Source organism: Eikenella sp. NML99-0057 (assembly GCF_001648535.1).
GTDB lineage: Bacteria > Pseudomonadota > Gammaproteobacteria > Burkholderiales > Neisseriaceae > Eikenella > Eikenella exigua.
This window is the reverse complement of sequence record NZ_LXST01000001.1, coordinates 508,102-620,649: the sequence shown is the minus strand read 5'-3', so window position 1 is coordinate 620,649 and position 112,548 is coordinate 508,102. Positions and strand designations below refer to the sequence as shown.

Sequence of the window (112,548 nt, the reverse complement as noted above, 5' to 3'; positions counted from 1 at the left end):
CGCTACGAATTGTTTGTGTATGCGCTCGACACCAAGCTCAACTTGCCGCAAGGTTTCCGCTACAACGACCTGCACTTCGCCATGCGCGGGCATATCCTGGCCGAAGCTTATGCAGTGGGCACTTATGATGTGTGAGATGAAGTGGTAAACAAAGGCTACCTGAAAACGCAACGCAGTTTCTGCCAAGCTAAAAGTTTCAGGTAGCCTTTTGTATGCCTGCGTGTAGGGAAAGTGTATTCCTACCGTTTTCAGGTAGCCTCCAAATGGCATGGCAGGTTACCTGAAAACTATATGGCGGATTCCCTTGGCCTGGGTTGCAGCGTTGTCTTGCCTTTTCTTTTGCCGGAGTGGTTTTGAGCCAGCAGGATTTTCATATTTTCAGGTAGCCCAAGCGATGCGGACGCACAGGCTCTCGGGTATAATCCAGTCCGTTTTGCCGACTGAATTTTTCGAGGAGGAGACATGTTCCAATCTTTTAAAACCGCAGTGGCGGGGGCGCAGATTTTGTTTGTGGCCTTCGGCGCAATGGTGCTGGTGCCGCTGCTCACAGGGTTGAACCCGGCGATGGCGCTGTTGGGTGCGGGCATCGGTACGCTGCTGTTTCAGGCGCTGACCGGCCGCAAGGTGCCGATTTTTCTGGGTTCGTCGTTTGCGTTTATCGCGCCGATTATCTATGCCATGCAGGAATGGGGCATGGGCGGCACGATGTTCGGGCTGTTTGCGGCTGGCTTTATGTATTTTGTGTTTGCCGCGCTGATTAAGTATTTCGGGTTGCCGATGGTTAGCCGATTGCTGCCGCCGGTGGTGATCGGGCCGGTGATTATGGTGATCGGGCTTTCGGTGGCCGTGGTGGCCAGCAGCATGGCGATGGGCCAGGCCGGCGGCAATCAAGTGTTGGATTACACCCATTCGCTGCTGCTTTCTGGTTTCACCTTTGCGGTGACCGTGATGGTGGCGGTGTTTGGCAGCAAGATGATGAAACTGGTGCCAATTTTAATCGGGGTAGCGGCCGGCTATTTGATGGCCTTGGCCATGGGTATGGTGGATACCGCGCCGATTGCCGCCGCGCCGTGGTTTGCCGTGCCGCATTTCCATTCGCCGCAGGTGAATTGGCAGGCCGCACTGTTTATGCTGCCGGTGGCGATTGCCCCGGCAATTGAGCATATCGGCGGCATCATGGCCATCGGCAAGGTAACCGGTAAGGATTATGCCGCCGAGCCGGGGCTGCACAGAACGCTGGCTGGCGACGGCCTGGGCGTGTGCGTGGCCGGCTTGATCGGCGGCCCGCCGGTAACCACTTACGGCGAGGTAACGGGCGCGGTGATGCTTACCAAAAACAGCAATCCGGCCATCATGACTTGGGCGGCCATCTTCGCCATCTGCATGGCATTTTTCGGCAAATTTAATGCTTTCCTGGCTTCGATTCCGCTGCCGGTGATGGGCGGGGTGATGATTCTGCTGTTCGGCACGATTGCTTCACTGGGACTGAAAACGCTGATCGATGCGCAGGTAAACCTGATGCAGCCGAAAAACCTGGTGATTGTGAGCTCGGTGCTCACCGTGGGCGTGGGCGGCATGGAAATGAAGCTGGGCAGTTTCAGCTTTGCGGGTGTGGGCTTGTGCGCGCTGCTGGCGATTCTCCTGAGCCTGCTCTTGCCCGATGTGCGGCACGACGATTAACCTGTTTGAGGCTACCTGAAAACGGAGTTTCCGAAGGAAGCGGAGTTTCTGCGAAGCTAAAACGCAACTTCCATAAGCTCAAACTTTCAGGTAGCCTGCTAACTAATTCAAACAACAATGAATAAGAAACAAAACAAATGGCTGTGGCTCTTGGTGTTGCTCGGCATCGCCGCCTATTTCCACTTTGCCGAACAGCCAAAATCCAAGCCGGAGCAGGGTGCGGCACAGCCGCAAACCGCCGTAGTCGAACAGGCGCGTGTACCACACCGAAACGCTACCCAACCCTCTGCCAAGCCGGGTGCTACAGACGGTGCCGAACTGATTGCCCAAGCTTTTGCCGAGCAGCGCAGCGATGTGCAGGTGAGCGGCAGCGGCAAAGTGCACCGCACTCTGCCCGACGACACCCAAGGTTCGCGCCACCAGCGTTTCATCATGAAACTCTCCAACGGCCAAACCGTATTGGTGGCACACAATATCGACCTCGCGCCGCGAATTCCGCGTTTGCAGCGCGGCGATACAGTGGGCTTTTCCGGCAAATACGAATACAACGCCCAAGGCGGCGTGATCCACTGGACGCACCACGACCCGGCCGGCCGTCATGCGGATGGCTGGTTGGAGCATAATGGTCAACGGTATCAGTAGCAGCATTCAGGCTACCTGAAAACAGCAGGAGACAGGTTTTCAGGTAGCCCCGTAAGCAAACCGTCAGACTAATCAGAAAGGAAAAATTATGCGGGATTTTCGTAAACCAAACTTCAATAGTCAGATAGGCGAAGAGATCAAACAAGTTTTCCGTTCCGCCGTTTTGGAAGACGAACCGTTTGACGAAGACGGCATCAATGTAGAGCTGGCGGCGCCGTGGCGGCGGATAGCTGCAGCAGCATTTAACCTGTTGATGCTACTGCTGTTTACCATCGGTGTCGGCTTTATTGTTGGCCTAGTCGGCAGCCTATTTGGCAGCAATTTCGGCAACCCTGCCCTCATCGGCTATGGCGCGATGCTTGCCTATGTGATCGGGCAGGCCATGTTGATGGCCAATAGCGGGCAGAGCCTGGGCAAACGCATTATGGGCATTCGCGTGATTAGCGAAGACGGCAGCGAGCCCAGCTTGGTGCAATACCTTCTGTTGCGCGAAGCCGTCATTCTGCTGCCGTTGGCCATCTTGCTGAAATTCATCCCGCTTATCGGTGGCATGCTATCCTTGGTGGTGGCCGCTGCCTGCATCCTCATGATGTTTATGGAAGACGGCAACCGCCGCACTGGGCAGGATATGTTGGCAAAAACCTTGGTTATCCGCGATTAGGCGCCAAAGGCTAGCTGAAATGTATGATGTAAACACCCACGACGTGCGCCGCTTTTTTGCCGACGTATGGCGGCAATGCCTTGCCTCGCTGCAACTGGACGCCGGAGCAGGGCGAGACCAATCCCTTCCTGCATCTGTCGCTGCACCTTTCGATACAGGAACAGAGCGACATCGACCAACCGCCCGGCATCCGCGCCATCCACCATAAGCTGCAAGGCCGTTATGCTGGCGACTGGGTACGCGCCGAACACGATGTGATGGACGCGCTGGCCGAAACCATTTGGAGTGCGCAGCGCAACGGGCAGGGGCTGGATGTGAACCTCTACATGACCCGCCTGCGCCGACTGGTCGGCTTGGGGCAGGAAGACCATGCCCGTCTTAATCCGCATGAGGTGGTAAAGATGGAGGCGGGGCATTAGCCAGTTGTATTGAGTTAAAGAGAAAGGCTACCTGAAAGTGCCGAGAGGTTTCAGGTAGCCTTTTTTAATTGAAGTGGCTATCGCCGTATGGTGGAGGATAACTAAAATACTTATTTCTTCATGCCTTGTTGGCTCGTTTAGCCGTACTACTTAGTACTGCCTACGGACCACCGCCTTGTATGAAACATCATTGTTGCAGCTATAAGTTTTCTGCCGCTCAATTTTTCAGGTAGCCTTTGTGTAGTAGGAAAAGGCTACCTGAAAATTTGAACCTGGTGTTAAAGCAAAAAGATTGTAGCCAGCCCGAGGAAAATCAGGAAGCCGCCGGAGTCGGTAACGGCGGTAATCAGTACCGAGCTGCCTAGTGCCGGATCACGGCCGAGTTTATCCATGATCACCGGAATCAGCACGCCCACGGTGGCGGCGAGCAGCAGGTTTAGCGTCATGGCGGCTACCATCACCAGGCCGATGCCGATGTTTTTATACAGCAGCCAGGCCACCACGCCCATCACGCCGCCCCAAATCACGCCGTTGATCAGTGCCACCCCCACTTCTTTGCGCAGCAGATGCAGCGCCTGGCTACCTGAAAGCTGTCCCATGGCCATGGCACGCACAATCATGGTGATGGTTTGGTTGCCGGAGTTACCGCCGATACCGGCCACAATCGGCATTAGCGCGGCCAGGGCGACAATTTGGGCAATGCTGCCTTCGAATGCGCCAATCACACGACTGGCGAGGAAGGCAGTGCAGAGGTTGATGGCCAGCCATATCCAGCGGTTTTTCACGGAATCAAGCACGGGAGCGAACAGGTCTTCGTCTTCCTGCAAACCGGCCATGTTCAACATATCGGCTTCGGTTTCTTCACGAATCACGTCCACCATTTCGTCCACGGTCAGGCGGCCGATGAGTTTGCCATCGGCATCGGTCACGGGCGCGGTTACCAAGTCGTAACGCTCAAACGCCTGTGCGGCTTCTTCGGTATTGTCTTCAGGGCGGAAGCGCACAATATCGCGCGCCATGATGTGCTCGACGATTTCGTCGGGGTCGGCCACGAGGAGCTTGCGGATGGGCAGCACGCCTTGCAGTACGTCGTTTTCGTCGACCACGAAGATTTTGTCGGTGTGGTCGGGCAGGCTCTCGAAGCGGCGTAGGTAGCGCATCACCACTTCGCAGGTAACATCGGCGCGGATGCTCACCAACTCGAAGTCCATGATAGCGCCCACTTGGTCGTCGGCAAACGACATGGAGGCCTGTACTTTGGCGCGTTCGTCTTCATCCAATGATTGCAGGGCTTCGGCCACGACTTGGCGCGGCAGATCGTCGGCCAGCTCGGCCAAGTCGTCCACGTCCATGTCTTCCACGGCAGCCAGGATTTCCTGCCGCTCCATGTTTTCAATCAGAGATTCGCGGACGGCATCAGATACTTCAAGCAGAATAGTGCCGTCGCTCTCCGGTTCAACCAGTTTCCACACTAACAGGCGCGATTGCAGCGGCAGTGATTCGAGTACGGCGGCAATATCGGCTGGATGCAGCTCGTGCAGAATTTCGATGAGCTCGGCCAGGCAGCTGTTGAGATAGGGATTATCCAGCACGCTTTCGGGCCGGATGGTGTTGGACACCGGCAGCAGGGCATCGGCCAGTTCGTGAATACGGCCGGTGTCGATCTGCGGTTGTTCGGAAGAGGGCAGTAGGGTAGGCATGCGCACTCCTTACCGTGCATCACGGTAATGGCGCACGGGAGAAATCAGGAAGAATAAATAAGGGAAAACAAAATCGGATGGGAACCGGAAGGATCCATAAGTTTGGCGCCCCAATCTGGCATCAATAGCAAACCAGCGTATTCTACACGTTTTTGCACTGCGGCGACAAACTGCTTTCAGGTAGCCTGCGGCAGGGAAATCATGCGCTATATCCATACATTTTATATGGCCAAACTTATGACATTGATTTAAATCAAAACTGTATGGAGGGCAAAGGGTTTTTGCTTGCGTTATTCTAATATAAAAAATCATTATCATCATATACTATATTAGTAACATTATACTTTTTATCCTACTTACTTTGAATGTGGTAAGAATTTAGTTCTAATATGAGATGGTTTTACCTGCATTTTTATGTATATTTCAGAGTGCAATCTATGTCGGCTAACTATTTTTCCGTACTTATCTTTAATTTTAGTTGGTCTGATTGCTGGCGTGCCATGTATCCTGCTGGGCACCAGGCGCCACCATGCTGAAAAAGACCAGCCGTTTGAATGCGGCTTTGAGGAGTTTGAAAATGTGCGCATGAAGTTTGATGTGCGTTATTGCTTGATGGCGATTTTGTTCATCCTGTTCGATTTGGAAGCGGAATTTATGATTCCATGGGCAGAGGTGTTCAAAGATTTGTTGGCGCAGTTGAGGAAGTTTGCCTTCTGGTCGATGTTTGTCTTCATCGTCGTGCTCGGCGTAGGCTTTGTGTATGAATGGAAAAAAAGGAGCACTGGAATGGGAGCAGAATGCATTCTGAATTAAAGGGTTCATAATCCCCAGTGGGGATACTGTGCTCAACTATGTGTGCATTGGTTCGCTGTGGCCGGTAACCTCCGGCTTGGCTTGCTGCGGTGGAGATGACACACGCCGTACAGCATCGTCTTCGAAAATCATCCCGACTTGTGCCACATCCTTGCCAACTACGGCTTCGTTGGCCACTCCTTCTGCAAAGGCTTCTCTATTTCCGGTTATGTCGAAATGCGTTTCGATTAAATCGAAAGACGCGTTATGCACTAAAAACATTCTAAACCGACATTGGGCAGGGCGATGACTGCGGCCATGTATCTGCTGTTGCTGGTGGCCTTGGTGTGTGCCAACCTGCCGTTTGTTATGCAGCGCTGGTTTGGCCTCAAAAGGCTACCTGAACTTCTTCGATTTGGCAGGAGTTCAGGTAGCCTTAAATCATACTACATCATTTTGTTTTAACTCCGCCTTTTCATCCCACGGCGTACTGCGTATAATGCCGCCTCCGCAAATCATCAGCCCCGCAATTACGGGACACCAAAGAAGAACAAACCATGAAAAAAGTTTATATTCGCACCTTCGGCTGCCAAATGAACGAATACGACAGCGACAAAATGCTTGCTGTTCTCGCCGAAGAACACGGCGGCATCGAGCAGGTTGCCGAGCCGGACAACGCCGACATCATTCTGTTTAACACCTGCTCCGTGCGCGAAAAAGCGCAGGAAAAAGTGTTTTCCGACCTCGGCCGCATCAAACCCATCAAACAGAAAAATCCCAATGTGATCATCGGTGTGGCAGGCTGCGTCGCCTCGCAGGAAGGCGCAGCAATTATCGAGCGCGCGCCTTATGTGGACGTGGTATTCGGCCCGCAAACCCTACACCGCCTGCCCCAAATGATTGTGGATAAAGAAACCACCGGCCATTCGCAGGTGGATATATCGTTCCCAGAAATCGAAAAATTCGACCACTTGCCGCCTGCCCGCTTGGACGGTGGCAGCGCGTTTATCTCCATCATGGAAGGCTGCTCCAAATATTGCAGCTTCTGCGTGGTGCCCTATGCGCGCGGCGAAGAATTCTCCCGCCCGCTTAACGACGTGCTGACCGAAATTGCCGGTCTGGCGCAGCAAGGTGTGAAAGAAATCAACTTGTTGGGGCAGAACGTGAACGCTTATCGCGGCGAAATGGACAACGGTGAAATCTGCGACTTTGCCACCTTGCTGCGCATCGTCCATGAAATTCCCGGCATCGAACGCCTGCGCTTCACCACCAGCCACCCGCGCGAATTTTCCGATGCCATCATCGAATGCTACCGCGACCTGCCCAAGCTGGTGTCGCACCTGCACTTGCCGATTCAGAGCGGCTCCGACCGCGTATTGAGTGCGATGAAGCGTGGCTACACCGCCTTGGAATATAAATCCATCATCCGTAAACTGCGTGCCATCCGTCCCGATTTATGCCTGAGCAGCGACTTCATCGTCGGCTTCCCCGGCGAAACCGAGCGCGAGTTCGAGCAAACACTGAAGCTGGTGAAAGACATCGCCTTCGATTTGAGCTTCGTGTTTATTTACAGCCCGCGCCCCGGCACGCCCGCGGCCAACCTGCCCGACGACACGCCGCACGAAGAAAAAGTGCGCCGCTTGGAAGCGCTGAACGAAGTGATTGAAGCGGAAACGGCGCGCATCAACCAAATCATGCTCGGCACAGTGCAGCGCTGTTTGGTGGAAGGCATCTCCAAAAAAGATCCCGACCAGCTCCAAGCCCGCACGGCGAATAACCGCGTGGTGAACTTTACCGGCGATGTGTCGCTCATCAATCAAATGGTAGAGATCGAAATCACCGAAGCCTTCACTTTCTCGTTACGCGGCGAGTTGGTGGAGTAAGCAATAGGCTACCTGAAAAACGCATCCATAGATTTTAGTTTCATAGAAACCCGTCATCTTTCGGAGACTCGTTTTCAGGTAGCCTGTTAGCATTTTAGGCGTACAATCACGCTTTTCGAGCATGTAGAAAGGGATGACATGATGAAATTCAAACCCACCCTGTTGGTCGGTATCTTAGCGTTGGCTTGCGGCAGCGGCATGGCACAAACCGTGCAGGCCGGCCAAGTACATAGCCTCGATTTCCGTACTCAAACCTACACCCGCCAAAGCACCGTAGTGAACGGCCAAACCGTGGCTTATCGTGCTTATGAAAATATCGTGTATGTGGCTAATCCGGCCGACAGTGCTTATCAAACCATCAATATCTACATCCCCGAAGCCTATTTCAACGGTGGCAGCATCAACGGCTACACCGCGCAAACCGCGCCCATTTTCCTGCCCAACCAAATCGGCGGCTATATGCCGGCCAAAGCCGGTGTGCCGGGGAAGGGTGGTTTCGGCTCAAGCAAAGAAGGGCAAGGTGACGCCATGCAGGCTGCTTTGGCTAGAGGCTATGTAGTGGCCTCGCCTGGCGCGCGCGGCCGCACCGCCGCCACCGGCAAAGCACCCGCTGCCATTGTCGATTTGAAAGCAGCCGTGCGTTACCTGCGGTTTAACGATGCGGTGACGGCAGGTGATGCTGAAAAAATCATCTCTAATGGCACCAGCGCGGGCGGTGCTTTATCTGTGTTGCTCGGTGCCAGCGGTAATCAAGCCGACTACGAGCCCTATCTGCAACAGCTTGGTGCCGCTCCGGCCAAAGACCATATTTTCGCCGTTTCCGCCTATTGCCCGATTTCCATTTTAGATCATGCTGATGCTGCCTATGAATGGCAGTTTAATGGTGTGAATGACTACCAAAAAATGGATATTTCCATGATCGATTACCATGTTGAACGCAAATTGGTAAACGGTACGCTCACCAACGAGCAAATCCAAATTTCAGGTAGCCTTAAAGCCCAATTCCCAGCCTATGTGAACAGTCTGCGCCTGCGTGATCCGCAAGGCCGGGTACTGCTGTTAGACGCGCAGGGAAACGGCAGCTTTAAAAACTATGTTGCCTCCTTCCTGCGCCGCTCCGCCCAAAGCCAGCTAGATGCAGGTAAAGACTTGAGCAGCCGCAACTGGCTCACTATCCGCAACGGCAAAGTGAGTGCCGTGGACTTTGCCGCCTATGCCCGCGCCGCCGGCCGCCAGAAAACCCCGCCTGCTTTCGATGCGTTGGATTTGAGCAGCGGCGAAAACCAACTGTTCGGCACCGCCACCACCGACAAACAGCACTTCACCGCCTTCTCCTACCAACACCGTGCCAATGCGCAAGCCACCTTGGCCGACCCGCAGACGGTGAAGCTGATGAACCCGATGCACTACATTAGCCGCCACACCGCACCACAGCATTGGCGTATCCGCGTTGGCACGGCCGATAGCGATACCTCGCTGGCCATAGCCGCCATCCTCACCGCCAAGCTGCAAAACAGCGGCAAACGGGTGGACTTCGCATTGCCGTGGGACGTACCGCACAGCGGCGATTACGACTTAGACGAGCTGTTTGATTGGATGGATAAAACCGTACGCCAGCCGCGCGGCTAACCACTGAGGCTACCTGAAAGATACTGACGTAGTAGAACCGTAACGAACAACTTTTCCCAACCCAACCCGAAACATCATGCAATCCTTTCTAGACCGTTATTTCAAACTTTCCGAAAACAAAACCACCATCCGCACCGAACTGATGGCGGGGCTCACCACCTTCCTCACCATGTGCTACATCATCGTGGTGAATCCGCACACCTTGTCACAGGCGGGGATGGATTTCGGTGCGGTGTTCGTGGCCACTTGCATTTCCGCCGCCATCGGCTGCCTGATTATGGGCGCGCTGGCCAATTATCCGATTGCGCTGGCGCCCGGTATGGGGCTGAATGCCTATTTCACCTTCAGCGTGGTCAAAGGCATGGGCGTGCCGTGGCAGGTGGCGCTGGCGGCGGTGTTTGTGTCCGGTATCATCTTTATTTTGTTCAGCTTTTTGAAAGTGCGCGAAATGCTGGTGAACGCGCTGCCGATGAGCCTGAAAATGGCGATTGCCGCCGGCATCGGCCTGTTTTTGGCGCTGATTGCGCTTAAAGGCTCGGGCGTGGTGGTGGGCAATGAGGCCACGCTGGTGCACATGGGCGAATTCCGCCTGCCGGTGGAAGGGCAGCCGGGTGTGTATACGCCGAATTGGCCGATGCTCTTGGCGCTGCTGGGCTTTTTCATCATCGTGGTGCTGGATTACTTCCGCGTGCGCGGCGCCATCATCATCGGCATTTTGGGCGTTACCCTGTTGGCCGTTCCGCTGGGGCTTACCCGCTTCGAGCGCGTGGTGTCGGCCATTCCCAGCATGGCGCCCACCTTTATGCAGATGGATTTCAACCATCTGTTTTCAGGTAGCCTGATTGCGGTGATTTTTGTCTTTTTCCTGGTGGATTTGTTCGATAGCACCGGCACGCTGGTGGGCGTGGCACACCGTGCCGGCCTGTTGGAAAACGGCAAACTGCCGCGCCTGAAAAAAGCCCTGTTTGCCGATTCCGTGGCTATCGTGGCCGGGGCGGCGCTGGGCACTTCCTCTACCACGCCTTATGTGGAAAGCGCCTCCGGCGTGGCTGCAGGCGGCCGCACCGGGCTTACTGCCGTTACCGTGGGCGTGCTGATGCTTGCCTGTCTGTGGTTTTCACCGCTAGCTGAAGCTGTGCCCGCCTTCGCCACTGCGCCGGCACTGTTGTATATCGGCATCCACATGATGCGCTCGGCCACGGAAATCGACTGGCACGACATGACTGAAGCCGCGCCTGCCTTCCTCACCATGGTGTTTATGCCGTTTTCCTATTCGATTGCCGATGGTATCGCCATGGGCTTCATCAGCTATGCCTTGGTGAAACTGTGCTGTGGCCGATCCCGCGATGTACCGCCGATGGTGTGGGGTGTAGCCGTATTGTGGGCATTGAAATTCTGGTTCTTGGGCGCATAAGGCAGGTTTGAATATTGGAGAGAAAAGGCTACCTGAAAAATTTCAGGTAGCCTTTTTGTATGTGTGGCAGAAATGAGAATGCGGGGGCGCTGCTGGTGGGTTTGCGCCTGTTTGGGGTGCGCTGGCTTGAAATGGCTGATGAAAAGTTTGCGGTTCAGGATAGAAAGACTACCTGAAAACATTTTGCCAATAGTCAAGAAGCTACCTGAAAGATCTAGCTTGGTTGAAGCTATGTTTTCAGGTAGCCTGTTTTTATAGCCTTGTATAGCCAATCAACTTAACTTCCAATACCGCGTTGGCTCATCTTGCCGTACTAGCTGTACTGCCTGCAGCTCGCCGCCTTGTATCGATTGTCATTTAATTGGCTATAGCCACATCTGTCTGAATCAATCATAACGGCGGCACTGAATATCCGAATCCGTGCAGAAAATCGCATTTTGCTCAGCCTGGCAGGCGCGGCGGACTTGGGCGCGGGCAAGGCCTTCATTGTGGCTGGTGGCCTCATAGGTTTTGCGGAACGGGGTAACGCTGCACACATAAGCAGTATTGCGGCCTGCCCGGTGTTCAATGATGACTTCGCGCACGCCGCTGTTGCGGGCAGACTGATTGCGCTCCAGCACGGCGATACGCGCTTCCAAACTGGCAATGCGCCGCTCTAGCGTGCTAATACGCGCAGCATCATCGGCCGGTGCGGCATAGAGCGCAGTGGGCAGGGCGGAGAGGGCAAGTAGGAGGGGAAGTAGTTTTTTCATGAAAATCCTTGAGTTGTGAAGGGAATTATATTTCAGGTAGCCTTTCGGGATGGGATACTACCTGAAAAATGGAAAATAAAACAGAGTGGGTGTAAATAAATGAGCTTAGTGTTTTCCTGGCATGGGAGAATTGAAGCCACCCTACCGGTTTGGGCAACGCTTCAGTTTGGTAGGCGGCGGCAGGGGGCATTGTGTCATTTCTTTGCCGGTTTGGTCGTCGATTTGGGTTTGAAGCATGGTGTCGGTGTCAAGGCTGTCGATGTGCGGAGTGATGGTTTTGGCCTGGTGATCACTATCGAGGATGATGGCGATGCGGTGCTCTATGTTGCGGAGCTCAGGATCGTTGCCGATGGCTTGGCGGATGGCAGCATCGTGCTGCGGGCGGGCATAGCTGCTATTCCAGATGAAGGTTGGGGTGTCGTTGGACAATTAGGTGCCGTTGTCGCTTTGCCGGGAACCGAAGTTGAGGCCTTAGCGGCGGAAGGTATAGTCGCCGATGCAGCCGGCGTGGTGGTTGAGGCGTAGGGTGAGACTGTCGGTAACGGTAGCGTAGATGTCGGGGTATTCAGTGATGCAGCGCCAGTGGCCGCCGAGTTGGGCTTCGTTGATAGGTGCAGCATGGGCGGCACTGAGGGTGGCAGTGAGGATAAGGTTGGTTTGGTGGGAGTTAGGTTTCAGGTAGCCTGCTTCTTGCCACAGCAGGCTACCTGAAACTTATGGCTGCTACTTTACACGCCGGCTAGGTTGCAGAGGTATTGCCATAAGAGCGGAACGGGGCGGCCGGTGGCGCCTTTTTCTTTGCCGGATTTCCAGGCAGTGCCGGCGATGTCGAGGTGCGCCCAGGTTTGTTCTTTGGTGAAGTGGGCGAGGAAGGCGGCGGCGGTGAGGGTGCCGGCGGGGCGGCCGCCGATATTTTGCAGGTCGGCAAAGTTGGATTTGAGCTGCTCGCTGTATTCTTCAAACAGGGGCAGCTGCCAGGCTTTGTCGCCACTTTGGCGGGCAGCTTCGAGCAGGCTGTCGGCCAGTTCCTGATTATTAGCCACCAGGCCGCTGGCAGCGCTGCCCAGTGCGATGACGCAGGCGCCGGTGAGGGTGGCCACGTCGATGAGGGCGGCGGGCTTGAATTGGGCGGCGTAGGTGAGGGCGTCGCACAGGATCAGGCGGCCTTCGGCATCAGTGTTGAGGACTTCGATAGTGGTGCCGTCCATGGCGGTTACAATATCGCCGGGCTTGTTGGCGGCGGCATCGGGCATGTTTTCGCAGGCGGGGGCGACGGCGATGAGGTTGATGGGCAGTTTGGCGCGGGCGGCGGCAATGAAGGTGCCGATTACGCTGGCAGCGCCGCACATGTCGAATTTCATTTCGTCCATTTCGGCACCGGGCTTGAGGGAAATGCCGCCGCTGTCGAAGGTTACGCCTTTGCCCACGAGCACGACAGGCGCGGCATTTTTATCGGGCGCGCCGAAGTAGGAAAGCTCGATTAAGCGCGGCTCTTGGGCACTACCTTTTGCTACCGACCAGAACGAGCCCATGTGTTCACGGATGTAGTTGGCGCCGAGGATTTTGGCAGACGCTCCGGCGGCTTGGGCTTCGGCGCGGGCGGTATCGGCCAAATAGGCGGGTGTGCAGATGTTGCCGGCGGTGTTGCCGAGGTCTTTGCACAGATTGATGCCGTACAGTAGGGCTTGGGCGCGGCCGAGCGCATCTTGGGCGGATTGGTCGGCTGCGGGGGCGAAGAAATCGGCTTGTTGCAAAGCGGCGGGTTTAGCGGTTTTTTTGAAGCGGTCGAAACGGTATACGGCTTCGCCCAATGCGGTGGTGAGCACGTTGAGGGCGTCAGCCAATTCGGCGGCGGAGAAGGCGCTTAAGTCGATGGCAAGCACGGGCTGCTTCTGTGCCCAGCCGGCGGCGTGTCGGAAGGCTTTGGCCAGCGTGTCGCGCCCTGTGTTGTCGAGTTTGAGCACGGCGGTGTCGGCAAAGCCGCCGTTAGCGGGAATGCGGGCGGCGGCGAAAGGTTCGCTTTCGGTGAGCGTGCCGTAGAGCAGGGCGGCGGTTTCATCGGCCGGGGAGTCGGTGCACAAAAACAGGCGGGCGGTTTGGCCGGTGGGCAGGGTGGTGGAATGGAGATGGAATTGCATGTTGATCCTTGAATCTTGAGTAGGGTGGAAAACGGGTGGCATTTTATCGCTTGACGCGGGGAAAAGGCTACCTGAAGTTATACGCCGGTATGGCAATACAGTTGGTGTTGCCGGATGTAGCCGAGTACGGCGGGTGGGATGTCGGGGCTGGTGTGTTCGGTGGCGAGCTGTTGGCGGATTTGGCTGGAGCTGATGGGCAGCGGCTCGGCTTGCAGGATGTGTAGGCGGCCTTGAGGCAGGGCTTCGGCTAGCCAACTTTGGAGTGGGGCGGGAGCTTGGGTGAGGTTGCTGCCGGGGCGGGGGGCAGCAGCGATGCGGCATTGGCGCACGAGGTTTTGCCAACGGTGCCAGGTGTGCAGTTGCAGCAGGCTGTCCATGCCGATGAGCAGCCATAGCTCGGCGGCGGGGAAGTGTTGGCGGAAGATTTGCACGGTGTCGTGGGTGTAGGTGGCGCCCTGGCGGACGATATCGCAGTCGCTCACGGCGAGGCGGGAATCGGCTTGGGCGGCGATTTCGGCCATGGCGAGGCGGTGGTGGGCGGTGGTGCGGGGGATGGTTTTGTGGTAGGGGTCGCCAGCGGGCAGGAGGATGACGCTTTCTAAATCCAGCTCGTCGGCAAAGCTGCGGGCGATGTGCAGGTGGCCGTTGTGGATGGGGTCGAAGGTGCCGCCGAAGAGGCCGATGCGGGGCATGGTGGGGGTTCCTTTGCGCTGGGTTTCAGGTAGCCTTTGGGTGGGCGGCGCCAATTAGCTTAACTTTGTGCTGCGGCATTGGCTCGCTTTGCTTGGGCTGTGTGTTGATTTGCCATAAAGGGGCTACCTGAAAATGGTTCGATAAATTTCAGGTAGCCTTTATCTGTTTATTTCAGCAGGTTTTTCAGGGCTAAACGCACGCCTTCGCCCACTTCGGTGTCGGGCGGGATACCTTTGGCAGCGGCACGGGCTTCTTTTTCGTTGTAGCCCAGGGCGAGCAGGGTGCTGACGATGTCTTCGCTGCTATCGCCTGCTTGGGCGGCGGGCTGGGCTTGGGCACTGCCGGAGGCGGTGAGTTTGCCGCGCAGTTCGAGCACCATGCGTTCGGCGGTTTTCTTGCCGATGCCGGGGGCGGAGGAGAGGCGTTTGATGTCTTCGGCGGCGATTGCGGCAGCGAGTTCGTCGGCATTCATGGCAGAAAGAATGCCGAGCGCGGTTTTGGCGCCGATGCCGCTCACTTTGATGAGCTGGCGGAAGGTGTTGCGTTCGCTGTGGCTGCCGAAGCCGAAGAGAAGGTGGGCATCTTCGCGCACGATGAGCTGGGTGTAGAGCGAGACGGTTTCGCCCACGGGGGGCAGGGTGTAGAAGGTTTGCATGGAAACGTCGGCTTCGTAGGCGACGCCGTTTACGTCGATAACGACTTGCGGGGGGATGGCTTCGATGAGTTTGCCGGTGAGCTTGCTGATCATGGGATGAGGTTACCTGAAAAATGGGAAGAGGAGCATTATATCGGTTTATTCAAACGGGTTATAATCGGGCATTGATTTTGATTGGGTTTAAGGGGGAATGATGATGAAAAAACGGAATTTTGCGGCTGCCGCCTGCGTTGCGCTGTTAGCCGGCTGTTCGGGCAGCAATGTGCTGCTGGGTTTGGGCTTTGCCGGCCGCCATCTTGGCTTGGGCACGGGCTTGAGTATTCCGGTGGGCAGCCGGAATAATGGCAGCAATGTGCAGGATTTGGGTGGTTTGCGCATTATTGAGGAGCAGGTGGTAACGTATTTCGATACGCAGGGCAAGGCGGTGCCAAACGAAGTGAAGGGCGGCTACTACCGCCAGCTGCTGAGCCGCCAGAGCAGGGGTTATTTGGTGCAGGATTTTTACGAGAGCGGGCAGAAGCGCAGCGATGCCATGCTGCTCACCCGCGAGAGCCTGTATGATTTCCGCGCCCATCCGCAAAACGGGGTGCTCACCACTTATGCCATCAACGGCAATATTTTATATCAGCAGAATTTTAGAAACGGTAAGATGGTGTCGGCTTCGTATTAAAACAAGCAATATTGGAGAATCGGGCTGCCTGGATGGCGGCCTGGTTTGCTATAATCTGCTCGATTTTTTGCCGCTTCGGCGGCTGGCAACCAAATAATAGAAGGGCTTTGCAATGTGCGGTATTGTGGGCGCGGTGCGCGCCAAGCAAAATGTGGTGGATTTTCTCACCGACGGCCTGAAGCGGCTGGAGTATCGGGGCTATGATTCTTCCGGTATTGCGGTGGGCACGGAGCAGGGCGTGATCGAGCGCGTGCGCCGCGTGGGCCGCGTGCAGCAGATGGAAGACGCAGCCAAGGCAGCCGGCCTGTGCGGCCACATCGGCATCGGCCACACCCGCTGGGCTACCCACGGCGGCGTAACCGAGCCCAATGCGCATCCGCATATTTCAGGTAGCCTGATTGCGGTGGTGCACAACGGCATCATCGAAAACTTCGAGGAAGAGCGCACCCGCCTGCAAGGCTTAGGCTATGTGTTTGAATCGCAAACCGATACGGAAGTGATTGCTCACAGCGTGCACCACGAATACACCGCCAACGGGCACCGGCTGTTTGCCGCCGTGCAGGCTGCCTGTGCGCGTTTTCACGGCGCGTATGCGATTGCCGTGATGGCGCAGGACAAATCGGCGGAATTGGTGGTGGCACGCATGGGCTGCCCGCTCTTGGTGGCCTTGGGCGAGGGCGAAACCTTTGCCGCATCAGACGTTTCTGCCGTAGTGGCCTTCACGCGCCGTATCGTGTATCTGCAAGACGGCGATATTGCCGAATTGGGCAGCGAAGGCATCCGCCGCCTTGTCGACCGCAGCGGGCAGGAGGCCAAACGCGAAGTGCGTGTGTCCGAGCTGTCGCTTACCTCGCTGGAGCTGGGCCCTTACAGCCACTTCATGCAGAAGGAAATTCACGAGCAGCCCAAGGCGATTGCCGACACCGCCGAAGTATTCCTCGGCGGCGGCTTCGAGCCGGAAAACTTCGGTGCCAAAGCGCGGGAAGTGTTCGAACACATCCGCAGCATCAAAATCTTGGCCTGCGGCACTTCCTACTACGCCGCGCTCACCGCCAAATACTGGCTGGAAACCATCGGCAGAGTGCCCACCGATGTGGAAATCGCCAGCGAATACCGCTACCGCGACGTGATTGCCAGCCCCGACCAACTGGTGGTTACCGTATCCCAATCCGGCGAAACGCTGGATACCATGGAAGCCTTGAAATACGCGCAATCGCTGGGGCAGAAGCACAGCTTGTCCGTGTGCAACGTGATGGAATCGGCCCTGCCGCGCGAGAGCGAACTGGTGCTCTACACCCGCGCCGGCGTGGAAATCGGCGTGGCCTCCACCAAGGCCTTTACCACCCAGCTGGTGGTATTGTTCGGGCTGGCGGTTACCCTAGGCAAAATGCGCGGCCATGTATCCGAGCAGCAGGCGCAGTCTTATATGGAAGAGTTGCGCCAGCTGCCCGGCAGCATCCAGCATGCGCTCAACCTCGAGCCGCAGATTGCCGCCTGGGCGCACAAATTCGCCGAGAAAAACAGCGCCCTGTTTTTAGGGCGCGGCATCCACTACCCAGTGGCCTTGGAAGGTGCGCTGAAACTCAAAGAAATCACTTATATCCATGCCGAAGCCTACCCCGCCGGCGAGCTCAAACACGGTCCCTTGGCGCTGGTGGATGCGAATATGCCCGTGGTGGTGATTGCGCCGAACGACAGCCTGCTGGACAAAGTGAAATCCAATATGCAGGAAGTGGGTGCGCGCGGCGGCGAGCTGTTTGTGTTTACCGATTTGGACAGTAACTTCCAGCCCAGCCCCAATGTGCACATCATCCGCACCCCGCGCCATGTGGGTGTGCTCTCGCCGATTGTGCACACCATCCCCGTGCAGCTTCTGGCCTACCACGCCGCCTTGGTGCGCGGCACGGATGTGGACAAACCGCGCAATTTGGCTAAATCAGTAACGGTGGAATAGTGCCGCTGGAATGATAAAAGGCTACCTGAAAGTTTTGGGCTTTCAGGTAGCCTTTGGTTTGAGGGGTAGATACGGGGTATCGCGGATTAAGGTTAAATCCGGATAAGGCGGTGAGCCGCAGGTAATACAGCTAATACGGTAAGGTGAGCCAATGTATCTAACAGGCCGTGTTGCATGGAGGTGTGAGGCTGGGTAGTTCGTTGGGTAGCAGGCTGATGCTGCAGCAAAATGTTTGTGTTAGTGCGTAGTGAAATGACGAACAGCGGCTGACCAGGCTGGAAATTTAGGTTTCGTGAGGCGGAATATGGAGAGTGTTAGGCTAGCAAATCGGGGGGAGGAGGATCGATTTGTTGTGATCGAAATGGCTGGCAGTAACGAAACAGGCTACCTGAAAATTTTCAGGTAGCCTGTGTTTGTCGGATTGAGGCTAAGACACCATCAATCTAAATTGCCCAATACGATGCGCAGGATACGACGGATAGGTTCGGCTGCGCCCCAGAGCAGTTGGTCGCCCACGGTGAAGGCGCTGATGTATTCGCCGCCCATGGCGAGCTTTCGGATGCGGCCTACGGGCACGGTGAGCGTGCCGGTAACGGCGGCGGGGGTGAGCTCGTGCATGCTGGCTTCTTTGGTGTTGGGTACGACTTTCACCCAATCGTTGGCACCGGCGAGCAGGCTTTCGATTTCGGATACGGGCAGATTTTGTTTCAGCTTCAGGGTGATGGCCTGGCTGTGGCAGCGCATGGCGCCGATGCGTACGCACAGGCCTTCCACGATGGTGGGGCGGCTGCCGCCGAGGATTTTGTTGGTTTCAACGTCGCCTTTCCATTCTTCTTTGGATTGGCCGTTGCCCAGGTCTACGTCGATCCACGGAATCAGACTGCCGGCCAGCGGCACGCCGAAGTTGGCTTTGGGGTAGTCGGGCGAGCGCAGGAAGTCGGATACTTTGCGGTCGATATCGAGGATGGCGCTGGCGGGGTCGGCCAGTTCGGCAGCTACTTTGCTGTGGATGGTGCCCATGCCGCTGATGAGTTCGCGCATATTTTTGGCACCTGCGCCGGAGGCGGCTTGGTAGGTCATGCTGGAAGCCCATTCCACCAGGCCGTTTTGGAACAAGCCGCCCAGGGCCATCAGCATCAGGGAAACGGTGCAGTTGCCGCCGATGTAGTTTTTCACGCCGTTTTGCAGGGCGGCGTCGATTACGTTGCGGTTTACCGGGTCGAGCACGATTACGGCATCGTCATTCATGCGCAGGGCGGAGGCGGCGTCGATCCAGTAGCCGTTCCAGCCGGATTCGCGCAGTTGGGGATACATGGATTTGGTGTAGTCGCCGCCTTGGCAGGTAACGATGATGTCCATTTTGGCCAGTTCGGCGGGGTTGTTGGCATCAAGCAGGGTTTTGGTGGCCTGGCCGAAATCGGGGGCATTGCCGCCTACGTTGGAGGTGGTGAAGAAATAGGCTTCGGGGATGTGGGCGAAATCGTTTTCTTCGCGTATACGCTGCATCAAAACCGAGCCGACCATGCCGCGCCAGCCGACAAATCCTACTTTTTGCATAACTGCTCCTTGACGGTAAAGAAGTGTGAATGAAATGATACTGCCTTTTTAACCCTGCGGCGGGGAAAAGTAAAGGGGGGTAGAACAGCGAGGGGTGGGTTTTCACCAGCAAAGCCGCTATAATACGATCCGTTATTTTGTGTCTGCCCGGGCTGTTTGGCGCGGGGTTTTCTTAGAACCTACGAAAGGTGTAAATATGAGTTTGAAGATTGCCATCAACGGCTATGGCCGCATCGGCCGCCAAGTGTTGCGCGCTATTTACGAATACGGCTTGCGCGACCAGTTTGAAGTCGTCGCCATCAATACCGGTGGCGATTTACAAACCAACGTTCACCTGACCAAATTCGATACAGTGTACGGCCGCTTTGCCGCCGAGGTGTCGCACAACGAAACCCATTTGATTGTGAACGGCGACAAAATCCGCTTCTTGTCTCAGCGTGATCCGGCCGATCTGCCGTGGAAAGAGTTGGGTGTGGATTTGGTGTTGGAGTGTACCGGTGCCTTTACCAGCAAAGAGAAAAGCTCGGCACACATTAAAGCTGGTGCGAAAAAAGTGCTGATTTCTGCGCCTGGCGGTGATGATGTAGACGCCACCATCGTATACGGTGTGAACCACCAAGTACTCACACCCGGGATGACCGTTGTATCCAATGCTTCCTGCACTACCAACTGCCTGGCACCCGTGGCCAAAGTGCTGGCCGATGGCATGGGCATTGCCAAAGGCTTGATGACCACCATCCACGCTTTTACCAACGACCAAGTGCTCACCGACGTGTGCCACAAAGACCTGCGTCGCGCCCGCAGCGCAGTGGAAAACATGATTCCTACCAAAACCGGCGCTGCCAAAGCCGTGGGCTTGGTGCTGCCCGAGCTCAAAGGCAAGCTCGACGGCTTCGCCGTGCGCGTGCCCACCATCAATGTTTCGCTGGTGGATTTAACCTTTGAAGCCGGCCGCGATACCAGCGTGGAAGAAATCAACGCACTAGTGAAAGCCGCCAGTGAGGGCGATCTGAAAGGCGTGCTGGGCTACAACACCCTGCCGCTGGTATCTTCCGACTTCAACCACACCACCCAGGCTTCTGTATTTGACAGCACGCTGACTAAAGTTTCCAACGGCAATATGGTGAAAGTGTTGTCTTGGTATGACAACGAATGGGGCTTCTCTTGCCAGATGTTGAACACCGCCCGCGCGATGTTCGGGATGCCGGTGCGCCCGTTTGAGTAATGCTTGTTTGTGATGTGAAAGGCTACCTGAAAGGTTTCAGGTAGCCTTTTGTGTGGTGTGTTGGTTATCGGTCGGCTTTGCTATGCCGATATTTTGTTTGGCTTGCTTCAGGTAGCCCAAAAGATTTCAGGTTACCTGAAAGTGCGGTTTCAACGAAGTTAAAACGAAGTACAGCGGAGTTTCTGCGAAGCTAAAGTTTACGGCCTCCAACTTTGAAAGAAAAAACAGGCGGGCTGCCTATTGTGGCAACTTGTGGCAACCCGCCTGTTTGTACGAATACGGTAGTTAGTGGTGATGGCCGTGTGTACCATGGGCATGGCCGTGGGCGAGTTCTTCGGCGGTAGCGGGGCGGATTTCGGCTACTTTGCCTTTAAAACGCAGTTTCATGCCGGCCAGCGAGTGGTTGCCATCCACCACGGCTTTGCCGTCAGCGATGTCGGTTACGCGGTAAACCAGGGTGTCGCCGGTTTCGGGGTCGTCGGCTTCAAACATCATGCCCACTTCCACTTCCACGGGGAAGACGTTGAGCGGCTCAAGGCGCACCAATTCGGGGTCTTGCTCGCCGAATGCATCATCGGGGGAAAGGGTTACGTCCACTTCTTCACCCACGGTCTTGCCGTGCAACGCTTCTTCCACCAGCGGGAAAATGCCGTCGTAACCGCCATGCAGGTAGGCGATGGGCTCTTCTGTTTTGTCGATTAGCTGGTTGTTGGCATCAAACATTTCGTAATGCAGAGTTACTACGGTGTCTTTTTCGATGTTCATGGCAAGTCTTTCCTGCTTGGGGACGGTTAGGAAAATACTATTTTACTGCATTGCAAGGTTTAGACAATGTGGCAGTAGCTTGGGCGTGGTAGGAGGAAATTTGCCGACACTCTGTTTGTTTGTATACGCAGTGGTGAAGCGGTTGAGGTTAAATGGCGGAGGTAGCCTAGGTGTAGCGGGTTGCAGTTTGGTTGAGGGGGTGTTGTTTTCTGTTGATTTATTTTAGGTTTTGTTGTGTTTGGGTAGGTTGGCTGGCGGTGTGTGGAAACAACGGAAGGGTTTTCAGGTAGCCTTTGTGGCGACGGGGATAGAGTGGTTTGTGAATATGGATAGTTTACAAAAAGATAAAATTTTTTTACTCGGAATACGGGCTAGGGCGGATAAATAAAAGGTCGGCATAGCAACGCCAACTTACTCTTGCCACGTTTTAGTTGTGTTTTCAGGTAGCCTCTCCTCCTAAAGGCTACCTGAAAATGAAAATTTGGTTTTTACAATGTAAAAAAATACCCTGTGCCGGAGGGGCTGCGGGGTAGGGCGGTTATTGCTGACGGTCGAGGCAGAAGGCTTTGTGCAGCACGCGGGTGGCGAGTTCGAGGTATTTTTCGTCGATCAACACGGAAACTTTGATTTCGGAAGTGGAAATAAGTTGGATATTGATGTTTTCCTCGGCCAGGGTGCGGAATATTGTGGCGGCCACATCGCTGTGCGAGCGCATGCCGATGCCGACGATGGAAACTTTGCACACGGTGTCGTCGCCGTGGATATCGGATGCGCCAACACTTTCCCGCACACTTTGCAAAAGCTCGAGCGTGTGGCGGTAGTCACCGCGCGATATGGTGAAGGAAAAATCGGTGGTGCCTTCTTCACCGGCGTTTTGGATAATCATGTCCACTTCAATATTGGCGGCGGAAATTGTGTCCAAAATCTGATAGGCGATACCAGGCTTGTCGGGAACGCCGCGCACGTTGATGCGGGCTTGGTTTTTGTCGAATGCGATACCGGATACAATGGCTTTTTCCATGTTGGGGTCTTCCTCGTAAGTAATCAGGGTGCCTTCGCCGCCATCGGTGAGGCTGCTCAATACGCGCAGGCGCACTTTGTATTTGCCGGCAAATTCTACCGAGCGGATTTGCAGCACTTTGCTGCCCAGGCTCGCCAATTCGAGCATTTCTTCAAATGATACGGTGTTCATGCGCCGCGCTTCGGGCACCACGCGCGGGTCGGTGGTGTAAACGCCGTCCACATCGGTGTAGATTTGGCATTCGTCCGCTTTGAGTGCGGCGGCCAGTGCCACGGCAGAAGTATCGGAGCCGCCGCGCCCCAGCGTGGTGATGTTGCCCTCGGCATCTACGCCTTGGAAGCCGGCCACAATCACCACCTTGCCTGCCGCCAAATCGGCACGCATTTTGCTGTCGTCGATGTATTCGATGCGGGCTTTGGTGTGAGAATTATCGGTTTGCACCAACACCTGCCAGCCGGTGTAGCTCTTGGCCGGAATGCCGATGTCCATCAACGCCATGGCCAAAAGGCCGATGGTTACCTGCTCGCCGGTGGCCAACACCACATCCATTTCGCGTGGGTCGGGAAACTCCTGGATTTCGTGTGCCAACGCCACCAGGCGGTTGGTTTCGCCGCTCATGGCGGACACCACCACAACCACATCGTGCCCTTCGGCACGGGCACGGGCAATGCGTTTGGCCACATTCTTAATGCGATCGGGGCTTCCTACTGAAGTCCCGCCATATTTCTGTACCAATAAAGCCATTTGCTTGAATACTCTCTTTACTTTTGAAGCCAATCCGTATCACACATGGCAACGGATTGGCCGAAAATTGGGAAGTGGACAGTTTGCCGATATATCAGGCAGAGCGGCATTATTGCCAGTTCGGCATAAAAAAACAAGCCTCACATCGCCGCAGCCGTGCCATTACCTAGGGTCGCAGCAGTATTCGCGGCAGAACTTTTCCCTTGTCGGGCCAACCGCCGCGCAAAGGGTTTGCTACAATCCGTCTGCCCGAATACGCAAAGGTTACCTGAAAACAAATTGTCTGCCCCTATTTTCAGGTAGCCCCAACCCATATCAAGGCTACCTGAAAATCCCACCATGCTCCGCACCCTCAAAACTATCTGGCACGGCCTCACCGCCAAAGGCGCACTCTTCCCCCACCAGCTCGCCTTCACCCTGCTCATCCCCCTGCGCAACTGGGCACTTTCCCCCGCTGAGCTGGTGCGCCGGCTCGAGTTGCAGCCGCAACAGCGTATTCTCGAAGTAGGCTGCGGGCCGGGCTATTTCAGCCCCGTACTCGCTCGCGCCGTGCCGCAGGGCAGCTTGGTGTTGGCCGACATTCAGCCCGAAATGCTGGCCAAAGCCCGGCGTCGGTTGGAAAAACGCCATATCGCCAATGCCGAATACCACCTGTGCAGCGGCAGCAGCTTCCCCTTTGCCAGCGGCTCATTTCACCGTATCGTGCTGGTAACCGTTTTAGGAGAGGTGGCCGACCAAGCGGCCTACCTCGCCGAATTCCACCGCCTGCTCGCTCCAGACGGGCTGCTGTCCATTTCTGAAGCCGCCGGAGATGCGGATAAACTCAGCTGTACCGAGCTTATCCAATTGCTCGAGCAATACGGCTTCACCCCTGTGCAACAGTTCGGCAACGAGCGCAACTACACGCTGAATTTCAGCAAAACAGATTTGAGCTTGGTAGAAACCTGCTAAGCTTTCAGGTAGCCCCAACCAATAGCTAAAAGGCTACCTGAAAATAAAAGATACAAGGAAAACAATACTATGGCCAAAGCCCCCAAAACCCTCTACACCTGCACCGAATGTGGCGGCACCGTGCCCAAGTGGCAGGGCAAATGCCCGCACTGCGGCGAGTGGAACACCTTACAGGAAGGCATCGCTGCGCCGGAGCCGAAGAATGCCCGTTTCCAATCGTGGGCGGCGGACACCACGCAAGTGCAGGAACTCTCCAAAGTTACCGCCGCCGAAGTGCCGCGCGAGCCCACCGGCATGGGCGAACTCGACCGCGTGCTCGGCGGCGGGCTGGTGGACGGCGCGGTGATTTTGTTGGGCGGTGACCCAGGCATCGGCAAGTCTACGCTGCTACTGCAAACCGTTGCCCTGATGGCGAAAAAACGCAAAGTGCTGTACGTGTCGGGCGAAGAATCGGCGCAACAGGTCGCCCTGCGCGCGCAGCGGCTGGGGCTGGATGCGGACGGCGTGCATTTGCTGGCGGAAATCCGCTTGGAAGCAGTGCAGGCTGCTTTGAAGCAGCACCAGCCCGCCGTGGTCGTCATCGACTCGATTCAAACCATGTATTCCGACCAGATTACCTCCGCGCCCGGCTCCGTGTCGCAGGTGCGCGAGTGCGCCGCCCAGTTCACGCGCATGGCCAAGCAGATGGGCATCGCCATGATTTTTGTCGGCCACGTCACCAAAGACGGCGCGATTGCCGGCCCGCGCGTGCTCGAACACATGGTGGATACCGTGCTGTATTTTGAAGGCGACCAGCATTCCAACTACCGCATGATTCGCGCCATCAAAAACCGCTTCGGCGCGGCCAACGAGCTGGGCGTGTTCGCCATGCTGGAAAACGGCCTCAAAGGTGTGTCCAACCCCTCCGCCATCTTCCTTGCCAGCTACCGCGACGACGTGGCCGGCTCGTGCGTGTTGGTCACGCAGGAAGGCAGCCGCCCGCTGCTGGTGGAAATCCAAGCGCTGGTGGACGATGCGCATGGCTTCACGCCCAAGCGGCTCACCGTCGGCCTCGAACAAAACCGCCTCGCCATGCTGCTGGCCGTGCTCAACCGCCACGCCGGCATCGCCTGCTTCGACCAAGACGTGTTCATCAACGCGGTGGGCGGCGTGAAAATCAGCGAGCCGGCAGCGGATTTGGCGGTGATTCTGGCGATGGTGTCCAGCTTCCGCAACAAACCACTGCCGGAAAAAATGGTGGCCTTCGGCGAAGTGGGATTAAGCGGCGAAGTGCGCCCCGTGGCACGCGGGCAGGAGCGGCTGAAAGAAGCGGAAAAACTCGGCTTCAAACGCGCCATCGTGCCCAAAGCCAACCTGCCGCGCAGCAAAAAAGAATTCCCCGGCCTGGAAATCTTCGGCGTGGAACGGCTGGACGAGGCGGTGAGATTGTGCAGGGATTTGGCGGAGTAGGGTGCAGGCTGCCTAAGAAATAGAGATATAGCAGATTCACTTAACTTCCGATACGGCGTTGTCTTGCCTTGCCTCCTTTCTGTACTGTCTGCGGCTCGCTGCTTTGTATTGAAATTTAATTGAATCTACTATGGGATGGGCAATTGTTGCCTGCGTGTTTGGTGTTTTTACGGCCGTCTGAAACCGATCATTGAAAAGGCTACCTGAAAAATTCAGGTAGCCTTTATTGTTTTCCTATTGCCTTAATCTTCACGGCCGTGTTTTTGGATAAACTCGATTTTGTAGCCATCTGGGTCTTCCACGAAGGCGATAACGGTATTGCCGTGTTTCATCGGGCCGGCTTCGCGCACTACTTTGCCGCCTTTGGCGCGCACAACATCGCAAGTAGCATAGGCGTCTTCCACTTCGATGGCGATGTGGCCGTAGGCGTTGCCGAGGTCGTAGCTTGCGGTATCCCAGTTGTGGGTGAGCTCGAGCACGGCGGTTTCGTCTTCGCTGCCGTAGCCGACGAAGGCGAGAGTGAAACGGCCTTCGGGGTAGTCTTTGCGGCGCAGAAGTTTCATGCCGAGCACTTCTTGGTAGAAGGCGAGAGAGGCATCAAGGTTGCCGACGCGCAGCATGGTATGGAGGATTCGCATGGTTTGTCCTTGGTAGGTGTTTGCTAGGGAAGCGGATTGTAGCAGGTTCGTGGCGGGCTGAGGAGCTTGGGGCGGCCTGGAAACGACGGAGCTGGATTTCAGTTAGCCTCTTGCCGCAGTTGTTTGCAAACGCGGTATCATCCCTAATTATGTTCAGGTAGCCTCCCATTTAAGCCATCAGGCTACCTGAAACCCGTCCGGAGATTCATCATGCCCAGCCGTACCGACCGCCTGCTCAAACTCTTGCAGCTTCTGCGTGCCAGCCGCCATCCGAAAAGTGCACGGCTGTTGGCGCAGGAGCTGGGCATCAGCGTGCGCTCGGTGTATCGCGATATCGATACCTTGCGCGGGCAGGGCGCGGTGATTGGCGGGGAAGCAGGCGTGGGCTTTGTGTTGCAGCAGGATTGTAATCTGCCGCCGCTGATGTTTAGCGAAAACGAGCTGGAAGCGCTGATGCTGGGTATGCGTTGGGCGGCGGCGCATGCCGATGGCGAAATGGCTGAGGCGGCGCACTCGGTGTTGGGCAAGGTGCACGCGGTGTTGCCAGCACGCCTGGCCGAGCAGGCGGCGGCACATGCGGTGTATCCGATGGGCGGCACGGCGTATGGGAGCGGCGAAGAGCAGGTGTTGGCGCTGGTGCGGCAGGCTTTGCGGCAGGAAACGGCGCTCAGCTTCAGCTATACGGATTTGCGCGGGCAGGCCAGCAGGCGCACGGTGTGGCCGGTGGCGCTGGGCTATTTGGACGATGTGCGGCTGCTGGCGGCCTGGTGCACATTGCGGCAGGCCTTCCGCCATTTCCGTTGCGACCGCATCACGCAAGCCCAAATCGGCGCGGCCTATCCCATGCCGCACCGCCTGCTGCTGCAATGCTGGCGGCAACAGGAAGGGCTGGATTTGAGTACGTTTGATTTGAGCCGCTAGTGTTGATTTCGTTTCAGCGATGGCCTTGGCTGCTGACAAAAACTGACACAGCCAAGGCGTATCATGACTGCACTTTCAGGCTACCTGAAAACATAATAAACTGTTTTAAAAAGGAAACATCATGAGCAAAATCACCCTCTATACCGTGCACCCTTCGCGTGGCAACAATGTACGCTGGATGCTGTCCGAATGCGGTGCAGATTACGACACCGTGGCGCTGGATTACCCGCAGCTCAAAGAGGCAGGCTATTTAGCCATCAATCCGATGGGCAAAGTGCCCGCCATCGCGCATGCCGGGCAAGTGATTACCGAGTTGCCCGCCATCCTCACCTATCTGGCCGAGCTTTTCCCCGAAAAACGGCTGATCCCTGCCGCGGGTACGCCGGAGCGTGGGCAATACTACCGCTGGCTGTGGTTTGGCACGCAGCTTGAATACGCCATTCTCGACCGCTGGCAGCAAGTGCCGCAGAGCGAAGATCGGCGCCGCGCTATCGGCTATGGCGATTTCGACACTGCGCTGCACACCCTGCAAACCCTGCTGGCCGACGGCCGCGAATACGCCGTGGGGCAGCACTTTAGCGCGCTTGATTTATACTTGAGCGGCCTCTTGGCCTGGGGCATGTTCCGCACCCAAGTGGTGCCAAACGTTGAGCCGTTTGCAAGCTATATGCAGCGTCATCTGCAACGGCCGGCAGCGCAGGCGGCTCAGGAGTAGGGCGCAGATGTGAAAAAGGCTACCTGAAGGCGTACACTTTCAGGTAGCCTTTCATGTGTCAAACGTTTATTTCGGCAGGTAATCCATCGGATTGACGGCTCGGTTGTTGACGCGCACTTCGAAGTGCAGTTTCACGCGGTCGGTGCCGCTGCTGCCCATGGTGGCGATGGTTTGCCCGGCGGACACCTGTTGGCCTTCGCGCACACTGATTTGGCTGTTGTGCGCATAGGCGGTGAGCATGCCGCCGGTGTGGTTGATGAGGATGAGCTTGCCGTAGCCGCGGATGCCTTCGCCCACGTAACTCACGCGGCCGGGGGCGGCGGCTTTCACAGGGGTACCGGCGCTGCCGGCGATGTCGATGCCTTTGCTGGAAGAACCGTTAAACTGGGTGATGATTTCGCCGCGAGCTGGCCATTGCAGGCTGCTGGGCGCGGCGCTGGGGCGTTCGGCCGGGGTGCGCGTTACTGTGCGGTTGGTGGTATTGCTGGCGGATGTGCTGCGGTTGTTGCCGCTGCCCACGCGCAATCGTTGGCCCACTTCGAGCTGGGAAGGGTTTTTCAGGTTGTTCCAAGCCATCAGGCGGGAGACGGGCTGGTTGAAGCGTCGGCTGATGCGGTAGAGCGTGTCGCCGCGCTGCACGCGGTAGTATCGATTGCCGGAGGATGTACCGGCGCAGGCGGCCAGGAAGGCAGTGCATAAGAGGGCGGTGCAGGCGGGGGAGAATTTCATGAAGCGCTCCGTGTAATGGGGCAGCTGGGCTACCTGAAAAATGAAAGAGACAGCGGGTGTGAACCAAGCAAACTTGCCGTGTGCTCAAGTGCGCTGCAAAGAAAGTGCTTTTATCATACTATAGGAAACGGCAGGTAAACAAACCGGCCGGTCGGGCAGCGTTGGCGCGAACAGGGTATGATGTGGTTGTTTGCGAACCATAGCGCGAGGAGATGACTATGCCTTCTGCATTCAATCCGCAGGCCGCAACCGATATTTATTGCCTGCTGTTTGAGCAATATGAAACGTTAGATTTGATGGGTCCGGTGGAGTTTTTGTTCCGCCTGCCGCAAACTAGGCTGCATTATGTGTCGCAGAGCGGCGGTATGGTGGTTAGCCGGCAGGGTTTTACCGTGCAAACACAGCGGCTGTATAGGCTACCTGAAAATAGTATCTTACTGGTGCCGGGCGGGCAGGGCACACGGCCGCTGGCGCAAGATACGGCTTTTCTGCGTGATTTGGGCGCGTGGCTGGAGCAGGCTGCCTGTTGTTTGTCGGTGTGCACCGGCGCAGCGCTGCTGGCGGCCAGCGGCCGGCTGGACGGCTTGCCCGCCACATCCAACAAACAGGCTTTTGATTGGGTGCGCAGCGTTGGCGGGATGGTGGATTGGCAGCCATCGGCGCGTTGGGTGGTCGCCGGGCGGTTTTACACTTCTTCCGGCGTGTCGGCAGGGATGGACATGACGCTGGGCTTCATCGCCGATCACTATGGCCTCGCGCAGGCTGAGGCGATTGCTACACATTGCGAATATATTTGGCACGATAACCCAGCAGACGACCCATTTGCGGTTTCTGCTTTAACTTCGTAGAAGCTGTGCTTCGCTATGTTTTACCTTCGCTGAAGCTGACCCTTTCAGGTAGCCTTTGAATGCGGCGGGCTTGGGCAAACTTTGCAGAATGCCCGCTTGATTTTATGTACGGCGGGCAGTTCGTAATACAGGGCGGCGGTGTGGCGGCTTTTGGCGGCTTCGTGCCATTGCTGGTAGATTTATTCGGCGGTCATGATGTTTCCCAGTGTTGGATGCAAAAACCGAATGCTACGCTTGCTGAAGCTTGTAGGCTACCTGAAAAAGAGTGGAGCGAATTTCGCTAAAATAGGCGAAGCGAATTTCGTTAAAACGATGCTTTGGTGTTGAGTTTCTGCGAAGCTAAAAGACATTTCTTTGTTTGAAAAGGAAAAAACGATGCGTTACTTTGGAATTTGGCTCTTGCTGCTGGCGGGGGCGGAAGCGGCCTCGATTGTGATGGTGGCCGACCGGCTTGGCGGTTTGCCCACGCTTTTGCTGATGGTGTTGTCGTTTATGGCCGGCATGGTGATGCTGCGCAACCTCGGTTTTTCTTCGGTGATGCTGGCCGGCTCGCTGTTTAATAACCGTGGCGAGGTGTCGTTTTACCAATTGCTATGGCCGCTGCGCTATATTGTGGCGGCGCTGCTGTTGATGTCGCCCGGTTTTGTGTCCACCGTTTTGGCCTTGGTGCTTCTGTTGCCGATTAAGGGTGGCCCGGCGGCGGTGCGGCCAAACCAAACGGGGCAGGATTACTGTGCTTCGGGTTATCAGGCAGACGGCGACATCATCGACGGCGAGTTTGAAACCGTGCGCCCGCAAGAGGAGCGCGAAGCAACCCGCCTGCTGGAGCAGCACGATCACAAGCCGCCACAATAAGGCTGATTAACCTCAAAAGGCTACCTGAAAATCGAGACAAAGATTTCAGGTAGCCTTTCCCTTATTCGCCGCGCGTGTACAATACGCCTTTTCCCGCAACAGCAAACCCAGCAACATGAAACCGAACAGCCTCACGCAGCGCCCCATCGGCGTATTCGATTCCGGCGTCGGCGGGCTCACCGTGGTGCGCGCGCTGATGGAGCGGCTGCCCAACGAAAACATCGTTTATTTCGGCGACACCGCCCGCGTGCCCTACGGCGTGAAATCGCGCAGCACCATCGAAACCTACACCGCGCAAATCGTTGAATTCTTAATGCAGCACGACGTGAAAGCGCTGGTGATTGCCTGCAACACCATCGCCGCCGTGGCCGGCGCCAAAGTGCGGCAAACCGCCGGCGGCATGCCCGTGCTCGACGTGATTGCCGCCGGTGCGCAAGCCGCGCTGGCCACCAGCCGCAACGGCCGCATCGGCATCATCGCCACTTCCACCACCGTCAATTCCAACGCCTACGCCCGCGCCATCCACGCGCAAAACCCGCAGGCGCGCGTGCCCTCCCAAGCCTGCCCGCTGCTGGTGCCGCTGGTGGAAGAAGGCTGGCTTGAGCACGAAGTCACCCGCCTTACCGTGCGCGAATACCTCAAGCCGCTGCTCGCCGAAGACATCGACACCCTCGTGCTCGGCTGCACCCACTACCCCCTGCTCAAACCCCTGCTGCAAAGCGAAGCCCCACATCTGGCGCTGGTGGATTCCGCGCTCACCACCGCCGAAGCCACTGCCGCCGCCCTTGCCGAGGCCGGCCTGCTCAACCCCAGCCAAACCCCTGCCGACTACCATTTCTACGTGAGCGACATCCCCCTGCGCTTCCAAACCATCGGCGAACGCTTCCTCGGGCGCAGCCTTGAGCAAATTGAAATGATGCGGCTAGGCTGATTGCCCCTAATCTTTTCAGGTAGCCTTGCTTGACATCACACAGGCTACCTGAAAAATATTCCCCACCACTTTTCAAATGATTACACCATGACCAAAACCGTCATCCTCATTTCCGGCCGCGGCAGCAATATGCAGGCCGTGGTGCAGGCCGATATCCCTAATCTGCACATCGCCGCCGTGCTCTCCGACAACCCACAAGCCCCCGGCCTGGCCTGGGCGGCAGAGCAGGGCATCCGCACCGCCGCCCTCAATCCCAAAGACTACCCCAGCCGCGCCGATTTCAACCAAGCCATGCTCGAACTCGTGGCCAGCCACGCGCCCGACCTCGTGCTGCTTGCCGGCTATATGCGCATTCTCCCGCCCGAGTTTTGCAGCCGCTTTGCCAATCAAACCATCAACATCCATCCCTCTCTGTTGCCTGCCTTCCCCGGCCTGCATACCCACCAACGCGCCATCGACGAAGGCTGCCGCCTCGCCGGCTGCACCGTACATTTCGTAACCGATAAGCTCGATTGCGGCCCCATCATCGCCCAAGGCGCCGTGCCCATATACGATTCCGATACTGCCAATACCTTGGCTGCGCGCGTGCTGAAAATCGAGCACCAACTGCTGCCGCAAGCCGTGGCCGACTTCGCTGCTGGTAATCTGAGCATCCACGGCAAACGGGTGCACAACCGGCGCACTGCGGGCGGAACCAGGCAAGATTGAGCGTATGGCAAGCAGGGGCAACTTATATTATCCACATCAAAAATGTTTTGTTTATCTTTTTCAGGTAGCCTTCAAGCAGCGGGATAGATGTTTACAATATCTTGTTTTTTGTTACAATCCGATCATCGGCAATACTCTTTTTCCCCTTTCAAAACAGACAGGAGCGGCAAGATGAAGCAAACCATGATGAACACGGCAGCGGGCGCGTTGGTGGCGCTGCTACTGGGCGGCGCGGGCTTGGCTTGGGCGGATGGTTTCGATCCGTGGCTGGCAGACGGGCTGAACAAGCAAATCCAGCAGAACCGCGAAGCACAACAACAGCCAACCTACTCCGGCCCCACCGCCGCTGAAATACGCGCCTGGGAGCAGCGCGAGGCGGAGGTGCAAGCCGAAATCGCGGAACTGCGCCGCACGCCGTATTGGATGGCCATCGGCTGGGATCCGGTAAACAAAGGCCTGCTTTGGCCGGGCGGCTACCGTTCGGAACAGCGGGCGATTGAGGCCGTGCAGCAAAATTGCCGCTCATCCCGTTGTGAAATCTTGGCTACCTTTGCCAATAGTTGTGCCGTACTGGTTACGGCTACCGACAGGCCGCAGAGCCGGCGGGATATCTTTGTCGGTATCGACAGAGATGATAGGAGAGCAGCAGTTAAAGCCAGACAGGCCTGTACGGCGGCACGCGGAGAAGGCGATGACCGCTGCTTTTATTCCGAAATCGAAACCGGAAAGGGCGCAGAAGGCACGGCTTTCTGCGTGGGCTACGACCACAGTCTTTACAATCAACGCTAAAAACAGCCGGTTGAGGCTGAAAAGGCTGTTTGAAAAGTATTTTCAGGTAGCCTTTTGGCTGGAATGGGCAGAAAACAGGCCGTTGGAAGATTGGTTTCCAACGGCCTGCATCGTTAGGCGCGGCCGGATTTGGCGTAGAAATCGGGGCTGCCTGCGGGGCGGGTTTTGAAGCGTTTGTGCAGCCAGAAATATTGCTCGGGCTGTTCGCGCACGCGCTCTTCGATGAAGTGGTTCATGCGCTGTACGTCGGCTTGCACGTCTTCGCTGGGGAAGTTTTCCCAGGCGGGGTAGAAGCGCAGGGTAACGCGGCCGTCGGGCTGGCGGGTGGGGATGGCGGGCACGACTTTGGCTTGGGTAAGGGCGGCGATGCGGGAAAGACCGGCGATGGTAGCGGTGGGGATGCCGAAGAAGTCGGCGAAGATGGAATCTTTGGGGCCGAAGTCTTGGTCGGGCAGGTAGAGGAAAGGGGCGGGGTTGGCGCGCAGGTGTTTGATGATGGCGCGCAGGCCTTCGGTGCGGCCGATGAGGAAGACGTTGTTGTAGCGGTGGCGGCCGTGCAGGATTTGCTGGTCGAGCGCGGAGTTTTTCTGGTGGGAATACATGCTGGTGAGCGGCACGTCTTGGTTGAGCGCGTACACGGCAAGCTCGAAGGCGGTGAAGTGGGGATAAAGCAGGATAACTTTATTCCCGGCAGCAAGCTCGTTGTCGAGATGATGTTTGTCTTGGTAGCGGACGAGGGATTTGAGCCGCTCGGCGCTGCCATACCAATAGAGGCCGTATTCGAGGATGAGTTTGGCCATATGGCGGAAGTGGCGTTTGAGCAGGATTTTGCGCTGTTTCTCGCTCAATTCGGGGAAGCACAGGCGCAGGTTGATTTCGCCGATGCGGCGGCGGGGGGCGACGGCATAATAGGCGAGGCTGCCGATAGCGTCGGCCAGCTTTTGGATGGCGGCGAAGGGCAGCAGCTGGATGAGGTAAAGAAAGAAAAAGGCGGCTTTCATGGGCGGGTGCAATCGGGCAGGTTGCGGGATTATACAGTGGCGGGCTGGTGGAAGGGCTACCTGAAATCATCTGCCGGCATGTTGGCCGGGCAGAAAGCTATGCTGTTTGTTTTCAGGTAGCCTTTATCTGCTATCACGCATCTAGGCTTTGATCCATATCGGCAGAGGGGCGCACGTTTCCTTGGCCGATCACGCGGGCGGGCACGCCGACTACGGTGCTGTGGGCGGGTACGTCGCTCACCACCACGCTGCCGGCGCCGACTTTGGCGCATTCGTTCACGCGGATGTTGCCAAGGATGGAAGCATTGGCGCCAATCATCACGCCGTCGCTGATTTTGGGGTGGCGGTCGCCGCATTCTTTGCCGGAGCCACCGAGGGTTACGCCGTGCAGGATGGAGATGTCGTTGCCCAAAACGGCGGTTTCGCCCACCACGAGGCCGGTGCCATGGTCGACCATGATGCCGTGGCCGAAACGGGCGGCGGGGTGGATGTCGATGCCGAACACTTCGGAGGCGCGGTTTTGCAGGAAGTAGGCAAGGGTTTTGCGGCCGTGTTGCCACAACCAGTGGTTGATGCGGTGGGCTTGTACGGCGTGGAAGCCTTTGTAGTAGAGCAGCGGCAGGTAGTAGGCGTCGCAGGCGGGGTCACGTTCGTAGTAGGCGATGATGTCGGCCTGCATGGCTTTGGAAATGCGGGTGTCGCTGTTGAGCGCCTGGAAGAAGATTTCGTTGAGCGCGCGGCTGTCCATCACGGGGCTGGCAAGCTTGCTGGAAAGGTGGAAGGCGAGTACGCGGTCGATGCTGCTGTGGCGCAGCACGGTTTGGTGTAGGAAGCTGGCGAGCATAGGCTCGCTTTGGGCGGCTTGGGCGGTTTCGGTCAGGATGGTTTGCCACAGGGTGCGGCTGTCGGCGTAGTCGAGGGTGGTCATGTTTTCAGGTAGCCTTTAGGTGTAATGGCTATAGTTAAAATACTTTACTATCATTAGGATGCTGGCCTAAAGCCCATCCACTCATTTATTTGCAAAAGTTGAATTGAAGCGCATATTGCTCACAAGCAAAATTGGATTCCAGGCGATTTTTATTATTTTTGTTCTGTTCCCCTTTGCGCCTCATGCCGGCGCGGGGCACTTCCTTTTCTTTGCTTCGCCAAAGAAAAGGAAGCAAAAGAAAGGCGACTGCGGGCACAGGTTTGGCTTCGCCAAACTTCCCTCACTCCACGTGATTTTTCGGGCGGGCTCGCAACTTGCGGCTTCGCCGCTTCGAACATGCAAGCCCTTGTTCCCCGAAAAACCACGCTCCGTTCGGCTGCGCCAGCAGAGAATGACTGCAACCTAACCATTTGCGCCAAAGATTCTGCATTTCGATTCTTGATAGATTTATTATGGTTTTCAGGTAGCCTCTAAGGCTACCTGAAAGTGCGGGTATCAACAAGGTAAGCTGGTGTTTTGGTGGAGCTGAGGCGGTAGGCTTATTTGCCGCGCATCAGCTCGAAAAACTCGTCGTTGTTTTTGCTGTCTTTAAGTTTGCCCACCAGGAATTCGGTAGCTTCGAGGTCGTCCATCGGGTGGAGGAATTTGCGCAGCAGCCACATGCGTTGCAGGCGGTCGTTGGAAACGAGCATTTCTTCACGGCGGGTACCGGATTTGTTGATGTTGATGGCAGGGAACACGCGTTTTTCGGCCATGCGGCGGTCGAGGTGCAGCTCCATGTTGCCGGTACCTTTGAATTCTTCAAAAATCACGTCGTCCATGCGGCTGCCGGTTTCCACCAGCGCGGTGGCGATGATGGTGAGCGAGCCGCCTTCTTCGATATTGCGGGCGGCGCCGAAGAAGCGTTTGGGGCGGTGCAGGGCGTTGGCGTCCATACCGCCGGTGAGGATTTTGCCGGAGGCGGGGGCAACGGTGTTGTAGGCGCGGGCAAGGCGGGTGATGGAATCGAGCAGGATGACTACGTCTTTTTTGTGCTCCACCATGCGCTTGGCTTTTTCAATCACCATTTCGGCTACCTGAACGTGGCGGGCAGCGGGCTCGTCGAAAGTGGAGGCCACCACTTCACCACGCACGGAGCGGGTCATTTCGGTTACTTCTTCGGGGCGCTCGTCGATCAGCAGCACAATCAGCACCACTTCGGGATAGTTGGCAGTAATGGCGTGGGCGATGTTTTGCAACATCACGGTTTTGCCGGTTTTGGGTGGCGCCACCAAAAGGGCGCGCTGACCCATGCCGATGGGGGAAACCAAATCGATGGCGCGGGCGGTGATGTTTTCTTCGGCCTTAATATCGCGTTCGAGCTTGATCGGACGGGTGGGGAAGAGGGGGGTGAGGTTTTCAAACAGGATTTTGTGTTTGCACACTTCGGGGTCGTCGCCGTTGATTTTATCGAGGCGCACGAGGGCGAAGTAGCGTTCGTTGTCTTTGGGTACGCGCACGCTGCCTTCGATGGTGTCGCCGGTGTGCAGGTTGAAGCGGCGGATTTGGTTGGGGGAAACGTAGATATCGTCGGGGCTGGCCAAATAGGAAGTGTCGGTGCTGCGCAAAAAGCCGAAGCCGTCGGGCAGGATTTCGAGCGTGCCGGAGCAGCTGAAGCTCTCGCCCTGTTTCATCATGTGGCGGACGATGGAAAACACCAAATCTTGTTTGCGCAGGCGGTTGGCATTTTCAATACCGTGTTGTTCGGCCATTTCCAGGAGTTTGGAAATGTGCTGGGTTTGTAGTTCGGAAACGTGCATAAGATTGTGTTTTGTGTTGAATAATGGATAAATTGATTAAATGAACGCGCGGTTCAGATAATGGGGGAGGGATGGGGGATATGTGTGGGGATGGGTTTGGAAGATTTAAGAGTTTTGGCTGTTGTAAGCCGGAGAATGGGGCTGCGCACCAAAAGTGAGGCGGACGCAAAATGGTGGCATTCTAGGGGATTGAGTGGGGCTTGTCAAGAAAAGCCACCGCCGGAAGATGCGGCGGTGGCGGAATAGGGCAGTATTACAGTGAAGCGTTCAAGAAATCGGTGAGCTGGCCTTTGCTCAGGGCGCCCACTTTGGTGGCCACGCGCTGGCCGCCGTTGAACACCATCAGGGTGGGAATGCCACGCACGCCGAATTGGGCGGGGGTTTGCTCGTTTTCGTCGATATTCATCTTCACTACTTGCAGCTTGCCTTGGAATTCTGCAGCGATGTCGTCCAGAATCGGGGCGATCATTTTGCAGGGGCCGCACCAAGGAGCCCAGAAGTCGAGCAATACAGGCAGCTCGGCTTTCAATACATCTTTTTCAAAGGCTGCATCGGAGGTGTGGATGATTTGGTTGCTCATGTTTTTTCCTTTCAGATAGGGATTTCGGATGGCAGGCAAGATACGGGTTTCGCCGCAAAATAACAAGACCGGCAGTGCATCGGCAATGGCAGTTATAGTTTCCAACAATGGCCGACAGATGGCGTTATTGAGGCTACCTGAAAATGTGCAGCCGTGGTTTTAACTTCGTTGAAGTTTCGTTTTCGCTTCGTAAAAACTCAGCTTCTGGCAGAAATTTCGTTTAGCTTCGCAGAAACTCGGCTTCCTTCAGAAACCTCGTTTTCAGGTAGCCTTTCAAACAGGGTGCTTCAAAATCAGATTCACCAACACTTCCTTCATCAAAAAGCCCATCATGCCCAAGCCAAGCACAAAAAACGGCATGGCCATGCTGAATTTGCTGGCGCCGGATTTTTTGCCCAAGTCCCAAATGATGAGGCCGATGAAGATAACCAGCACGCTGAGGCCAATTTTCATACCCCAAGCGGAGAGTTGGGCTTCGGTCATGATGTTTCCTTTTTAATTTTAATTAAGATGGTGTGAAGGGCGCATTATATCGCTAAAGTTTGTGCAAGGTAGCGGGGCGGCAACAGGCTACCTGAAAGATATGCATCATGCCTTTTCTTTCAGCAGCTCCCTCCAACGGGCTACCTGAAACTTCACCTGCTCCGGTGCGGTGCCGCCCAAGTGGTTGCGGGCGTTCAGGCTGCCTTCGGGGGTGAGCACTTGGTAAACGTCGTTTTCAATCAATGCGCTGAAGCCTTGCAGCACGGTGAGCGGCAGGTCTTCCAGCCCGTAGCCTGCTTGTTCGGCGTGGCGCACGGCTTGGGCGACGGCTTCGTGGCTGTCGCGGAAGGGCAGGCCTTTTTTGACCAGATAATCCGCCAAATCGGTGGCGGTGGCGAAGCCTTGCAGCACGGCGGCGCGCATGGCTTCGGGTTTCACGGTGATGCCGCGCATCATGTCGGCGTAAATCCGCAGCGTGTCGATGAGCGTGTCCACGGTGTCGAAGAGCGGCTCTTTGTCTTCCTGATTGTCTTTGTTGTACGCCAGCGGCTGGGATTTCATCAGCATAATCAGGCCGGTGAGGTGGCCGATGACGCGGCCGGATTTGCCGCGCACGAGTTCGGGCACGTCGGGATTTTTCTTCTGCGGCATGATGCTGGAACCGGTGCAGAAGCGGTCGGCGATGTCGATGAAGCCGAAACGCGGACTCATCCACAAAATCAGTTCTTCGGACAGGCGGCTCAAATGCACCATCACCAGCGAGGCGGCGGCGGTGAATTCGATGGCGAAGTCGCGGTCGGACACGGCGTCGAGCGAGTTTTGGCAGATTTGTTCGAAGCCTAGGAGTGCGGCGGTGGTTTCGCGGCGGACGGGGAAGGTGGTGCCGGCCAGTGCGGCGGCGCCCAGCGGCATGCGGTTGGTGCGGCGGCGGCAGTCGGCCATGCGTTCGTCGTCGCGGCCGAACATTTCCACATAGGCGAGCAGGTGGTGGCCGAAGCTGACGGGTTGGGCTACCTGAAGATGGGTGAAGCCGGGCATGATGGTGGCGGCGTTTTGTTCGGCCAAATCGAGCAGGGCAGCCTGCAAGTCTTTAATCAGGCGGCGGATGGTGGAGATTTCGTCGCGCAGCCACAGGCGGATGTCGGTGGCGACTTGGTCGTTGCGGCTGCGGCCGGTGTGCAGGCGTTTGCCGGCATCGCCGATTTTGTCGGTGAGGCGGCGTTCGATGTTCATGTGCACGTCTTCCAAATCGAGCGACCATTGCAGGCTGCCTGCTTCGATTTCGGCTTGAATTTCGGCCATGCCGCGCCGGATGTCGGCCAAATCTTGCGCGGAGAGTACGCCGGCTTCATGCAGCATCTGCGCGTGCGCGAGCGAGCCTTGGATGTCGTGGCGGGCGAGGCGTTGGTCGAAGTTGATGGAGGCGGTGTATTGTTTGACGAGTTCGGACACGGGCTCGTTGAAACGGCCGGACCAGGTTTTTTGGTGGGTCATGTAAAATTATCCTTTTTCAGAATTGCATCAATTTTAAATATTTCAAATTAAGAGATTATGACCGGGTTGGTTTATTTTTAGGTAGACTCCCGTGCGGATAGAGGCTACCTGAAAGCAGTACGGGCATTATAGTCCAATCCTCCAATGGGGCTACCTGAAAACAGCTGCCGTTCGCTATATAATGCCGCCGTCTTTCCCACATAGTTTGCACCATGACCCAATACTATATCGGCCTGATGTCCGGCACCAGCATGGACGGCGTAGATGCCGTGCTGGCCGCCTTCGATGGCACCCAATGGCAGGGCGCATTCGGCCATTTTTCCGTACCTTACAGCGATGATTTGCGCCGCCGCCTGCTGGATTTGCAAAACCCCGGCGGCAACGAAATCCACCGCAGCGAAATGCTCGCGCAAGAGTTGGCCGCGCTCAACGCTCAAGCCGTGCACGGCCTGCTGGCGCAGCAAAAGCTTGCCCCGCGCGATATCGCCGCCATCGGCGCGCACGGCCAAACCGTGCGCCATGCCCCCGAACACGGCTACACCGTTCAGCTCCTCAACCTGCCGCTCTTGGCCGAGCTCACTGGTATCGATACCATCGGCGACTTCCGCCGCCGCGACATGGCCGGTGGCGGCCAAGGCGCGCCGCTCGTGCCCGCTTTCCATCAGGCCTTGTTCGGCAGCCCGGAGTATGGCCGCGTGGTGCTCAATATCGGCGGCATCGCCAACATCAGCGTGTTGCAACCGCATGCCGATGCCGGCGGCTTCGACACCGGCCCCGGCAATATGCTGGCCGATGCCTATATGCAGCACCGTTTCGGCCAAGCCTGCGACAGAGACGGTGCCCTTGCCCGCAGCGGCCGCGCTATCCCCGAACTGCTGCAAACCCTGCTGGCACACCCTTATTTCCACCGTACCCCGCCGAAAAGCACCGGCCGCGATTTGTTTTCCCTCGATTGGCTGCAAGGCTACCTGAAAAACAGCGAAACCGACGAATTATTGTCAGAAAACAGTTATGCCCCCGCCGATATCGTGCGCACCCTCAACGCCCTCACCGCACAAAGCATCGCCGACGCCATTGCCGCCCATGCCCCGGGTGTATGCGAAGTGTTTGCCTGCGGCGGCGGCGTGTTCAATCCCGTGCTGATAGCCGAGCTCTCCGATAGGCTCGCCCCGCTCGGTATCCGCACCGCCACCACCGACGAGCTGAACCTGCCGCCGCAATGGGTGGAAGCCGCCGCCTTCGCCTGGCTCGCCGCCTGCCGCGTGTGCCGCGAGCCGGGCAATCCCCACGCCGCCACCGGCGCGAAACAGCCCTATATCCTCGGCGCTTGGCATTGCGCGTGAGCCAGTGCAGACCATGCTGCCGGTAGGGAGGATCCCTGTTGTCTAGGCGCTTGAGTTAAAAGGCTACCTGAAATTTTCAGGTAGCCTTTTATTTATAGAGGATTAATACTTCAATACGGACAGTAAACCGCCGGCTGTGCAGCGATATGGCAAGTGTAGCCATGCTTTAGCAGAAGTGGAGAGGGTTTGTTATAGGCTGGGCATCTGCTACCCACGCATTTGTGTTCAAAGGCTACCTGAAATTTTAGCTTCGCAGAAACTTTGCTACACGGTGTTTCAGGCAGCCTTTTGTTGTCTCCCTCCTATGCAGAAGCCTGCAAAATCTTGCCGATGATTTCGCCGCTGTCTTTGGAGAGGGCGGGGTTTGCGGCGAGTTTTTGCAGCTCGGCGCGCATCAGGCTGCGGCGCTGCGGTTCGAGCTGGGCGCAGATGTTGAAGGCTTGGGCGAGGCGGGCGGCGATTTGGGGGTTGAAGCGATCGATGCACCCGATTTGGCTAGCGAGGAAGGCGTAGCCGCTGCCGTCTGCTGTGTGGAAGTGCGGCACGTTGCGGCTGAAGCTGCCGAGCAGGGAGCGGGTTTTGTTGGGGTTTTCTAGGCTGAAGGCGGGGTGTTCGAGCGCGGCGGCCACTTGCGCGGGTGTGTCGGCGCGGTGGCTGGCAGCAATCAAGCTGAAGTATTTGCACATCACAAGGTCGTCGCGGTGGAATTTGGCGGCGAATTGTTCGAGAAGGCGGTTGCGCTCGGGGCGCTCGTTGTGGTTGATGGCGCTGAGGATGCCCCATTCGTGGGTCATGTTGCGTGCCATTTGATTGTAGTTGGCGGCCACTTGTTCGATGTGTCCGGGGCGGGCGCGCAGGATGAAGGCGCGGCAGGCGTTGCGCAGGGCGCGCCAGCCTGCTTGTTGCGGATGGTATTCGTAGGGCTCGGCGAGGCCGGACTGCTCTTCTTCCATGCGGCGGGCCTCAGCGTTGAGTGCAGCAAATTGGTCGGCGAAGTGTGCGGCAATCAAATCGAGCAGGGCTTCTCGGGCGCGGTGGACGATGAGCGGATCGATGTTTTGGCGGCCGGCCCAGAGTTCGGCTTCGTTGGGAATGGCGAGCAGGGCGGCTTGGAAGGCGGCGCTGATGTCGGCACGCAAAACATAGTCGATGGCTTGCAGCAGGGCGCGGTGCTCGGGCAGGGGGCTACCTGAAAGCAGGGAGGCTTCGTTGGCGGAAATAGCGCGGCGGTAGAGGGTTTGCGCGGCTTCCCAGCGGGCGAAGGGGTCGTTGTCGCAGGCGAGCAGCACGGAGAGCTCGTGCTCGCTGTAGGCGTAGTGCAGGTTTACCGGGGCGGAGAAGCCGCGTAGCAGGGAGGGGACGACTTGTTGATAGTTGCCTTCAAATTGTAGGGCAACGCTTTCTTCGGCCTGGCGCAGGGTGAGCACGGCTTCGGTTTGCGTGTGTCCGTTTTCAGGTAGCCTGAAAGGGACGGGCTGGCCGAAGGTGTCTTCGTCGGCGCTGAACAGGGCGATTTTGAGCGGAATCATCATCGGCTGTTTGACGGACATATCGGGCGTGGGCGGGATGCTTTGTCGGATGTTCAGCACAAAGCGGTTGCCGGCTTGCAGGCTACCTGAAACCTCCAGCACCGGCGTGCCGGCCTGGCTGTACCACTGGGCGAATTGCTCGAAATCGAAGCCGTTGGCATCGGCCATGGCGGCGCGGAAGTCGTCGCAGGTAACGGCTTGGCCGTCGTGGCGCTGGAAATAAAGCTTCATGCCTTGCTGGAAGCCGGCTTCGCCGAGGAAGGTGTGATACATGCGCACCACTTCGGCGCCTTTTTCATACACGGTGAGGGTGTAGAAATTGTTCATTTCCACATAGCTGGCGGGGCGCACGGGATGGGCGGTGGGGCCGGCGTCTTCGGGGAACTGGTGGGCGCGCAGGAAGGATACGTTTTCAATCCGGCGGACTTCGCGGCTGGCGCGGTCGGCAGAGAATTCTTGGTCGCGGAATACGGTGAGGCCTTCTTTGAGCGAGAGCTGAAACCAGTCGCGGCAGGTAACGCGGTTGCCGGTCCAGTTGTGGAAGTATTCGTGGGCGATCACACCTTCCACACGCTCGAAATCGGCATCGGTGGCGGTGCGGCTGTCGGCCAGCACGCAGGCGGTGTTGAAAATGTTCAGGCCTTTGTTTTCCATCGCGCCCATGTTGAAGTCGCCCACGGCCACCACCATGAAAATATCCAAATCGTATTCGAGGCCGAAACGGGTTTCGTCCCAGCGCATGGCGTGTTTGAGCGATTCGATGCCGAAGCGCACTTTGCCGGCATCTTCGGCACGGGTGAAGAATTCGAGTGCCACTTGGCGGCCGCTTCGGGTGGTGAAGCTGTCGCGGGTGCACACCAAATCGCCTGCCACGAGGGCGAACAGGTAGCTGGGTTTGGCGAAGGGGTCGTGCCATTCGGCCCAGTGGCGGTTGTCGGGCAGCGTGCCGTAGCCGGTACGGTTGCCGTTGGAAAGCAGCACGGGGAAGCGGGCGCGGTCGGCGCTGATGCGGGTGGTGTAGATGCCCATCACGTCGGGGCGGTCGGGGTGGTAGGTGATTTTGCGGAAGCCTTCCGGTTCGCATTGGGTGTAGAGGTTGCCGCCGCTGGCGTAGAGCCCCATCAAGGATTTGTTGTGGTGCGGATAAAGGCGGGTGGTTACGCTCAGCTTGAAGGGCTGGGCGGGAACGTGCTGGATGGATAGTGTGTTGTTTTCTAAGGTGTAGGCGGTTTCAGGTAGCCTTTGGCCGTTGAGCTCGAGGAAAACCAGATCGGCCGAGCCTTGCAGCACCAATGTGCCGCCAGCATCGGGCTGGGGCTGGATGGAAAGTTCGGCGGTAACGGCGGTATGGTCGTCATACACGTCGAAATTCAGGCGGATGTGCGGCACGAGGTATTCGGGGGCGCGGTAGTCTTTGAGGTAGTGTGCGGTTTGCTGGGGCATGACGGGCGGCCTTGTGGAAGAATGGAAAGCGGTCATTTTAGCGCAAAACGGGGATGGATTTTCAGGCAGCCTTATTGGCGGGAGTGGCCGTGTTGTTACACTATTGCCGTTATTGGAGGCATGTGTTGCTACCAAAGCACTTCTCTTTCCAATCGCGCCGATTTGCCTTGACATATTGCTGGTATTGCCTGCGGTTTGCTACTTTGTATGAAAAATCATGGTTTTAGTTATTATCGGCTTGAATAAAGGCTACCTGAAAACAAGCTGAGCAGAAATTGGCAAAGCTTGTTTTCAGGTAGCCTTTTTCCGTATGCCCTTATTCGGCGGCGTTTTCGTCGTCTTCTGGGGTGATTTCGGTCAGCACCAGTTGGCGTTGCTGCTCAGCCTGCTCGGGTTTGTCCATTTCGTCGAACACTTTGGCCAGCACCAAGCGTGCTTGGGGAGTGGCTTGGGCTTGCAGACTGGCTTCGAGGTAGCCTTGGGCTTTGCCCCATAGTTGTTTGGCGTAGGCCATTTGGCCGAGGTGCAGCAGCAAGGAGGCGTCTTGCGGTGCGTCGTGCAGCCAGCCTTCCACGGTGTCCATGATTTTCTGCTGTTCGCGCGGGCTCAGGTAGCGGGCGGCTTCAATCATGGGCGGCAGGAGCTGGGCATTACGATGCTTGGGATAGTGGGCTTTTACCCATTTCACCACACGGGGATACTGGCCGATTTGCAGCATTTTTTCGGCGATCGGGGCGCAGAGTTCGCCTTCCTGTATTTCTTTGGGAATGCGGCCGAGGCAGGCTTTAAGGGCGGGATAGTCGGCGGCGAGGGCGAGGAGTTCGCGCCAAGCCCATTCGCGGTATTGGGCGGCTTCGGCGGCGTTGAGGGCGGAAGCTTTTTCCAGCTTGGCCACGCGGTCGAGCACTTCCAAGGGGTTGTTTTGCTCGAACATATAGCGCAGCTGCAGGCGTACCAGGCGGGTGAGCTTGGGGTTGATGGCGGCAGCAGCGGCCAGGGCGGCCTCGGCGGCGGGATAATCCTGCCGGTTGAGCGCGGATTCGGCTTCGAGCAGGTGGCGCGAGAGCTGGGCTTTATGCGGCAGCTGGGCGATTTCTTTCAGGTAGCCTTCACGCTTAGCATCGTCGCCCATTTGGTCGGCGCTGTGCACGGCGAGCATCAGGGCGAGGGTGCGGTTGTGACCGGCTTCTTTGTTTTCCAGCACTTTGGCGGCTTCTTGCTCGGCGTGTTGGAATTTGCCTTCAAAGTAGGCGAGGCCGGCTTTGTTGAGCGCAGTTTCGGCATGATGCGCCTGGCGGCTGCGGCCGAAGCGGCGCACGCGGCCGGGAATGTTGATGATGCCGTTAATCAGGCGCAGCAGCAGGTAGAGCAGCACCACGAACACGAGCATGGCGCCCACAAATAAATGCAGGTTTACCGCAATCTGGGTTTGGGTTTGATCGATAACGATATACACGTTGCCACTGTAATGCTGCGCGGCAATGGTGAGGCCGACTGCGGCGGCAAACAGCACGATAATCCAAATTAGGCCTTTCATGATTCAATCCCCTTGTGAGCGGCGGAAGCCTGAGCCGGCGCTGGAAGCGCGGGGGCGGAGGCTGCCGGTGTGGGTTGGCTGGCCGGCGCGGGCACGGAAACGGGCGCGGCAGGCTGCGAAGCGGCAGCTTCAGAAGCGGCTTCAGGCTGGCCGAGGATTTCGCCTTGGCGCTGCTGGCGGTAGTCGGCGATGGCTTTCAGGCTGGCAGAAAGGCTGTCGCCCACGTTGCCGCTACCCGGCTGGATAGCTTTGAGCTGAGCGATTTCGCGCAGCCAGGATTGGGCCGCGGGGGTAGCAGCGTCAAAGTATTGGCGCACGGCGTTTTCCGAGGCGGCCAGGTCGTTTTGGTAAATATCGTTTTGACGCTGCATCAGAGCCACGCGGGCAGAGAGCAGGTGTAGGCGCAGGTTTTCTCGCACATAAAATGCCTGTTCGGGCGACATCAGGAGCGCATCGGTGCTATTGAGGCGGCGGATTTCCACCATGCCTTTGAGGCCGCCGAGGGTGCGGTTCCAGGCTTGGCGCCACCACGGATCATTCGGCGAGACGGCAGCGGGCGCGGCGGCTTGCGGCGGGCGCAGGCTGGAATCGGCCAAGAGCGGCAGCGCACCCACGGCGGCTTCCAGGCGGCTCAAGCGCAGCGCGGCATTGGCGGTGTCGGTGAAGGGGCGCTGGCGCAGTTTGGCCAAGTCGGCACTAACGGCCTGTTTCAAAGGCAGCAGCTGCGGCTGCTCGAAACGCGCCAAACGGGCATCCAGCCCTTCGAGCACGGCTACGGCGGCGGGCACGTTGTCGGCAATCACCAGCTGCTGACCGGCCAGATTGAGCGCGGCCTCGGCTTCGTCCACCACCCAGTCGCTGCGGGTTTTCAACAGCTCTTGCAGGGCGCGGTTGTTGGCGGCGGCTTCGGCCTGCTGGGTTTGCATATCGCTTTGCAGCTGCTTGATTAGGGCTTCGTTGTCTTGCAGCTTGCGGCCGGCATCGGCTAACAGGGCGGCGTTTTGCGATTCGCCCAAGGCAGCCTGGTTGATTTTTTGATCGAACTGGATTTCCTGGCGTTTGAGCAGGTTTTGCCCCTGCACAAACAAAAAGCCGCTGGCACCCAGGCCGAGCACGGCCAGCACGAGGGCAAACGCGCCCAAACCTTTACCGCCGGATTTAACGACCACCGGTGCAACAGGGCTGGCCGGGGCGGGAGCGGGAGGCTGTACGGCGGGTACGGATTCGTTTTCCGGTTGGCTCATGCTATTCCTTTCATATTATTCAATCGGTTGTGAGGCTACCTGAAAGCCGGTGCGGCGTTTGCACACATTGGAATTTCAATTTTCAGGTAGCCTGAGTGAGGTGTTGCCGTTCGGCAATTAAAATGTTTTCCAGCTCTGCAGCCGAACTGAGCAGGCGGATGCGTGCCGCGCCTGCTTGGCTCAGTGCCTCGGCAATGCGCGGATGATGGGCGAAGTATAGCAAGGATTGCAGCTGCTGGGTTAGGCTTGCGGGCATGACGGCGAACAGCGGGCGCACTTGTTCGGCAGAGGTAATTCATGCGGTGGTAGGCTGCGCAGCAGCAAATAGCGCCCAATCAGGAGCAAGCAGCAAGCGTTGGTAGATGTTGGTACAGGTTACCTGAAAATCATAAAAATCCAACCTTCATGTTTTGCCGATGCAGAACAAGGGAAGATTGATGATATTGAGAGCATCGGTGGGTGGGGTAACAAGATGATACGCTTCTCGAATGTTTAAAAATATTTAAATATTATCTGCGCGTTCTGTTTTGCTGTGTTTGTTTTTACCTCGTTGAAGTTTGCGCTATCAGATAGTTTTGGGCGGGCGGGGTTGTTTGAATTCTTTGGCGGCCATTTTGAGGTAGTAGAACATCGACCACAGGGTGAGCACGCAGGCGGCGAACATGAGGGCGTTGCCCAGCCAGATGAAGTCGAGGCCGAGGGCGGGCCAGCTTTGCAGCAGCAGCAGGGTGATGGCGGCCATTTGGGCGGCGGTTTTGAATTTGCCGATGGCGGCCACGGCCACGCTGTTGCGTTTGCCCAGCTGCGCCATCCATTCGCGCAGGGCGGAGATGGTGATTTCGCGGCCGATGATGATGATGGCGCAGATGGCCCAGGTGCGGTCGAGGCGGACGAGGAGGATGAGGGCGACGGCCACCATGAGTTTGTCGGCCACGGGGTCGAGGAAGGCGCCGAAGTCGGAGGTTTGCTTCCATTTGCGGGCGAGGTAGCCGTCGAACCAGTCGGTCACGGCGGCGAGCACGAATAATGCGGCGGCGCAGGTGTTTACGGTTTGGATACCCACGCGCCAGGAGGCGGGCAGGTAGAAAAGGGCGGTAAACAGCGGAATCATGAGGATGCGCGACCAGGTGAGCAGGATGGGGATGTTCCAGGGCATGTTGCGGTCTTTCAATGTAGGGCTTCGTAGATTTTTTCGGCCAGGGCGCGGCTGATACCTTCGGTTTGGGCCAAGTCGTCGATACTGGCGGCTTGGATACCGCGCAGGCCGCCGAAGCGGGTGAGCAGGTTGCGGCGGCGCTTGTCGCCCACGCCGGGGATTTCGGCCAGCGAGGAGGTAACGCGGGCTTTGCCACGTTTGCGGCGGTGGCCGGTGATGGCAAAGCGGTGGGACTCGTCGCGCACGGTTTGCAAAAGGTGCAGGGCGGGGTGGTGCGGCGGGAGTTGGGTGGTGGTGCCCAAGTGCGGAATAATCAGCTCTTCGAGGCCGGCTTTGCGCTCGGGGCCTTTGGCAATGCCGACCATGGGCAGGCGGATGCCTAAATCCTGCCATACTTGCTGCGCCATGGCCACCTGGCCTTTGCCGCCGTCGATCAGCACCAGGTCGGGCCATTTGCCGTCTTCTTCGTTGCCTTCGGCCAGTTTGCCGTAGCGGCGGGTGAGCACTTCGTGCATGGCGGCATAGTCGTCGCCGGCTTTGGCGGTTTTGATGTTGTAGCGGCGGTATCGGTCGGGGCGCATGCTTTGGTTTTCATATACTACGCAGGAAGCGACAGTGGCTTCGCCTTGGGTGTGGCTGATGTCGAAGCATTCGATGCAGTTAAGCTCGGCGGTGGGCAGTTGCAGCAGTTCGGCCAGGGCTTGGACGCGTTGTTCTTGGTTTTGGTTTTGTTGCTGTTTCTGGCGCAGGGCGAGCAGGGCGTTTTGTTCGGCCATTTGCAGCCACACGCGCCGCTCGCCGCTGGTTTTGGCAATAAAGCGAATTTGTTTGCCGTGCTCTTCGATTAGGGCAGTTTGCAGGTTTTCAGGTAGCCTGAAGTTGCTGATGATAATGTCGGGTTTGTCGCGGCCAAGATAATGCTGTGCAGCGAAGGCTTCACCATAGGCGGCGGCTTCTTCGGGGGCAGAGTGGCGGCTGTCGGGGAAAAAGCTTTTTTCACCCACGCGCCGGCCGTTGCGGATGCTGACCCAGTGGATACAGATGCCGCCCTGCTCGGTGGCGAGGGCGAGAATATCGATGTTGTAGGCGGCGTTGGGATTGTTGCTGTCGATAAATTGCTGGCTCTGGATTTTGCCTAGGGCTTGGATTTGGTCGCGGTAGCGGGCGGCGTGTTCGAAGTCGAGCGTTTCGGCAGCCCGCTGCATTTTGGCGGTGAGGCTTTGCAGCAGGCGGTCGGCTTTGCCGTTGAGGAAGGTGGCGGCTTCCTCCACACTGGTGCGGTAGTCTTCCTGCGAAATGTGGCCGACGCAGGGAGCGGAGCAACGTTTGATTTGGTAGAGCAGGCAGGGGCGGTCGCGGTGTTCAAACACGCTGTCTTCGCAGGTGCGCAGCAGGAAAACTTTCTGCAAAATCTGAATGCTGTCGCGCACGGCGTAGCTGTTGGGGTAGGGGCCGAAGTATTGGTTGGTTTTCTTCAGGCTGCCGCGGTAGTAGGCCATTTGCGGGAAGTTGTGGCCGGTGAGCATGAGGTAGGGGTAGGACTTGTCGTCGCGAAACAGGATATTGTATTTCGGCGACAAGGCCTTAATGAAGTTGTTTTCGAGAATCAGCGCTTCGGTTTCGGAGCGGGTTACCGTGATTTCGATGTGGGCAATCTGCCGTACCATCAGGGCAATGCGCGGGGATAGGTCATTTTTTTGAAAATAGCTGCCCACGCGGCGTTTGAGGTTGACGGCTTTGCCAACATACAAAACCTGCCCATCCTTATTCGAAAAGCGGTAAACGCCGGGCAGGTTGGGCAGGTTGCTGATAATGGCATGCGGGTCGAAATCAGACATGGCCGAAGGTTTGCTGGGAAGTGAAACGGCAATACCGGACGGCCGGCTGAATCAAACCGGCTGGAGCGCCGTTAGTTGCAGAATTGATTTACGTTGCTCTGATATTGCTGGATGAGCTGCTCGCGGTTTTGGATGCGGGCAGTTTGCGCGTGTTGCAGGTTGATTTTGGCAGTGCTGCAGGCGCTGGCACGGGCGGCCTCATTTTCTTCGCGCACTTTGCGGTTGGCATCTTCAATAGCTTTGTTTTCTTCAAGCTGTTTTTGGTTGGCCATGGCCTGTAAATCGGCAGCGGAGATTTCACCGTTGTTGTTCTGCACCTGTGGTAGCTGGTTTTGTTGGTGGCCGGCAGGGGCAGCGGCGGGACGCGAGGTTTGGGTGCGCACATTCACAATGTTGCTGGTGGCGGGAATGAGGTTTTTCGGCACATCGGAATAGGTGGGGCTGCGGCCATTCCATTGGTACACGTCCTCTGCCATCAGGCTACCTGAAAACAACATGGTTGCGGCGCAGGCGGCCAGCAAGGTTAATTTTTTATTCATTTGAGCGGTCTTCCCGTTGAGTCATAGTTACACAATCGGTTTCCATTGTACTTCAACTGGTGGCCTGCTGTCATGCCTGAGGCCGGTTTGTGCCGTTTTGCTTACTAAATGCCGGCAAATTTGCTACAATACGGCCGCATTATTAGCAACCGACAAGAAGGTTTTAATCATGCGAATCGTTGAAAAAGCCTACACCTTTGATGATGTATTGCTTGTTCCCGCTCATTCCCAAGTGCTGCCCAAGCACGTCTCGCTGCAAACCCGCCTTACCCGCAATATTTCCCTCAACATGCCCTTGATTTCCGCCGCCATGGACACCGTTACCGAGGCGCGATTGGCCATTTCTATGGCACAAGAGGGCGGCATCGGCATTATTCATAAGAATATGAGCATTAAACGCCAAGCCGAAGCAGTGTCCAAGGTGAAACGGCACGAAAGCGGCGTGGTGAAAGATCCGATTACGATTGTGCCGGAAATGTTGGTTGGCCAGCTGTTGGAAATGCGCGCACAGCGCAAGCGGCAGATGTCTGGCTTGCCGGTGGTGCAGGACGGCAAACTGGTGGGCTTGGTTACCAACCGCGATTTGCGCTTTGAAACCCGCCTCGACCAGCCGGTGTCCGCCATCATGACGCCCCGTGCTGAATTGGTTACCGTGCCCGAAGGCACCAGCATTGAAGACGCGCGCGAACTGATGCATCAGCATAAGGTCGAGCGCGTTTTGGTTGTGAACGCCCAAGACGAGCTCAAAGGCCTGATCACGGTGCGCGATATTTTGAAAACCACCGAATTCCCCCATGCCAACAAAGACCAAGACGGCCGCTTGCGCGTTGGTGCTGCGGTGGGCGTGGGCCCGGAAACCGACGAACGCGTAGCCGCTTTGGTGGCTGCCGGGGTGGACGTGATTGTGGTGGACACCGCACACGGCCACAGCCAAGGTGTTTTGGATCGGGTGCGTTGGGTGAAGGCACACTTCCCGCAAGTGCAGGTAATTGGCGGCAATATTGCCACCGCACAGGCGGCACGCGATTTGGTGGCTGCCGGGGCAGATGCAGTGAAAGTGGGCATCGGCCCGGGCTCGATTTGCACCACCCGCATCGTGGCCGGCGTGGGCGTGCCGCAGCTGACGGCGATTCACAACGTGGCCGAGGCGCTCAAAGGCACCGGCGTGCCGCTGATTGCCGACGGCGGCATCCGCTTCTCCGGCGATGTGGCCAAAGCCCTGGCTGCCGGCGCCTCCACCGTGATGCTGGGTGGCATGTTTGCCGGCACAGACGAAGCGCCGGGCGAAATCGAGCTCTATCAAGGCCGCTCTTACAAATCCTATCGCGGTATGGGCTCGCTGGGCGCGATGAGCCAAGGCTCGTCCGACCGCTATTTCCAAGACAAACAAGACAGCGCAGATAAATACGTGCCCGAGGGCATCGAAGGCCGCGTGCCGTATAAAGGCCCGATTGTGAACATCATCCACCAGCTGGTGGGCGGCCTGCGTTCCAGCATGGGCTATTTGGGCTGCGCCAATATTGCCGAAATGCACGAAAAGGCCGAGTTTGTGGAAATCACCGCTGCCGGTATGAGCGAATCGCACGTGCACGACGTGCAGATTACTAAAGAGGCACCGAACTACCACTGGCGCTGATTAGGCTTTTGGATAAAGGCTACCTGAAACTTTGAAACCGACACTTTCAGGTAGCCTGTTTGCGGCAGAATTCGGCTAACCTTGCTACACCGCCAGCTGCTTTTAAAACACGTTAAGCCCAATTGGCCAAGCTATAAGGCTACCTGAGAAATCTGAATACCACTTTCAGGTAGCCTGTACGCTTCCAAAGCAACACTCTTGATACAGAAGGAAACACCATGTCTTTTGCCTTTTTCTTCCCCGGCCAGAGCTCGCAGAGCCTGAATATGATGGCTGGTTTCGACGGCGTATCCGTTATCCGCCAAACCTTTGAGCAGGCCTCCGTCGCGCTGAACGAGGATTTGTGGGCGATGATGAACGGCGAAGATGCCGCGCTTATCGGCCAAACCGTCAACACCCAGCCCTTGATGCTCGCCGCCGGTGTGGCCACCTACCGCGCCTACCTCGAAGCGGGCGGCAAAACCCCCGCCGCCGTAGCCGGGCACAGCCTGGGCGAATACAGCGCGCTGGTGGCCGCCGGCAGCCTGGATTTTGCCGATGCCGTGCGCCTGGTGCGCCTGCGTGCCGAGCTGATGCAGTCGGCTGTGCCGCAAGGGCAGGGCGCGATGGCGGCCATTTTGGGGCTGGAAGACGATGCCGTGCGCCAAATCTGCGCCGCTGCCGCGCAAGGGCAGGTGGCTGAGGCGGTGAACTTCAATTCGCCCGGCCAAGTGGTGATTGCTGGCGATGCTACTGCAGTGGAACGCGCCATGGCCGCGGCTAAAGAAGCCGGTGCCAAACGTGCGCTGCCGCTACCTGTGTCTGTGCCGTCGCATTGCAGCCTGATGAGGCCTGCCGCCGAAAAACTGGCCGCCGCCCTGCAAAGCGTGGTATTGAACGCACCGCAAATCCGCGTGATCAATAACGTGGACGTGGCTTCCTACACCGACTCCGCGCAAATCAAAGATGCGCTGGTGCGCCAGCTGTACAGCCCGGTGCGCTGGACGGAAACCGTGGCGCTCCTCGTGCGCGAAGGCATTACCGAATCCGCCGAATGCGGCCCCGGCAAAGTGCTGGCCGGTCTGGCTAAACGCATCGACAAAGCCGCCGTGTGCGCCGCGCTCACTTCGCAGGAAGCGATGGACACATTTATCGCCACCCATTAAGCTTTCAGGTAGCTTTTGGTTGCTACTGAATTGAACCATTATCTGAAAACCTATAGCGGATTAATACACTGTTTGATACAAGGTGACGAGTCATAAACAGTACAGTAGTACGGCAGGCGAGCCAATCGTAGCGAAAATTAAGCTAATCTGCTATATCTAACTCTTAACACAAGGAATCCCAATATGCTTACCCAAAATCTATCTCAAAAAATTGCATTGGTTACTGGAGCTTCACGTGGTATCGGTGCTGCTATTGCTTCCACGCTGGCGCAAGCCGGCGCTACGGTGATTGGTACCGCTATTACCGAAGAAAGCGCAGTTGCTGTTGGCCGGCAGTTGGAACCTTGGCAGGGACATGGTCGTGTGCTGGAAATCAATGAAGAAAATAGTATCGAAAATTTGATTGCCGGTATCGAAAAAGAATTTGGTAGATTAGATATTTTAGTAAACAATGCCGGTATTACGCGCGATAGTTTGTTGATGCGCATGAAAGAAGAGGAGTGGGATGACATCATGCAGGTCAATCTCAAATCTGTGTTCCGCGCCAGTAAAGCCGTGTTGCGCGGTATGATGAAACAGCGCAGCGGCCGCATCATCAGTATCACCTCCGTGGTGGGCGCGATGGGCAACGCTGGTCAGAGCAATTACGCCGCTGCCAAAGCTGGCTTAATGGGGTTTTCCAAATCACTAGCACGTGAAGTGGGCAGCCGTGGTATCACTGTTAACTGCGTTGCTCCGGGCTTTATTGATACTGTTATGACTCAATCGCTACCAGAGGAAGTTCGTGCTGCTTTTACTGCGCAGACGGCACTAGGTAAGTTCGGTGAGGTTGACGATGTGGCTGCTGCCGTCTTGTTCCTTGCTTCCGAGCAGGCACGCTATATTACTGGTCAAACTCTGCACGTCAATGGTGGTATGCTGATGCCGTAAGTAGCGCAGCAGCCATATTTTCAGGTAGCCTGCCGCAGGGCATAATGGCTACCTGAAAATTTATCATCATTAAGAATTCAAACATTTATAGAGACAGCCATGCAACCTACAGTCGAACTTAAAATCCTCAACCCCAAAATGCAAGACCACCTGCCGCACTATGCCACCCCCGGCGCCGCCGGCCTCGATTTGCGCGCCTGTTTGGACGAAGCCGTAGAGTTACCGTCTGGCGGCACATTCCTCGTACCTACCGGCATTGCCATTCACCTAGCCGATCCTGCCTACGCCGCCATGTTGCTGCCGCGCTCCGGGCTGGGTCACAAGAACGGCATCGTGTTGGGCAACCTGGTTGGCCTCATCGATTCCGATTACCAGGGCGAGCTTAAAATCTCGTTGTGGAACCGCAGCAGCGAAGAAGCCTTCATCATCGAGCCGATGGCACGCGTGGCGCAAATGGTGATCGTGCCTGTGGTGCAGCCGCAGTTTAAAGTGGTGGAAGAATTTGCCCAGAGCTCACGCGGTGAAGGCGGTTTCGGCAGCACCGGACGGATGTGAAGCGGGTTTGAAAAAGGCTACCTGAAAATACAGATTTTGAGTTTTCAGGTAGCCTTATATATTGCACCCCGTTAACAAACCTTATCAAAGGTTATGTTAGCGGGGTTTTTTAAGCCCCGTTATTTCAAGACAGCCAAGCAAAGGGGCTTAAATCATGAAACTTCAATTACCCACCTACCCCAATATCACGGCCACGATTGACAGATCGAAAGAAGGCCTGTTTTACGAAGTCACGCTGATTCTGCACATCACGCCGGAGCGCGGCCACATTCTTTATTCAGAAATAGTAGAACTCGAATCAGAAGACGTCGTACCCGAATTGCTCGACAGCTATTCATTGTACGTAATCGACGCTATCGAATTGGGCATTCCGTTTTTCCGTAGCATTACCGAATCCGAAGTTGTGCGCCTCGTACCGGAGGAGTGCGTGCTATGAGCAAGCGAAAATATCAGCTACCGGAAGCATCCGATATTGATGCCATTATTGCAGCAGCCAGCATGCGGCCTGAAACGGCAGAGGCGGCAGCGGGCTGTGCCGGTGCTGACGCCGATGCCGATTCAGGCCGCCCCCCCTCGGCTAATAGGGGGGGGAACGAAAAAATAACCCTGAAGCGCAAGGTACGGAGGCAGACGACTGGGAAACCTTTAAAACCTTTACTCACGTCATTTCCAGCAACGGCAAATTATTGGAAGTCCCGCTTCGTCGCGGCCAAAGCGATGCCGCCTTTATCGACCAGCTGACCTTTACCATCCACGAAAGCACCCTGTGCCTGATAGCCGGTCATCCCTTGGTGGCAGATGAAGAATACCTGATTCAGTACAGCCGGACACTACAGGAAATTTTCGGTTTCGGCATTACCAAGAAATTCGATTATCGCGGTAAATTTTTCTATAACGAATGCTACCAACTCGGGCCCGAAGATATGCAATACGGCAAGCTGCATTACGGCGGCCAGCGTGAAACGGTATTGGTGGAACTGAATGCCCAAGGCTGCATAGCTGCAAAAGAAGGCTGGGAAAAACGTCTGTACGATTTTTTAGCCGATGCCGTCCGTCCAAAAATTACCCGCGTTGACGTAGCACACGATTTCTTTCAAGGCGAATACACACCTGAACAAGCCCTAGTAGATTTGGACAACGGCGGTTTCTCGTGGACAAACCGCATCCCAAAAAGCGAATGCAGGGGTTCGGATTGGCGTTCGCAAGACGGCAGTGGCAGAACCTTCTACATCGGCTCGCGCGAAAGCTCCAAACTGACCCGCGTGTATGAGAAAGGTAAACAGCTTGGCGACAAAGAAAGCCCTTGGGTGCGCTTTGAAGTCGAATTTAGGGCGCGAGATATTGTGATTCCGCTCGACGTGTTGTTGAAGCCGGGCAAATACTTGTCGGGGGCATATCCGATATGCGAAAGCATCTTCAAGCAGAAATCGGAGCGTATCGAAGCCGTAAAAAAGACCGTTAACCTGATGCTGGAGCACAAGGTCAGGCATGCCAGGAATCAGGTGGGGCGCTTACTCAATTTTTTATCCGATCTCGGTTATGACGCCGAAGATATCGTGAACCAGTTGAAACCGGAGCATGATAAATACCCCAAAGGGTTACGGCCTGAAGAATATGACTGCCAAGTAGCGGCAGACGGTTATATGCATGCCATGCCAAGGCATAAGGCGGATGAATTCGGGATGGTCGAAATTGATTATTTGACCCGTATGCAAGAAGACCCGAATTTTGACCGGCAAGAAAGAATGTTTCCTGATGAGTGGAAAATATTCAAATGATTTTAAAGGCTTGGATGGCTGCCTGAATCGCCATTAATTAACTCTAACAGAAAGGTAAATATCATGAATCAAATTAATTTTGTTATGCAGGCTTCCGTGCTTGGTGTCAAAAAGTTCAAAGGCAACATCGAAGGCACGGAAATTGACCAGACCAAAGTTCTAGTGGCTACCCCGCTGGATGAAAGCCAAGGCAATGCCCTTGGTTTGGTAACCAGCGAATATCGTTACGGCACCAGCCTGAATTTTGAAAAGTTCAAAGACAAAACTTTCCCATTTTTCGCCGAACTATCCGTATCCATGACCTCCAACGGCAAAACCCAGCGCATTAATTTAGTGGATTTCCGCGAAATTCCCGAAGGGCCGAAAAAGACAGCACCGGCCAAATAAGGGGGGCACATGAGGCTACAGCGTTTCTTTATCGTGCAGAGCTTGGAAAGTTACGACTTTCTTTGTTCCGACGATTCGGGGGATGTCGGCTTTACTCCGGTGTTATCGCGGGCGGGCTGTTATGAATCCCGTGAAGACGCTGTGGAAGCAGGCATTGAAGAAATCGGCGCAGGTTTCGCCATCTTTGAATTCCTGCGCTATTTGGAGGACTGAATGAAATCGAAAATTCCCTTATCGTTCAAGATTGCTCTAGGCGCATTCGTTGTTTTGGGCTGCATTTTGGCCGTATCGACCTATTACTTGTTCGGTTAACCGGTTTCGGGGTCGGGCGGCGCTCCGGAAATACCTTTGCATAGCCGCCAATTTCCTAATAACAACGCATTTAGAAAGGATAAATCATGCGTTTACTTCAGAAGTTCAGAGGCTTCGGCCTGAAAGCAACCGCTGCCGGTACGGCACTGGCAGCAACCGGATCTGCCTATGCAGAAGGTGTGGATTTGAGCAGCATCGGTACGACTGCGGCGACCGAAATCGCCAAATTCGCCGTTATGGTGTCCGCCATCGGTATGGCCTTGCTGTCCGTGGTGATCGTGATCCAAGGCTTCAAGATTGCCTACGGCATGATTAGGTCTGGTCGCTAAGGTGAGGGGGCTGTTGTGGGCTACAGAATCGGTTATCAGTGTTTCGCTTCGCAAGAAGACGCTGCGGACTGGCTGATGTCGCAGCAGCCTCCAACCATTACCGCCGAAGGCAAAGTAATCCGACCCTACAAAGTCGGCCAAACATGGCAGGTAGAAGGCCAGCCCGTCAACCTGTACTTTCCCCAATGCGATATAGCCGAACAAATCAAGCTCGGCATTTTTACCACGTTCCCGCTGTTGTTCCTGTTCTTCATGGTTTGGGGATTCCGTATTGTGTACAAGCTTGTTTATTCGGCCACTAATCCGGCAGAGGGCGGGGGCGGCGATGATTGATTTTTGGTTTATGTACGGCTTTACTGCCGTGATTCTGGTCTTGTTCCTGTTCAAAGATTGAGCAGCATGTTAAATTCCTTTCCATTTTTGGGTAAGGGAAGGAATCTAAGATGTTTATTTCAGAAGAAGATTTGTACAGACTTCAAAAGTCTAGCTATTTATATCGCGGTCTACCGATGGCATTTATTTTTTATAAAGAGTTAGTTAGGAAGGAAGTTTTTCATACTGGTTTTGGTATGGAACAGGTTCATAATTTTTTTAACCGATGGGCGGATGATTATCGGGTGGAAGTTATGTTTCCTGATCATTCATATTTGAGGATACGTTTTGATAATGCTAAATGTTTTGTCATTTGTCCGCATAAAGAACTTTATAAGGAACTGCCTATTATTTAGTTGCTTATTATTGCCGCTTTGTGCTTTTGCTGGGCCGGAGTTTATTATTGATGGTAAAACGGGTTTACCAGTTAGAGTGAGGAGTGGCTTTAATATAAATGGTTTAAAACCTGCTTATTCTACAGCTACTCGAAGTTTTTATTATGAGTATTCTGCAGCGCATGATTTATCAACTCTTCGCTCCGTTATGACTGGTGCACGTAAAACTGCCCGCGTTCCTGCTACAATCACACGCACCGTTTCCCGCGCCCGTGTAGCCCGCGGGCTGCTAACCAAGCTTCGTTATGCCAAATTCACCCCGCAAAGCCTTGTGGCGGGTTTGTTGTTCGAAGCTATCCTAGATAAAGTTCTAGATGCAGGCTATAGCTACGATGCCGACAAAAACAACATGGTGATGCGCAATCCAAGTCTTTTCTGTGCATCATCTGCCGGAGGCTGCATAGATACCAAGACTAAACAATATATACCCGATAACAAGTTTGCTGTTTACGGCAAGCCGGTGGAAAACCTAAGTAATGATGTCATTGAGCGCGAATTGTGCAGACAGGTTACGAAAGAGAATTTTAATTTCTCTGACCAATCCGCTATCGGCGTCAAATTAAGTTGCGGTTATCAACCTGCGTCTAAACAACTCCTCGTACAATTCGAAGTGGTAAAGCAAATCGGTTTTTTAAGACCGGGACAGATATCCAAGCAATATATGCAGGTTAGTACCCTTGCGTTGAGCGAAGTTGAATTGACAGAAGAAGATTTGGCACGAATAGCAGAACCCATTTTTGAAGAAAAACCAGAAGAGGTTATTAAAGCTGCCGAACTGCCGGATAGCGCGTGGAGTGAGCCGAAAGTATCCGTTTTGGACGGCACAATAGTTAATTCCGACCCATTCACCGATTCGCGCGACGGCAAAGCCAAGCAAGCCCAATGGCGGTTTTATAACTGTGCTGCCGGAACATGTGTGCAAGAGACCTTAAAAGACCGTCCTGACCTCAAACCAAATTCCCCGGAAGCGCCCGCTGCCACGCCGGGTGGCAACCAATCTGGCAACGGCAATAAAGACCAGCCCGACCAGCAGAAACCATTCGACCTGTGCCGCGAGCATCCCGAAATTATGGCTTGCGACCAACAGCCTGAACCTGGAAGTGCCGACCTGACCATACCCAAAGAAACCGTCAATCTCGACTTCAAGCCTGAAAACGTCTTCAGCACTGATGCCGCCTGTCCCAAGGGCGAAGAGTTCGAAGCCTTCGGCGGCCGCTTCAGCATCAGCCTTGAACCCGCCTGTGCCGCCGCCCGCAAGATTAGGCCGTTCATCATTGCCGGTGCCTGGCTGGTGGCCGCCTTCTTCGTCGCCCGCGTGGTACGTCAGGAAGTGTAGCAACGTTTCCGCCTGGCCGTCCGAATCCCCACAATCCTCACTAAGACCAGTGAAGTTTCTCTCCGCCTCCGGCAACAGCCGAACCAGTCAAGTGTCCGCACGGAAGCCGCAGCTAAGCGAAGTAATCAGCTCGCTGATTACGCAGTCTGAACGGGTGAGTACGGAGCCGCAGGCCTTGCGCTTGACGTTCCCACCCTAAATACACTCCAGCCGTAGGGGAAGTGTCAAAGCGAAGCGGCGACCTTCCCCGCGCGGCGTCGCAAGTGAGACTAGGGGGCGCAGGGGGACTAGTCCCCCGCAAAACGACAGATGCTTGCCTGAAACTTAGTCGGTTTCTGCGGAGAATTCGCAGAATTCGCAACAGAAATCGCGGTGGGATTGCCAGTCAATGCTTGCCACAAATGTTAGTGGTTTCCAGTGGGAATTTGAAGAAGTCACGCTGGAAAGCACGGGGGACTAGGTAGCGATCATAGAGAAAGGATAGACAATGAAATTTCTGGCCGCCTTAGCGCCTTTGTTGATTAACGTTGTAGCACGCATATTTACCGCGCTGGGTCTGACCGCGATTACTTATGTCGGTTTCGATTTAATCATCAGCCGCTTCAAGCAGGAAATAACCGGTCTGCTGCTCGGTTCGGGTGCACCTGCCGGGCTGCTGCAGATGTTTTACATCTCTGGTGGCGGGGTCGTGATGAATATCATGTTCGGTATGCTGACCTTTATCGTTACGTTTAAATCCATGACTAAACTGGCTAGCCGCCTCGGAAGGAAATAAGTATGGCGCAAATCGTTCTCGTAACAGGCAAACCGCGCATCGGCAAAACCGCCTTTGTCGTCGATATGATTATGCACGATGAAGCCTACAAAGACCGCAAGCTGTTCTCGAACATCAATGGCCTGAAACTGCCGCATCATCAGCCGCCGGAAGGGCATAGCTGGGAAGATATGTATGAGTGGCTTAAGTGGGAGGAGAATATCGGCTCGTTGGTGGTTTTTGACGAAGTGCAGGATTTATACCCTAAACGCTACGGCAACGGCAAAATGCCGCCCAACGTGTCCTTTCTCAACGTACACGGCCATTATGGCATTGATATGATTTTTATCACGCAATCCCCGAAAATCATCGATTTGAACCTAAAAGAGGTCGTGAATAAGCATATCCACATCACGGCCAATCAAATGGGCGGTTTGACCCGTCTGGAGTGGAATGAGGCGGTAACGAATACGACCAGCGAAGCCAAGCGCGCCGTTTCCAGCGTGCACAAAATCAATGAGGAAGTTTTTGATTACTACAAATCCGCTGAAGTCCACAGCCATAATAAGAAAGTTCGTTCGCGTTGGTGGTATATTTTGGTATTCGGGCCGTTTGTAGTGTTGTTTATGTTGTCGATTGTCGGCTATATGGGTTGGAAAACCTATCAGGGCTTCAAATCCAAAGGTGATGACCAGGCTAGTCAGCAGCAGGCACAAACGGTATCCGAACCAGCAAACCTTACTAACCCCGTAGCCGGCATTACACAGGCAACACAGGCGGCAACTTCTCCCGGCCAAGGAGAAAATGCCAACCTGACCCCGGAAATGTTTGTGCCCACCTTGGCCGAAAGACCGGAATCCAAACCGCTGTATAACGGCGTGCGACAGGTTAGGCAGTTCGAACGGGTGGCTGCCTGCATAGATGGTGGCAAAAGCGGCTGTGCATGCTATACCGACCAAGCGACCAAAGTTAGAGAAGTGCCGGAAGCATTGTGCAGACAGTACGCATTGGAAGGGTTGCCATTCAATCCCTATAAGGAGACCAGCCAAAACAGTGCCGGACAGCAGCAAAAAACCGTGGCGGAAGGTGGTAGCCGTGCTTCGGTGTGGACTTTGGATAGCGATGCCAAACAGAATCTAGCCTATGCTCATGATGCGCCGGTTTCGGCACAATAAATAAGGGGGCAAGAATGCGGCAACATTACTGGAGAAATTTCGTTCTACACCGTTTTGTATCCAGCATCGTTTCATTGGTAGTAAGACAATTGGCATCATTATTGCGTGCATTTTTTAGATGATTCGGAGTCATGACCGAATCACAGAATCCGTGAGCCCGAAAGGTGTAGCCTGACTCTCGAAGTCGGAAAAAAGATGGGGACACGGATTCTTTTTTGACCTGAATTTGTAAGCTATCTTGGAACGGCCACGGCCGAATCCGCATTAATAAGGTTAAATTTATGCACCTTGGAATAGACGTATCGAAGCACAGATTGGATTACTGCCTGTTACTGAATAACGGCAAAATGGCAGAAATCACGATTGACAATGACCTGGAAGGCTATGTCAGATTGCGCAAATGGCTACAGGCACACGATGCGGAAGACGATTTAAATATCTGCATGGAATACACCGGCATTTACTACGAACAGGCGGCAGAATATTTCAGCCGCTTTTATACGGTATCGGTGGTTAACCCATATTGGATAAAATCATTCGGTATGGCAGTATTCAAACGATCCAAAACCGACAAGCAGGATGCCAAGCTGATTGCACAATACAGCAAAATGGTACAGCCGGAGCCGTGGCAGCCTTTGACTGAAAAACAGCGGCAATTACGCGATTTAAACCGCTATCTGATACGACTGAAACGGCAGCGGGCAGCAGAGGAAACCAAACGGCAGACTGCACCGGACTATTTGCAAGGCTACCTGAATCAAAACATCGCCCATTTGGATGAACAGGTTAAAGCAGTAAATTGGCAAATCAAACAGCTACTGAAACAGGATAAAGAACATTCGGACAAAATCAAACGGCTGCAAACCATTCCGGGGATTGGTTTAACTTCCGCCACCATCCTGTTCACGCTGCTGCAAGACGGGCGATTCAGCAAAGCCTCCGAACTGGTGGCTTATTTGGGACTAGATCCAAGGCATCAGCAATCAGGTAGCAGCCTGAATAAGCTCAGCCGGATATCCAAGTTCGGCCAGAATGATTTGCGTGCCGCCTTGTTTATGCCTGCTATGGTTGCTTATCGGGATAATGCCTTTCCGGCATTTATTGCACGGCTTAGACAAAAGAGGAAACCGCCGAAAGTAATCATTGTGGCCTTAATGCGCAAGCTGGCCGTGATTGCCTTTCACCTGGTAAAGACCGGGCAAGACTTTGAGCCGAAGCGGTATCAGGCGGGGATTAACAGCGAATAGGATGTAGAAAAGAAACAAGGCTGCCCACGTTATTTGTCAATGAGGGGCAGCTTTGTTGCGCAGTAAATAAATGTAAAGGATTATTGACACGCAATAAGCTATCTTTTTTGTTTACGTTTTCTTGCAGCACAAGAGGCTGTGGCCGAGGCCGAGGTTATCGTGGATTTTGGCTATTTGCAGGCCGGCGGCTTTGATGCAGCGGCTGAGGTCGGCGCTGTGGAAGATTTTGCTGTTGCCGTTGGCCAGGGCGGTGAAGTAGAGGCTGGTTTGGGTGAGGCAGTAGGCAGCGGTTTCATATTTTTGCCTATCCCACAGGGGCTCGAGGATGTAGAGGGTGCTGTTTACGCTCATGCTGGCTGCGGCACGGCTGAGAATGGAGGTAACTTGCTGTTCGGTAAAGCAGTCGAGGAATTGGCTCATCCAGATGGCGTCGAAGCCTTCGGGGAATGGGGTGGCGGGGTCGAGTAGGTTGGCGGGGTGGCCGTGGATGCGGTCGGCGCCGGGCAGGCTGGCGGTGTGCTCTCTCATCAGTTGGATTTGTTGGGGCAGGTCCATGATGGTGACTTGCACTTCCGGGTTGTATGCCACGCATTGCAGTGCCCAGCGGCCGGTGTTGCCGCCCACGTCGAGCAGGCGGCGGACGGGTTGTGAAAAGACGATTTTCAGTGCGGCGGGGAAGGAGTGGTCGGAATAGAAGTGGTCGAAGGCGAGCCATTTTTCGAGGGTACGCGGGGGAAGGCTGGAGAGGCCTTCGTATATGGTTGGCCAGCTACCGAACACTTTAAGCCCGGCGGGGCGGCCTTCGAGCAGGGCAGCTTCGAGATCGAACGCGGCTTGGTAGCATACATCGTGCACGAAATCCATGTTGATGGGGGATATGGAGTCTTTAATGAGAAACCAGCCGACTTTGCTGATGCGGTAGCGCTCGTTATCGAGCAGGACGGTGCCGATAGAAAGGGAGGCTTCGAGTAGCACTTGGGCGGCATAGCGGCTGAGATTGGCGGTTTGGGCGATTTCTTCGAGGGTTTGGCCTTCGGCGGCGCGGTTGAGCCGTTCGAGGATGCCGAATTTCACCATCAGGCGGGAGGCTTGGAAGGCGATGGGGCCGAAGATGATTTGCTGGGCAAGGCGCTGGGCTTCTTGGGCGGTGTGCTGTTCTTGGCTGTAGCGTTCGAGGGTGTGTTTGGCGTTCATAATGGATTGGCCGATAAAGGGGTTTAGGTTTTCAGGTAGCCTTTAAGCATAGTGGAAGGCTACCTGAAAGCGTCAGCTTCAACGAAGTTAAAACGGAGTTTCCGAAGGAAGCGGAGTTTCTACGAAGTCAAAACGGATTTTAGATAAGGCAGTATCAGCCTGCCCATTGCCCGCTGATACGGGCGGCTTCCTGCAGGCGTTCGGGAGTGCCCACGTCGAGCCAAAGGCCGGTGTGCATTTCGCCGCACACTTGGCCTTGCTGCATGGCTTGGCGCAGCAGGGGGGCAAGTTTGGTGCGTTGGTGTGCTGCGGTGTGGGCGAAAAGCTCGGGGCGGTAGAGGCCGATGCCGCTGAACGTGTGGGCGGGCTCTTGGGATTCGGTGTCGGTAACTTGGCCGCCAGCTTGGAGGCGGAAATCGCCTTGTGGGTGGTGCGGGGGGTTGGGCACGAGCCAGAGGTGGGCGAGGGTGTTCTCACTCATTTGGGCGGCACGCTCGATGGCGGTGTGGCAGTCGAAATCGGTGAGGATATCGCCGTTGATCACCAGGAAAGGCTCGCTGCCTAAGAGCGGCAGGGCGGTGGCGATGCCGCCGGCGGTTTCCAGCCCGCCGGGTGCTTCGGGCGAATATTGGATAGACACGCCATAACGGCTGCCATTGCCGAGGCCTTGTTCGATTTTTTCGCCGAGCCAGGCGTGGTTAATAACGATTTCTCTGATGCCGGCGGCCGCCAGGCGGCGCAAATGCCAGCCGATGAGCGGCTCGCGGCCGCAGGGGAGCATGGGTTTGGGCAGGGTGTCGGTGAGCGGTCGCATCCGCTCGCCGCGCCCGGCGGCCAGAATCATGGCTTTCATGGTTTCAGGTAGCCTTAAGAGTGAGAAAACCGGGCGATTATATAGCGGAATGGGTTTTCAGGTAGCCTTTTTGGTGGCAAGAGCCGGTAGGTTTGGCACTAATGTCCGAACTGCGGCTACCTGAAAATAAAAAAAGATGAGTATGAATGTGGCAATGACGAGTTATGTTTGAGTTAAAAGGCTACCTGAAACGGATAAACGCTTTTCAGGTAGCTTTGGCTTAACACCTGAGCACAGCTATTTCGCCTTGGGCGTGCGGTGGGAGCCGCGCACCATGTCGAGCAGGAACAGGCGGCAGTCGAGGTTGCCGTTGTAGAGGGGGATTTTGCGTTTGGGGGACAGGCGCATGAGTTTGGGCAGGTCGCGGTCGGCGGTGAGCAGGCCGCAGAGCCAGCCGGGGTAGTGCTGTTTGAGCCAGGAGCCGATCTGGGGGTAGAGGGCGTGCAGGGTGTGGATTTCTTCAAGGCGTACGCCGTAGGGCGGGTTGGCGAGGAGGATACCGTTTTCACCGTTGGGGCGGGTGTCGCGCACGTCGGCTACCTGAAAAACGATGTGCCCGGCCACTTGGGCTTCGCGGGCGTTGATGGCGGCGGTTTGGATGAGGCGGCGGTCGGTGTCGCTGCCGGTGATGGGAGCAGGGGCTTGCGGCAATACGGCGGCTTGGGCTTCTTGGCGCAGGCGCTGCCAGAGGCCGGCATCGAAGTTGGCCAGCTGCTCGAAACCGAAGCGGCGGTCGAGGCCGGGAGCGCGCCGGGTAGCGATGAGGGCTGCTTCGATGGGGAGGGTGCCGCTGCCGCAGAATGGGTCTTGGAAGGGCTGGCTGCCGTTGTAGCCGGCGAGCAGGAGCAGGCCGGCAGCTAGGTTTTCACGCAGGGGGGCGCCGCCGGTGTCTTGGCGGTAGCCGCGTTTGAACAGGGCTTCGCCGCTGGTGTCGATAAAGAGGGCGGCGTGCTGTTCGCTGATAAAGGCGTGGATGCGGATGTGCGGATTGGCTTTATCCACACTGGGGCGTTGACTTTGGCTGCTGCGGAAGCGGTCGCATAGGCCGTCTTTGATTTTGAGGGTGGTAAAGTCGAGGCTTTTCACGCGGGCGCGTTTGCCTTCCACCTTGATTTTGAAGGTTTGCCCGGCATGGAACCAGTCTTCCCAACGAATGCTTTTGGCGGCACGGTAAATGTCGTCTTCGCTGCGGTAGGGCTGTTTGGCCAGTTGCAGCAGGATGCGGCTGGCGGTGCGGGAGTGGAGGTTGGCGCGGTAGGTGGCTTCTAGATTTCCTTGGCAGGATACGCCGCCGTCGGTGGGGGCGATATTGGTGCAGCCTTGGGCGGCAAGCTCTTGGGCGAGGATGGTTTCGAGGCCGCGCGGGCAGGTGGCGAAGAGGGTATGGATGGTCATGACTGGCAATCGGGGTTGGTTTGGGCTGCGATTATAGCGGGAAACGGGCAGATTGCGGCGGAAGGCTACCTGAAAAGCATCCGGCGGCAGCTTGGGCAGTATCATTGCCATTTTAATCCGCTATACAATACGGGATTTTCGGTTTCAGGTAGCCTTATATATGAACACAGATTTCTCCGCCCGGCTGGTGCGCTGGCAAAAGCAACACGGGCGGCACAGCCTGCCTTGGCAGGTGCGCGAGCCTTATGCGGTGTGGCTTTCGGAGATTATGCTGCAGCAAACGCAGGTAGCCACCGTGTTGGCATACTACCCGCGCTTTCTGGCGGCGTTTCCAAACATAGCCGCTCTGGCTGCGGCGGATGAAGACGAAGTGCTCGCGCTGTGGGCTGGACTGGGCTACTACAGCCGCGCCCGCAATCTGCATGCGGCGGCTAAACAGGTGATGCGCGATTTTGGCGGCCGCTTTCCCGATACGCGCCAAGACCTTGAAACGCTCAAGGGCGTGGGGCGCAGCACGGCAGCAGCCATTGCCGCCTTTGCCTTCGGCAGGCGCGAGGCGATTTTAGACGGCAACGTGAAGCGCGTTTTGTGCCGCGTGTTTGCGCAAGACGGGGCAATCGGCGACAAAAAATTCGAAACCGCTTTGTGGAATTTGGCCGAAAGCCTGCTGCCCGCAGCCGAGGAAATGCCCCCCTACACGCAGGGGCTGATGGACTTGGGCACGCTGGTGTGCAAACGCAGCAAACCGCGCTGCGATGTCTGCCCGATGGCAGAAATCTGCCTGACCAAACAGCAAGGGCGGATTGCCGAGCTGCCGCGCAAGAAAACCGCGGTGGCGGTGAAGGAAGTGGCGCTGTATTGGCTGGTGTTGCGCGACAAGCAGGGTCGGGTACTGCTGGAAAAACGCCCAGCCGGCGGCATTTGGGGCGGGCTCTACTGCGTGCCCTGCTTTGAGCGGCTGGATGATTTGTATGAACGCGCAGCTGCTTTCGGCGTGGCCGCGGAAGATTTAGCCGAAGGAGATTTGGTGAGCCACCGCCTCACGCACCGCCTGTTGCAAATTACGCCTTTGCAGGCAAACGGAGTGGCGGCAGCTGCAGCACACGGTAGCCTGTGGGCCAATACGGCGGAATATGGTTTGCCCAAGCCGTTGGCAGAATATTTGCGGCGCGGGTAAAGTAAAAGGCTACCTGAAAACAGCACACCAATCCGCCAAAATTTTCAACACTGCAACAACTCACGTCCTGATACTTAATTTTCTTTACTTCTTTTTAAATAAAATATAGAATTATTATCAATTCTACTAAGGTAACAGCCTGATGAACAGGCTGTTTTTCATGCAGTCATCCCCATTCCGAGAACCAAACATGCATACTCCGCCCCATCCGCTTTCATGCCTACAGAGCCGCCTATTATCCGCGCTGTGCCTGCCAGCTATATTCGGTTTCATTGCTGTGCCTACTCAGGCGGCCGGTAAAAACAGCGATAGTGCCGTATTGCCCGTGATCGAAATCCGGGGGCAGCGTGCACTTTCTACCCTTGCCGGTCAATCCCGCCTTACCCGTGAAAATATCGACCAACAACAAGCAGACAATGTTGCCTCCCTTCTTGACCTGCTGCCTGGCACCAGCAGCTCCGGTTCGCCGCGCCCCGGCGGGCAAACCCTAAATATCTGGGGCTTCGGCGACAACGAAGACATCAAAATCTCCATCGACGGCGCTGCCAAAAACTTCGAACGCTACCGCCAAGGCTCGGTGTTTATCGAGCCGGAACTGCTACGCCAAGTAACGGTAGACAAGGGCTCATTTGACGTGTCGCGCGGCAACGGTGGCTTCGGCGGCGCAGTGAAGCTGGAAAGCCGAGATGCACGGGAGTTTTTGCGCGAAGGGCAAAATGTGGGCGGCCTTGTCAAAATCAGCCATCACACCAATGATGAACAATGGCAAACCAGCGCCGCCGTCTTCCTACAAAACAACAACCAAAGCTGGGACGGTTTGCTCTACACCTCCGTACGCCGTGGCCATGACATCCAACAACCCGACGGCGAACGCCTGGCCTATTCTGCCAACAACCAACAAAGCTTCCTCATCAAAAGTAACTACAGCCCCGCCCCCGAGCACCATTTTACCCTTTCTGCCATGTATGGCCGTCATCACGCTTGGGAGCCCTTTGCCGCCAAACGTGGTGAGCTCGCCCGCCCATCCGAACGCGACATCCGTCTCTATGGCTTAGACGGTGCTTGGAAACGCAAACTGGTGTATCGACGCCAAGACGACCAAAGCTATTCCCTCAAATACCGCTACATGCCCGAAAATCCGTTATTCGATCTCACCATGCAACTCAACCATACAAAAACCGTGCAAGACGACGCCCGCCCGGAAAACGCTGGTTCCGGCTTCCTCGGCAGCATGGGCAATGAAAGCCATACTGCCTACCAAGATACCGGGCTCGACATCAGCAATATTAGCCACTTCAGTACTGGCCCGATGCAACACCGCCTCACTCTTGGCCTACAAACAAACCGCCACGTGCGCGAAGTGATGATGTACGACAAGAGCCGGCGGAATAATGCCAATTTCAACTACGGCCGTTTCCAGCCTTATTACATGCCCGCCGGCACGCAACAGCAAAATAGCTTTTACGTGCAAGACGAAATCCGCCTTGGCAACTGGACGTTCACTCCCGCCCTGCGCTACGACCACATCCATAACCAAGGCGAGCCCAATGTGGCACGCGGCTACAACACACCTTCTGCCGGCCATGACTACCGCAGCAAAACCTACAGCAGCTGGTCGCCGTTTTTGGGCATCGCTTGGCAGCCCAACGACAACGCCCTACTATTTGCCAACGCCAGCCGCACTTGGCGCGCTCCTGTAATTGACGAACAATACGAAGTGCAATCCGCCACCAGCAGTGCCTCTGCCACCAGCCGCTATCTCGAGCCCGAACGACTCACCTCCTTCCGCCTCGGCGGCGTCCTGCGTTGGCAAAATCTGCTGCGCGAACAAGACAGCCTGCAACTGCGTACCACTTTGTTCCACAGCAGGGGAAAAGACGAAATCTTCAAAAACCGGGGTATCTTCTGCCGAGAGCAGCTGCCTAACCGTCCCAGCAGCGTTTGTGCCAAACCCATTGCCAACTACCGTAACCTCCCGGGCTACACCATACGCGGTGGCGAAATTGAAGCCTACTACGAATCCGACCACTGGTTTGCCGGCCTCACTTATTCCTTCATGCGCGGTAAACGCCAAGGTTCACCACGCAACCCTTGGCATGACCAAGATACCTGGCTAGCTGACATCCCTCCGCGCAAAGCTACTGCCACCCTTGGCGTACGCTTACCTGTACAGGGTTTAACTTTCGGCTGGAAAGGCGAATTTATCCGCCGCCAAGACCGTTCGCCCACCGATGGCGACCCAATGGCCGCCTACTGGGCGTTACCCAAATCCAAAGGCTACGCCCTGCACGGCCTATTTGCCGCTTGGCAGCCGCCGCACCACGAACAGTTCACTCTGCGTATCACCGTGGACAACCTGTTCAACCGCCGCTACGCCCCCTATCTTGGCGAAGCTGTGAGCGGCGTAGGGCGCAATATCAAAGGTAGTATGTCATGGCAGTTCTAACGGCAATCTTGTAATAAACAAACAAGAAATAGGCTACCTGAAAAATTGTTTTCTAGGTAGCCTTTGTATTGGCGTGGCAAAACAGCCGAATCGTTTTTCAGGTAGCCTTTCGGCTTCGATCAAGGCTACCTGAAACTTACATCGCAATGCCCAGCTTCGCCAGCAGCCAATCCAAATAAAACAGGCTGTAAATCGCCGCGAGTGCCAACACAATGCCGGCTTGGTTCACCGCCGAAGTCTTCTCCTTAAACGCCAGCGCACCAGTGAGTGTGCCCAACACAATCACGCCCAAGTTCATACCGGCAAATACCAAAGTCGGGTCGCCGGAAAAAGCATGGTGTGCCTTGATATAAAACAGAATATTGCCGAAATTCAGCAATCCAAGCAGCAGCCCGCCGGCAAAATCCGCCGCCTTAAGGGGTTTGCCCTGCCGCCACACATAACCCCACATCAACACGCAAGCCAGCGCGAAGGCCACAAACAGATTTAACGACAGCGCCTGCCCGGTTTTGGATAACTGCTTAAACAGAATATCAATCACCCCAAAGCCCAGCCATACTCCCGCCAGCCAAAATATCCCGCCATCCTGCTTGCCCTTGCCCGGCTTGTAGAGCAAAGCCGTCAGCGCACTGAAGGCCAGCACGATGCTCACAATTTTATTGCTATTCAGCCGTTCGCCAAACAGCAGGAAAGCCGCCAACACCGGCAACACCAGCGACAGCCGCTGCGCCGCATCCGAACGCACAATCCCCGCCTGTTCCACTGCCCGTGCCATCACCACAAAAATGCTCGGCAACAACACGCCCAAGGCCAAAAACGGCCACAGGCCGCCAATATCCGCCCCGCGCAAGCTATCCAACGGCGGAGCAAGCAAAAACCAGCAGCAGGTCGTGGCCACAATATAATTCACCGCAATCGCATGCTCAATGTGAACCCCTTTTTTGCGCGCGATTTTCAGCAGCACAGAAACCGCCACGCTGCACAAAACCGCCAAGGCGAGAAACTGCCATGTCCAAGAGGCAGGAAGAAAAGATAAAGCAGATAAAACCAGCATGATTGATGTTTAACAATAAATAGAGAAAGAATGGGGAAAATGGCGGCCTAGAAAAAATCGAAATCCATCTGTTCCGGCAGCTCGATAGAAACGGCCTGCTGTTTAACGGCCAACTGCAACAGCTTGTGCTTACGCAAACGGCACAGACGCAACACGTTCTGTTTTTGCGTACCCGTAAGCTTCAGCCAATACAGCCGCTCCTTACGGCTGCGCAAACAGCCTTTGCAATACCCCTTGCTATTGGCCTGACAAACGCCGATGCAGGGGCTGGGAATGCTGAAAAATTCGAGTTGTTCCATGGTGTGTGCGAAACACTGCGCGAAGTCGGCATTGTATAGCAAGCGTTTGGGTGGAAGCCAGCGGCAGAAGGGGGTTGGCTGAATTTCAGGTAGCCTTTTCAAATGCCGTGCGGTAAGCTAAAAACGCGTAAGTACGCTCCACATCCCGTAAGGGGAAAGGCTACCTGAAAATAAACGTACGCAAAGCAATAGGCTACCTGAAAAGCAAAACTTTCAGATAGCCTGTTTGTCATGCGGCAATAAAGGCTTACATCACTTCCAGCGTGTCGATGCCCAAGAGGCTGAGGCCGGTTTGTAGGGTTTGGCCGGTGAGGGCGGCCAGCTGCAGGCGGGTGTTGCGGACGCTGCCTTCGGTTTTTAGGATGGGGCAGGCTTCGTAGAAGCGGGAGAACAGGCTGGCCACTTGGTAGAGGTAGGCGGCGAGATAGTGTGGATAGGAGCTATCGGCCACGGTTTGCAGCACGTCTTCACACTTCAAGAGCTCGGTGGCGAGCTGGCATTCCAAAGGTTCGGTGAGCACGGGCTGTTCGGTTCGGCTCCATCCGCCGGCTTTTTTCAGCACGCTTTGCACGCGGGTGTAGGCGTATTGCAGGTAGGGGGCGGTGTTGCCTTCGAAGGAGAGCATATTGTCCCAATCGAAGATATAGTCGCTGGTGCGGTTTTTGCTCAAATCGGCGTATTTCACGGCACCGATGCCGACGCTGCGGCCGATTTGGGCGGCGGTGGCATCGTCCAGTTCGGGATTTTTCTCTTTCACGAGGGTGGTGGCGCGCTCTACGGCTTCATCGAGCAGTTCGACCAGCTTCACGGTGTCGCCGCTGCGGGTTTTGAAGGGTTTGCCGTCTTTGCCCATCATGGTGCCGAAGCCGATGAATTCGGCTTGTACATTTTCGGGCAGGTAGCCTGCCAGGCGGGAAGTGGCAAAGAGTTGGCCGAAATGCAGGCCTTGGCGGTGGTCGACCACATAAAGCAGGCGGTCGCCTTTGAGCCGGCCCACGTAATCGCGGATGCAGGCCAAATCGGTGGTGGAATAAAGGAAGCCACCACCTTTTTTCTGCACGATGTAGGCAGCAGGTTCACCTTCTTTGTTTTTGAATTCGTCGAGGAAAACCACTTTCGCGCCGTCGTCTTCCACGGCCAGGCCTTTGGCGATTAAGTCGTTCACCACGGGTTGCAGGTCGTCATTGTATTTGGATTCGCCGGCCACGTCTTCACGGGTGAGCAGTAAGCCGAGTTTGGCATATACTTTTTCGGCATGTTGCAGCGATATTTCCACAAACTGCCGCCACAGTGCGAGCACGGCTTCATCGCCGCCTTGCAGTTTCACCACGTATTCGCGCGCGGTGTCGGCAAAGGCAGGGTCTTCATCGAAACGCACTTTGGCGTTGCGGTAGAACTGTTCCAAGTCGGCCAGTTCGAAATGTTCGTTTTGCGCCCGCTGTTCCACCAAATAGGCCACCAACATGCCGAATTGGGTGCCCCAGTCGCCCACGTGGTTTTGCGCAATCACATGGTGGCCGAGGAAGGAGTGGACGCGGTTGAGGCTGTCGCCGATGATGCTGGAGCGCAGGTGGCCGACGTGCATTTCTTTGGCCAGGTTTGGCGAGGAGTAGTCAATTATGATGGTTTGCGGTGCGGCGGCCTGTGCCACGCCGAGGCGGCTGCTTTGCAGGGCAGCGTGCACTTGCTTGGCTAAAAACTGCGGATTCAGGCGCAAGTTGATGAAGCCGGGGCCGGCCACTTCGGCGGAGGCAATCAGTTCGTTGCCGGCCAGCGCTTCAGCCACTTTCTGCGCCAGCTCACGCGGGTTTTGTTTGCGCTGTTTGGCCGCGCCCATCACGCCGTTAATTTGGAAATCGCCGAATTCGGGGTTTTTAGCCGGCTGCAACACTACCGGCGCGCCTTCGATACCGGCAGCGGCAAAGGCTTGTTCGGCTTCGCGGTTGAGGAGATGAGATAAGTTCATGATGTTTTCATTTTCGGTAGATAAACAATAAAAATCTGTAATTTAGCTTCGGATTAAGCGCTGCACGGCAGCAGCGGCCAGCAGGGTGGCGGCGATGCCGCATATGGTGTGCAGCGACAGAATCAGGCCGGCATGCAGCTAGTCTTTGTGCAGCAGGCGGTCGGACACCTCGCTGGAAAGCGCGGAAAAGGTGGTGAGACTGCCGAGAAAGCCCACTGTCAGTGCATTTTGCAGCGGCTGGGCAAGCGGCCTGCCGCCCAACAGCAAGCCCAATACCGCACCGGTCAGCAGGCAGCCGAGCAGGTTGGCTAGCCAGGTGCCGAAAGCAAATTGGGCAAACAGCGGATTGAAACGCAAACCCAGCTGCCAGCGCAACAAGGCGCCGAGAGTGGCGCCGATAGCAATCAGGGCTGGCTGTAAAGCGACGGGTTCATTTTTCAGGTAGCCTTAGGCTTTCAGATAGCAGGCTGTGCGTTAGTTCGGCTTGATTGTATTGCAGTGTAAGGCCGTTTGTCTTCAGGTAGCCTTTATTCAGATGGCCTTTAAAGAGCGGCAATCAGCTGCAGTACCATTTGGGCTGAATGCACGGAGGCTGTTTTCAAAAAGGTTTCAAAGCTGGTATCGGCTTCTTCGTCGGCGAGGTCGGAAATAGCACGGATAACCACAAACGGCACGCCGAAGCGGTGGCAGCTTTGGGCGATGGCGGCAGCTTCCATTTCCACTGCCTGCACGTCTGCAAAATGGCGGCGTACTTCAGCCACGGATTCGCTGCTGTGTACGAATTGGTCGCCACTTACGATTAAACCGCGGTGTACGGCTGCGTGTCCGAATGCGGCGGCAGCTTTTTCGGCGGCGACACACAGGGCTGAGTTGGATTCGAAGCGCGCAGGCATACGTGGTACATGACCGATAGCGTAGCCGAAGGCGGTAACGTCCACATCATGATGCGCAGTTTGCGTGCCGATGACTACATCGCCCACTTTCAGTTCGCCGCCCAGGCCGCCGGCACTGCCGGTGTTGATGACGAAATCGGGCTGATGCCGTTGCAGCACCAGGGCGGTGCTGAGCGCGGCATTTACTTTGCCGATACCGCTTAAGGCCAACACGACGTTTTTACCGGCGTATTCGCCGCAGTAGATATCGAAATCGGCCACGTGATCGTTGCACAGGTTTTGCAGGCTCTCTTTGAGCAGGGCAATTTCCGGCGGCATGGCGCCGATGAGGGCGATGGTTTGGGGCATGATAGGGTTCTTTCAAGCCGCCTGCGTGGGCAATAGATGCGGGCGGTGTATGGATAAGCAAAAACGCACTGCCTGTGAGCAACAGCCAGTGCGCTGGGGATGCCTACTTATTGCTCGGCTTCGGCGGCAGGTTTCTGATCTGCGGGTGGCTGCAGGCTCACGGCGCGTGCCGGAACAATGGTGGAAATCGCGTGTTTGTACACCATTTGCGTTACCGAGGTGTTGCGCAGCAGTACCACATATTGGTCAAACGACTCTACCTGGCCTTGCAGTTTGATGCCGTTCACCAAATAAATGGATACCGGTACATGTTCTTTACGCAGTGCGTTTAAAAAAGGATCTTGTAACATTTGTCCTTTGGTTGCCATAGTTTTTTACTCCGATTATTTTTGTTCAAACTTTTTCAGGTAGCCTTGCTTAGCGGGATGCTTTCCGCACGGGCGGCCGAAAACTGAGAAAGGTGGCGAATTGTAGCTGTTTGGCACGGCTTTTTCCAACCTTTTTACGCAAGCGGTGGATGAGTAAAGTTCTTTTTATGAGGCAGGTCAAATTATATGCGCTGCCGGCTTGCTTCGGCGGAATTGTTTATAAGCGTTGGCACCTCGCTGCTCCTGTATAATTCTGCATTTAACGAAACACATGAAAAGGGAAGTTAAGATGGGGATCAAGCATTGGCCGGAAAACGAGCGGCCGCGTGAGAAGCTGCTGCATCGTGGTGCAGGAGCGTTGAGCGATGCGGAACTGCTGGCTATCCTGCTACGGGCGGGCATACAGGGGATGAGCGCAGTGGATTTGGCTCGTTATCTGCTGCAGGAGTTCGGTTCGCTCAACCGCCTGTTTTCCGCACCCGTCGCCGAGCTGACGATGCACAAGGGTATGGGTGAGGCGGCGTATTGCCAGTTTGCTGTAGTGCGAGAAATCGGGCGAAGGCTGTTGGCGGAAGAAATGCACGCCACGCCAGCCTTCACTTCTCCGGAGGCGGTAGCGGATTATCTGGTGTTGCAACTGGCGCATGAGCCGGTGGAAGTGAGTGTGGCGTTATTGTTGAGCAGCAGCAACCGGCTGATTGCATTTAAAGAATTGTCGCGTGGCACAGTAGCGGAAAACACAGTGTATATTCGAGAAGTGGCCCAGCTGGCCTTGCAACACCATGCTGCTTCGCTGATTATCGCACACAATCACCCTGGCGGTTCGGCCGAGCCTTCGGCGGCAGATTTGGCCTTCACCCGCCAACTTCAACAGGCGTTAGCGCTGCTGGAGGTACGATTGCTGGATCACTTTATTGTGGCGGGCAATCGGGCAGTGTCTTTTGCCGCAAACGGATGGTTGCCGGAATTGGCAGGGGGTGGGGCTGCCTGAACTAGGTATTTTGTTTTGAATCGATGTATAGCGATGAAGCAGTATTGGAAAGGGCTACCTGATTATTCAGATAGCCTTTTACTTTTCAGGTAGCCTTCAGCTTTGAAGAGGCTAGCTGAAAATAGTTTACTGTATTTTAAGAGGATAATCATTGTATTTTAGCATATTATGCCCTGGCGGCGGCTGTTGGGTTCGTATTTTTCCGACAGGGTGCCGAGAAAGCCTCGGCCGAAGCCTTTGAGGATGCTGTATTCTTCGGTAATTTTTACCAGACGTGGGCGCAGGGGCGAAGTGGCGATGGCGAAGATAAGGCAGAAAACGATGATACTGAAGTACCACATAATCGTGAAGTCTTGGGAAAGGGTATCATTTAAAGCCGGAACGACCAGTGTTATCAGCGGCAACGATAACAGCACAAATATAATGGCGGGCACGCCCCGAAACAGCCAGTGCATCTGTTTTTGGTGCTGTGGGCAAAAGGCGGGGTGGACAGGGATGACTTTGCGGACAATCAGGGCAATAATCAGTGCAATTGGCCAGGAAACGAATAAAATCGGGATAAGCAACAGATTCCAAGCGGGATGATACCAATACAGTTTTCGCGGCTGCTGCTGCGGTTCAGCTGCTTCACCGCAGCGGATGCAGCGGTGGGGCAGGTCTGCGCCTTCGGGCAGAAAGACGCGTTTGCCTTCGCGCCAGCAGCTATCTGCGTGTTGCGGCAGGGATTCTTGGCTTTGCGGAGTCTGATAGGGATTGAAATCTTGGTTCATTTCGCCGCCTACTAGATATACAGCACTTCGATAACTTCGTATTCTCTGATGCCGCCGGGCGCCTGCACTTCGGCCACGTCGCCTTCTTCTTTGCCGATAAGGGCGCGGGAAATGGGCGAGCTGATGGAGATTTTGTTGTCTTTAATGTCGGCCTCGTCGTCGCCAACGATTTGGTAGCGCACTTGGGTTTCGTTTTCCAAGTCTTCCAGCACGACGGTACAGCCGAATACGATTTTGCCTTCGGCATGGATTTCGGTGGGGTCGATGATGTGGGCTACGGAGAGCTTGTTTTCCAGCTCGGAAATGCGGCCTTCGATGAAGCCTTGTTTTTCTTTGGCGGCTTCGTATTCGGCATTTTCAGACAAATCGCCGTGGGTGCGGGCTTCGGCGATGGCTTCGATAATGGCGGGGCGTTCAACGCTTTTAAGATGCTGCAATTCTTGCTTGAGCATTTCGGCGCCGCGTACGGTTAATGGAATCTTTTGCATGATTTTCTCCACAAGGGCTGCGGGGCAGCCGTTTTTGCATAAAAATGCAAGCCGCCCGGTGCCGGCGGCTTGTGAACTCAAATTTTTAGCCAATCAAACGCAGAATTGGAAGCTGCGTTTTGATTGACTGTATGGGTTGCCATTCTATCAGATGGCGGGCGGAACGCCAACTGCCGGAAGGGACAGTTGGCGATGGGTAATTTTGTGCCAATAATTTGATTATTGGTGTTTATTGTTGCTTTCCGGCTATGTTGGCGGCACCTTGGTTGGCCAGTTGGTCGGCGCGTTCGTTTTCGGGGTGGCCGGCATGGCCTTTCACCCACTGCCAGGATACTTGGTGGCGGGCGACTTGTTGGTCGAGCTGCTGCCACAGTTCGGCGTTTTTCACGGGTTGTTTGGCGGAAGTTTTCCAGCCGTTTTTCTTCCAGCCGTGTATCCAGCTTTCCATGCCGTTTTTCACGTATTGGGAGTCGGTGTGGATGGTTACTTGGCAGGGGCGGTTGAGGGCTTCGAGGCCTCGGATCACGGCGGTGAGCTCCATGCGGTTGTTGGTGGTGTCGGCTTCGCCGCCGCAGAGTTCTTTTTCATGACGGCCGTAGCGCAGCAGCACGCCCCAGCCGCCGGGGCCGGGATTGCCTTTGCAGGCGCCGTCGGTGTAGAGGTGAACGGTGGTGTTGGTCATGGTGTTTGGTTGGGGCTACCTGAAAGTTTCAGGTAGCCTTTGCTGTGTTTGATGTGGCAAAAGAGTAAGGCTACCTGAAAAAAAGCTTTTCAGGTAGCCTGATGTTGCTAAGGGTTTAGATTTTAGAAACCGTTAGATTTCCAAAATCAGGCGGGCCGGGTCTTCGAGGGCTTCTTTGATAGTAACTAAAGTGAGCACGGCTTCGCGGCCGTCGATGATGCGGTGGTCGTAGGAGAGGGCCAGATACATCATCGGGCGTACCACAACTTGGCCGTTCTCCACCACGGCGCGTTCTTTGGTGGCGTGCATGCCCAAGATGGCGGATTGCGGCGGGTTGATGATGGGAGTGGACATCATCGAGCCGAAGGTGCCGCCGTTGGTGATGGAGAACGTGCCGCCGGTGAGGTCTTCGATGGCGATTTTGCCGCTCTTAGCTTTGTTGGCGTAGTCCACGATGGCCAATTCGATGTCGGCAATGCTCATCTGATCCACGTTGCGCAGGATCGGCACCACCAGGCCGCGCGGGCTGCCCACGGCAATACCGATGTCGAAGTAGCCGTGGTAAACGATGTCGTTGCCGTCAATCGAAGCGTTCACGGCGGGGAATTTCTTCAGCGCGGCCACGGCGGCTTTCACGAAGAAGGACATGAAGCCCAGTTTCACGCCATATTGTTTCTCGAACTTATCTTTGTATTTGGCGCGCAAATCCATAATCGGCTTCATGTTCACCTCGTTGAACGTGGTGAGGATGGCGTTTTGCGACTGAGATTGCAGCAGGCGTTCGGCCACGCGCTGGCGCAGTCGGCTCATCGGCACGCGCTGTTCCACACGGTCGCCCAGCGGCACGGCCACGGCCGGGGCAGCAGCAGCTTTGGGCGCGGCGGCAGGCATGGCAGCCACGTCTTCTTTCAGCACACGGCCATCGCGGCCAGAACCTGGTACGCCGGATACGTCCACGCCTTTTTCGGCAGCCAGTTTGGCGGCAGCGGGCATAGCCACGCCGGCGCGCGCACCAGCGGCAGCCACATGACCTACTGGCTCGGCAGCGGGGGCTTGGGCGGCAGCCGGGGCTGCTTCTGCTGCTTTGGCTTCGGTGTCGATTTTAGCCAACAGCTGGCCGGCGGTAACGGTGGCGCCGTCTTGTTCAATGATTTCCACAATCACGCCGGCCTGCTGAGCGGGCAGCTCGAGCACAACCTTGTCGGTTTCGAGGTCGATCAGGTTTTCGTCGCGGTTCACATAGTCGCCCACCTTCTTGTGCCAGCTCATCAGGGTGGCTTCGGTAACGCTTTCCGGTAGCGGGGGTACGGTGATTTCGATAATCATGGTTTTATCCTTTAATAAATTGAAAAATAGGTAAATCGTGTTCTGAGGAGGCTACCTGAAAACGGTTTGGCATGTTTCAGGTAGCCTTTTAGTGCTTTAGAACTTCATCGCGTCTTCAAGCAGGCCGTCCAAACCGGCTTTGTGTTTCACAGCATAGCCGACGGCGGGCGAGGCACTGGCCGGGCGGCTGGCGGTGGTGAGGCGCTGGTTGGCGCCGAGCACTTTTTCCAGACGGTGGCGGATTTGATACCAAGCGCCTTGGTTTTTCGGCTCTTCCTGCGCCCACATGATTTCGGTGGCGTTCGGGAAGCGTTTGAGCTCGGCGGCCACTTCTTCGTAGGGGAAGGGGTAGAGCTGCTCGACGCGAACGATGGCAATGTCTTTTTCCAAGCCTTTGTCGGCGCGGGCTTTGGCCAAATCGTAGTACACCTGGCCGGCACACAGAATCACGCGTTTCACATCTTGGTCGCGGCCCTGTACGGTGTCGCCGATAACGAGGCGGAATTCGCCGTCGGTAAAGTTGGCCAGCGGGCTGCAGGCATCTTTGAGGCGCAGTAGGCGTTTGGACATGAAAATCACCAGCGGTTTGCGGTAGGGGCGCAGAATTTGGCGGCGCAGGGCGTGGAACATCTGTGATGCTTCAGACATCATCAGCACTTGGATGTTTTCTTCGGCACACAGTTGCAGCCAGCGTTCTACGCGGGCAGAAGAGTGCTCCGGGCCTTGGCCGTCGTAGCCGTGCGGCAGGATAACGGTGAGGCCGCACCAGCGTCCCCATTTGGTTTCGCCGGAGGTGATGAACTGGTCGATGGCGATTTGCGCACCGTTGGCGAAGTCGCCGAACTGGGCCTCCCAAATCACCAGGTCTTCCGGCGCGGAGGAGGCATAGCCGTATTCGTAGGCCATCACGGCTTCTTCGTTCAGGATGGAATCAATTACGTTGAAGCGGCCTTGTTTTTCGCCAATGTGTTGCAGTGGGATATACACGCCGCCGGTGCGTTCGGCACGGTTTTGGTCGTGCAGTACGGCGTGGCGGTGCGAGAAGGTGCCGCGGCCGGAGTCTTCGCCGGAAATGCGGATATCGTGGCCGGCTTCGAGCAGGCTGGCATAGGCGATGGTTTCGGCCATACCCCAGTCAATAGCTTGCTCGCCAACAGCCATGGCTTTGCGGTTGTCGATAATTTTGCTCACGGTGTTGTGCAGCTTCACATCGGCCGGGATGGTGGTGAAGCGGTCGGCCAGGCGTTTGATTTCGGCAGCAGGCAGAGCAGTTTTCACCGGAGTGCGCCAGCTGATGGGCTGGTATTTGCTCCAATCCACAGCGTGTTCGCGTTTCTGTTCGGGCAGGATTTCCTGGATGCGGTCGCCTTTGTCCATCGCGGCGCGGTAGTCGCTGATGAGTTTTTCGGCTTCTTCCTTAGTTACCACGCCTTCTTTAATCAGCTGCTCGGCATACACGGCACGGGAGCCGGGGTGTGCGGCCACTTGTTTGTACATCAAGGGCTGGGTCAGGGTAGGATCGTCGCCTTCGTTGTGGCCGAGTTTGCGGTAGCACACCAAATCGATCACGATGTCTTTCTGGAAGGTAGTGCGGTAGTCCAGCGCGATTTGGGCGGCGTGGCACACGGCTTCCGGGTCGTCGCCGTTCACGTGCAGAATCGGTGCGCTCACCATCTTGGCGATGTCGGTGCAATACAGGGTGGAGCGAGTGTCGCGCGGATCGGAAGTGGTGAAGCCCACTTGGTTGTTGATCACGAAGTGGATGGTGCCGCCGGTGCTGTAGCCGCGGGTTTGCGACATATTGAAGGTGGATTGGTTCACGCCCAAGCCGATGAAGGCGGAATCGCCGTGGGTAAGGATGGGCAGCACTTGTTTACGGCCTTCAGCACCGCGGTGGTCTTGGCGGGCGCGTACGGAGCCTTCAATCACGGGGTTGGTGATTTCCAAGTGTGAGGGGTTGTAGGCCAAAGAGAGGTGCACCGGGCCGTGCAGGGTGGGCACGTCGGAGCTGAAGCCCATGTGGTATTTCACGTCGCCGCTGGGGAATTTAGCGTCCACTTTGCCTTCGAATTCGTCGAAAATGGCTTGCGGGGCTTTGCCCATGGTGTTTACCAACACGTTCAAGCGGCCGCGGTGTGCCATGCCGATTACGATTTCCTGCACACCTTTTTCGGTGGAGGCGCGGATCAGGTGGTTCAGCGCGGGCACGGTGCTTTCGCCGCCTTCGAGCGAGAAGCGTTTCTGGCCCACATAACGGGTGTGCAGATAGCGCTCCATGGTTTCGGCGGCGGTGATTTCTTTGAGGATGAGGCGTTTGGTGTCGGCGTCAAATTGCGGGCGTGCGCCGTTGGCTTCCAAACGTGCCTGCAGCCATTCGCGCTCGGCGGTGTCGGGAATGTGCATGTATTCCAGCGCCAAGGGGCCGCAGTAGATTTGTTTCAGATGGCGGATGATTTCGGCCAAGGGCAGCTTGGGGCTACCTGAAAGATCGGTGCCGACATGGAAAGGAGTGTTCATGTCGGCATCACTGAGGCCGTAGGTTTTAGGATCGAGCTCGGGCAGTTGTCTGATATGGGTGCGGTCGAGCGGGTTGAGGTCGGCGGCGCGGTTGCCCAAAGAGCGGTAGGCGGAAATCAGGCTCAACACGGCCACTTGCTTCTGCATGGCGGCGAAATCCACACCGCCTGCGGCTGCGCCGCGCTGCTGTGCCAAGTTGGCAAAAGCTTCCTGAATCGGGCGGTGCGCCACATCTTTCGGGGTGTTGCCGGGCAGAGCAGCCACTTGGTCAAAATACTGCCGCCATTGGCTGTCCACGGAGTCAGGGGAGCTCAGATAGGCTTCGTACAAATCTTCAATATACGGGACGTTGGTACCGTATAGGTAGGACAAACTACTTTGTTCTTTCATCATGGCAAGATCCTTATTTAAGGTGAAGGTTTGAAGAGCAGCACGCTTGCTTATCAGGCTGCCTGTCTAAGCGGGTAGCCTTTATCCTATCTGCAGCGAATGCCGATTCCGAATCGCCACACGGCGGGCGGCTAAAAATGAGTATGGCGATTCGGAATAAGCATTTTCAGGTAGCCTTTTGCCGGCCGCCTGATTGCGCTTGGCGCAGGAAATTGTTTGTTTGGAAAGGGGGAGAATGGAGAATCTGGCGCGGTGGAATGGCCGGGGAGGGGAATATGATAAAAACTCGAAGCCGGCTACCTGAAAAGGTTGTTTTGTTTGTCGCTAAGATTCTGGAATCAGCCCGGCCTTTCGTTGAGTTTCAGGGGGTTACCAGGCAGCGGCAGAAATGTTGCTGGAAGTTTGCCAAACGCCGGTATAACGGCTGAATAATACGACCCGATATGGGGAACGTCAATAAGAAAAATCCCTTTTGCAGCAGGCACGGCGGGGTGGGTGTGGGCTGGCGGCAGAAGGTGGGTGCTGGAGGGATAGTGAGCTGTTGATTAAACAGAAAAGATGGAGGAAAGAGGCTACCTGAAAACCGGAATGTTAAAGTTGCTTGCGGCGTGTTTGAGTGCCGGCTGTGGTCGATAAAGAAAAAGGCTACCTGAAACTTTGGCTTCACAGAAACTCTGCGGTGTTTTCAGGTAGCCTTATGTGTCTGAACTTTAATATGTCCGAACTTCATTGAAGCTACGCTTTCAGGTAGCCTTAACGGAAAGTGGCTCAAGCAGTTCGTCGGCTGCTACGGATTTTGCCTAATAAGGCTTCGCTCTTGGCATCGGCAGCAAGGTTTTGGCCGTTGACTTGGGCGAACAGTTCGGGGTCGGGCAGGGTGAGCAGCTTGGTGAATACGGCCAGCTTGGTACCACTCGGGCGGCTGAACTTGGCGGCCATGAACTGCTTAAGCAGGATGCCGAGCTCCAAAAGGCCGCGTTGGGTTTGGAAGCGCAGGTGGCGTTTGGCGGTGTCGTCAAAGGTGGTATGGTTTTATTAGTAGGGGATTAGTTAAATCAGGAGAAAGCATGGCCTCGGGCGGTACAGCCAGTACGGCTAGGCTGGCCAAGGCTGTACTGGTTCAAGGTAATCCGCTATACCACGCGTTTGAGCATGATTTTCTTTGATTTTGCCGATGGCGCGGGTGGTGTTGAGGTGTTTGGATCGAATGTTCACGCAGTTCACAATGGTGTGGCAGCGGAACAGGTGGTAGGGGTCGTTGGGGTGGTTCAAACATTCGTTGGTGATCGTGTCGCGGGCGTGTGTTGAACTACCGCTTAATAGTAACTGCATATAGTACCTCAATCGTCTTCTGGCGGTTGTAACAGCAATATGTTGGTAAATAAAAAGGTCACCTAAAAACTTATTTCTGGGTTTCAGGTAACCTTTTTCTCTTTTGAGTAGGTGAACCGCTTAATCGTGTACCTTCAGCAATTCCACTTCAAAAATCAAAGTGGCGTTCGGTGGAATCACACCGCCGGCACCGCGTGCGCCGTAGCCCATTTCCGGCGGGATGGTGAGTTTGCGTTTGCCGCCTTCGCGCATACCGCCGAAGCCTTCGTCCCAACCGCGGATGACTTGGCCCACGCCCAGGATGATGGTGAGCGGTTGGCCGCGGTCGAGGCTGGAGTCGAATTTGCTGCCGTCAGTTAGGTAGCCGCTGTAGTGTACGGAAATCCGCTTGCCTTTTTCAGCAGTTTTGCCGCTGCCGGTTTCGATGTCTTCAATAATCAGATTGCTCATGATGTTTCCTTAAGTGAGGGATGGAAAGGGAGGCTACCTGAAAAATAAGCGTTTCGATTTCATTCTAAACCGCGTTGAGGTTTGCGCTTTCAGGTAGCCTGCTGATGCGGGCAGCATTCTCAAGCATAAAATGCAGTTCGACAACTGTTTTGCCGCCTTCGGGCATGATATTTCCACGCTGCCGTTTTTTCCGTGCGGCAATTGGACTAGAATATCAACTTTCCGACCACCCGCCCAATAATTCATCATGACCACCATCCCGCTGAAAAAAATCTATTCCGGCAAAGTGCGCGATTTGTATGAAATCGACAGCCGCAGCATGCTCATCGTTGCCTCCGACCGTCTCTCTGCCTTCGATGTGATCTTGAACGAACCCATTCCCGGCAAAGGCGAAATCCTCACTCAGATTTCCAATTTCTGGTTCGGCAAGCTCTCGCACATCATGCTCAACCACTTCACCGGCCAAACCGTATACGACGTTTTGCCTCACAACGTAGCCGCCGCTCTGGAAAAACGCGCCGTGGTGGCCAAACGGCTCGAGCCCTTAAAAATCGAAGCCATCGTGCGCGGTTATTTGGCCGGCAGCGGCTGGAAAGAATACCGCCAAACCGGCGCCGTGTGCGGCATCAGGCTACCTGAAAACCTGCGCGAAGCCGAGCAGCTGCCCGAAATCATCTTTACTCCGTCCACCAAAGCCGCAGTGGGCAACCACGATGAAAACATCGGTTTTGACGAATGCGCCCGCATCATCGGCCAAGAGCTGGCCGAAGAAGTGCGCCACAAAGCCATCGCCCTCTATAGCGAAGCCGCCGACTATGCCCGCACCCGCGGCATCATCATCTGCGACACCAAATTCGAATTCGGCCTGGACGAAAACGGCACGCTCACCCTGATGGACGAAGTGCTTACTCCCGATTCCAGCCGCTTCTGGCCCGCCGACCAATACCAGCCCGGCAGCAACCCGCCCTCGTTCGACAAACAATTCATCCGCGACTGGCTCGAACAAAGCGGCTGGGACAAACAGCCTCCCGCTCCCACCGTGCCCGCCGAGGTTATCGAAAAAACCTTGGCCAAATACCGCGAGGCTTTGGCACTGCTTACCAAGTAATCCGTTTCCAGGTAGCCTCAAACACAATCCGGGCTACCTGAAAACCCATTCCGCCATTCAAACCGTATTTTCCGCCATGCCTACCCGCAAACAAACCGCTCTGCAAACCGCCGCCAAACTAAAACAGGGCAAAACCGCCCGCCTGAAAGAATGGCAGGCGGTATCTGCCCAGCGGCAGTTTGCCAACGAATACACAGTGGCCGCCCGCTTCGGCGAACCCGCGTTCACCGAAGAGCAGGCCGAGATGGTGGCGGCGTTGTTTGGCAAGTAAGCCAGCAATCAAAGGGCTACCTGAAAATTTAGCTTCGCAGAAACTTTGCTGCGTTACGTTTCAGGTAGCCTTTATTGGTGCATCAAACAGAATTTAGCGTGCGTTAAATAGCCGTGTATTGTCTACGGCTTGCTGCTTGGTATCAAAAGTTCATTTAATCCGTTATAATCCACTACTTTTCGGTTTTTAAAAATTTAAAAAAGGAAATAAGAATGAAAGACACACCACAATACTACGGTACCCTCAGCCGTTTTTTCCATTGGCTGATGACGGCCATGTTTGCCTTTATGCTGTGCACGGCGGTCATGTGGAATATTAACGAAAAATACTACAGCTTGATAAGCTACCACAAATCGGTGGGCTTCCTTCTGCTGGTTTTGGTGGCCTTGCGCCTGGTTTGGGCGCTGGCAAATTGGCGCAACCGCCCGCACGGCAGCTTGGCTATGAAGCTGGGGCATGCCGCGCTGTATGTGTTGATGGCGGCTGTGCCGATTGTGGCGATGATTCGCCAATACGGCTCTGCGCGCGGCGATTTGGAAGTGTTCGGCATCACGGTGATGCATAAAATCGAGCAGCCTATCGAGTGGATGACGCAACTGGGCAACGCGGCACACGGTAAACTGGCGTACCTGCTGTTTTTGCTGGCCTTCGGGCACATTGCCATGGTGGTACTGCATCAGCTGCGTGGCGAGAAGATCATCAATCGGATGTCCGGCAAATAATATGGTTGAATTGGCCGGCTTAAGCCGGCACCGAAGAAGCAAAATAGGCTACTTGAAAATTGCTGTGTAGGATTTTCAGGTATCCTTTTTGTTTGGGATAAGGCGGCGGATTGGGTTTCCGCGGGCGGCTCATGCCCGCCCGGTATCAAGTATTCAGCTGTTGAGGCAGTTTAGGCATTCGTTTTCTTTCTGCCTCAGGGTGGCGCGCAGTTTTTTGCTGTACTGCTGGTTCAAATCGTTTTCGGCGAGTTTTTGTTTACTGGCCACGACGGATCAGTTTTTGGATTAGGCTTCTTCTTCGGCTTTGTGTTGGCGGAGGTAGTCTTTGGCGGCAGCTTGCTCGGCTTCGTTACCGTAGCGGATGTTTTTCAGGGCGCGGCGGTGGGCGGCTTGTTGCTGGGCGGCGGCGATTTGTTGTTGGCGGAAGCTGTTGTGATTGCTGGGTACGGTGCGCTGGTTTTGCCGTGCCTGTGCGCCGGCCATGGCGCGGGCGATAAGGTCGGCCGGGTTGAAGGCGGGCGCGGCGAGATTATTTGGTTTGGCGGGTGTGGCTGCCAGCTGGGCAGATGGGGGCGTTTGGGCAGCTGCTTGCACGGCGGCGGCTCGTTGGGCAAGGTGGGCTTGGCGTTCGGCAGCGGCACGCTGTTGGCGCTGCTCGCGGTGTTGAAAACGCTGTTTGGCATGTGCGGCAGCGGCGCGGCGGGCTTGTTCGGGCCAGGCTTTAGCACCGGCGCGGGGCAATACGGCATCGGGCACAGGCTGCATTTCGATGCAGTCCACGGGGCAGGGTGGCAGGCAGAGGCCGCAGCCGGTGCATTCGTCGGCCAGCACAGTGTGCATGAGTTTGGATGCGCCGAGGATGGCATCGACGGGGCAAGCTTTGATGCAGGCGGTGCAGCCGATGCAGGCGGCTTCGTCGATGTAGGCCAGAGCTTTGATGGCGGCTTTTTCGGGCTGGACCAGGGGCAGCGGCTGGGTGTGCAGCAGCTCGGCAAGCTCGTGCAACACGATGTCGCCGCCGGGCGGGCAGAGGTTGATGGGGGCTTGGCCTTGGGCGATGGCTTGGGCATAGGGGGCACAGCCGTCGTAGCCGCATTGGCGGCATTGGGTTTGCGGCAGGAGGGCTTCGATTTGGCTGGCAGTGGGCATGGTGGTGTGGCAGTTGGGTTTGGTTATGGGTTGTATCGAACGTTAATCCGTTTTATTTTAACACGCGGTTTCAAGCTCAAAGGCTACCTGAAAATCAGTTTGGCGATTTTCAGGTAGCCTTTTGGCTCGGTTTCTGGCGGGCTTACAGTTCGAAGTCGCCCAAGTCGTCGGCGCTGACTTCGGCGTCGATTTGGCCGATGAGGTAGGAGGAGATTTCCACTTCTTGCGGGGCTACCTGAACGTTGTCGGAGGAGAGCCAGGCATTGATCCAGGGGATAGGGTTTTGCGTGGCGGCAGGGAAGGCGGCGTTCAGGCCGACGGCCATCATGCGGTGGTTGGTGATGTATTCCACATATTGGCACAGGATGTCTTTGTTCAGGCCGATCATGCTGCCGTCTTTGAAGAGGTATTCCGCCCACTCTTTTTCCTGTTCAGCGGCTTTTTTGAAGAGCTCGAAGCAGTCGTTTTCCAGCTCGGCGGCGATTTCGGCCATTTCGGGGTCGTCGGTGCCGCTGCGCATGAGGTTGAGCATGTGCTGGGTGCTGGTGAGATGGAGGGCTTCGTCGCGGGCGATGAGCTTGATGATTTTGGCATTGCCTTCCATCAGCTCACGCTCGGCAAAGGCGAAGGAGCAGGCGAAGGAAACGTAGAAGCGGATGGCTTCGAGCACGTTGACGCACATCAGGCAGAGGTAGAGTTTTTTCTTCAAATCGCGCAAGCTTACCACAATGGTTTTGCCGTTTACGCGGTGCTCACCTTCGCCCAACAGGTTGTAATATTGGGTGTATTCGATGAGGTCGTCGTAGTAGCAGGCGATGTCTTCGGCGCGGGCGATGATGTATTCGTTTTGCACGATGTCGTCGAACACGATGGAGGGATCGTTGACGATGTTGCGGATGATGTGGGTGTAGCTGCGCGAATGGATGGTTTCACTGAAGCTCCATGTTTCAATCCAGGTTTCGAGCTCGGGAATGGATACCAAGGGCAGCAGGGCAACGTTGGGGCTGCGGCCTTGAATGGAATCGAGCAGGGTTTGGTATTTGAGGTTGCTGATGAAGATGTGTTTTTCGTGGTCGGGCAAGTTGGCGTAGTCGATGCGGTCGCGCGATACGTCGATCTCTTCCGGCCGCCAGAAGAAGGAAAGCTGTTTTTCAATCAGTTTTTCAAATACTTCGTATTTCTGCTGGTCGTAGCGGGCGACGTTTACGGGCTGGCCGAAAAACATCGGTTCTTTGAGGGCGTCGTTTTTTTCCTTGCTGAAGGTGCTGTAGGACATGACGAGGTGTTCACAGGACATGGCGGGATCTCTTTTGCAATGTGATTGGTAAAGGAATAGGGGTTCAGGCTATCTGAAAATAATATGGCGGGTTAGGCACGGTTTTTGGCACGTTGGTGTTCCATGCAATACAGTTTACCGTGGAAGCGTTTGGAATATTTTTGGCAATATTGGATAACTGCCGGGGTAAGCTTTTTATCGCAGCCAGGGTGGTCGCAATGGTTTTGTTCTGTTTCTTTCTGCTCGGCCGGGGTATTGCTTGTTTTGTCGGCAGTGTTGCTCTGCTGATGTTCGCGGCAATACAGCTTGCCGCCAAAACGGCTGCTGTGTTTTTGGCAATATTGAATGACTGCCTGGCTGAGTTTTTCATGACAGCCTGAGTGTTCGCAGTATTCATCATGTACGGTTTCGGTTTCGGATTTGTGGCTGGCAGGGGGTGCTTTTTGTTGTAAGGCTGCCTGCTGGTGCTCGCGACAGTATATTTTGCCGTTGAAGCGTTCATGGTTATGCAGACATAGCAATGCTTCATTTTCGCTGATGGCCTGCCCGCAGGTGTGGCAGTTTGTCAATAAGGGCTTGATGGAGTTGGGCAGATATTCTAGTAGCCCTTCCGGCTTGTGTTCTGCCGCAATGCGCCGCCCCCATTCGTGAATGGTTTCGTTGTTGATTAACAGGGCGTCAAACATATGGTTGAGAACGAAGCCGACGCCTACTCTGTTTTCGCCGAATTGTTCGTGCCATTGTCGGATAGCATCGGCTTTGATGACACAGGAAGTATCAAAATCTTTGCTATCTGGCCGGCGGATAATGGACTGCGGCGATACAAGAACGGCATGGTGTACTTCCAACGGCCGACCGGTTTTCATTTTCACGCCGATACGATCGAACAGTTTCAATAGGATTCGTTCGTGCCGTTTGCTTTGTTCGATGGGGGATGGGATCCCCTTTTTCTTACCGCTGGGATATTGAACCGTGAATTCGCCGAATTTGTTGATAGTGAGGTTGCCATTGAAGTTTTTGGTTTCCAACAAAATGGCAAAAACGCGGTTGATCAATAGATGATCGATTTGCGCAACTTCTCCGTCGATTTCTATCCGCAAGTCATGGATGACTATATAGTATTCGCTGTCTTTTAGGTAGTTGTCGATGTAAAAGGCAGCATCTTTCTCGCCATTGATACCAGTACGCAGCTTCCATAATTTATCGGTTAACTGTTCGCGCTGTTGCTTGTTGAGCGGCAGTTTATCTATGGCCTCGAGCAGTTTCAGCTTGCTGCTTTTATTGTCGGCAGATTTAATCAGCATGATGTGGATGTGGAAAAAGGGTTTTCAGGTAGCCTGTTGGGCTGAAACCAACAAGGAGGAATAGGCTACCTGAAAAATAAACTCCTTTTTCAGGTAGCCTCGCTATCACAGGCTAAATCTTGCAAGCTCCGCCGGCGCAGCCGTCATCCTGAATATCGCTCTGCGTATCGTCCGCACCGTCGCGGGTGTGGTGGTAGTAGAGGGTTTTCAGGCCGAATTTGTAGGCGGTGAGCAGGTCTTTGAGCATCTGCTTCATGGGTACGCGGCCGCCGTCGAAGCGTTTGGGGTCGTAGCTAGTGTTGGCAGAAATGGCCTGATCGACGAATTTCTGCATGATGCCGACCAATTTCAGGTAGCCGTCGTTGCCGCCCATCTGCCACAGGGTTTCGTATTGGTTTTTCAGGCGCTCGAATTCGGGCACGACTTGTTTGAGGATGCCGTCTTTGGAGGCTTTCACGCTGACGAGGCCGCGCGGGGGCTCGATGCCGTTGGTGGCGTTGGCGATTTGCGAGCTGGTTTCGCTGGGCATGAGTGCGGTGAGGGTGGAGTTGCGCAGGCCGTGCTGGACGATTTCGGCGCGCAGCTCTTCCCAATCGTAGTGCAGGGGCTCGCTGCAGATGCTGTCGAGGTCTTTTTTGTAGGTGTCGATGGGCAGCACGCCTTTGGCGTACATGGTTTGGCCGAACAAGGGGCAGGCGCCGTATTCTTTGGCCAGCTGCACGGAAGCTTTGAGCAGGTAGTATTGCATGGCTTCGAAGGTGCGGTGGGTGAGGGCGAGGGCGGAATCGTTGCTGTAGCGTACGCCGTGTTTGGCCAGATAATAGGCGTAGTTGATCACGCCGATGCCCAGGGTGCGGCGGTTCATGGTGGCTTTGCGGGCGGCGGGGATGGGGTAGTCTTGGTAGTCGAGCAGGGCATCGAGCGCGCGCACGGCTAGGTCGGAAAGGTTTTCCAGCTCGTCCAGGTTTTCCAATGCGCCGAGGTTGAAGGCGGACAGGGTACAGAGGGCGATTTCGCCGTTTTCGTCGTTGATGTCGTTTAACGGTTTGGTGGGCAGGGCGATTTCCAGGCATAGGTTGGACTGGCGCACGGGAGCTACGGCGGGGTCGAATGGGCTGTGGGTATTGCTGTGGTCTACGTTGTGGATGTAGATGCGGCCGGTGCCGGCGCGTTCCTGCATCAGGGTGGAGAACAGCTCGGTGGCGGGTACCACGCGTTTGCGGATGGCCGGGTCTTGCTCGTATTGCACATACAGGCGCTCGAATTCGTCTTGGTCTGCGAAGAAGGCGTCGTACAGGCCGGGCACTTCGTTGGGTGAGAACAGGGTGATGTTGCCGCCTTTAATCAGGCGGGTGTAGAGCAGGCGGTTGATTTGTACGCCGTAGTCGAGCTGGCGCACGCGGTTGTCTTCCACGCCGCGGTTGTTTTTCAACACCAACAGGCTTTCCACTTCGATGTGCCACAGCGGATAGAACAGGGTGGCCGCACCGCCGCGCACGCCGCCTTGGGAGCAGGATTTAACGGCGGCTTGGAACATTTTGAAAAACGGAATGCAGCCGGTGTGCTGGGCTTCGCCGCCACGGATTTCGCTGCCCAAGCCGCGAATGCGGCCGGCATTGATGCCGATGCCGGCGCGTTGGGAAACGTATTTCACAATCGCGCTGGTGGTGGCATTGATGGAATCCAGGCTGTCGTCGCATTCAATCAGCACGCAGCTGGAGAATTGGCGCGTGGGGGTGCGCACGCCGCTCATGATGGGGGTGGGCAGCGAAATCTTGAACAGGGAAACCGCGTCGTAGAAGCGTTTGACGTAATCCAAGCGGGTGGCTTTTGGATATTTGGCAAACAGGCACATGGCCACCAAGATGTATAGGAACTGCGGGGTTTCGTAGATTTGGCGGGTAACGCGGTTTTGCACCAGGTATTTGCCTTCCAGCTGCTTAACGGCGGCATAGGAGAAGGTCATATCGCGGGTGTGGTCGATGTAGCCGTCGATTTCGTCAAACTCTTCGCGGCTGTAGTCTTCGAGGATGTGGTGGTCGTATTTGCCTTCGGCGGTCAGCTTGCTGACGTGGTCGAACAGGTGCGGCGGCTCGTATTGGCCGTAGGCGATTTTGCGCAGGTGGAAAATAGCGAGGCGGGCGGCCAGGTATTGGTAGTCGGGTGTGTCTTCGGAAATCAGGTCGGCAGCGGCTTTGATGATGGTTTCGTGGATATCGTCGGTACGGATGCCGTTGTAAAACTGGATATGGGATTTAAGCTCGACTTGCGACACGGATACGTTGTCGAGGCCTTGCGCCGCCCAAGTAACGACGCGGTGGATTTTATCGAGGTTGATCGGCTCCAAACGGCCGTCGCGCTTGGTGACTTTGAGATTAACGGTATCGTTCATTTTCCCATCCTGATTTTGAGTAGGCAGCACAAGATAATGTGTTTGGTAAGTTAAACTCGCACAATATAATGTATTTCGATGGCAAAAAAAGGTGGCAAAATGTAAGGCTTTGTGGCAAGGCGGTGTATGGACTGGTGTATGGATTTCTAAACCAATCACTTATACCAAGCAAAAATAATTTCTATTGAAGTCAGTAGAATGATTGCTTGAGTGGAAGATGCAACGGAGTGGGAAGACTACCTGAAAAATTTTGCTTCTTGATAAGCACGGTATAAATTTCAGGTAGTCTCTTTTGGGGTATCTTTAATACAGTCAATAAAACAACGTTGTTTCCAATAATAGGAAACAGTGTTGTTTGCTGGCGGCACTTACCACAGATTATTTTACACCACGCCTTGAGCCAGCATGGCATCGGCCACTTTCTTGAAGCCGGCGATGTTGGCGCCGTTCACGTAGTTAGTGTAGCCGTTTTCTGTTCCGTTAGACACACAGTTTTCGTGGATGTTGCTCATGATCTCAAACAGGCGTTTGTCCACTTCCTCGCTGCTCCAAGAGAGTCGGATGGCGTTCTGGCTCATTTCTAGGCCGGAAGTGGCCACACCGCCGGCGTTGCTAGCTTTGCCTGGGGAGTAGAGGATTTTCGCATCGGTGAAGGCTTTAACTGCATCCAAAGTGGAAGGCATATTGGCGCCTTCGGCTACGCAGATACAGCCGTTTTTCAGCAGGGCTTGGGCTTCTTTGCCGTTGAGCTCGTTCTGGGTGGCGCAGGGCAGGGCCACGTCGCAGGGCACGTGCCACGGGCGTTTGCCTTCGTGGTATTCCAAACCTTGCTCTTTGGCGTACACGGAAAGGCGTTCGCGGCGCACGTTTTTCAGCTCGCTCAAGGCCTGCCATTGGGCCTCAGTCATGCCGTTGTCGGCAAACTTAACGAAGCCGCCGGAATCAGATACGGTGAGTACTTTGGCGCCTAGTTGCAGAGCTTTCTGGGCAGCGAATTGAGCCACATTGCCAGATCCGGAGATTACCACGCGTTTGCCCTTGATATTGTCTTTGCGGGTGTTCAGCATGTTTTCAGTGAAATACACGGTGCCGTAGCCGGTGGCTTCGGGACGGATTAAGCTGCCACCGTAGCTGAGGCCTTTGCCGGTGAGCGTGGAGGTGAATTCGTTGCGCACACGTTTGTATTGGCCGTAGAGGTAGCCGATTTCGCGTGCGCCCACGCCGATGTCGCCGGCGGGTATATCTAGATCGGCGCCGATGTGGCGGGCAAGCTCAGTCATGAAGGCTTGGCAAAAGCGCATCACTTCACCCTCACTTTTGCCCTTGGGGTCGAAATCAGAGCCGCCTTTACCGCCGCCCATGGGCAGGGTAGTTAGGCCGTTTTTAAACACTTGTTCGAAGGCCAGGAATTTGAGTACACCAAGGTTTACGGTGGGGTGGAAGCGCAAGCCACCTTTATAGGGGCCAATGGCGGAGTTCATTTGCACGCGGTAGCCGCGGTTTACCTGCACTTGGCCTTTATCGTCTACCCAGGAAACGCGGAACATAATCACGCGCTCTGGCTCCACGATACGGGCGAGCAGGTTGTATTTGGTGTATTGAGGGTTTTTAGAGAGGAAAGGAGCAAGGCTGCCGAAAACTTCTTCTACGGCTTGGTGGAAGGTGGCCTGTTCGGGATCACGCTGTTTGATTTGTTGAAACAGGGTATTCAAATCACTCATAAAGTACTCCTAATTGTTTGATTAAAAACGAGATATAGATTTGGTTTGGCAAAATAGCCTTTTAGTGGTTGCCGCAATACAATACAGATAGTAGAAAATAATTCTGAAAAACCACCATCGCGTATGGAATTCTACTCTATTTGCCCTGTTTTCGATAGGATGATTTAAATGAATGAATTGTCTTGATTTTTTGAAAAATTTGAAAAGCGCTGTGGCCTGGCTGATGGTGGTAAAAAATGAAAATGTACCTGATTGATTTGATTTTGAATGTATCTAAATCAACAGATTGAATGTGTGAAACAGGAGGTCTTATCCACCGAAACTGGCAGAAAGTAATAAATGGACAAGCTTTATGGTTTCTGGCCAATTATTCAAATCAATTTTCTAAGTTTGGATGCTTGAGATTTCGGTCATCTGAATTAAGAGAAAGACAGCAGGCGGTTCACATTTTGCTCGGTGGCTGCAGCTACCTCTTGGGTGCTGATGACGCGCAAGGCTGCTACAGCTTCTGCCACCTGCCACACATTGGCGGGCGTGTTTTCTCCTGCACCGGCTATCGGCATAAACGGGCTGTCTGTTTCCAACACCAAGTGTTCCAGCGGCAGCTCCGCGGCAGCAGTACGCACTTTGCGGGCATTCGGGTTGAGCACCAGTGTGCCGATGCCGATAAACAGGCCGCAACGGATGAAGGCACGGGCTTCTTCGAGGCTACCTGAAAACGCATGGGCAATGCCGCCGCTGCGGAAACCACTGTGCTTGAGTGCAGTAACCACATCGGCTGCGGCGCGCACATGGTGCAGCAGCACAGGGCGGCCAAATTGCTGTGCTAAGTCGAGCTGGGCGAGCAGGGCGGTGGTTTGCTCGATGCGGGTATGTTTGCGATCACCGTAGTAATCCAGCCCGATTTCGCCCACCAGCAGCCCTGGCTGCGCTTGCAAGCGCTCGGCGATGCGGCTAATTAAACCAGGCTGGAAGCTTTCGGCAAACCACGGGTGCAGGCCAAGCGCGCCATAATATTTGGGTGGGGCATGCAGCCGACAGACGGCATCGAAATTCGCTTCGGTAACCGACGGCACAATAAAACGCTGCACTCCTGCGGCATGGGCTGCAGTAGTGATTTCAGGTAGCCGGCAGGCAAGCGCGGAGTCGGCGAAGTGGCAGTGGGTGTCGGTAAGCATGGTGGAGGAATGAGGAGCTGATGGGGCAGTATAGCGCGGTATAGCGCAGTTTGTGGGATGCAGAGGCTACCTGAAAATCGGTTGAGGCTTTCAGGTAGCCTCAAGCACATAGGCTGAGCAGGTATTATCAACTATGCCATGCTGAAAATGGCAGACTGGGTGTTGGCTGCGTAGCAAGCTGCATGAGCTCGTTTTAAATTCGTCGGAGATGAATTTTCAGGTAGCCATCGTGTTTGAAAGGGCTACCTGAAAACTTGCCGTGCCGGGTAAGCAAAATTCGCCAAACTTGAGCAGCTTGGCGAATTTGGTATGGCTTATTGTTTTACCGTGAGGTTTTTCAGCAAAGCATCCAGCTCGGGAAGTGTGGCGGTGCTGCTGGTGGCGCAGACGGTGTAGAGGTTTTTGGCATACACGGCCACGCAGCTTTCGTTGAGCGCATTATCGTCTTGGCCGTGGCTGAAGCGGTAACCCATGCGCTGGTCGGCCGGGGTGTCCACGGCGGTGTCTTTCAGGCTTTGGTCGGCCTTCAGGCTTTCGCTCAGTTTGGTGAAGTAGGCTTCGGCTGGCTGTTTGGGGGCACCGAAGTTGCTGATGGTGATGGCGATGTCTTGGTCGGCATCGTATTGCAGCAAGCTGATTTTATTGCTGTCAGCGCCGTCGACATATTGGGCGACTTCAGCCAATTTGTCTTCAAAGTGGCCGTTTACGGTGAGGCTGATGATGCCATCTTCGGTAGCCAGGGTTTGGCTGGGGTTTTGTGCGGCGGCAGATGCGGCAGCAGTTGCGGAGGCAGCGGCTACTTCGCTGGCGCTGGGGGCAACCACGGAGGTTTCTGCCTGCTGGTTGCAGCCGGCTAACAAGAGGCTACCTGAAAGGGCAAGCAGGAGGAGGGATGTGCGGGAGCGGTTCATGGGTTTTCCTTGGAGTCAGTAAACGTAAACGGAGCGCAGTATAGCAAAACGGGCTGCATGGCGCAGCGGGTTTGCAGGATTTTGCGCGGCCTAGGAAGGGTCGGTGCGTTCCAGCCCGGCTACGGTGCGGGTGAATTCGGCCACGTCTTTAAAGCTTTTATACACGGAGGCGAAGCGTACATAGGCCACTTGGTCGAGCTTGGCAAGCCGCTCCATCACCAATTCGCCAATCAGGCGGGAGGGCACTTCTTTGCTGCCGGTTTTATACAGGCACTCTTCGATTTCGTGCACGGTGTGTTCGATGGCTTCGGCGGAAATAGGGCGTTTGTGCAGGGCGCGTTGCAGGCTGGTTTGCAGTTTGAGCGGATCGAACATAACGCGCTCGCCGTTGTTTTTGATAATCTGCGGCATCCGCAGCTCTACGGTTTCGTAGGTGCTGAAGCGGCGGTCGCAGGCGGCGCAGCGGCGGCGGCGGCGGATGCTGTTTTGTTCTTCCATCAGCCGGGAGTCGATGACTTGGGTGTTGTTATGGTGGCAGAAGGGGCATTTCATAAGAGGGATGGTTTAATATTTTATATAACAGTAGTTTGCTGTGGTTATTGTACTCTAAGCGAGCACCATAACCAAAGTATTAATTTTTCCTGTGGTGCTGGTTTGCTTGGTATGCAGCCATCATTGCTTTGGCTATCCCGAAAGTGCAGCGGCAAGCACTATGGTTCAGGATACAACACAGCCTGAAAACTGCGGTGTTTTCAGGCTGTGTGTTTGGCAGTTTACGCTTCTTTCTGCTCGGTCTGCTTCTGGCGCAAGCGCAGGTGCAGCTCGCGCAGTTGGAGTTCGTCCACATGGTTGGGGGCGTCCACCAGCAGGTCTTGTGCACGTTGCGTTTTCGGGAAGGCAATCACATCGCGGATGGATTCGGCTTGAGCCATCAAGGCCACCAAACGGTCGAGGCCGAATGCCAAACCGCCGTGCGGTGGCGCGCCGAATTTCAGGTTGTCCAACAGGAAGCCGAATTTTTCTTGCTGCTCTTCAGGCGTGATTTTCAGCGCGGCAAACACTTTTTCCTGAATGTCGGCACGGTGGATACGGATGGAGCCGCCGCCGATTTCCCAGCCGTTGAGTACCATGTCGTAGGCGCGGGCCAAGCAGTTTTCAGGATCGGATTCCATCAGGTCTTCGTGGCCGGGTTTGGGCGAGGTGAACGGATGGTGCATGGCGGCCCAGCGGTCGTTTTCTTCATCGTATTCGAACATGGGGAAATCCACCACCCACAGCGGTTTCCATTCGTCCACGAAGTAACCGTTTTCCGCGCCGTGTTCTTTGCCGATTTTAATCCGCAATGCGCCGATGGCTTCGTTCACCACTTTGGCTTTGTCTGCACCGAAGAAGATGATGTCGCCGTTTTGCGCACTGGTGCGTTTAATGATTTCCTGCAGGCTGCTTTCGGACAGGAATTTGACGATGGGCGACTGCAAACCGCTGTTTTCGCCGTTGCTCAAATTGGTTACATCATTCACTTTGATGTAGGCCAAGCCTTTCGCGCCGTAGATGCCGACAAATTGGGTGTATTCGTCGATCTCCTTGCGGCTGAGTTTCGCACCGTTCGGCACGCGCAGGGCCACTACGCGGCCGCCTTTCATGTCGGCAGCGCCACGGAACACTTTGAACTCTTCCGTTTTCATCAAATTGGTCAGCTCGGTGAATTTCAGGCTGATGCGCACATCAGGCTTGTCGGAGCCGTAGTAGAACATGGCTTCGGAATAGGGCATACGCGGGAAGCTGCCCAGTTCCACGCCCAGCGCGTCTTTGAACACCTGTTTGGCCATGCCTTCGGTGATGTCCATGATTTCGTCCTCGTTCAAAAACGAGGTTTCCAAGTCGATTTGGGTGAATTCTGGCTGGCGGTCGGCACGCAAATCTTCGTCGCGGAAGCATTTGGTGATTTGGTAGTAGCGGTCGAAACCGGCCACCATCAGCAGTTGTTTGAACAACTGCGGCGATTGTGGCAGGGCGAAAAATTCGCCCGGATGCACGCGGCTGGGCACGAGGTAGTCGCGCGCGCCTTCGGGGGTGGAGCGGGTCAGCATCGGCGTTTCGATGTCGATGAAGCCTTGTGCGTCCAAATAACGGCGCACGCCCATGGCTACCTGATAACGCAGGCGCAGGTTGCGCTGCATCACGGGGCGGCGCAGGTCGATGACGCGGTTTTGCAGGCGCACGGTTTCGCTGATGTTTTCGTCGTCAATCATGAACGGCGGCGTGGCGGCGGGGTTCAGGATTTCGATTTCTTTGGCCAAAATCTCGATTTTGCCGGACACCATTTTGTCGTTGGTGGTGCCTTCGGGGCGGTTGCGCACGCGGCCGGTAATACTCAAAACATATTCGTTGCGGGCGGAATCGGCCAATTTGAACGCTTCGGGCGTATCGGGGTCGATGACGACTTGGACGATGCCTTCGCGGTCGCGCAGGTCGATAAAGATTACGCCGCCGTGGTCGCGCCGGCGGTGCACCCAGCCTTTGACGGTTACGGTTTGGTCTAAGTATTGCTCGCTGATTAGGCCGCAGTAGTTGGTACGCATTTCGGTGTTTCCTGAAAAGTGTTTTGTTAAACGATAAGGGTTAATTGTAAAGGTTTGCGGGGGGTTCAGGTAGCCTTTGGAATTGGAGGGGCTATCTGAAAAATCATTCGGTAGGCTCTGGCAACTTGGTTGGAGCAGCTAATTTGCCGTTTTTGTGCTCATCTGGCGCCACCATACCCAGCGAAATCACGTATTTCAACGCTTCATCCACGCTCATGGCTAAGGGGCGGATATCTTGTTTGCGTACGAAGATATAGTAGCCGCTGGTGGGGTTGGGCGTGGTGGGCACGTATACGGAGAGGTATTCTTCGTTTTCAGGTAGCCCTTGCTGCAATGATTCGGAAAGGCTGCCGGACACAAAAGCAATCGTCCAAATATCGGGCTGTGGGAATGGCACGAGCACGGGGGTTTTGAACGAGCGGCTGTTGTCGGAGAGCAGGCTCTCGGACACTTTTTTCACGCTGGAATAGATGGATTTCACCACAGGGATACGCCCCAAGAGCGAATCCCAGCCTTCAATCACTTTGCGTCCGAGCACGTTGGCGCCGAGCACGCCGGTTACGAACAGCACAACGATGGCCAGGATGAAGCCGAGGCCGGGGATGTTGAAGCCGAGGTAGCTCTCCGGCTGCCATTGGGTGGGCAGCAGGTTGAAGAGGTGGTCGGTGGTGGAAACGATGTAGGTTACCACCCACAGGGTGATGGTGATGGGTAGCCAGACTAGGAGGCCGGTAATCAGGTAGCGCTTGATGGCTTTGCCGATGCCGCTGCTTTCTGACGGTGTTTGCTCGCTCATGTCTATCCCGTAGGAATGACTTAGTAAAAGTGGCGCATTATACGCGTTTGCGGTGGAATAAACGAGGGCTTTGCGGGAAGGGGTTGAATTTATTGACGGGATAGGGGCTGGTTTGATGCCATGGCATGATTGAGTTTTACAGTGGGAACAGAAAGGCTACCTGAAAACCATTTCCGCGAAGCCAACGCCGGGTTTGCAAGAAACCTTAGATTCGGCAACGGTCTATGCGTGTTGAATCGGAATCGGAAAATGGGCGTTGTCGAAAGAGGTATTGGCTTCGCGGAAATGGTTTTCAGGTAGCCTATTGTTTAGTTGAAATCCAGCTTAACGCTGCCGAGCCTTAAAGCGGGGATTGCTTTTGCAAATCACGTACACTTTGCCCCGACGGCGTACCACTTGGCAGTCGCGATGGCGGGTTTTGGCGGCTTTGAGAGAGGAGAGGACTTGCATTTTAGTTATCCTTTTTTAGGGCAGACATCATGCTGCCGTAGCGTTGGTTGAATGCGCTGGCGCGACCTTGTTTGCTGTGCTCGCGTTGCTGGCCGGTATAAACGGGGTGGGAGGCGGCAGAGGTGTCGAGCATAAATACGGGATATTCTTTGCCGTCTTTCCATTGCATGGTGTTGTTGGTGGGGGCACAGGAGCGGATGAGCCAGCCTTCGTTGGCACTGCTGTCAAAGAACAGGACGGTGCGGTAGTTTTCGGGGTGGATATTTGGTTTCATAAACAGCCTTTCAAATGTTATACCATAACATTTAATCATAAGCTGGATGGTTTGACAAGACAAGAATTGTTCTTGATTAGGTTATTTTGAGTAGTGGCGGATAAGAAACAGGCTACCTGAAAGTTTAGCTTCGCAGAAACTTCGCTGCGCTGCGTTTTCAGGTAGCCTGTTTGCCGATAGTTGGCGTTTTTACAGTTCGGTAGTAACCACAGCCTTGGTTTGTTCGGCCTTGTCTTGGTGGGTGAACGGGCCCATGCGGACGAGGAAGCCGCCGTTGCGCTGCGGCACCATGAATACCTGTTGGCTGGTATTGTTGGCGTGGCGCAGGCGGGTGGTGGTTTGCACTACGTAGTCGTGGGCGGCTTTGCGCTGGTTGAAGCAGCGCAAATCCACATAAATATTGCCGGCTGGTTTGGCAGCGGGCTGTTGGGTTTCGGCCTCGGCGCGTGCCTGGCTGGGCAGAATTTGTTCGATGCGCACGTTGGCGGTGCCGGCATTGATGAAGCCAAGCTGGCGGGCGGCGGATTGGGATACGTCGATGACGCGGCTGCTGTGGAAGGGGCCGCGGTCGTTAATGCGCACCACCACGCTTTTGCCGTTGGAAAGGTTGGTTACGCGGGCATAGCTGGGGATGGGCAGGGTTTTGTGGGCGGCGGTCATGAGGTTCATGTCGTAGCGCTCGCCGGAAGCGGTGAGGCGGCCGTGGAATTGGCGACCATACCAAGATGCGCGGCCGGTTTGAGTGAACTGGCGCACATTAGTCATCGGGGTGTAGCGCACACCGCGTACTTGGTAGCTGCGGTTGGCGGATTGGTGAAGCCGTTCGGGTTTGGCGACGGCGTTTAAATGAATGCTACCGCGGCTGTGGTATTGCTGCCGGGCGGCGGGCTTGGCCGTTGCGGCTTTGGGTTCGGCAGCGGCGGTGTTAATCAGGGCGGTACACAGACCGATAGCGGCAGTGATGCCGATAAAGAAGGCATTTTTCAATTTAGCCAAAACAGACTCCGTTTCTTGAGTGGATGGGGTTGTTGGCGGTTAGACGCCGCCTTGGTAGCCGTTTTGCCGCCATGCTTCATACAGCATCACAGCCACTGTATTGGAAAGGTTCATGCTACGGCTACCGGGCAGCATGGGCAGGCGCAATTTTTGGTTTTCAAGTAGCCTTTCGAGGATTGCCGCCGGCAAACCGCGGGTTTCGGGGCCGAACAGGAAAACATCGCCTGGCTGGAATTCGGCTTGGTCGGGCCGGGTGCAGCCTTTGGTGGTGAGTGCGAAAATGCGTTGACCCTCCAAGGCGGCAAGGCAGCCTTCAAAGGTTTCGTGCAAGCTGATGCGGGCAAATTCGTGATAATCGAGCCCGGCACGCTTCATTTTGGCCGAATCCAAGGGAAAACCCAGCGGTTTCACCAAGTGCAAATCGGCGCCGCTGTTGGCACACAGGCGGATGATGTTGCCGGTGTTGGGCGGGATTTCGGGTTGGTATAAAACAATGCTGAACATGAAGCGATATGCAGCGAAATTCAAACAAATAAGGCTGATTTGCAACAAACCAGCCGTTGGGAAGATGCGCGGCATGATGCCGCAGCGGGGTAACTACGTCAATTATCTTTTCATTCGGCACGGGCGAGCACCCAGCCATAAACCGCTGCAGCCCCCGCCCGCTGCAAAGTTCGGGCAAGTTCGCCGATTGTTGCACCGCTGGTAACAACATCGTCGATTAACAGCACATGACGGTTCTTTACATCCGCCGCCGGGGCTACCTGAAAAATGCCACGCACGTTTTTGGTGCGTAATTGACGGGGCAGAGTGCTTTGCGCGGGGCGGTGAGAGCGGGTTGCCACAAACGGCGGTAATAGCGGAAGATTCAAGTGTTTAGCTACCGATTCGGCCAGCAACAAACTCTGGTTGAAACCACGTTTATGCAGCCGCCGCACGCTCAAAGGCATGGCCATTACCAAATCAGGTTCAGCCGGCCACGCGGGCGGCTTGGCCAGCATCAGCTCGGCTAAGGCGGCATATAAATCGTTGCGGCCGAGGAATTTATAGGCATACAGCAGGTTGCTCAGCGGCGGCCGGTAGGCTAAGGCAGCGTGCAGCAAGGTTTGCGGCGGCGGTTTGCGTTGGCAGCGGCCGCACGGCAGGCCGGAAGCGGAAACACCGGCGCACAACGGGCAGCGGCGGCGCGCATCCAGCCGCAGGCAGTGCAAATCCGCCGTGCAGCCGCCGCACAATGCCTGGCTGCCGGATAATTCATGGCATAATACGCAGCGTTTGCCCCGGCTGGAGGCTGCCTTAAAACGAGCGAAGCGAGTTTCTGCGGAGCTAAAACGCTGCCACTGCCCAACTAACCAAGTTGAAAGTGCCATATGTCTGATTCCGTAAATATTATGCTGTTGCACGGTTGGGCGGCCAACCACCATATTTTCGACCTGCTAGCTGTCGGTCTGCCCGAATGCCGCGTTGCCGCGCCCGATTTGCCCGGCCACGGTACGGCTGGATTTGACGGCACGTTCGATGTGGCCGCGGTGGCCGACTCGCTGGCGGCACAGTTAAACGAGCCTACACACCTGCTCGGCTGGTCGCTCGGCGGGCTGGTGGCGCTGCATATGGCTGCTCGTCATCCCGAAAAGGTGCGCAGCCTGTGCCTGACCGCCAGCTTTGCCCGCCTCACCGCCGCGCCGGATTATCCCGAAGGTTTGGCCAAACCCGCGCTGGGCAAGATGATACCGCTGTTTGCCCAAGATTTTGCCAAATATATGCGCCAGTTTTTGCAGCTGCAATTTCTGCACATCCCTGAACGCGCCCACCTGGCCGACGAAGTGCTGCCGGAGATTATCCGCCACGGCGTGCCGCCCAGCCTGCAAGCCGCGCTGGATGCCGTGGTGCGCACCGATGCCCGCGTGTTGCTGCCGCAGGTGCAGTGCCCCGTGTTGCTCGTGTTTGGCGGCAAAGACGGCATCACTCCGCCGCGCATGGGCGAATACCTGCACCGCCAACTGCCCAACAGCCGCCTGCTGCTGATTGATAAGGCCGCGCACATCCCGTTTTTGAGCCATGCTGATGGATTTTCTGCCGCCTACCGCGCGTTCATCGGGCTGCCTGAAAAAGCATAGCTGGCTGAAAAATAATAAACTATTTTAATTTCGTTAAAGCGTACGTTTTCAGGCAGCCTCAAATCAGGCTGCCTGAACTCCATCATACACCACAGGCTACCTGAAAAAGAAAGTATCTATTTTCAAGTAGCCTTTATATTGCGTATGCAAAAAGCTGATTAGGCTTAAATTTCGCGGCTGTTCACCCAGTTTTGAATCGCGCGTGCATCGTTTACGCGAGTGGTGGGCGAGGGGGAATTGAGCAGTACGATAATCAGCGGCTGGCGCTGCACGTTGGCATACAGCACCATGGAGCGGCCGCTTTCGCGGATGTAGCCGGTTTTCTGCAAAGAGATATTCCAAGTACCTTCGCGCACCAAGGCGTTGGAGTTGCGGTATTGCTGTACGCGGCCGTTGCTGGTTTGGGCAGAGCCGGAATTGGAAGTGGAAAATTGGCGGATAAGCGGGTATTCGTGGGCGGCACGCACCATCAGGCTCAAATCACGCGCGGTAGATACATTGCGGAAATCGAGGCCAGTGGGATCGTAGAAGCGGGTCTGCTGCATGCCGAGGCTCTGCGCTTTGCGGTTCATGGCGCTCATGAAAGCAGGCAGGCCGCCAGGATAGTTGCGGGCAAGGGCGTGGATGGCACGGTTTTCGCTGCTCATCAGGCCTAAATGCAGCATTTCGCGACGGGTGAGGGTGGTACCCACGGAAAGACGGCTGCCGGTGCCTTTGAGGCGGTCGATTTCGGCTTCGGTGATTTCCAGGGTTTCATTCATATTTTGGCGGGCATCCAGCACCACCATGGCAGCCATCAGTTTGGAAATGGAGGCAATGGGACGAACTTGGTCGATACCTTTTTGATACAGGATCTCGCCGCTGCGGCCATTCATAATCAGTGCGGATTGCGAAGTGAGCATCGGCCCGGCCACGGCAGCCTGGGCTTCCACCCGTTCAGCCGGACGGCTGCTGAGGAAAGTGCCAAGCGGGTCGTCTTGCACGGGCAGGTTTTGTTCAAGGAACTGGCCAAGCACATCGATGTCGTCTTGCGCGGCGGCGGGCAGGCTGGCCAAGGCCAGGCTTAATCCGGTGGCCAAAATCAGCCAAGTCTTTTTAATTGCAAACAATTTTGTTACCTATCAGTCTGTTGTGTTCCAATGCCATCAGGCGGTTTACTGTTGCAGCAGGCAAATATCTGTTTTAACGGTAAAAATAAAAACTTGCTTATTGTGGATAAAAAATACAAGTTTGTAAACCCTAGATAGTGTAAAAGAATCTTTGTAAAGGGCAGGTTTTGCTATGAAGATAATAATTGGGATATAGCACTGATGGCGGCAGTGTCTGCGTTGATGTGCGCAGGATTCCCCTATATACTTTCACATTTCGCCATCTTCTTACGGCACAACATATTACATTGCGGAATCACACCAAAATGAGCAACGAAACCCGATACTGTTCTTTCTGCGGCAAATCGGAAAACGAAATAAAAAACCTGATTGAAGGCGATAATGCATTGATTTGCAACGAGTGTATCGACACCTGCAGCCACATGATCCACAGCGAGGGTACAGCGGATGGCGAAACGCACACCGGCGAAGACAGGTTGCCCACGCCGGCTGAAATTGTCAGCAATTTGAACCAGCACGTTATCGGCCAGGAACAGGCCAAAAAGGTGCTGGCGGTAGCGGTGTACAACCACTATAAACGCCTGCGGCATCCGAAAGAGGGCGATACTGTAGAGTTGGCCAAATCCAACATTTTGCTCATCGGCCCCACCGGCTCAGGTAAAACTTTGCTGGCGCAAAGCTTGGCACGGCGTTTGGACGTGCCGTTTGTCATGGCCGATGCCACCACGCTTACCGAAGCCGGTTATGTGGGCGAGGACGTGGAGCAGATTATTACCAAGCTCTTGGGTAATTGCGATTTTAATGTAGAGAAGGCGCAGAAAGGTATTGTCTATATTGACGAAATCGACAAAATATCGCGCAAGAGCGACAATCCATCGATTACCCGCGATGTATCCGGCGAGGGTGTGCAACAGGCTTTGTTGAAACTGATTGAAGGCACGGTGGCGTCCGTGCCGCCGCAGGGTGGGCGCAAACACCCGAATCAGGATTTTATTCAGGTGGATACCACCAATATCCTGTTCATTTGCGGCGGCGCGTTTGCCGGCTTGGAAAAGGTTATCCGCCAGCGTACGGAAAAGGGCGGTATCGGCTTTGGCGCTTCGGTGCACAGCAAAGACGAAGATGCCGATGTTACTGAGCTGTTTGAAATTGTCGAGCCGGAAGATTTGATTAAATTCGGCCTGATTCCCGAGCTGATCGGTCGTTTGCCGGTGATTGCCACGCTGGCCGAATTGGATGAGGAAGCACTCATCAATATCCTGACCGAGCCGAAAAATGCTTTGGTGAAACAATATCAAACGCTGTTTGAAATGGAAGGGGTGGAGCTGAAGGTGCAGCCGTCTGCTCTGTGCAGTATCGCCAAACTTGCTATGCGGCGCAAAACTGGCGCGCGCGGCCTGCGTTCGATTGTGGAGCACGCTCTGTTGGAAACCATGTTCCGCCTGCCAGATATCAAAGAACAGGTGAAAACAGTAGTGATTGACGAAACGGTGATTAACGATAACTGCCAGCCCAAACTTCTTACTGCAGACGGGCAGGAATATCAGCTACCGTAGCAGTAGGCATGAGGCTACCTGAAAATATCAATCCTGTTTTCAGGTAGCCTTGATTTTTCAGGTAGTCCTATCAGAAAGACACCATGTGGCGCATTGTTTTTATCGGCTATATTTTTTGTTATCCTGGTGTTTGCCCTCGCTCAGCCATCGTTGGCACGAATGCTGATTTATTTGGTGGTGTAGATAATCTTGCACACGCTGTTTGCATTTGGGGTGACTTACTATCCGTTTGCGCAACAAACGCCTCAAGCAGGAAGAAAAACAGGGTAGGGAAATCTTGCCAAAATAACACTTTTCTCCTATAATCCCGCAGCTTTCGTTTTGAAAGCTGTTTCTTTTTTATCTTAACTTAACGCTCGCATCTTGCACCAAAGGGTGTCTCAGTTTTGAAGTTTTGAGATTCTGTGTGCATTGATGTTTGCTATAACCCTTTGTAAGGAAAATAAATGTCTCAAATTACTATGCGCCAGATGTTGGAAGCAGGTGTTCACTTCGGTCATCAGACCCGTTACTGGAACCCGAAAATGGAACAATACATTTTCGGCGCCCGCAACAAAATCCATATCGTAAACTTGGAAAAAACCCTGCCCCTGTTCCAGGAAGCGCAAGACGCCGTTCGCCGTTTGGCTGCCAACAAAGGCACCATCCTGTTTGTCGGCACCAAGCGCCAAGCCCGTGACATCGTGCGTGAAGAAGCCACCCGTGCCGGTATGCCCTATGTGGATCACCGCTGGTTGGGCGGTATGCTGACCAACTACAAAACCGTTAAGCAGTCTATCAAACGCTTGGAAGAAAAAGCAGCCATTTTGGAAAATGCTGAAGCCAGCGGATACAACAAAAAAGAACTGCTCACCATTCAACGCGAAGTGGAAAAGCTGGAACGCTCACTAGGCGGCATCAAAAACATGAAAGGCCTGCCCGACGCCATTTTCGTGATTGACACCGGCTACCAAAAAGGTACGCTGACCGAAGCCGGCAAACTGGGCATTCCGGTAATCGGCGTGGTGGATACCAATAACGATCCAGAAGGTGTGAAACACGTTATCCCCGGTAACGACGACTCCGCCAAAGCCATCCGCCTGTACTGCCGCGGTATCGCCGATGCTGTATTGGAAGGCAAAAACCAGGCCTTGGCCGAAACCGTAGCCGCCGCACGGCAGGCTGCTGCCGACGAAGCCGAATCTGCCTAAGCCGATACAGCGTGAGGCTACCTGAAGACACCGTTTCAACAAGCGGACGCCAAATCCAGCCTTTCAGGTAGCCTTCAATTTATCCAAGCGCGGCATCCGGCCGCGTTTCTCAATAAAACAGGAGTAAATAATGTCTGCAATTACCGCAAAAATGGTTGCTGATCTGCGTGCCGCCACTGGCTTGGGCATGATGGAATGCAAAAAAGCCCTGGTGGAAGCCGATGGCGACATGGCCAAAGCTGAAGAAATCCTGCGTATTAAATCCGGCGCCAAAGCCAGCAAGCTGGCCGGCCGTACCGCTGCCGAAGGCGTGTTGGCTTATGCTATTGAAGGCAAAGTTGGCGCTTTGGTGGAAGTGAACTGCGAAACCGACTTCGTGGCCAAAGACACCGGCTTCATCGCCTTTGCTCAATCCATAGCCAAAACTGCTGCTGAGAAAAAACCGGCCACGGTTGAAGCTCTGGCCGAGTTGGTGGAAGGTGAGCGCAAAGCTGTGATTGCCAAATTGGGCGAAAACATTTCTGTACGCCGCTTTGAAATCATCGAAGCTGCCAACAGCCTCACCACCTACATCCACGGTGCTGCCGCCACTGAAGGCGTACTGGTGGAATACAAAGGCGATGAGACTACTGCCCGCTACGTTGGCATGCACATCGTGGCTTCTAAGCCGCAATGCATCTCTGCCGAGCAGGTTGATCCCGAAGTGGTGGCTAAAGAGCGCCACATCTATACCGAGCAGGCTATTGCTTCTGGCAAGCCCGCCGAAATCGCCGCCAAAATGGTGGAAGGCCGCGTGAAGAAATTCTTGGCCGAAGTAACGCTGCTGGGTCAACCCTTCGTGATGAACCCTGATCAGACTGTTGAGCAGTTCCTGAAACAACAGGGTACTGAGATCGTGAACTTCGTCCGTTTCAAAGTGGGAGACGGCATCGAGAAAAAAGAAGTAGATTACGCTGCTGAAGTGGCTGCGGCTGCTAAAGTGTAATTTTGTTTGTATAGAAACAGCCTCCGTTCAGTTGGAATAGAGGCTGTTTTGTATTTTGTGAGAGGCAAGTATTGGGTTTTCAGGTAGTCTTTTAATGTTATAGCTAAAGCAATTCACTGCCTACGGAGCTATGGCTGCAGCCATACAAACAGTGAGCCATAACAATATGAGCCATAACAATAAAAGATAATACGGTAATATAGGCTACCGCCATAGCGAGAGTTCGATTAATCTGTGCTGTCGGCAAACGCTTCTAAAATAGAAACTTATCTTATTATTTACACAATATTTCCACAAACTGCTATTGTTATAATATAGCTCTAATTTTTTAAATGGAAAATTTGACCATTAGGGAAGAATTAAAGATTATAATGGACCATCCGGAATTCCCTGGATTCTTTCCCAACAACTGATTATTTATCGGTAAACACATTAGGAGAGTCTAATGAGCAAGACCATGAAGGCCATGACCTATTACGGCGAAAACGATGTCCGCTTCGAAGATCGCCCGGTTCCCACTATCATTGATCCTACTGATGCTATCATTCGCGTTACCAAAACCACCATTTGCGGTACAGATTTGGGTATCATGAAGGGCAAAAACCCGGAAATCGAAGCAGTTGCCCGCGAAAAAACCGGCAAATGGGAAGGCCGTATCCTCGGCCATGAAGCCATCGGCGTGGTGGAAGAAGTGGGCTCTGCCGTTAAAGACTTCAAAAAAGGCGATAAAGTCATCGTATCCTGCGTGAGCCGCTGCGGCACTTGTGACAATTGCCAGAAACAGCTCTACGCCCACTGCCGCAAAGAAGGCGGCTGGATTATGGGATACATGATCGACGGCACCCAAGCCGAATACGTGCGCACTCCGTTTGCCGACAATTCGCTCTACCATCTGCCCGAAACCCTCAATACCGATGTGGCTGTATTCCTCTCCGACGCACTGCCTACCGGCCATGAAATCGGTGTGCAGTACGGCCAAGTGAAACCTGGTGATGCCATTGCCATCGTTGGCGCCGGCCCCGTGGGCATGGGCTGCCTGCTGACTGCCCAGTTCTACTCTCCGGCCACCATTATCGTGGTGGATATGGACGAAAACCGCCTGGCCATGGCCAAAGAAATGGGCGCCACCCACACCATCAATCCTAACAAGGAAGACGCTGTGGCCAAAATTTTGGAGATCACCGGCGGTTGCGGCGTGGATTGTGCCATGGAAGCCGTTGGCTATCCTGCCACTTGGGATATCTGCCAAAAAGTGGTGAAAGAAGGCGGCCATGTGGCCAACGTGGGCGTACACGGTAAATCCGTGGAATTTGATTTGGCTAAATTGTGGATTAAGAACATCACCGTTACCACCGGCCTGGTAAATGCCAATACCACCGGCATGCTGCTGAAAGCTTGTGAATCCAGCAAGCTGCCGATGGAAAAACTGGCCACCCACCGCTTCAAATTCAGCGAAATGGAAAAGGCCTACGACGTGTTCACACACGCTGCCGGCACCAAAGCCATGAAAGTCATCATTGAAGTGTAAGCTGGTTCGCTTGCTGAAATGATAAAGAGGCTACCTGAAAGTTTTCAGGTAGCCTTTTGTTGTGCTCAAGTGGGGATGCACCCTGTCAGCAGCATGTAATACCAGGCGAGCCAATGCTGTAGGAAGAAATTATACTCCCCGCTTTTTCCCGCCCGCCTGTTAAGCTAAAATACGTCCCGCCAAATCAAATGAAGGAAACCATAGCCATGAACTTAACCGTTATCGATCATCCGCTGATCAAGCACAAAATCACCCTGATGCGTAAAGCCAACTGCAACACCTACCAATTCCGTACTTTGGTAAAAGAGCTGGCCCGCCTGATGGCCTACGAAGCCAGCCGCCATCTGGAAATCGAGCCGCTGGCCATCGAAGGTTGGTGTGGCCGCATCGAAGGCCAGCAGATTAAAGGCAAAACCGTAACCGTGGTGCCGATTTTGCGTGCTGGTTTGGGCATGCTCGATGGCGTGCTCGATTTGTTGCCCACTGCTAAAATCAGCGTGGTTGGCCTGCAGCGCGACGAAGAGACTCTGCAACCGGTTTCCTATTTCGAGAAATTGGTGAGCAAAATGGACAAACGCCCGGCCATGATTCTCGACCCGATGCTCGCCACCGGCGGCTCGATGGTGGCCACCATTGATTTGCTGAAGAAAAAAGGCTGCCGCAACATTACTGCCTTGGTACTGGTGGCCGCACCGGAAGGCGTGAAGCTGGTGAATGACAAGCACCCCGACGTGAAAATCTACACTGCCGCGCTCGACAGCCACCTCAACGAAAACGGCTACATCATCCCTGGCTTGGGCGATGCCGGCGACAAGATTTTCGGTACCAAGCAATCAGCTTGATTGCCCGATGCATTCGCCAACAGGCTACCTGAAAGTTGTGAAATCATTTTCAGGTAGCCTATAAACCAATCATCATATTTCCCGCCAAGGCTACCTGAAAAAGTGGGCAACCTGTTTTCAGGTAGCCTGAATTGCCGTTTGGCAGCTTTCACCGAACGGCTATAGTCAAAGCAATTATTCCCCTTCAGCAGGCAACGAGCTGTAGGCAGGAATCAGCGCTTGAGCTATACCTGAAAACAATGCCATGGTCTCTACCCTCACACTCCTCTCCTTCGTCGCCACCGGCTTTCTCGGTGGCGGCCGTTGCGCCGGTATGTGTGGCGGTTTGAGCACTGTCTTTGCTTTGCAGCTGCCGCCGCAGGTGGGGTGCGTGAAACTGATTATGCTGATGAACCTCGGCCGTATCGGCAGCTACACCTTTATCGGCCTGTACCTGGCCGGGTTCAACGCCTATGTCGCGCAGGTGGAAAAGCTCGGGCAGCTGGTGTGGCGGCTCAATCCGCTCTAAACCGCCTCTTGCCCATCCAAAATACCCCTTGCCTGCTTCGGTGTTGGCCTGCTGTGGGTTGGCTGCCGTGCGGCATGGTATACAGCGCTTCGCTGTATGTGCTGGGCAGCGGCAATGCGGAGGATGGCGCACTGATGATGCTGGCCTTAGGCTTGGACGTGGCCGAACCCGCTGGTGATGAGGCTGTTTGCCAACCAGCTCAAAAGCCTGTTGCAACATTCGCGTTTCCGGCTGGTGGCCGGGCTGAGTGTCAGCCTGTGGGCGGCATGGCAGCTGTGGCATGGAGTAGTGATTTGGCTGCAGGCTGGCTGAAAATATAGCTGCTCCATATGCAATGTACTGCGCCGGGTTTGATTTCAGTTTGAAAACAGCTATGGTGAAACAACAGCCGGATAACTGCATTTCTCCAATATCGGGGAACGGTTATCCGGCTGTTTTGTATTCGGCCAGTTTCTAGTAGCGGTTGGCACATAATTAAAGGCTACCTGAAAACTATCTGCTACTGTTTTTCAGGTAGCCGGATGGGCTAGGGGGCTTATCTCTCGGCATTTATAGTGAACCAAAATAAGAATACTACTACGGTAGCTTGCTTAGCCGCCTGCGGCTAGCTGCCTTATTTTAATCCACGCTATCCTTGCCGCCGCTCCTGAAAAAAACGTTGCAGCAGCCTCGTACTTTCCTCTGCTAACACGCCGCCTTGCACGGCGGTGTGTGGGTTGAGCTGTTTGTTGGCAAACAGGTCGAGCATGCTGCCGGCAGCGCCGGTTTTCGGCTCGGCAGCAGCGTAAATCAGGCGGCGGATACGCGATTGCATGATGGCGCCGGCGCACATGCTGCACGGTTCGAGGGTAACGTATAAATCGCAGCCGTCCAGCCGGTAGTTGCCCAACCGGCGGCCGGCTTCAGTGAGCGCGGCGATTTCGGCATGGCAGCACACGCTGTGTTCGGCCACGCAGGCATTGGCGCCGCGCCCGATGATTTCTCCCTGGTGCACCACCACCGCGCCCACCGGCACTTCGCCTTCGGCCAAGGCCTGCCCGGCCAATTGCAAAGCCTGCCGCATCCAGTGTTCGCTTTCTTCTCGCGGCGGAAACAGGGCAACCGGGCAGTGGGCACGCAGTTTGGCGCGCCATTCGGCTTGTTCGGTTTCGTTCAGGTAGCCTTCTCGCCCTTCGGCTAGCAATACCAATTGCCACAGCGTGGATTCAGTAACGGTGAGGCCGCTGGCTTTGAGCAGCAGGAAAGCGGTGGCAGGCGTAATGCGTTGCAGATCGGCGGTGTCGGCTATGCCCAATTCAAGCAGCGCTTGTCGGGTTTTTGGGGCAAGCGGGGGTGTGGTGAGCGGGGTGGTGTGCATAATGGACGGTAATAATGGCTGAATGGGCAGCATCATAATTGCGTGGCTGTGCTTGAAGCAAGACGTGAGGCTACCTGAAAGGGTAGAGTAGGGTTTCAGGTAGCCTTCATTCCCAGCGGCAAGCCTTGCAAGGCTGTTGGCAAATCGGGTAGGATTGACCGCTTTTCGATGGTCGGTTTTTGCCCGGCATCGCTTTGTTTTTCACGCAAACGGCTCGGCGCCGTTTGGCACAATATGGGTGCTTATGTCTGATTTATTTCACTTTCCCACTTTCGACGAACAGTATCCTAATTTGCGCGAACGGGGCATCCGCAAATATGCGGTGGTGTATCTGCGCGACCACATCCAACGCCTGCTGGCGCGGCGGCAATGCGAAGAGTTTACCGCCTTCATCAACCAGCATCCGATGTGGGCACCGATTTTCCAACACAATCCCTATGCCGCCCGCGCCGTGCTGGATACTTATGCCGACAACCGATTCGGCAAAGATGCGCGATTGCAGGCCGTAATTAACAACTTCACTTTGGCGCAAAGCAAACCTTCCGCTGCCAAGTGGCAAGAGCTGGTGGCACAGAGCACGGCATTGCTCAACCATCCTGCGCCCGAACTCTCCATCAGTTTGAATATCAACCATAAAGACCCGTTGGAAGGTTTCTTTTTAGTGAGCCTGCAAAGCACCGAGCGCAGCCGCATTTACGATGCCGTGTTCAGCTTTATCGCGCCCAACGGCCTGCTGATTACCTCCATCCAAGGGCCGCACAGCAGCGATGCCCCCGAGCTCATCCGCCACACCACCAAGCAACTGCACGGCGTGCGGCCGATGTTTATGATGGTGAACGTATTCAAGCTGATGGCTGCCGAACTCGGCTGCGAGCTCTACGGCATTCCACACAAAAGCCAGGCCAAATTCCGCTGGAATGACTCCAGCCGCCTGCTGTTCAACTACGATGCCTTCTGGCAGGAAAACCAAGGCAGCCTCGATGCCAACGGCTATTGGCGGCTGCCCACTCAAATTGAGCGCACGCCGCTGGAAGAAGTGCAAAGCAAAAAACGCTCTATGTACCGCAAACGCTATGAAATGCTGGATACGCTGGAGCAGGATATCCGTCGCCTCTTTCGTTCGGAAAGTTGATTGCTAGGCGGCAACAGCGTGCCCATTGTGTTTCAGGTAGCCTTCCAACCGAGTGGAGGCTACCTGGAACCTATCCGCTTTAAAACCAAGCCCTGTATGTTCAGGTAGCCTCTCATGGCCATGAACATACAGGGCTGAGTTTTATTGGTTTAAACCGTTTTGCCTTTGTATTCGCACAAATCATACACGATACATTCGTGGCACAGGGGCTTTTGCGCTTTGCAGGTGTAGCGGCCGTGTAGGATAAGCCAATGGTGGGCATTGAGCAGGAATTCTTTGGGCACGAAGCGCATGAGTTTGTCTTCCACTTCGCGCACGTTTTTGCCTGGCGCGAGATTCATGCGGTTGGCTACGCGGAAAAT

Annotated in this window: 109 protein-coding genes and 6 pseudogenes (2 of these 115 cut by a window edge); 56 read left to right on the top strand and 59 right to left on the bottom strand. The window is 55.4% G+C overall.

Features of this window, described 5'->3' with window-relative positions:
* The 5 genes and pseudogenes from A7Q03_RS03025 to A7Q03_RS09710 form a co-directional block, all read left to right on the top strand.
* On the top strand, positions 1-135 hold the 3' end of the coding sequence (locus A7Q03_RS03025) for a YbhB/YbcL family Raf kinase inhibitor-like protein (protein ID WP_067447177.1). Its footprint begins 363 nt before the window's first position; the window shows 135 of its 498 coding nt (coding positions 364-498); its start codon lies off the left edge, out of view; its stop codon occupies positions 133-135.
* Positions 136-462: 327 nt separating this feature from the next.
* Positions 463-1,680, top strand: a complete 1,218-nt coding sequence (locus tag A7Q03_RS03020; RefSeq protein ID WP_003822960.1) for a uracil-xanthine permease family protein — start codon at positions 463-465, stop codon at positions 1,678-1,680.
* Positions 1,681-1,797: 117 nt separating this feature from the next.
* Positions 1,798-2,322, top strand: coding sequence for a DUF3465 domain-containing protein (locus A7Q03_RS03015; RefSeq protein ID WP_067447175.1), 525 nt, complete (start codon positions 1,798-1,800; stop codon positions 2,320-2,322).
* A gap of 88 nt (positions 2,323-2,410) precedes the next feature.
* Positions 2,411-2,983 carry an RDD family protein gene (locus A7Q03_RS03010; protein WP_067447173.1) on the top strand — a complete coding sequence of 191 codons (573 nt, stop codon included), beginning with the start codon at positions 2,411-2,413 and terminating at the stop codon, positions 2,981-2,983.
* Positions 2,984-3,002: 19 nt separating this feature from the next.
* A pseudogene (locus A7Q03_RS09710) lies at positions 3,003-3,402 on the top strand (DUF1841 family protein).
* A gap of 278 nt (positions 3,403-3,680) precedes the next feature.
* On the opposite strand, the gene mgtE reads toward A7Q03_RS09710, so the two are convergent.
* On the bottom strand, positions 3,681-5,102 hold the full coding sequence (mgtE, locus tag A7Q03_RS03000; RefSeq protein WP_067447170.1) for a magnesium transporter: 1,422 nt from the start codon (positions 5,100-5,102) through the stop codon (positions 3,681-3,683).
* Between the two features lie 437 nt (positions 5,103-5,539).
* Between mgtE and A7Q03_RS02995 the strand changes: the two are divergent.
* From A7Q03_RS02995 to A7Q03_RS02975, 7 genes and pseudogenes are all read left to right on the top strand, one after another.
* Positions 5,540-5,910 (top strand): annotated as a pseudogene (locus A7Q03_RS02995) (NADH-quinone oxidoreductase subunit A).
* Positions 5,911-6,022 (top strand): annotated as a pseudogene (locus A7Q03_RS09705) (NADH-quinone oxidoreductase subunit B); the annotation flags it as partial. It lies immediately after the preceding pseudogene.
* A gap of 1 nt (position 6,023) precedes the next feature.
* Positions 6,024-6,143 (top strand): annotated as a pseudogene (locus tag A7Q03_RS09700) (NADH-quinone oxidoreductase subunit C); the annotation flags it as partial.
* A 57-nt stretch (positions 6,144-6,200) separates the two neighbouring features.
* Positions 6,201-6,359 carry a DUF2818 family protein gene (locus A7Q03_RS10550; RefSeq protein WP_231863705.1) on the top strand — a complete coding sequence of 53 codons (159 nt, stop codon included), beginning with the start codon at positions 6,201-6,203 and terminating at the stop codon, positions 6,357-6,359.
* Positions 6,360-6,451: 92 nt separating this feature from the next.
* Complete coding sequence (gene miaB, locus A7Q03_RS02985) at positions 6,452-7,777, top strand: tRNA (N6-isopentenyl adenosine(37)-C2)-methylthiotransferase MiaB (protein WP_067447166.1); 1,326 nt, start codon at positions 6,452-6,454, stop codon at positions 7,775-7,777.
* 138 nt (positions 7,778-7,915) lie between these two features.
* Entirely contained in the window at positions 7,916-9,406 is a 1,491-nt protein-coding gene (locus tag A7Q03_RS02980; protein WP_067447164.1) for a subtype B tannase, read from the top strand.
* A gap of 76 nt (positions 9,407-9,482) precedes the next feature.
* On the top strand, positions 9,483-10,820 hold the full coding sequence (locus A7Q03_RS02975; protein ID WP_067447162.1) for an NCS2 family permease: 1,338 nt from the start codon (positions 9,483-9,485) through the stop codon (positions 10,818-10,820).
* 386 nt (positions 10,821-11,206) lie between these two features.
* Here A7Q03_RS02975 and A7Q03_RS02970 read toward each other — a convergent pair whose 3' ends face one another.
* From A7Q03_RS02970 to ruvA, 5 genes are all read right to left on the bottom strand, one after another.
* The gene (locus A7Q03_RS02970) at positions 11,207-11,572 is read right to left on the bottom strand and encodes a hypothetical protein (protein WP_067447160.1); all 366 of its coding nucleotides are present in this window, start codon (positions 11,570-11,572) and stop codon (positions 11,207-11,209) included.
* Between the two features lie 141 nt (positions 11,573-11,713).
* Positions 11,714-12,001 (bottom strand): hypothetical protein, encoded by a 288-nt coding sequence (locus A7Q03_RS02965; RefSeq protein ID WP_067447157.1) that lies wholly within the window; start codon positions 11,999-12,001, stop codon positions 11,714-11,716.
* A gap of 299 nt (positions 12,002-12,300) precedes the next feature.
* Positions 12,301-13,710 carry a leucyl aminopeptidase gene (locus A7Q03_RS02960; protein ID WP_067447155.1) on the bottom strand — a complete coding sequence of 470 codons (1,410 nt, stop codon included), beginning with the start codon at positions 13,708-13,710 and terminating at the stop codon, positions 12,301-12,303.
* 77 nt (positions 13,711-13,787) lie between these two features.
* Positions 13,788-14,402 (bottom strand): nicotinate (nicotinamide) nucleotide adenylyltransferase, encoded by a 615-nt coding sequence (gene nadD, locus A7Q03_RS02955; protein ID WP_067447153.1) that lies wholly within the window; start codon positions 14,400-14,402, stop codon positions 13,788-13,790.
* Between the two features lie 167 nt (positions 14,403-14,569).
* Positions 14,570-15,151, bottom strand: a complete 582-nt coding sequence (gene ruvA, locus A7Q03_RS02950) for a Holliday junction branch migration protein RuvA (protein WP_067447151.1) — start codon at positions 15,149-15,151, stop codon at positions 14,570-14,572.
* A gap of 97 nt (positions 15,152-15,248) precedes the next feature.
* Between ruvA and A7Q03_RS02945 the strand changes: the two genes are divergently transcribed.
* The gene (locus A7Q03_RS02945) at positions 15,249-15,728 is read left to right on the top strand and encodes a NemA protein (RefSeq protein WP_082880657.1); all 480 of its coding nucleotides are present in this window, start codon (positions 15,249-15,251) and stop codon (positions 15,726-15,728) included.
* A 112-nt stretch (positions 15,729-15,840) separates the two neighbouring features.
* On the top strand, positions 15,841-17,682 hold the full coding sequence (glmS, locus tag A7Q03_RS02940) for a glutamine--fructose-6-phosphate transaminase (isomerizing) (protein ID WP_067447147.1): 1,842 nt from the start codon (positions 15,841-15,843) through the stop codon (positions 17,680-17,682).
* A gap of 438 nt (positions 17,683-18,120) precedes the next feature.
* Here glmS and asd read toward each other — a convergent pair whose 3' ends face one another.
* Positions 18,121-19,239 (bottom strand): aspartate-semialdehyde dehydrogenase, encoded by a 1,119-nt coding sequence (gene asd, locus A7Q03_RS02935; RefSeq protein ID WP_067447145.1) that lies wholly within the window; start codon positions 19,237-19,239, stop codon positions 18,121-18,123.
* A gap of 196 nt (positions 19,240-19,435) precedes the next feature.
* Between asd and gap the strand changes: the two genes are divergently transcribed.
* Positions 19,436-20,464 (top strand): type I glyceraldehyde-3-phosphate dehydrogenase, encoded by a 1,029-nt coding sequence (gap, locus tag A7Q03_RS02930; protein ID WP_067447143.1) that lies wholly within the window; start codon positions 19,436-19,438, stop codon positions 20,462-20,464.
* A 285-nt stretch (positions 20,465-20,749) separates the two neighbouring features.
* Here gap and A7Q03_RS02925 read toward each other — a convergent pair whose 3' ends face one another.
* Together A7Q03_RS02925 and A7Q03_RS02920 are read right to left on the bottom strand one after the other, a co-directional pair.
* Positions 20,750-21,229, bottom strand: coding sequence for a peptidylprolyl isomerase (locus A7Q03_RS02925; protein WP_067447141.1), 480 nt, complete (start codon positions 21,227-21,229; stop codon positions 20,750-20,752).
* Between the two features lie 538 nt (positions 21,230-21,767).
* Positions 21,768-22,994 carry an aspartate kinase gene (locus A7Q03_RS02920; protein ID WP_067447139.1) on the bottom strand — a complete coding sequence of 409 codons (1,227 nt, stop codon included), beginning with the start codon at positions 22,992-22,994 and terminating at the stop codon, positions 21,768-21,770.
* Between the two features lie 339 nt (positions 22,995-23,333).
* Between A7Q03_RS02920 and A7Q03_RS02915 the strand changes: the two genes are divergently transcribed.
* Both A7Q03_RS02915 and radA read left to right on the top strand, forming a co-directional pair.
* Positions 23,334-23,945 (top strand): class I SAM-dependent methyltransferase, encoded by a 612-nt coding sequence (locus A7Q03_RS02915; RefSeq protein WP_067447138.1) that lies wholly within the window; start codon positions 23,334-23,336, stop codon positions 23,943-23,945.
* 69 nt (positions 23,946-24,014) lie between these two features.
* Entirely contained in the window at positions 24,015-25,394 is a 1,380-nt protein-coding gene (gene radA / locus A7Q03_RS02910; RefSeq protein ID WP_064083873.1) for a DNA repair protein RadA, read from the top strand.
* A 242-nt stretch (positions 25,395-25,636) separates the two neighbouring features.
* On the opposite strand, the gene gloA is transcribed toward radA, so the two are convergent.
* Positions 25,637-26,032, bottom strand: coding sequence for a lactoylglutathione lyase (gloA, locus tag A7Q03_RS02905; RefSeq protein ID WP_064105353.1), 396 nt, complete (start codon positions 26,030-26,032; stop codon positions 25,637-25,639).
* A gap of 210 nt (positions 26,033-26,242) precedes the next feature.
* On the opposite strand from gloA, the gene A7Q03_RS02900 reads away from it, so the two are divergent.
* On the top strand, positions 26,243-26,953 hold the full coding sequence (locus A7Q03_RS02900; protein WP_067447136.1) for a YafY family protein: 711 nt from the start codon (positions 26,243-26,245) through the stop codon (positions 26,951-26,953).
* Between the two features lie 121 nt (positions 26,954-27,074).
* On the top strand, positions 27,075-27,668 hold the full coding sequence (locus A7Q03_RS02895) for a glutathione S-transferase family protein (protein ID WP_067447134.1): 594 nt from the start codon (positions 27,075-27,077) through the stop codon (positions 27,666-27,668).
* Positions 27,669-27,734: 66 nt separating this feature from the next.
* On the opposite strand, the gene A7Q03_RS02890 is transcribed toward A7Q03_RS02895, so the two are convergent.
* Complete coding sequence (locus A7Q03_RS02890; RefSeq protein ID WP_067447132.1) at positions 27,735-28,397, bottom strand: peptidoglycan DD-metalloendopeptidase family protein; 663 nt, start codon at positions 28,395-28,397, stop codon at positions 27,735-27,737.
* Between the two features lie 218 nt (positions 28,398-28,615).
* On the opposite strand from A7Q03_RS02890, the gene A7Q03_RS02885 reads away from it, so the two are divergent.
* The 5 genes from A7Q03_RS02885 to A7Q03_RS02860 all read left to right on the top strand — a co-directional run bounded on the left by A7Q03_RS02885 (position 28,616) and on the right by A7Q03_RS02860 (position 32,528).
* Complete coding sequence (locus A7Q03_RS02885; protein WP_067447130.1) at positions 28,616-29,245, top strand: DJ-1/PfpI family protein; 630 nt, start codon at positions 28,616-28,618, stop codon at positions 29,243-29,245.
* Between the two features lie 375 nt (positions 29,246-29,620).
* Positions 29,621-30,100 carry an FxsA family protein gene (locus A7Q03_RS02875; protein ID WP_067447126.1) on the top strand — a complete coding sequence of 160 codons (480 nt, stop codon included), beginning with the start codon at positions 29,621-29,623 and terminating at the stop codon, positions 30,098-30,100.
* Between the two features lie 115 nt (positions 30,101-30,215).
* The gene (gene murI, locus A7Q03_RS02870; RefSeq protein ID WP_003821951.1) at positions 30,216-31,031 is read left to right on the top strand and encodes a glutamate racemase; all 816 of its coding nucleotides are present in this window, start codon (positions 30,216-30,218) and stop codon (positions 31,029-31,031) included.
* A gap of 87 nt (positions 31,032-31,118) precedes the next feature.
* Positions 31,119-31,739: a phosphoribosylglycinamide formyltransferase gene (gene purN, locus A7Q03_RS02865; protein WP_067447123.1), complete on the top strand. Its 621-nt coding sequence runs from the start codon at positions 31,119-31,121 to the stop codon at positions 31,737-31,739.
* Between the two features lie 171 nt (positions 31,740-31,910).
* Positions 31,911-32,528, top strand: a complete 618-nt coding sequence (locus tag A7Q03_RS02860; RefSeq protein WP_067447121.1) for a DUF4189 domain-containing protein — start codon at positions 31,911-31,913, stop codon at positions 32,526-32,528.
* 113 nt (positions 32,529-32,641) lie between these two features.
* On the opposite strand, the gene A7Q03_RS02855 is transcribed toward A7Q03_RS02860, so the two are convergent.
* From A7Q03_RS02855 to argH, 6 genes are all read right to left on the bottom strand, one after another.
* Entirely contained in the window at positions 32,642-33,529 is an 888-nt protein-coding gene (locus tag A7Q03_RS02855) for a lipid A biosynthesis lauroyl acyltransferase (protein WP_067447119.1), read from the bottom strand.
* A 133-nt stretch (positions 33,530-33,662) separates the two neighbouring features.
* Positions 33,663-34,457, bottom strand: a complete 795-nt coding sequence (cysE, locus tag A7Q03_RS02850) for a serine O-acetyltransferase (protein ID WP_067447117.1) — start codon at positions 34,455-34,457, stop codon at positions 33,663-33,665.
* A gap of 539 nt (positions 34,458-34,996) precedes the next feature.
* Positions 34,997-36,256, bottom strand: a complete 1,260-nt coding sequence (gene rho / locus A7Q03_RS02845; RefSeq protein WP_067447115.1) for a transcription termination factor Rho — start codon at positions 36,254-36,256, stop codon at positions 34,997-34,999.
* Positions 36,257-36,509: 253 nt separating this feature from the next.
* Complete coding sequence (trxA, locus tag A7Q03_RS02840) at positions 36,510-36,836, bottom strand: thioredoxin TrxA (protein WP_067439738.1); 327 nt, start codon at positions 36,834-36,836, stop codon at positions 36,510-36,512.
* Positions 36,837-37,109: 273 nt separating this feature from the next.
* The gene (locus tag A7Q03_RS02835) at positions 37,110-37,319 is read right to left on the bottom strand and encodes a DUF2788 domain-containing protein (RefSeq protein ID WP_067447113.1); all 210 of its coding nucleotides are present in this window, start codon (positions 37,317-37,319) and stop codon (positions 37,110-37,112) included.
* Positions 37,320-37,424: 105 nt separating this feature from the next.
* A complete protein-coding gene (argH, locus tag A7Q03_RS02830) occupies positions 37,425-38,813 on the bottom strand; it encodes an argininosuccinate lyase (RefSeq protein WP_067447111.1) in 1,389 nt (462 codons plus the stop codon).
* A gap of 212 nt (positions 38,814-39,025) precedes the next feature.
* Between argH and A7Q03_RS02825 the strand changes: the two genes are divergently transcribed.
* Positions 39,026-40,156, top strand: a complete 1,131-nt coding sequence (locus A7Q03_RS02825; protein ID WP_067447109.1) for an anhydro-N-acetylmuramic acid kinase — start codon at positions 39,026-39,028, stop codon at positions 40,154-40,156.
* 302 nt (positions 40,157-40,458) lie between these two features.
* Here the strand turns inward: A7Q03_RS02825 and pepN are convergent, their stop codons facing one another.
* From pepN to A7Q03_RS02790, 7 genes are all read right to left on the bottom strand, one after another.
* Entirely contained in the window at positions 40,459-43,128 is a 2,670-nt protein-coding gene (pepN, locus tag A7Q03_RS02820) for an aminopeptidase N (RefSeq protein ID WP_067447107.1), read from the bottom strand.
* Positions 43,129-43,444: 316 nt separating this feature from the next.
* The gene (locus A7Q03_RS02815) at positions 43,445-44,665 is read right to left on the bottom strand and encodes a heme biosynthesis HemY N-terminal domain-containing protein (RefSeq protein WP_067439603.1); all 1,221 of its coding nucleotides are present in this window, start codon (positions 44,663-44,665) and stop codon (positions 43,445-43,447) included.
* Positions 44,662-45,909 (bottom strand): uroporphyrinogen-III C-methyltransferase, encoded by a 1,248-nt coding sequence (locus tag A7Q03_RS02810; RefSeq protein ID WP_067447105.1) that lies wholly within the window; start codon positions 45,907-45,909, stop codon positions 44,662-44,664. Before A7Q03_RS02810 ends, A7Q03_RS02815 begins: the two co-directional genes overlap by 4 nt.
* Positions 45,910-45,991: 82 nt before the next feature.
* Positions 45,992-46,165 (bottom strand): hypothetical protein, encoded by a 174-nt coding sequence (locus A7Q03_RS02805; protein WP_153705427.1) that lies wholly within the window; start codon positions 46,163-46,165, stop codon positions 45,992-45,994.
* Positions 46,166-46,474: 309 nt separating this feature from the next.
* A complete protein-coding gene (gene pgsA, locus A7Q03_RS02800; protein WP_067447388.1) occupies positions 46,475-47,065 on the bottom strand; it encodes a CDP-diacylglycerol--glycerol-3-phosphate 3-phosphatidyltransferase in 591 nt (196 codons plus the stop codon).
* An 11-nt stretch (positions 47,066-47,076) separates the two neighbouring features.
* Positions 47,077-48,903, bottom strand: coding sequence for an excinuclease ABC subunit UvrC (gene uvrC / locus A7Q03_RS02795; protein WP_067447101.1), 1,827 nt, complete (start codon positions 48,901-48,903; stop codon positions 47,077-47,079).
* A 71-nt stretch (positions 48,904-48,974) separates the two neighbouring features.
* Positions 48,975-49,442: a hypothetical protein gene (locus A7Q03_RS02790; protein WP_067447099.1), complete on the bottom strand. Its 468-nt coding sequence runs from the start codon at positions 49,440-49,442 to the stop codon at positions 48,975-48,977.
* 169 nt (positions 49,443-49,611) lie between these two features.
* On the opposite strand from A7Q03_RS02790, the gene guaB reads away from it, so the two are divergent.
* The 16 genes from guaB to A7Q03_RS02715 all read left to right on the top strand — a co-directional run bounded on the left by guaB (position 49,612) and on the right by A7Q03_RS02715 (position 61,793).
* Positions 49,612-51,078, top strand: a complete 1,467-nt coding sequence (gene guaB / locus A7Q03_RS02785) for an IMP dehydrogenase (protein WP_067447097.1) — start codon at positions 49,612-49,614, stop codon at positions 51,076-51,078.
* 218 nt (positions 51,079-51,296) lie between these two features.
* Positions 51,297-52,223, top strand: a complete 927-nt coding sequence (gene fabD / locus A7Q03_RS02780; protein WP_067447095.1) for an ACP S-malonyltransferase — start codon at positions 51,297-51,299, stop codon at positions 52,221-52,223.
* A gap of 183 nt (positions 52,224-52,406) precedes the next feature.
* Positions 52,407-53,153 carry a 3-oxoacyl-ACP reductase FabG gene (fabG, locus tag A7Q03_RS02775; protein ID WP_067439577.1) on the top strand — a complete coding sequence of 249 codons (747 nt, stop codon included), beginning with the start codon at positions 52,407-52,409 and terminating at the stop codon, positions 53,151-53,153.
* 99 nt (positions 53,154-53,252) lie between these two features.
* Positions 53,253-53,708, top strand: a complete 456-nt coding sequence (dut, locus tag A7Q03_RS02770; protein ID WP_067447093.1) for a dUTP diphosphatase — start codon at positions 53,253-53,255, stop codon at positions 53,706-53,708.
* 154 nt (positions 53,709-53,862) lie between these two features.
* On the top strand, positions 53,863-54,144 hold the full coding sequence (locus A7Q03_RS02765; protein ID WP_067444336.1) for a hypothetical protein: 282 nt from the start codon (positions 53,863-53,865) through the stop codon (positions 54,142-54,144).
* A complete protein-coding gene (locus A7Q03_RS10350; RefSeq protein WP_197474739.1) occupies positions 54,141-54,449 on the top strand; it encodes a hypothetical protein in 309 nt (102 codons plus the stop codon). Before A7Q03_RS02765 ends, A7Q03_RS10350 begins: the two co-directional genes overlap by 4 nt.
* Positions 54,395-55,486, top strand: a complete 1,092-nt coding sequence (locus A7Q03_RS02760; protein WP_067447090.1) for a replication initiation factor domain-containing protein — start codon at positions 54,395-54,397, stop codon at positions 55,484-55,486. The genes A7Q03_RS10350 and A7Q03_RS02760 overlap by 55 nt, the downstream gene beginning before the upstream one ends.
* Positions 55,487-55,549: 63 nt before the next feature.
* Positions 55,550-55,873, top strand: coding sequence for a hypothetical protein (locus tag A7Q03_RS02755; RefSeq protein ID WP_231863703.1), 324 nt, complete (start codon positions 55,550-55,552; stop codon positions 55,871-55,873).
* A gap of 9 nt (positions 55,874-55,882) precedes the next feature.
* The gene (locus A7Q03_RS02750; protein ID WP_067447089.1) at positions 55,883-56,086 is read left to right on the top strand and encodes a hypothetical protein; all 204 of its coding nucleotides are present in this window, start codon (positions 55,883-55,885) and stop codon (positions 56,084-56,086) included.
* A gap of 185 nt (positions 56,087-56,271) precedes the next feature.
* Positions 56,272-56,514, top strand: a complete 243-nt coding sequence (locus A7Q03_RS02745; protein ID WP_067447087.1) for a hypothetical protein — start codon at positions 56,272-56,274, stop codon at positions 56,512-56,514.
* A 15-nt stretch (positions 56,515-56,529) separates the two neighbouring features.
* Entirely contained in the window at positions 56,530-56,847 is a 318-nt protein-coding gene (locus tag A7Q03_RS02740) for a hypothetical protein (protein ID WP_067447085.1), read from the top strand.
* Between the two features lie 110 nt (positions 56,848-56,957).
* Entirely contained in the window at positions 56,958-57,242 is a 285-nt protein-coding gene (locus tag A7Q03_RS10090) for a hypothetical protein (protein WP_067447083.1), read from the top strand.
* Positions 57,193-58,617: an IgG-binding virulence factor TspB family protein gene (locus A7Q03_RS02730; protein ID WP_167738600.1), complete on the top strand. Its 1,425-nt coding sequence runs from the start codon at positions 57,193-57,195 to the stop codon at positions 58,615-58,617. Before A7Q03_RS10090 ends, A7Q03_RS02730 begins: the two co-directional genes overlap by 50 nt.
* Before the next feature lie 487 nt (positions 58,618-59,104).
* Positions 59,105-59,392, top strand: a complete 288-nt coding sequence (locus A7Q03_RS02725; RefSeq protein WP_067447079.1) for a DUF2523 family protein — start codon at positions 59,105-59,107, stop codon at positions 59,390-59,392.
* A gap of 2 nt (positions 59,393-59,394) precedes the next feature.
* Positions 59,395-60,546 (top strand): zonular occludens toxin domain-containing protein, encoded by a 1,152-nt coding sequence (locus A7Q03_RS02720; protein WP_067447077.1) that lies wholly within the window; start codon positions 59,395-59,397, stop codon positions 60,544-60,546.
* A 281-nt stretch (positions 60,547-60,827) separates the two neighbouring features.
* Entirely contained in the window at positions 60,828-61,793 is a 966-nt protein-coding gene (locus A7Q03_RS02715; protein ID WP_067447075.1) for a transposase, read from the top strand.
* A gap of 111 nt (positions 61,794-61,904) precedes the next feature.
* Here A7Q03_RS02715 and A7Q03_RS02710 read toward each other — a convergent pair whose 3' ends face one another.
* From A7Q03_RS02710 to A7Q03_RS02700, 3 genes are all read right to left on the bottom strand, one after another.
* Positions 61,905-62,987, bottom strand: a complete 1,083-nt coding sequence (locus tag A7Q03_RS02710) for a methyltransferase (protein WP_067447074.1) — start codon at positions 62,985-62,987, stop codon at positions 61,905-61,907.
* A gap of 154 nt (positions 62,988-63,141) precedes the next feature.
* The gene (gene murU / locus A7Q03_RS02705; RefSeq protein ID WP_067447072.1) at positions 63,142-63,840 is read right to left on the bottom strand and encodes an N-acetylmuramate alpha-1-phosphate uridylyltransferase MurU; all 699 of its coding nucleotides are present in this window, start codon (positions 63,838-63,840) and stop codon (positions 63,142-63,144) included.
* 237 nt (positions 63,841-64,077) lie between these two features.
* A complete protein-coding gene (locus A7Q03_RS02700; RefSeq protein WP_067447384.1) occupies positions 64,078-65,235 on the bottom strand; it encodes a class I SAM-dependent RNA methyltransferase in 1,158 nt (385 codons plus the stop codon).
* 160 nt (positions 65,236-65,395) lie between these two features.
* On the opposite strand from A7Q03_RS02700, the gene mutY reads away from it, so the two are divergent.
* Together mutY and A7Q03_RS02690 are read left to right on the top strand one after the other, a co-directional pair.
* Complete coding sequence (gene mutY, locus A7Q03_RS02695) at positions 65,396-66,412, top strand: A/G-specific adenine glycosylase (protein ID WP_067447070.1); 1,017 nt, start codon at positions 65,396-65,398, stop codon at positions 66,410-66,412.
* Positions 66,413-66,689: 277 nt separating this feature from the next.
* A complete protein-coding gene (locus A7Q03_RS02690) occupies positions 66,690-68,858 on the top strand; it encodes a TonB-dependent hemoglobin/transferrin/lactoferrin family receptor (protein ID WP_231863702.1) in 2,169 nt (722 codons plus the stop codon).
* Positions 68,859-68,994: 136 nt separating this feature from the next.
* Here A7Q03_RS02690 and A7Q03_RS02685 read toward each other — a convergent pair whose 3' ends face one another.
* From A7Q03_RS02685 to hfq, 6 genes are all read right to left on the bottom strand, one after another.
* Complete coding sequence (locus tag A7Q03_RS02685; RefSeq protein ID WP_067447067.1) at positions 68,995-69,912, bottom strand: EamA family transporter; 918 nt, start codon at positions 69,910-69,912, stop codon at positions 68,995-68,997.
* Positions 69,913-69,959: 47 nt separating this feature from the next.
* Positions 69,960-70,211 (bottom strand): DUF1289 domain-containing protein, encoded by a 252-nt coding sequence (locus tag A7Q03_RS02680; RefSeq protein ID WP_067447382.1) that lies wholly within the window; start codon positions 70,209-70,211, stop codon positions 69,960-69,962.
* Positions 70,212-70,458: 247 nt separating this feature from the next.
* Positions 70,459-72,177, bottom strand: coding sequence for an arginine--tRNA ligase (gene argS / locus A7Q03_RS02675; protein ID WP_067447065.1), 1,719 nt, complete (start codon positions 72,175-72,177; stop codon positions 70,459-70,461).
* A 138-nt stretch (positions 72,178-72,315) separates the two neighbouring features.
* Complete coding sequence (locus A7Q03_RS10345) at positions 72,316-72,576, bottom strand: CrcB family protein (RefSeq protein WP_255361789.1); 261 nt, start codon at positions 72,574-72,576, stop codon at positions 72,316-72,318.
* 143 nt (positions 72,577-72,719) lie between these two features.
* Positions 72,720-73,421: a 5'-methylthioadenosine/adenosylhomocysteine nucleosidase gene (locus A7Q03_RS02665; protein WP_197474741.1), complete on the bottom strand. Its 702-nt coding sequence runs from the start codon at positions 73,419-73,421 to the stop codon at positions 72,720-72,722.
* Between the two features lie 104 nt (positions 73,422-73,525).
* A complete protein-coding gene (gene hfq, locus A7Q03_RS02660) occupies positions 73,526-73,786 on the bottom strand; it encodes an RNA chaperone Hfq (protein ID WP_067438763.1) in 261 nt (86 codons plus the stop codon).
* 289 nt (positions 73,787-74,075) lie between these two features.
* Between hfq and radC the strand changes: the two genes are divergently transcribed.
* Positions 74,076-74,777 (top strand): DNA repair protein RadC, encoded by a 702-nt coding sequence (gene radC, locus A7Q03_RS02655; protein WP_067447380.1) that lies wholly within the window; start codon positions 74,076-74,078, stop codon positions 74,775-74,777.
* 158 nt (positions 74,778-74,935) lie between these two features.
* On the opposite strand, the gene A7Q03_RS02650 is transcribed toward radC, so the two are convergent.
* Together A7Q03_RS02650 and greA are read right to left on the bottom strand one after the other, a co-directional pair.
* Positions 74,936-75,547, bottom strand: coding sequence for a hypothetical protein (locus tag A7Q03_RS02650; RefSeq protein WP_067447061.1), 612 nt, complete (start codon positions 75,545-75,547; stop codon positions 74,936-74,938).
* 11 nt (positions 75,548-75,558) lie between these two features.
* Positions 75,559-76,035 (bottom strand): transcription elongation factor GreA, encoded by a 477-nt coding sequence (greA, locus tag A7Q03_RS02645; protein ID WP_067447378.1) that lies wholly within the window; start codon positions 76,033-76,035, stop codon positions 75,559-75,561.
* On the opposite strand from greA, the gene A7Q03_RS10710 reads away from it, so the two are divergent.
* Positions 76,034-76,162: a hypothetical protein gene (locus A7Q03_RS10710; RefSeq protein WP_255361742.1), complete on the top strand. Its 129-nt coding sequence runs from the start codon at positions 76,034-76,036 to the stop codon at positions 76,160-76,162. The genes greA and A7Q03_RS10710 overlap by 2 nt on opposite strands.
* 102 nt (positions 76,163-76,264) lie before the next feature.
* Here A7Q03_RS10710 and rnhA read toward each other — a convergent pair whose 3' ends face one another.
* The 6 genes and pseudogenes from rnhA to A7Q03_RS02615 all read right to left on the bottom strand — a co-directional run bounded on the left by rnhA (position 76,265) and on the right by A7Q03_RS02615 (position 82,732).
* Positions 76,265-76,717 carry a ribonuclease HI gene (rnhA, locus tag A7Q03_RS02640; protein ID WP_067447059.1) on the bottom strand — a complete coding sequence of 151 codons (453 nt, stop codon included), beginning with the start codon at positions 76,715-76,717 and terminating at the stop codon, positions 76,265-76,267.
* A gap of 132 nt (positions 76,718-76,849) precedes the next feature.
* A complete protein-coding gene (gene odhB / locus A7Q03_RS02635) occupies positions 76,850-78,043 on the bottom strand; it encodes a 2-oxoglutarate dehydrogenase complex dihydrolipoyllysine-residue succinyltransferase (RefSeq protein WP_067447057.1) in 1,194 nt (397 codons plus the stop codon).
* Positions 78,044-78,139: 96 nt separating this feature from the next.
* Positions 78,140-80,953, bottom strand: a complete 2,814-nt coding sequence (locus A7Q03_RS02630) for a 2-oxoglutarate dehydrogenase E1 component (protein WP_067447055.1) — start codon at positions 80,951-80,953, stop codon at positions 78,140-78,142.
* A gap of 765 nt (positions 80,954-81,718) precedes the next feature.
* Entirely contained in the window at positions 81,719-81,946 is a 228-nt protein-coding gene (locus A7Q03_RS02625; protein WP_067447053.1) for a succinate dehydrogenase assembly factor 2, read from the bottom strand.
* 137 nt (positions 81,947-82,083) lie between these two features.
* A pseudogene (gene sdhB, locus A7Q03_RS02620) lies at positions 82,084-82,249 on the bottom strand (succinate dehydrogenase iron-sulfur subunit); the annotation flags it as partial.
* Positions 82,250-82,402: 153 nt separating this feature from the next.
* The gene (locus A7Q03_RS02615; RefSeq protein ID WP_023886583.1) at positions 82,403-82,732 is read right to left on the bottom strand and encodes an FKBP-type peptidyl-prolyl cis-trans isomerase; all 330 of its coding nucleotides are present in this window, start codon (positions 82,730-82,732) and stop codon (positions 82,403-82,405) included.
* A gap of 247 nt (positions 82,733-82,979) precedes the next feature.
* Between A7Q03_RS02615 and A7Q03_RS02610 the strand changes: the two genes are divergently transcribed.
* The 3 genes from A7Q03_RS02610 (at position 82,980) to A7Q03_RS02600 (ending at position 84,833) form a co-directional block, all read left to right on the top strand.
* Complete coding sequence (locus A7Q03_RS02610; protein WP_067447048.1) at positions 82,980-83,840, top strand: phosphoribosylaminoimidazolesuccinocarboxamide synthase; 861 nt, start codon at positions 82,980-82,982, stop codon at positions 83,838-83,840.
* A 76-nt stretch (positions 83,841-83,916) separates the two neighbouring features.
* Entirely contained in the window at positions 83,917-84,111 is a 195-nt protein-coding gene (locus tag A7Q03_RS02605) for a cyanate hydratase (protein WP_067447046.1), read from the top strand.
* Positions 84,112-84,323: 212 nt separating this feature from the next.
* Entirely contained in the window at positions 84,324-84,833 is a 510-nt protein-coding gene (locus tag A7Q03_RS02600) for a cytochrome b (protein ID WP_082880654.1), read from the top strand.
* A 285-nt stretch (positions 84,834-85,118) separates the two neighbouring features.
* Here the strand turns inward: A7Q03_RS02600 and A7Q03_RS02595 are convergent, their stop codons facing one another.
* From A7Q03_RS02595 to A7Q03_RS02525, 15 genes are all read right to left on the bottom strand, one after another.
* A complete protein-coding gene (locus A7Q03_RS02595; RefSeq protein WP_067447044.1) occupies positions 85,119-85,982 on the bottom strand; it encodes an RnfABCDGE type electron transport complex subunit B in 864 nt (287 codons plus the stop codon).
* Between the two features lie 142 nt (positions 85,983-86,124).
* A complete protein-coding gene (gene nrdB / locus A7Q03_RS02590; protein WP_067447042.1) occupies positions 86,125-87,258 on the bottom strand; it encodes a class Ia ribonucleoside-diphosphate reductase subunit beta in 1,134 nt (377 codons plus the stop codon).
* Between the two features lie 92 nt (positions 87,259-87,350).
* A complete protein-coding gene (locus A7Q03_RS02585) occupies positions 87,351-88,562 on the bottom strand; it encodes a nuclease-related domain-containing protein (RefSeq protein WP_067447040.1) in 1,212 nt (403 codons plus the stop codon).
* A gap of 112 nt (positions 88,563-88,674) precedes the next feature.
* On the bottom strand, positions 88,675-90,954 hold the full coding sequence (gene nrdA, locus A7Q03_RS02580; RefSeq protein ID WP_067447038.1) for a class 1a ribonucleoside-diphosphate reductase subunit alpha: 2,280 nt from the start codon (positions 90,952-90,954) through the stop codon (positions 88,675-88,677).
* Positions 90,955-91,337: 383 nt separating this feature from the next.
* Entirely contained in the window at positions 91,338-92,675 is a 1,338-nt protein-coding gene (gdhA, locus tag A7Q03_RS02575) for an NADP-specific glutamate dehydrogenase (RefSeq protein ID WP_067447036.1), read from the bottom strand.
* Positions 92,676-93,094: 419 nt separating this feature from the next.
* A complete protein-coding gene (locus A7Q03_RS02570; RefSeq protein WP_067447034.1) occupies positions 93,095-93,853 on the bottom strand; it encodes a TatD family hydrolase in 759 nt (252 codons plus the stop codon).
* Positions 93,854-94,167: 314 nt separating this feature from the next.
* The gene (locus A7Q03_RS02565) at positions 94,168-94,764 is read right to left on the bottom strand and encodes a hypothetical protein (RefSeq protein WP_067447031.1); all 597 of its coding nucleotides are present in this window, start codon (positions 94,762-94,764) and stop codon (positions 94,168-94,170) included.
* A 90-nt stretch (positions 94,765-94,854) separates the two neighbouring features.
* Positions 94,855-95,316, bottom strand: coding sequence for a transcriptional regulator NrdR (nrdR, locus tag A7Q03_RS02560; RefSeq protein ID WP_064090028.1), 462 nt, complete (start codon positions 95,314-95,316; stop codon positions 94,855-94,857).
* Between the two features lie 221 nt (positions 95,317-95,537).
* Entirely contained in the window at positions 95,538-97,346 is a 1,809-nt protein-coding gene (gene aspS / locus A7Q03_RS02555; RefSeq protein ID WP_067447030.1) for an aspartate--tRNA ligase, read from the bottom strand.
* A gap of 103 nt (positions 97,347-97,449) precedes the next feature.
* A complete protein-coding gene (locus A7Q03_RS02550) occupies positions 97,450-98,142 on the bottom strand; it encodes a DUF502 domain-containing protein (protein WP_067447028.1) in 693 nt (230 codons plus the stop codon).
* A gap of 324 nt (positions 98,143-98,466) precedes the next feature.
* Positions 98,467-98,592, bottom strand: a complete 126-nt coding sequence (gene ykgO / locus A7Q03_RS02545; protein ID WP_067447026.1) for a type B 50S ribosomal protein L36 — start codon at positions 98,590-98,592, stop codon at positions 98,467-98,469.
* 1 nt (position 98,593) lies between these two features.
* Positions 98,594-98,866 (bottom strand): type B 50S ribosomal protein L31, encoded by a 273-nt coding sequence (locus A7Q03_RS02540; RefSeq protein WP_023886569.1) that lies wholly within the window; start codon positions 98,864-98,866, stop codon positions 98,594-98,596.
* A 189-nt stretch (positions 98,867-99,055) separates the two neighbouring features.
* On the bottom strand, positions 99,056-99,862 hold the full coding sequence (locus tag A7Q03_RS02535; protein WP_082880653.1) for a septal ring lytic transglycosylase RlpA family protein: 807 nt from the start codon (positions 99,860-99,862) through the stop codon (positions 99,056-99,058).
* Between the two features lie 39 nt (positions 99,863-99,901).
* The gene (trmL, locus tag A7Q03_RS02530; RefSeq protein ID WP_067447373.1) at positions 99,902-100,366 is read right to left on the bottom strand and encodes a tRNA (uridine(34)/cytosine(34)/5-carboxymethylaminomethyluridine(34)-2'-O)-methyltransferase TrmL; all 465 of its coding nucleotides are present in this window, start codon (positions 100,364-100,366) and stop codon (positions 99,902-99,904) included.
* 110 nt (positions 100,367-100,476) lie between these two features.
* Positions 100,477-101,232 carry a ComF family protein gene (locus A7Q03_RS02525; RefSeq protein WP_067447024.1) on the bottom strand — a complete coding sequence of 252 codons (756 nt, stop codon included), beginning with the start codon at positions 101,230-101,232 and terminating at the stop codon, positions 100,477-100,479.
* Between A7Q03_RS02525 and bioH the strand changes: the two genes are divergently transcribed.
* Entirely contained in the window at positions 101,233-101,979 is a 747-nt protein-coding gene (gene bioH, locus A7Q03_RS02520; protein WP_067447022.1) for a pimeloyl-ACP methyl ester esterase BioH, read from the top strand.
* Between the two features lie 164 nt (positions 101,980-102,143).
* Here bioH and A7Q03_RS02515 read toward each other — a convergent pair whose 3' ends face one another.
* The gene (locus tag A7Q03_RS02515; RefSeq protein ID WP_067447019.1) at positions 102,144-103,088 is read right to left on the bottom strand and encodes a serine hydrolase; all 945 of its coding nucleotides are present in this window, start codon (positions 103,086-103,088) and stop codon (positions 102,144-102,146) included.
* A 305-nt stretch (positions 103,089-103,393) separates the two neighbouring features.
* Between A7Q03_RS02515 and clpX the strand changes: the two genes are divergently transcribed.
* The 6 genes and pseudogenes from clpX to A7Q03_RS02485 all read left to right on the top strand — a co-directional run bounded on the left by clpX (position 103,394) and on the right by A7Q03_RS02485 (position 110,009).
* The gene (gene clpX / locus A7Q03_RS02510) at positions 103,394-104,644 is read left to right on the top strand and encodes an ATP-dependent Clp protease ATP-binding subunit ClpX (protein WP_067447017.1); all 1,251 of its coding nucleotides are present in this window, start codon (positions 103,394-103,396) and stop codon (positions 104,642-104,644) included.
* A 446-nt stretch (positions 104,645-105,090) separates the two neighbouring features.
* Positions 105,091-105,834: a 30S ribosomal protein S2 gene (gene rpsB, locus A7Q03_RS02505; protein WP_067447015.1), complete on the top strand. Its 744-nt coding sequence runs from the start codon at positions 105,091-105,093 to the stop codon at positions 105,832-105,834.
* A 130-nt stretch (positions 105,835-105,964) separates the two neighbouring features.
* A complete protein-coding gene (gene tsf / locus A7Q03_RS02500) occupies positions 105,965-106,819 on the top strand; it encodes a translation elongation factor Ts (protein WP_067447013.1) in 855 nt (284 codons plus the stop codon).
* A 457-nt stretch (positions 106,820-107,276) separates the two neighbouring features.
* Complete coding sequence (locus tag A7Q03_RS02495; protein WP_197474740.1) at positions 107,277-108,347, top strand: zinc-dependent alcohol dehydrogenase family protein; 1,071 nt, start codon at positions 107,277-107,279, stop codon at positions 108,345-108,347.
* Between the two features lie 206 nt (positions 108,348-108,553).
* Entirely contained in the window at positions 108,554-109,189 is a 636-nt protein-coding gene (gene upp / locus A7Q03_RS02490) for a uracil phosphoribosyltransferase (protein WP_067438834.1), read from the top strand.
* A gap of 244 nt (positions 109,190-109,433) precedes the next feature.
* Positions 109,434-110,009: pseudogene (locus tag A7Q03_RS02485) on the top strand (sulfite exporter TauE/SafE family protein).
* Positions 110,010-110,325: 316 nt separating this feature from the next.
* Here the strand turns inward: A7Q03_RS02485 and tadA are convergent.
* Positions 110,326-111,090, bottom strand: a complete 765-nt coding sequence (tadA, locus tag A7Q03_RS02480) for a tRNA adenosine(34) deaminase TadA (protein ID WP_082880651.1) — start codon at positions 111,088-111,090, stop codon at positions 110,326-110,328.
* 208 nt (positions 111,091-111,298) lie between these two features.
* Here tadA and A7Q03_RS02475 point away from each other — a divergent pair, with 208 nt between their 5' ends.
* Positions 111,299-112,186, top strand: a complete 888-nt coding sequence (locus tag A7Q03_RS02475; RefSeq protein WP_067447009.1) for a DUF535 family protein — start codon at positions 111,299-111,301, stop codon at positions 112,184-112,186.
* A 149-nt stretch (positions 112,187-112,335) separates the two neighbouring features.
* On the opposite strand, the gene nth is transcribed toward A7Q03_RS02475, so the two are convergent.
* A protein-coding gene (gene nth, locus A7Q03_RS02470; RefSeq protein ID WP_067438840.1) for an endonuclease III crosses the window boundary here: on the bottom strand, positions 112,336-112,548 show its 3' portion. It continues 420 nt past the right edge of the window; 213 of the gene's 633 nt are visible here — the last part of the coding sequence; its start codon lies beyond the right edge, outside the window; its stop codon occupies positions 112,336-112,338.

What these genes read in the sequence shown, in the direction of transcription:
- A7Q03_RS03020 (WP_003822960.1), top strand. Translation starts at nt 463, where the DNA reads ATGTTCCAATCTTTTAAAACCGCAGTGGCGGGGGCGCAGATTTTGTTT.
- A7Q03_RS03015 (WP_067447175.1), top strand. Translation starts at nt 1,798, where the DNA reads ATGAATAAGAAACAAAACAAATGGCTGTGGCTCTTGGTGTTGCTCGGC.
- A7Q03_RS03010 (WP_067447173.1), top strand. Translation starts at nt 2,411, where the DNA reads ATGCGGGATTTTCGTAAACCAAACTTCAATAGTCAGATAGGCGAAGAG.
- mgtE (WP_067447170.1), bottom strand. Translation starts at nt 5,102, where the DNA reads ATGCCTACCCTACTGCCCTCTTCCGAACAACCGCAGATCGACACCGGC.
- A7Q03_RS10550 (WP_231863705.1), top strand. Translation starts at nt 6,201, where the DNA reads ATGACTGCGGCCATGTATCTGCTGTTGCTGGTGGCCTTGGTGTGTGCC.
- miaB (WP_067447166.1), top strand. Translation starts at nt 6,452, where the DNA reads ATGAAAAAAGTTTATATTCGCACCTTCGGCTGCCAAATGAACGAATAC.
- A7Q03_RS02980 (WP_067447164.1), top strand. Translation starts at nt 7,916, where the DNA reads ATGATGAAATTCAAACCCACCCTGTTGGTCGGTATCTTAGCGTTGGCT.
- A7Q03_RS02975 (WP_067447162.1), top strand. Translation starts at nt 9,483, where the DNA reads ATGCAATCCTTTCTAGACCGTTATTTCAAACTTTCCGAAAACAAAACC.
- A7Q03_RS02970 (WP_067447160.1), bottom strand. Translation starts at nt 11,572, where the DNA reads ATGAAAAAACTACTTCCCCTCCTACTTGCCCTCTCCGCCCTGCCCACT.
- A7Q03_RS02960 (WP_067447155.1), bottom strand. Translation starts at nt 13,710, where the DNA reads ATGCAATTCCATCTCCATTCCACCACCCTGCCCACCGGCCAAACCGCC.
- nadD (WP_067447153.1), bottom strand. Translation starts at nt 14,402, where the DNA reads ATGCCCCGCATCGGCCTCTTCGGCGGCACCTTCGACCCCATCCACAAC.
- ruvA (WP_067447151.1), bottom strand. Translation starts at nt 15,151, where the DNA reads ATGATCAGCAAGCTCACCGGCAAACTCATCGAAGCCATCCCCCCGCAA.
- A7Q03_RS02945 (WP_082880657.1), top strand. Translation starts at nt 15,249, where the DNA reads ATGATGATGAAAAAACGGAATTTTGCGGCTGCCGCCTGCGTTGCGCTG.
- glmS (WP_067447147.1), top strand. Translation starts at nt 15,841, where the DNA reads ATGTGCGGTATTGTGGGCGCGGTGCGCGCCAAGCAAAATGTGGTGGAT.
- asd (WP_067447145.1), bottom strand. Translation starts at nt 19,239, where the DNA reads ATGCAAAAAGTAGGATTTGTCGGCTGGCGCGGCATGGTCGGCTCGGTT.
- gap (WP_067447143.1), top strand. Translation starts at nt 19,436, where the DNA reads ATGAGTTTGAAGATTGCCATCAACGGCTATGGCCGCATCGGCCGCCAA.
- A7Q03_RS02925 (WP_067447141.1), bottom strand. Translation starts at nt 21,229, where the DNA reads ATGAACATCGAAAAAGACACCGTAGTAACTCTGCATTACGAAATGTTT.
- A7Q03_RS02920 (WP_067447139.1), bottom strand. Translation starts at nt 22,994, where the DNA reads ATGGCTTTATTGGTACAGAAATATGGCGGGACTTCAGTAGGAAGCCCC.
- A7Q03_RS02915 (WP_067447138.1), top strand. Translation starts at nt 23,334, where the DNA reads ATGCTCCGCACCCTCAAAACTATCTGGCACGGCCTCACCGCCAAAGGC.
- radA (WP_064083873.1), top strand. Translation starts at nt 24,015, where the DNA reads ATGGCCAAAGCCCCCAAAACCCTCTACACCTGCACCGAATGTGGCGGC.
- gloA (WP_064105353.1), bottom strand. Translation starts at nt 26,032, where the DNA reads ATGCGAATCCTCCATACCATGCTGCGCGTCGGCAACCTTGATGCCTCT.
- A7Q03_RS02900 (WP_067447136.1), top strand. Translation starts at nt 26,243, where the DNA reads ATGCCCAGCCGTACCGACCGCCTGCTCAAACTCTTGCAGCTTCTGCGT.
- A7Q03_RS02895 (WP_067447134.1), top strand. Translation starts at nt 27,075, where the DNA reads ATGAGCAAAATCACCCTCTATACCGTGCACCCTTCGCGTGGCAACAAT.
- A7Q03_RS02890 (WP_067447132.1), bottom strand. Translation starts at nt 28,397, where the DNA reads ATGAAATTCTCCCCCGCCTGCACCGCCCTCTTATGCACTGCCTTCCTG.
- A7Q03_RS02885 (WP_067447130.1), top strand. Translation starts at nt 28,616, where the DNA reads ATGCCTTCTGCATTCAATCCGCAGGCCGCAACCGATATTTATTGCCTG.
- A7Q03_RS02875 (WP_067447126.1), top strand. Translation starts at nt 29,621, where the DNA reads ATGCGTTACTTTGGAATTTGGCTCTTGCTGCTGGCGGGGGCGGAAGCG.
- murI (WP_003821951.1), top strand. Translation starts at nt 30,216, where the DNA reads ATGAAACCGAACAGCCTCACGCAGCGCCCCATCGGCGTATTCGATTCC.
- purN (WP_067447123.1), top strand. Translation starts at nt 31,119, where the DNA reads ATGACCAAAACCGTCATCCTCATTTCCGGCCGCGGCAGCAATATGCAG.
- A7Q03_RS02860 (WP_067447121.1), top strand. Translation starts at nt 31,911, where the DNA reads ATGAAGCAAACCATGATGAACACGGCAGCGGGCGCGTTGGTGGCGCTG.
- A7Q03_RS02855 (WP_067447119.1), bottom strand. Translation starts at nt 33,529, where the DNA reads ATGAAAGCCGCCTTTTTCTTTCTTTACCTCATCCAGCTGCTGCCCTTC.
- cysE (WP_067447117.1), bottom strand. Translation starts at nt 34,457, where the DNA reads ATGACCACCCTCGACTACGCCGACAGCCGCACCCTGTGGCAAACCATC.
- rho (WP_067447115.1), bottom strand. Translation starts at nt 36,256, where the DNA reads ATGCACGTTTCCGAACTACAAACCCAGCACATTTCCAAACTCCTGGAA.
- trxA (WP_067439738.1), bottom strand. Translation starts at nt 36,836, where the DNA reads ATGAGCAACCAAATCATCCACACCTCCGATGCAGCCTTTGAAAAAGAT.
- A7Q03_RS02835 (WP_067447113.1), bottom strand. Translation starts at nt 37,319, where the DNA reads ATGACCGAAGCCCAACTCTCCGCTTGGGGTATGAAAATTGGCCTCAGC.
- argH (WP_067447111.1), bottom strand. Translation starts at nt 38,813, where the DNA reads ATGACCCACCAAAAAACCTGGTCCGGCCGTTTCAACGAGCCCGTGTCC.
- A7Q03_RS02825 (WP_067447109.1), top strand. Translation starts at nt 39,026, where the DNA reads ATGACCCAATACTATATCGGCCTGATGTCCGGCACCAGCATGGACGGC.
- pepN (WP_067447107.1), bottom strand. Translation starts at nt 43,128, where the DNA reads ATGCCCCAGCAAACCGCACACTACCTCAAAGACTACCGCGCCCCCGAA.
- A7Q03_RS02815 (WP_067439603.1), bottom strand. Translation starts at nt 44,665, where the DNA reads ATGAAAGGCCTAATTTGGATTATCGTGCTGTTTGCCGCCGCAGTCGGC.
- A7Q03_RS02810 (WP_067447105.1), bottom strand. Translation starts at nt 45,909, where the DNA reads ATGAGCCAACCGGAAAACGAATCCGTACCCGCCGTACAGCCTCCCGCT.
- A7Q03_RS02805 (WP_153705427.1), bottom strand. Translation starts at nt 46,165, where the DNA reads ATGCCCGCAAGCCTAACCCAGCAGCTGCAATCCTTGCTATACTTCGCC.
- pgsA (WP_067447388.1), bottom strand. Translation starts at nt 47,065, where the DNA reads ATGCCCTGGAACATCCCCATCCTGCTCACCTGGTCGCGCATCCTCATG.
- uvrC (WP_067447101.1), bottom strand. Translation starts at nt 48,903, where the DNA reads ATGTCTGATTTCGACCCGCATGCCATTATCAGCAACCTGCCCAACCTG.
- A7Q03_RS02790 (WP_067447099.1), bottom strand. Translation starts at nt 49,442, where the DNA reads ATGAATAAAAAATTAACCTTGCTGGCCGCCTGCGCCGCAACCATGTTG.
- guaB (WP_067447097.1), top strand. Translation starts at nt 49,612, where the DNA reads ATGCGAATCGTTGAAAAAGCCTACACCTTTGATGATGTATTGCTTGTT.
- fabD (WP_067447095.1), top strand. Translation starts at nt 51,297, where the DNA reads ATGTCTTTTGCCTTTTTCTTCCCCGGCCAGAGCTCGCAGAGCCTGAAT.
- fabG (WP_067439577.1), top strand. Translation starts at nt 52,407, where the DNA reads ATGCTTACCCAAAATCTATCTCAAAAAATTGCATTGGTTACTGGAGCT.
- dut (WP_067447093.1), top strand. Translation starts at nt 53,253, where the DNA reads ATGCAACCTACAGTCGAACTTAAAATCCTCAACCCCAAAATGCAAGAC.
- A7Q03_RS02765 (WP_067444336.1), top strand. Translation starts at nt 53,863, where the DNA reads ATGAAACTTCAATTACCCACCTACCCCAATATCACGGCCACGATTGAC.
- A7Q03_RS10350 (WP_197474739.1), top strand. Translation starts at nt 54,141, where the DNA reads ATGAGCAAGCGAAAATATCAGCTACCGGAAGCATCCGATATTGATGCC.
- A7Q03_RS02755 (WP_231863703.1), top strand. Translation starts at nt 55,550, where the DNA reads ATGAATCAAATTAATTTTGTTATGCAGGCTTCCGTGCTTGGTGTCAAA.
- A7Q03_RS02750 (WP_067447089.1), top strand. Translation starts at nt 55,883, where the DNA reads ATGAGGCTACAGCGTTTCTTTATCGTGCAGAGCTTGGAAAGTTACGAC.
- A7Q03_RS02745 (WP_067447087.1), top strand. Translation starts at nt 56,272, where the DNA reads ATGCGTTTACTTCAGAAGTTCAGAGGCTTCGGCCTGAAAGCAACCGCT.
- A7Q03_RS10090 (WP_067447083.1), top strand. Translation starts at nt 56,958, where the DNA reads ATGTTTATTTCAGAAGAAGATTTGTACAGACTTCAAAAGTCTAGCTAT.
- A7Q03_RS02725 (WP_067447079.1), top strand. Translation starts at nt 59,105, where the DNA reads ATGAAATTTCTGGCCGCCTTAGCGCCTTTGTTGATTAACGTTGTAGCA.
- A7Q03_RS02720 (WP_067447077.1), top strand. Translation starts at nt 59,395, where the DNA reads ATGGCGCAAATCGTTCTCGTAACAGGCAAACCGCGCATCGGCAAAACC.
- A7Q03_RS02715 (WP_067447075.1), top strand. Translation starts at nt 60,828, where the DNA reads ATGCACCTTGGAATAGACGTATCGAAGCACAGATTGGATTACTGCCTG.
- A7Q03_RS02710 (WP_067447074.1), bottom strand. Translation starts at nt 62,987, where the DNA reads ATGAACGCCAAACACACCCTCGAACGCTACAGCCAAGAACAGCACACC.
- murU (WP_067447072.1), bottom strand. Translation starts at nt 63,840, where the DNA reads ATGAAAGCCATGATTCTGGCCGCCGGGCGCGGCGAGCGGATGCGACCG.
- A7Q03_RS02700 (WP_067447384.1), bottom strand. Translation starts at nt 65,235, where the DNA reads ATGACCATCCATACCCTCTTCGCCACCTGCCCGCGCGGCCTCGAAACC.
- mutY (WP_067447070.1), top strand. Translation starts at nt 65,396, where the DNA reads ATGAACACAGATTTCTCCGCCCGGCTGGTGCGCTGGCAAAAGCAACAC.
- A7Q03_RS02685 (WP_067447067.1), bottom strand. Translation starts at nt 69,912, where the DNA reads ATGCTGGTTTTATCTGCTTTATCTTTTCTTCCTGCCTCTTGGACATGG.
- A7Q03_RS02680 (WP_067447382.1), bottom strand. Translation starts at nt 70,211, where the DNA reads ATGGAACAACTCGAATTTTTCAGCATTCCCAGCCCCTGCATCGGCGTT.
- argS (WP_067447065.1), bottom strand. Translation starts at nt 72,177, where the DNA reads ATGAACTTATCTCATCTCCTCAACCGCGAAGCCGAACAAGCCTTTGCC.
- hfq (WP_067438763.1), bottom strand. Translation starts at nt 73,786, where the DNA reads ATGGCAACCAAAGGACAAATGTTACAAGATCCTTTTTTAAACGCACTG.
- radC (WP_067447380.1), top strand. Translation starts at nt 74,076, where the DNA reads ATGGGGATCAAGCATTGGCCGGAAAACGAGCGGCCGCGTGAGAAGCTG.
- A7Q03_RS02650 (WP_067447061.1), bottom strand. Translation starts at nt 75,547, where the DNA reads ATGAACCAAGATTTCAATCCCTATCAGACTCCGCAAAGCCAAGAATCC.
- A7Q03_RS10710 (WP_255361742.1), top strand. Translation starts at nt 76,034, where the DNA reads ATGATTTTCTCCACAAGGGCTGCGGGGCAGCCGTTTTTGCATAAAAAT.
- greA (WP_067447378.1), bottom strand. Translation starts at nt 76,035, where the DNA reads ATGCAAAAGATTCCATTAACCGTACGCGGCGCCGAAATGCTCAAGCAA.
- rnhA (WP_067447059.1), bottom strand. Translation starts at nt 76,717, where the DNA reads ATGACCAACACCACCGTTCACCTCTACACCGACGGCGCCTGCAAAGGC.
- odhB (WP_067447057.1), bottom strand. Translation starts at nt 78,043, where the DNA reads ATGATTATCGAAATCACCGTACCCCCGCTACCGGAAAGCGTTACCGAA.
- A7Q03_RS02630 (WP_067447055.1), bottom strand. Translation starts at nt 80,953, where the DNA reads ATGATGAAAGAACAAAGTAGTTTGTCCTACCTATACGGTACCAACGTC.
- A7Q03_RS02615 (WP_023886583.1), bottom strand. Translation starts at nt 82,732, where the DNA reads ATGAGCAATCTGATTATTGAAGACATCGAAACCGGCAGCGGCAAAACT.
- A7Q03_RS02610 (WP_067447048.1), top strand. Translation starts at nt 82,980, where the DNA reads ATGACCACCATCCCGCTGAAAAAAATCTATTCCGGCAAAGTGCGCGAT.
- A7Q03_RS02605 (WP_067447046.1), top strand. Translation starts at nt 83,917, where the DNA reads ATGCCTACCCGCAAACAAACCGCTCTGCAAACCGCCGCCAAACTAAAA.
- A7Q03_RS02600 (WP_082880654.1), top strand. Translation starts at nt 84,324, where the DNA reads ATGAAAGACACACCACAATACTACGGTACCCTCAGCCGTTTTTTCCAT.
- A7Q03_RS02595 (WP_067447044.1), bottom strand. Translation starts at nt 85,982, where the DNA reads ATGCCCACTGCCAGCCAAATCGAAGCCCTCCTGCCGCAAACCCAATGC.
- nrdB (WP_067447042.1), bottom strand. Translation starts at nt 87,258, where the DNA reads ATGTCCTACAGCACCTTCAGCAAGGAAAAAAACGACGCCCTCAAAGAA.
- A7Q03_RS02585 (WP_067447040.1), bottom strand. Translation starts at nt 88,562, where the DNA reads ATGCTGATTAAATCTGCCGACAATAAAAGCAGCAAGCTGAAACTGCTC.
- nrdA (WP_067447038.1), bottom strand. Translation starts at nt 90,954, where the DNA reads ATGAACGATACCGTTAATCTCAAAGTCACCAAGCGCGACGGCCGTTTG.
- gdhA (WP_067447036.1), bottom strand. Translation starts at nt 92,675, where the DNA reads ATGAGTGATTTGAATACCCTGTTTCAACAAATCAAACAGCGTGATCCC.
- A7Q03_RS02570 (WP_067447034.1), bottom strand. Translation starts at nt 93,853, where the DNA reads ATGCTTACCGACACCCACTGCCACTTCGCCGACTCCGCGCTTGCCTGC.
- A7Q03_RS02565 (WP_067447031.1), bottom strand. Translation starts at nt 94,764, where the DNA reads ATGAACCGCTCCCGCACATCCCTCCTCCTGCTTGCCCTTTCAGGTAGC.
- nrdR (WP_064090028.1), bottom strand. Translation starts at nt 95,316, where the DNA reads ATGAAATGCCCCTTCTGCCACCATAACAACACCCAAGTCATCGACTCC.
- aspS (WP_067447030.1), bottom strand. Translation starts at nt 97,346, where the DNA reads ATGCGTACCAACTACTGCGGCCTAATCAGCGAGCAATACTTAGACCAA.
- A7Q03_RS02550 (WP_067447028.1), bottom strand. Translation starts at nt 98,142, where the DNA reads ATGAGCGAGCAAACACCGTCAGAAAGCAGCGGCATCGGCAAAGCCATC.
- ykgO (WP_067447026.1), bottom strand. Translation starts at nt 98,592, where the DNA reads ATGCAAGTCCTCTCCTCTCTCAAAGCCGCCAAAACCCGCCATCGCGAC.
- A7Q03_RS02540 (WP_023886569.1), bottom strand. Translation starts at nt 98,866, where the DNA reads ATGAAACCAAATATCCACCCCGAAAACTACCGCACCGTCCTGTTCTTT.
- trmL (WP_067447373.1), bottom strand. Translation starts at nt 100,366, where the DNA reads ATGTTCAGCATTGTTTTATACCAACCCGAAATCCCGCCCAACACCGGC.
- A7Q03_RS02525 (WP_067447024.1), bottom strand. Translation starts at nt 101,232, where the DNA reads ATGGCACTTTCAACTTGGTTAGTTGGGCAGTGGCAGCGTTTTAGCTCC.
- bioH (WP_067447022.1), top strand. Translation starts at nt 101,233, where the DNA reads ATGTCTGATTCCGTAAATATTATGCTGTTGCACGGTTGGGCGGCCAAC.
- clpX (WP_067447017.1), top strand. Translation starts at nt 103,394, where the DNA reads ATGAGCAACGAAACCCGATACTGTTCTTTCTGCGGCAAATCGGAAAAC.
- rpsB (WP_067447015.1), top strand. Translation starts at nt 105,091, where the DNA reads ATGTCTCAAATTACTATGCGCCAGATGTTGGAAGCAGGTGTTCACTTC.
- tsf (WP_067447013.1), top strand. Translation starts at nt 105,965, where the DNA reads ATGTCTGCAATTACCGCAAAAATGGTTGCTGATCTGCGTGCCGCCACT.
- A7Q03_RS02495 (WP_197474740.1), top strand. Translation starts at nt 107,277, where the DNA reads ATGAAGGCCATGACCTATTACGGCGAAAACGATGTCCGCTTCGAAGAT.
- upp (WP_067438834.1), top strand. Translation starts at nt 108,554, where the DNA reads ATGAACTTAACCGTTATCGATCATCCGCTGATCAAGCACAAAATCACC.
- tadA (WP_082880651.1), bottom strand. Translation starts at nt 111,090, where the DNA reads ATGATGCTGCCCATTCAGCCATTATTACCGTCCATTATGCACACCACC.
- A7Q03_RS02475 (WP_067447009.1), top strand. Translation starts at nt 111,299, where the DNA reads ATGTCTGATTTATTTCACTTTCCCACTTTCGACGAACAGTATCCTAAT.